The organism is Pedobacter sp. R-06, from assembly GCF_049913135.1.
GTDB lineage: Bacteria > Bacteroidota > Bacteroidia > Sphingobacteriales > Sphingobacteriaceae > Pedobacter.
In genome coordinates this window covers 2,652,690-2,768,032 of sequence record NZ_CP183977.1, presented here as the reverse complement: position 1 = coordinate 2,768,032, position 115,343 = coordinate 2,652,690, and the positions used below count along the sequence as shown (strand labels likewise).

The following is a 115,343-nucleotide window of genomic DNA, read 5'->3' as shown; positions in this document are numbered from 1 at the left end:
CTGCGATTCCTCCTGTGGCCATGGCATTGCTTGTGGTGTCTTTGGCCATGTTTAAACTGTCGGCACTTTCTTTAGCATCCTTGTTTCCTCCGCTACAAGCTTGAAATGCTAATGCTGAAATGGCCATAACATAAATTAACTTTTTCATATACATCGGTTTTGTTGTATATGGATAACATGTTTAGCGCAAAAGGGTTTTAAGCTTTTTGAATATTTGTGAGTTCAGGTAACAGTCGGTAGATCAGAAAACTACGGCTGTAACCGAGAGAGGAAATAGGCCGACAACTTTTAAGCCGAGTGCCAAATTTCCGGTAAAAAAAGCGGAAGAAGTTATAAAACTGGATTAATATTCAAGATATGGTTAGTTGAAAACCCGGACATTGTCCGGGTTTTCTTTTTTAATTCCTTACAATTTTACCTTTTTAGCTTTTGGTTCTGGTTTTTCGGGTAATTGTATCGATAAAATCAAATCAATGCTTTCCGAATTGGTTTCATAATCGGCTGCAATTTTTTCCCATCTTTTTAATTCTGCCTGTAAGGTTTCGATTTCCTTACCTAATGATTCGATCTTATTCTGGATTGATTTTCTAACGTTTGTATTTGCCATAACACAAAATTATGATTTGATGGCATATCTTTAAACTTCTTTGCCACAAGGATGCCTGTAAAAAATGCTAAGTGTTCTCTTTCAATGAGTTTTATTCTTATAAAATTTTCAACAATAGTGAAGAATCACCGAATTTGCTTACAATACCAAATAATTGTGCAACGATTTGCTATTTTTACCCAACATCCCCAATAAAATATGAAGAAAAATAATAACTGCGATCTTAAAACCTGTTTTATGTGCCAGCTTACCTTAAAAGAGTGGCATCCTGCTATCGAGAGCCATAAACGAAATTTTATCGCTAAAAAGGGGGAAGTAATTATTAAAGAAGGGGATCCGGTGAGCGGTGTTTATTTTGTTACTTCGGGTAATGTAAAAGTGCATAAACAATGGGGAGATAAAGAACTGATTTTACGTTTTGCAAACGATGGAGCCATAATTGGACATAGGGGAATCAGCAGCAGCATTTCTACCTACCCAATTTCGGCAACTGCTTTAGAAACCACTAAACTTTGTTTCGTGGATATCGATTTCTTTAAAACCACCATAAAAGTTAACCAGGAATTTGCCTACGGTTTGTTGATGTTTTATGCCGATGAATTGCATGCTTCGGAAAAGAAAATGCGTAATTTAGCTTTAATGTCGGTTAAAGGAAGGCTTGCCGTGGCTATTTTAGGATTGAGAGATCAATTTGGCTTGGATGCCGAAGGATTTTTAAATTTAGCACTAAGCCGTCAGGATCTGGCTGCTTTTACCGGTGCCACTTACGAAACCGTTTTTAGAACCATGAACGAGCTGTTAGCAGAAAAGTTAATAATAGTGAAAGGAAAGCAAATTGGTATTTTAAACGAGGCCGGACTAACAGATTTGAGTAGTAAATAATTAAGGTTTATAATTTTAATTTTTTAAAATCCGTTGTTGTCACACCGAGCGTAGTCGCAGCGTCTTTTCAAGACATTTATTTCGCTCGGCTTAACTAATAACAAGTTTTTTAATTATTGATATTAAATGTTGGGAATCGTTTTATGTGGTGGGCAAAGTTTGCGTATGGGCACTGATAAAGGTTTGCTCAGCCATCAGGATAAACTATGGGCGCAGGTGGCGGCTGACAAATTAAGTGCGCTCGATCTCCAGGTAAAATTCTCAGTTAATCCATTGCAGCAAGAAACTTATGCTAGTTATTTCGGGAGTGAGCAATTGATTGTCGACGATTCTTCTCTTGATATTAGCGGTCCTTTATTGGGCGTACTTTCTGTTCACTTATCAAATCCGGAAGAAAATTTGTTTTTATTAGCCTGCGATATGTTATTAATGGAAACCAAATTGCTGAAAAAACTTATCCACTCGTTCAAAGCTGACGACGCTTTCGATGCTTATATTTTTACCAAAGATGGTCAGCAAGAACCCTTATGTGGGATTTATAAAGCTGGAGGTTTGAAGAAAATTGTATACCTGCTTCAAACGAATGGTTTGGCCAAACACAGCATGAAATACGTTTTAAGTAATTTGCGGGTTTGCGAAACTGCCATTGAAGATCAGGATTATCGTTATTTCAGTAATTTTAACGCCCATGCCGAGATAAATGGCTTATAATCGGAGCTCGACAAGCGAGTTGTAAAGATTGAAGATTTTAGGTTATTCTTAAATTTCATCGTCATGCTGGACTTGTTTTAGCATCTTTTTTGGCAGGAAAGACCCTGACCACGAAGTAGCTATTAAGCCTTTAATAATATAAAAACTGCTAATAAAATAAATTACCTTCGGTGAGCTCGCTAAGGCTCGGTTCAGGGTGACAACCGCACTAACCTAACTTAAACTTAAACAGTCAATATAAGTCATCAAATTCAGATTTACAAAAGCTGTAATGCCGATTGATCAATCTTAGTAAAATTCTCTTTCTCTCCTTCACAAAGCACACAACAATAACCTTCTGGTAAATCTTTAAATGCCGTACCTGCGTTAATATTGCTCTCAATTTCGCCAATGCGCTCGTTGTATACCGTTAAACAATGGTTACACTGGTATAAAAATTCGCTATCTTTTTTTATCGTTTCTTCAGTTTGAAAGCTCTGTTTTTGATTACCTGTTTTAATTGCATTTAAACGGTATTTATAAAATTTAAATATCGAACGTCTTACTTGTTCTGGTAATAAAAAACCAGGATTACTCCTGCTAAAAATTTCGCCGGTACGCTCGTTGGGGTTAAAATCTTTAGCACAAAGGATATCGTAAACGGGCAGTAGTTTTAAACCAAATACATTAATCAAGTGGCGTTTTTGGATCAGGATACTACTGAAAACCTCACTTTTTTTACGCGTTTTAATCCCAAAACAGATTCCAAAGGTCCTGGTATCATCAATGCTTAAATGTTTAACAAGGAAATTTTTTAATGCTAAGCCCTCGTTACAATTGTCTTCTACCTGAAAGTTAAGTTCGTTGGCCGCGTGTCGCATATTGATCTCAAATTCTTCGAGCAGGCCATTCCAAAGATTTTTATCTTTTTCATCAATTCCTTTTATAATAATGGTTTTCCAGGAGGTACAGCACAGCTGACCGAGTTTGGTATCTAAACAAAGCTGGCAGAGTTTCTTTAAAAATGGAATGCTGAACAACTCATCGCGCCTATAAATGCCCAGCCAATATTTATTGTTGTAACGGTTTAAACCTTCATAATAAGGCAGGTTAAATGAAGATAGGGATACGGTGTTTTCGGCCTGTTTAAGAATGAAATTGTCCTGATCTAAAAGCGCAAAGAGCTCTTCACCGTTAGCTTGTGGGTTATCTACAAACTGTGACCGATTGTTTCTGATAATATCCTCCAGCGCTTTGGTTACCTGTGCGATATGATTGGTATAACAAAGCTGATTCCATTCATAGGTTATATTGGTTTTTGGAAACCGGATAATCAAATGCCAATAATGTTCGGATTGGGAAGAGGCAATCCAGTTGATATTACCCGTTAACATTGGGGTAAAACTTTGGTCGCTATCGCAGATATTAACTTTAACGGAAGGTTTAAAGTCGATATCGTCTAAAACATCTTTGTATACCCCTTCAGTAAGCCAGGTTTTACGGATAAAGATCTCTTCCGCAGGATAAGAACTGATAATATTGGGAAAATTATTAGTGTCTACTTCATAATCAATCCCTAGCTTATCCATTTCGCCTGTAAATATGGCTATATTGTAGGTTGTAGTATCAATCAATAACTGTTGGCGGAGGCCAAAACGAACATATTGGATCCGCGCTTTTGTTGCCGCAACCAGGATGTTATACAGATTGCCCGGTGATATGATGCCGCCTGGAAAGTTAATGATGATAGTTTGATACATGGTTTAGCTACTTAGAAGCCCAAATTCTACTATTGCCTTTGGGAAATTTTTGTTTTCGTGCCCTGGTCTGCATAATTTTAAAAGTGCAAACCTCTGGATATCAGTTAGTTTTCGCCACTGGTTTATGGAGAGTTGTAAGGCTAATTCTGTCGCTTTTTCTTTTAACATCGTTGGGATTTGATGTAAGTTTCCCCAATCAGGCAGGGGATCGATAACCAGCGTGGTAGCTTGATTTCCTGTATATTTGGTAATCAGGCCAATCAGAAATTGATGGTACTTATCTGTTTGTTCCTGAGTTGAAACCGGTAGTAAGGCCAATTGGATCCTTTCTGATGGATGAAATTTGCTCCATTCAGCCAATTTTAATTTTATTCCTGCGGCATCCATTTTAAAACGCACGACCATGGGGATACAACGTATATTTTCTTCAATAAAATCTTCTTCGAACTTAAAATATTCAATCCCTTTTAGGTTTTTAAATTCTGAAGGACCAAGTTTTATTATCATCATTATTCTAATAATGTTTTTTAATGTTTCAATGCGGTACGTCATGCTGAACTCGTTTCAGCATCTTTTTGCTGGATAGATCCTGACCCCGAACATTCTGGGCAGGATGGCGATCGTTTAAGGTGATTTGTCATGTCCCTGCCAAGGCAGGCTTAGGTTCCGTTTTTAATACATTTACAAAAGAATCTAATATGGCTTTCACCTCGGGCCTGCAACTGCCACAGCCCATTCCGGCACCTGTTAACTGGCAAAGCTGCAAATGGTCTTTACAGCCATCTTTAATTTTGTTGATCAGGTTGCCTTCGCCAACATTGTTGCAGCTGCATACGGTTTTGCCAATGATAGGTTCGGTTGTTTTGCCACTTCTTAACAATTGAAGCCGCTTTTCGCTCAGCTCCATTTTATTTTCGATCAGGTTGCGGAACTCCAAAAACTCACTTTTATCGCCAATTAATATGGCCCCAACCAATTTATCGTTGTGTACAATGCATTTTTTATAGTAGCGCTTAGCTTTATCAATAAAAACAATTTCCTCATAAGTAGGGTCGTTGTCCGGTACTTCGGCCAAGCCCAATGAACAGAGTTCTAAACTGTGCATTTTAAGGATATTCATGAGCAGGCTTCCCTGGTAAAATTTGGCAATGTCTCCTGTTAGAAATCTTGCCACTATTTCAGCTTGTTGTTCTGCTGCTGCGGTAATGCCATACATTTGGCCTTTAAATTCAGCAATTTCGCCAATGGCATAAATATCTTTTTCGTTGGTTCTCAGGTATTCATCAACCACAACACCTCTCTTGCATTCTATACCTGCTTCTTTAATTAGTTCTGTATTCGGAACAGTGCCTATAGCAATTACTAAAGATTCACAATCGATCAATAAACCACTTTTTAAACGGATGCCCGAAATGCTTTTCTCTCCAATAATGCGGTCTACTTCATCATTGTAAAAAATCTCAATGCCTTTACTGATCAGTTCTTCGTGCAGTAATTGACTGCCCAATGCATCCAACTGGCGACCCATTAATCTCGATATCCGTTGGATAATCGTCACTTTTGATCCGGTTTCAGCCAAAGATGTAGCCAGTTCGATCCCCAATAAACCACCACCAACAATTATTACTTTTCCATTTGTGGCATCCACATGTTTTTTAAAACTGTCGGCATCATTACGGCTACGCATGGTAAATATGCCGTTTAGTTTCGGGATATCTTTAAGCACAAAAGCCCTGCTTCCGGTGGCCAGGAGCAGAACGTCGTAATGGTGGGTTTCTCCATTACTATCAATAACGGTTTTGTTTTCTTTGTTGATCTTTTCGATGCCTAGTCCCCGGTGTAGTTTAATTCTATAGTCAGTTTCCTCGCTATCACTCATTTTAATAAGGTTATGCCAGGGTAAAGTACCAATAATATAGTCGGGGAGAAGCACCCTGTTGTAAAAAGGGAAATTCTCTTTGCTAAATATCTCTACATCATCTTCAGTGTTTAAAGCCCTATAGCTTTTAACAAAACCACAGGCACCAGCACCAGCACCGATAACGATGATCTTTTGCCGGGCTTTTTGATATAATTTTACTTCTACGGCACTAAATTTAAAATCGGGTTCTTTGCTTTGTGGATCAACCAGGTTATTGGTGAGGTTATTCACCCGGTTTAAATCACTTTTTAAGATTTTGCCCCAGTGCATCGGCATAAAAACCACTCCGGGTTTAATATCTTCCGAAAATTTTGCTTTTACACGAACATTTCCACGTAAACTGGAAATTTCGATGATATCATTGTCTTTAATATACCGGGCTTCGGCATCAATTGGGTTGATCTCTAAAAAAGATTCGCTAATGTGCTGGTTCAGTTTATTTACCTTGCCCGTTTTGCTTCGGGTATGCCATTGATCTCTGATTCTTCCAGTGGTTAAAATCAGTGGATATTCTGGCGTTAGAGCTTCCGATTGGTTTTGATCATCAAATGATAAAATATTAGCTTTTTTATCTGGTGTATAAAACTGGTGATCGGTAAATAACCGGGCTGTTCCGAACGCCTTTTCTTGCTTCGGGTAAGGCCATTGAACGGCTCTTTTTTCTTTTAAAATCTCGTAATTAAGCCCGCTGATATCGATATTGGTCCCTTCGGTAAGGGCTGTATGCTCATTGTATATTTCGGAAGCGCTTTTGAAATCGAAACCGTGATAGCCCATTTTTTTTGCAAATCGACAGATAATTTCCGAATCTGGTAAAGCCTCTCCGGGTGCTTCTGTTACTTTGCTGAGGTAAGAGATGTAACGACCAGCATTGGTCATGGTACCTTCTTTTTCTACCCAGGCAGCAGCGGGTAAAACCACATCAGCATATTTTAAGGTCTCTACTTTGTTGCTAATGTCCTGAACAACCACAAATTTCGCTTTTTTTAATCCTTCTTCGGCTACACGAACATCTGGCAGGCTGATCAATGGATTGGTGCATAAAATCCATACCGCTTTGAGCTTTCCTGTATTCAGTTCATCGAACATCTCTGTTGCGGTTAAGCCCGGCTTGGATTGAATGGTACCTAATGGGATCTGCCAGAATTTTTCGACCTCATTCCGGTGGCTTTCGTTAGCTAAAACACGGTGTGCGGGCAATAAATTGCTTAAACCGCCAACTTCTCGTCCACCCATGGCATTTGGTTGCCCGGTGAGTGAAAATGGCCCGCTTCCGGGTTTGCCGATATGGCCGGTAATCAGGTTTAGGTTGATTAATGAAAGATTTTTATTGGTACCTACCACACTTTGGTTAAGCCCCATAGTCCACATACTGATAAAACCTTTTGCATTGCCAATGTAAGATGCAGCCAGGCGGATATCACTTTCTTCGATGCCACAAATAACTGCTGCTTCGGCCAATGAGGTTTCGAAAACAGTAGCATGGTATTTTTCATAACCATTGGTGCTGTTGATGATAAAATCAGCGTCGATTTTTCCATCTTCAATTAAACATCTGCCAATGGCGTGGTGTAGGGTAATATCGGTGCCTGGATTGAGTTGCAGATGGACATTGGCAAGGGAGCAGGTCTGCGTTTTTCGCGGGTCGCTTACAATGATCTTTAGGTCTGGTTTTTTTTGCTTGGCGGCTTCAACACGGCGCCAAAGGATAGGATGGCACCATGCTGGATTTGCGCCCGCAACAAAAATACAATCGGCAATTTCAATATCATCGTAACTAATGGGTACGGTATCTTCACCTAAGCTCATTTTATAACCAACAACCGCACTGCTCATACATAAGCGGCTGTTGGTATCGATATTATTGCTGCCGATAAAACCTTTAATCAATTTGTTTACTACATAATACTCTTCCGTTAAACATTGCCCGCTTGCATAAAAAGCCACACTATCGGGTCCATGTTTTTTAATCAGTGCTTTAAAAACGGCTGCCGTTCTTTCTAGTGCGGTATCCCAGCTTACTCTTTGGAGAGGCATGTTTTTATTGTAGCGCATTTCGGGATAAAGCAGCCTGTCGCTTTTGTCATTCGCTGTGTAATGAAGATTCATGCCTTTACTGCACAACATGCCCTTGTTTACAGGATGGTTTTTGTCTCCTTCAACAGTTATCCGCTCATGGATATCTTTATTTACCACAATACCACAACCTACGCCACAATAGCAGCATGTTGTTGTATTATTTAGCGATATATTCTTTTCTTCTTTCAAATGATCAACGGTATTGTAGGTAGATTTTTACTTTTTGTATTGGTTATTTGCTTGGTGTAAGAACAAGATCTTCTATTTCTGCTCTTTTCTGTGCCATAATAGTTCTGAAAATAAAGACAGCAATGCCAATTCCTAGAATGATAAAACCGAGAAAAGTAAATGCACTGGTATAATCGATCAGGTCTTTTTGAATAGTATGCCCGTTCTCGATTACATTTTTAGTAGCGTGATCAGCTTTGGCTTTAAACATAAATGCAATAAGCATAGCGCCGATATTTCCACCAGCACCTACAATACCTGCCACGCTGCCAACTGCAACCGGATTAATGAAAGGAACAAGGCTGTAAGTTGCTCCATTGGCCATTTTTAAACTTAGACCGAAAACGAACATCATAAAAATAGCCATTCCAATATTGCCCGATTTTGCGAACCAGATCAAGCCGATTCCTTCTATCAAAAGTAATAGCGCAAGTAAAAGTGTTTTGCCATCAAATCCCCAGGTTTTACCGATTTTATCAGCAACAATTCCGCCCAATGGTCTGGCAAAAACATTGATCCAGCCAAAAATACCGGCAACCATTCCGGCTATTGCGATTGTTGCGCCGAATGAATCGGTAAAAAAGATCGGTGCGAAGTTATCAACCGTTATTTCTACACCAAAACAGGCAGCGTAGGCAATGGTTAAAATCCAGGTGCGGTAATCTTTTGCTGCGATTAAGAATGTGTTTTTGGTACTTTTTATGTTTTCGTCTTTTAAATCCTTAAAATCTCCCTGTGGGGTATCTAAAGTATAACGATGATATAAAAAAGCACAGATCAAAAGCATTACACCAGGAAAAATCATAGCATAACGCCAGCTGTCTTCAGTGCTACAAAAGCCCAAAGCGGTAATGCCAGATGCAATTAATGGCATAAATAAATTGGCAGCACCGCCACCTGCATTACCAAAGCCACCTGCCGTTGCATTTGCGGTTCCCTTAATGTTCGAAGCAAACATAATGGAGGTGTGGAATTGGGTAATTACAAATGAAGCGCCGATTACGCCAATGGCCAAGCGGAAAAGCAAAAACGAAGTATAAGAATGGCTGGTTCCGATCAATAAAACTGGAATGGCACACAGCACCAAAAGCCAGGTGTAAATGAGTTTGGGGCCAAATTTATCAATTAACCGTCCGATCAGTAAACGGGCAATTATGGTGGCTGATACAGATGCAATCTGAATGTTGCCTACCTGATCTTTGGTAAGGTGAAGCTGCTCTCTTGCAATTTTCATTAAGGGGGCCATGCCGAACCAGGCAAAAAAGCAAAAGAAGAAAGTTAACCAGGTGATGTGAAATGTTTTCATCTGAACACCTTTGAGCGAAAATATATTTAATTTATCTAGCGGTTTAGTAATGGAGTTTAGTGTCATAACGGTCTGTTTAAGCGTAAATAAATAAATGATTTCTTTTAAAATTTATAGCCTAAACCTACGCCGACGTTCCATTCGCCATTTTTGACTGCGGTTTTAGGGTTGTAGTAGAATGGTACCTGTAAGGCTACATGGCGAAAGGCTGTTGTTAAACCAAAACCAAGGTTAGGGGTGAGGGCTGCATTTTTTGGCGCACCGGCGGCAACTTTATCTTCTTTGATTCTTAAACTGGGTAACAATCCCAATAAAACGGTGTAAGGCTTTTTGCTGAATTTGATGCTCGGGCCTGTACAGTTTATAAAAGCGCCGTGATCAACATATCCGGCAACGATAGTACCGTCGAATAAAACGGCTTTAGTTTGCGATTTAGCTGAAAAAAAGAACAAGGTAAGTGCAAGGCAGCCTGTTGCGGCCACATAATTAGAAATCTTCATGTCGGTTGGTTTGGGTTAAATTTTTTAATCAGGAAAAGTTTAAATCTTACTGGGTCAGGTTAAGATTTTGGTGTTGTACCAATGTAAACAGTTCCGTTTTCTATCTTTACAGGATAGGTTTTTATTGCGCATTCATCGCCGCTTAAACATTCGCCAGTGCTCAATGAGAATGTTTTTTTGTGAAAAGGGCAGGCTACCTTAGGTTCATCGGTGGTGGATCCAATCATTCCACGGCTTAATGCCATCTGTTTTTTATGCGGGCATTCATTTTGTGTGGCGTACCACTCATTTCTTCTGGTGAAATAGAAAAGTGCAATCTGATCTTCACCATGTTTTACGCAAACGCCACCGTTCTCAATGGCATCCTCGACTCGGCAGGCTGCTAGCCAATTTGATTGTTCATTCATGATTTTTGGGTTTTATAAGGTTGTAAAGATTATTGATTAAACTGTTTTCCATTCGGCGGTTCTTTTTTGTCCGCGCATTTCAACAAATTCTATTGTTGGATCTTTGTCTTCTGGTGCATTTACAAAATGAGAGAAGCGTTTTCTGATCGCAGGATTTTCTACAGCTTCCTTCCATTCACATTTGTAAGAGGCAATTAAGTTTTCAATTTCATTTTCCCATTGGGCGGCCATTCCCAAGCTATCGTTAATGATTACATTCCGCAGGTAATCTATTCCACCTTCCATTTTGTTTAACCAGGTTGCTGTTCGGGTAAGTGGATCGGCAGTGCGGATGTAAAACATTAAAAATCTATCGATGTATTTAATGCAGGTTTCGCTATCTAAGTCTGTTGCCAGTAACAGGGCATGTTGCGGTTTGCTACCTCCATTACCACATACATATAAGTTCCAGCCTTTTTCGGTGGCAATAATGCCGAAGTCTTTACTCTGTGCTTCTGCACATTCTCTGATACAACCACTTACAGCTGATTTGAACTTGTGCGGTGCACGGATGCCCCTGTATCTTTCTTCAATTTGGATGGCGAAACTTACGCTGTCATGCAAGCCAAATCTGCACCAGGTACTACCTACGCAACTTTTAACTGTTCTTAAGCCTTTTCCGTAAGCATGTCCGCTTTCAAAACCTGCAGCAATTAATTCCTCCCAGATAATAGGAAGATCGTTAAGGTGTGCACCGAACATATCAATACGCTGACCTCCGGTAATTTTGGTGTAGAGGTTATATTTTTTAGCTACTTCGCCAATTACTATCAATTTATCGGGTGTAATTTCTCCACCCGGAACTCTTGGTACTACTGAGTATGAGCCACCTTTTTGAATGTTGGCCAGAAAACGGTCATTGCTATCTTGAGCTACGTCATTCCCTTTTTTAAGGATCATTTCGTTCCAAAGGCTGGCTAGGAGTGATGATACCAATGGTTTACATACTTCGCAACCGTCATTTTTGCCTAAGGCATCCAATACTTCATCGTAACTTTTTAATTCGTGGATATGAATGAGGTCAAAAAGTTCTTGTCGGCTATAGTTAAAGTGCTCGCAGATTACATTTTTGATATACTTACCTTGTGATTTTAAGGTATAAGTCATCAAGTCTTTAACCATTGGTAAACAGCCACCACAACCTGTACCTGCTTTGGTACATTTTTTCAGGCCATCGATGTTTTCGCAAGAGCCATCTGCAACTGCTGAGCAGATATCGCCCTTGCTAACGCCTTCACAGCTACAGATCAATGCACCGTCTGGTAGACCTGTAATTCCGGCTCCGCCGGCAGGTTCGCTTCCGCCACGTGCACCCAGAATCAGTTCTTCAGGGTTTTCTGGTAATACAATCCGGTTATTAGAGGTCTGCAACAGCAGGTTATAAGCTGTTGCATCTCCAATTAATATACCTCCTAAAAGGTATTGCCCGTCATTACTAACATTTATTCTTTTATAAACGCCTTTGTGTTTGTTTTCGAAGATGATGGTGCGGCAGTCGGGTTCGGTAATAAAATTATCGCCAAAACTGGCCACATCAATACCGATCAGCTTCAGTTTAGTACTCATATCAAACCCGGTAAAAGTTTTATCGCCTTCGCAAAGGTTTGCAGCCAGCACTTCAGCCATTTCGTAACCAGGAGCAATTAATCCGTAAATCATTCCATCGTACAAAGCACATTCGCCAATGGCAAAAACAGCTGGATCATTGGTCTGCATTTTTTGATCAACAACAATTCCGCCACGTGGACCAACCTCAATACCACAAGCCTTTGCCAGTTCATCACGTGGTTTTATACCTGCAGAGATAACAAGCATATCTACATCTAAAGCAGTATCATCGCTAAACTTTAGTGCGGTAATATGGCCATCGCCTTCAATACTTGTAGTGTTTTTATTTAAGTGGATCTGTAAACCAAGATCTGCGAGTTTAGATTTAAGCATATCACTACCTGCGGCATCAATTTGTCTTGGCATTAAACGCGGTGCAAATTCGATAATGCTCGTTTTTTCGATACCCAAATCTATTAATGCTTTAGCAGCTTCCAATCCGAGTAAACCACCACCGATAACCGAAGCTGTTTTGGCTTTTTTGGCATAACCGCTAATTAGGTCAAGATCTTCAATGGTACGGTAGACAAAAACACCTTCTTTTTCGATACCAGGGATGTTGGGTACGAAAGCACCCGATCCGGTTGCAAAAACAAGAATATCGTAATGATAATCAAGGCCACTTGCGGTGTAAACTTTTTGAAGTTCGCGATCTATTTTAACGATCGGATTATTTAGGAACAGGGTAATATTTTGCTCTTGATACCAGTTTTCAGTTGAAAGAGAAAGATCGTCAGCAGTTTTTCCGTTAAAATATTCACTTAAATGAACGCGGTCATAAGCTCTACGGGGTTCTTCGCCAAAAACGATAAGATTAAAAGAAGAGGTTTTTGATCTTAGCTTTTCGCAGAATTTATATCCCACCATTCCATTTCCTATTACGATTATTTGTGGTTCTTTCATAAATCTTAAAGGTATTTTGTGTTTGTTGATTTCTGTTGATTGTTTTTTGTTTCAGATTATTTGTTTGTTGTCTTTTTGTTAAAAATAATCGAACTAAAAATACGTGTTTTAATATTTATATGATTTTTGATATTCAAATATAGGTTATAATTCATTTAAAAGTTGTTTTTGTGTGATTTTTATCATAAAAAATTTAATTTTTTAATAAATTTTCATCACTTTTATGTTTAAATAGTTAAATCATTAAAATTATGAATCAAAAAACTAACGATTTTGGACTTTTTATAATGGGTGGAGGTCCTGGAGATCCTGAATTGATCACTATGAAAGCTGTTCATGTGCTAAAAAGAGCAGAAGTTATCCTATATGATAACTTGAGTAATGAGAAATTGCTGGAAATTGCACCGAAAAGCTGTAAAATGATCTATGTTGGCAAGCAGCCTTATGGAAAATACACGCCGCAAGAGAAAATAAATGAATTAATTGTCGAAAATGCCCAAAATTATCAGGTAGTGGTGCGTTTAAAGGGTGGGGATCCTTTTATTTTTGGCAGAGGATTCGAAGAATTGATTTATGCGGAAGCTAGAGGTATTAAATGTCATTATATTCCAGGTATAAGTAGTATGCAGGGCGCAGGTTTTATTGATGTTCCTTTAACACACCGTGGAATCAGTGAAAGTGTTTGGATACTTACCGGAACCAAGAAGGATGGAAGTTTAACCAATGATTTAAAGTGTGCCATGAAAAGTTCGGCTACAGTAGTTATATACATGGGTATGAAAAAAGTTGGTGAAATCTCTAAAGCTTATTGTGATGCGGGTTTAGGCGATATGCCTGCGGCAGTTATTCAGCATGCTACCTTGCCCAATCAAAAACAAGTGGTATGTTCAGTGCAAAATTTACAGGAATCTGCAGAACAAGCAGGCTTAACTTATCCTGCTATTATTATTATAGGTAATGTGGTGCAGGCTAAAGCTTATGCAAACCTAAATCAAAGAGAACTTTTATCAGCATAGAAGGGTTCATTAGTTCATTGGTCATTAGTTCATTTGTTCCTGATCTTACTATATTGATTAATAGTATTGATTCACAGTTGATTGTATACTCGATAACTAAAATCTTAACTCCCTTAATCTTGATGGTCAGCCAAATAGATTACTGTCTAAATGTTACCAATAAAAAAGCCCGCAAGGTTTAACTTGCAGGCCGATAATTAATATGGATAGATTTAATTTAAGGTCAATTCGATTACCGGGATTTCGAAGTCGGGTTTTTTCTTTGGTAGTTTTAATACTAAGGTATTCCCGGTCGATTTTTGAGTATCAATCTGTATTTCAGAGTTGTCATGTAAAAACTGCGCATATTTTGCCTTGTCTTTATATCCATCCAGCATAATGTAGCCTGTATTTGGGTATTCGAACAAATGCACATACAGTTTTTTGGTGTCGTTATTGTAAGTGAGTTTTACCCCTTCAGGCGCTTTAAATTCGGTTGGAGCGAAAGTGCAATAGTAAATAGATTTCGAATTGGCGTGCATCCAAAGGCCTAGGCTATCTAAAGCAATATTTGCTCTGTTATCAAACTCACCACGCGCAGTGGGTCCAACATTTAGCAATAAATTTCCTCCATTGGCTACTGAAGTAATCAACAGATCTAATAACTTCCTGTTGCTTTTCCATGTGTTTTCATCCCTGTGGTAGCCCCATGAACCTGAGAAGGTTTGACAGGTTTCCCAAACTTTTCCGCGGTATTTTTCTAATTCCTTCGGACTAACCTGTTCTGGTGTTTCGAAATCTGTACCATCTTCATAATCATTAAGATCCAGGCGGTTATCTACAATAATTTGTGGCTGCAGCTTTCTAATCTGCTTCAGTAGTGCTACCGAACCCCAATCATCACGACCTTTACCGTGTTTGCCAGGATAAGAAAAATCTGCCCAAAGAATGTCGATTTTTCCATATTTAGTAAGTAGCTCAGTTACCTGATCGTATAGGTACTTGCGGTATTTGGCCATATCCCGGTTCTTGTTCAGCGCTGCATATTCATCTTCATTATCATTGTTGGGTCTTAAAGGGTGATACTTGTCAACAGGAAAATCAGGGTGATGCCAATCAATCAGCGAATAATAAAAGCCTACTTTTATACCCTCGGCACGGAAAGCCTCAACAAATTCTTTAACCAAATCTCTTTTGGCTTGTGTATTGGTTGCCTTATAATCAGTGTATTTACTATCAAATAAAGTAAAACCTTCGTGGTGTTTGGTAGTTAGCACGGCATATTTCATACCTGCTTCTTTAGCTTCTCTGGCCCATTTTTTAGGGTTAAATAAATCAGGATTAAACTGATCGAAGTATTTCTGATAGTTTTCGTTGGTAATGTGTTCATTACTTTTAACCCACTCATGACGGGCTGGTAATGCATACAGGCCCCAGTGGATAAACATGCCGAAGCGGGCATCGGTCCACCATTCCATTCTTTTGGTTTTTTGGGCAGCTGTTTCATTGCCCAATCGTTTTTGAGCGAGGCCAGGCAAAGTTAAGCTCAGTATGAACAAAGCTGATAAAATTGTTTTTCTCATTTTCGGTTTCTTTTGGTCAGTATATAATGTGCTAATTTAGTGAGGTATATCCTTGTAAAATGGTGGAATATGAGCAAAATATTAAGTTAAATTGGTTTAAGTTTTAACAGGCAAGATTGAGGGGCTTAAAACTTTGAAGATATTATTCTTGTTTAATTGGTAGTGTTGTAAAACTTAATTTGATAAAGAAACGATGAAAACTCAAAAGACACCTGCCAAACAAAACAAACAACCTGGAATAGAGGCCAAAATGGACCCGAGACCTGAAGTAATTAAAGCAAACTATAAGGGAGCAGGGAAACTGAATGATAAGGTTGCCCTGATTACCGGTGGAGATAGTGGCATTGGTCGCTCGGTAGCAGTTCATTTTGCAAGGGAAGGCGCCAACTTGGCTATTGTTTACCTGGATGAGGATATTGATGCAAAAGAAACCCAGAAAATGGTTGAAGCTGAAGGTAAAAATTGTTTATTGATTAAAGGGGACGTTAAAAAGCCTTCATTTTGCAGAAAAGCAGTAGAAACAACGGTTAAAAAGTTTGGAAAGATCAATATTTTGGTAAATAATGCCGGCATGCAGGTTCCGCAAAAAGATCCAAAAAAGATCGACGATAAACAGTTGGAAGATACCTTCCGTACAAACATATTTGGCTATTTTTATTTTGCACATGAGGTGTTGGAGTATTTTCACGCAGGCGATACCATTATCAATACCACCTCGGTAACGGCTTATCGTTCTTCGCCAAATCTGATCGATTACTCTTCAACAAAAGGCGCAATAACTTCTTTTACACGTTCGCTCGCTACAAATTTAGCCAAAACAGGTATCCGGGTGAACGCTGTGGCACCAGGACCCGTATGGACACCACTCATTGTATCTACATTTGATGAAAAAAAGATTAAGTCATTTGGATCTGAAACAGCCATGGAAAGGGCAGGTCAACCCTCAGAACTTGGACCATCTTATGTATTCCTGGCTTCAGACGATGCTTCATTTATCACCGGACAGGTAATTCATGTAAATGGTGGAGAAGTGGTAAACGGTTAATTTCTCTACCTTTATAATCATATTAAACCATTTCCATGGCATCAGATCCACCTAAAGATTGGCGTTTTAAGCTTCACGAAGTTATTTACGAATCGAATACACCTGCTGGTAAAGCATTTGATGTCGGTTTATTGATTGCCATATTTTCGAGCATCATTGTAGTAATGCTCGATAGTGTTATTGGAATCCATCAGCAATATGGCAAACTGTTTAATATTATGGAATGGATTTTCGCTGCGCTTTTCACAGTCGAATATATTTTAAGATTGGTGAGTATCAGAAAACCGATCAGTTATGTGATCAGTCCATTAGGTATTATTGATCTGATTGCATTGTTACCGTCTTACCTGAGTATCTTTTTTATTGGCGCTCAATCTTTACTGGTTTTTAGGGCACTAAGGCTACTTCGCGTTTTCAGGATATTCAAACTCGGACATTTTTTAACAGAGATTAATTTTTTAACCCAGGCGTTAAAAAACAGTGTAAGAAAAATCAGTATATTTCTGTTAACCGTTTTAACCATCACCGTAATTCTTGGTTCTATTATGTATTTGGTAGAAAAGCGCGAAAATGGATTTTCGAATATCCCCGAAAGCATTTATTGGGCCATTGTTACCATAACAACCGTTGGTTACGGCGATATTTCGCCCATCACGCCATTGGGTAAGTTTGTGGCCTCTGTAGTGATGCTGATCGGTTATGCCATTATCGCTGTGCCTACCGGGATCATTACCCACGATATTGCTGTTGCAGCCAGGCAGAAAAAAGAATTACCAGAATCTTGTCCGAGCTGTAGTAGGGAGGGGCATGATAGCGATGCCTTGTTTTGTAAATATTGTGGGTCTTCTTTGTTTAAATAAAAAATGCCAGATAATTATTAACCTGGCATCTTTATATAACGGAAATAAATTGGCTTATAACATTTCGCTATCTTCATCATCGTATGCATTCGGATCTTTATCCAGTTCTTCTATATCCGATTCGTTATAGTCATCCGTTTCTGTTTCATCATCTTCATCTTCTTCGTCTTCCGGACCTTCTATTTCCTCATTTAATTGTGTGCCTTCGCCATCAGCATATTGCACTTCATCATCTGTATATTCATTGTCTTCAGATGGTTCAGGAGTAGCATGACCATCGGCTGCATTTCCTTCCGAACGGTTGATCTGAAACTGTTCGATGTTTTGAATTTCTTCTTCTGGTTGATTGTTTTCTAGATTTTCCATAGTAAAAGTCTTTTATAGTAGAACAGATTCAGATCAGATTAAGTTTAGAGAAAATTTAAAATCTTAAACCACTGGTGTTGTAAGATTTTTACAAGATGGATAAGGTTTGCTCAAACTTTTTAGATGTTAAGGGGGTTTTATTTATGCATTTACCTTAATTACTTAACCATGAAAAACCATTTCAATACCAGGAAAATAGCAGTAGTGGGAATGATTATTTCAGCTACTTTATTTAATGCTGTTGCAAAAGCCGACTGGCATTATGCAAGATCATTTGATTACATTAATCGACAAGATAGTTTAACCACCGCTCAATTTTTGCAACAGGCAGCTATTGCAGGGATGAAAGAAGTGTTAACTGGTAAAATTGCAGCAGATAAAGCGAACGATAAAAAGGTTAAAGCGTTTGGCCAGATGATGGTTGATGATCATACCAAGGCCAACGAAGAATTAAGGGGATTGGCAAAACTTAAAAAGGTTGATTTGCCAATGAGTACACCAGAAGGAGAAATACGACCAGATGGCAGGGTAGATTCATCACCTGAAAACATGAAAGATACCTCAAGAACCAAAAATGCGGGAGGTGAGGCAGGTAATACTGGTCTGGCGAAAAAAACCGCCAATGGTGCTACTGAAGCTGACGTGACCAATGCGATCGAAAAATTAAATAATTTAAACGGGGTTTCATTTGATAAAGCTTATATTGAGATGATGGTTGTTGATCATCAAAATGCGGTTGCATTATTTGAGAGAGCATCGAAATCTACCGATAGTGATGCTAAGGCATATGCCAATAAGTATTTACCAGTATTGAAAAAACATTTAAAGCAGATTCAAGCCCTGGCTAAATAATAACTTTAAGTTATTTAGCGTTGTAACCTTGCTATTACACTCTTATAAAACTATTTATTGGCCTTGTAGGTTTAAATAATTAATATATTTGTTTAAACCGGGCCAATATATGTTTCCAATAAAAAATTTTTCAGATGTAGGATTTTTTGTTTTTTCAAAAACAGAAAATGAAACCCAATACGCAGAAATTTATGGTAAATGTTGTAGGTTTTGTCTGCAGACACTCCTCATACCAACTAAGAAAATTTTCGTAAGCTTTTTAACCTTGAGCTCAATCTTTTTTACGGTTTATGCTAAGCCAGGAACAGAACACTATCAGGCAGATATCGTAATCTATGGTGGAACATCGGCCGGTATAATTGCAGCCGTACAAGCTACCAAAATGGGTAAAAGTGTTATTATAGTTTCACCCGACCGCCATCTTGGTGGTTTATCATCTTCAGGCTTGGGTTTTACCGATACCGGAGATAAATCCGTAATTGGTGGTCTCGCCAGAATATTTTATCAAAAGGTTTATCAGCATTACCAGCAAGCTAATGCCTGGAAATGGCAGAAAAAAGAAGAGTACGGTAACAAAGGACAAGGTACACCCGCTATTGATGGAACGGACCGTACCATGTGGATTTTTGAACCTCATGTAGCTGAGCAAGTTATGGAAGATTTTGTTAAAGAAAATAAATTAAAAATTTATCGCAATGAATGGTTGGAGCGAAAACAGGGCGTAAAGATGAAAGATGGTAAGATAATCAGTATCAAAACCTTATCTGGCAAAGTTTTTAGTGCAAAGATGTATATTGATGCTACTTATGAGGGCGATTTAATGGCTGCAGCCAAAGTAAGCTACCATGTGGGCAGGGAAGCAAATCATACCTATAACGAACAGTGGAATGGGGTACAGGCCTTGGTTTTTCAGCACGCTCATTATTTTAAAAATAACATCGATCCCTATAAAATTCCCGGAGATAAAACAAGCGGCCTGTTGACGGGTATTTCTACTGATCAACCTGGGCCAAATGGAACGGCTGACGATAAGCTTCAGGCGTATTGTTATAGGATGTGCCTGACCAATAAAGCCGAAAACAAAATAGAGTTTCCAAAACCGGACCGCTACAATGCCATGGATTACGAATTGCTGTTAAGGGTGTTTAATGCTGGTTGGGACGAGCTTTTTAATAAATATGATCCTATTCCGAACCATAAAACAGATACCAATAACCACGGGCCGTTTAGTACCGATTTTATCGGAATGAATTATGCCTATCCCGAAGCAGATTACACAAAACGGAAAGAAATTATCAAAGCTCACGAAAATTATCAAAAAGGATTAATGTACTTTATGGCTAACGATCCAAGAATGCCCGAAAAAATTCAGCAGCAGGTTAAAAAATGGGGTTTGGCAAAAGACGAATTTAAGGATAACAGAAACTGGCCATATCAGCTTTATGTGCGAGAGGCGAGGAGAATGATAGGAGATTTTGTAATGACCGAGCATGAAGTTCTCGGTAAAAAAGAAGTGCCAAATCCGATAGGAATGGGTTCTTACGCCTTAGATTCTCATAATGTGCAACGTTATGTTACGCCTGAAGGTTACGTGCAAAATGAAGGCGATATCGGCGTTAAAGCACCGAAACCCTACAGTATTTTCTATCAGGCCATCGTACCCAAGAAAACCGAATGCAAAAATTTATTGGTTCCCGTTTGTTTGTCATCATCTCATATCGCGTACGGATCAGTACGGATGGAGCCTGTATTTATGATTCTGGGAGAATCGGCTGCCACTGCTGCGTCTTTGGCTATTGATCACAAAATCAATATTCAGGATGTAAATTATAATCAATTAAAAAACTTGTTGTTAATTCAAAAACAGTACTTAACTTTAGCTAACTAAAACGATTTATTAAACTAGTGAGAATTACACTTTCCAAATAAATTTCAAAGAAGAAAGCTAATCAAATATGAAAAAACACATATCATTAATCATTTTATTACTGTTTTTTACAGTGAAACTTTTCAGTGCGCCTATAGAACTGTTTTCACCCGATAAACGGATCAAAGTATTGGTAAACATTAAAGATAAAATTGGCTACGCTGTTACCTTTAATGGTGATTCTTTTTTAGCCGATTCCTATTTACAGTTAAATCTGGCTCAGGCAAAGCTTGGTGAACATGCAAAATTGATTAAAAAAACATTTTCTACTATAAACACCAGTTCAAATCCAATTGTTCCGCTTAAAAACAGTAAGGTACTAAATCAGTATAATTTATTACGATTGGATTTTAAAGGTGATTTCAGTGTAGAGTTCAGGGCTTATAATGACGGAATTGCTTATCGTTTCATCACCAATAAAAATGATTCGATCATTGTTAACAGCGAAGATGTGCATCTTAATTTTAAGGATCCGGTTAAAGCAGCTTATTTAGAAACAGGTGGTTTTAAAACTTCGTATGAGATTTTATACCGCCAAAACGAGTTGGGAAAAGTGAATAAAGAGAAGATGAGTGTGTTACCAATATTGTTTAATACAGGAAAATGTAAAGCACTTTTATCAGAAGCAGATCTATATGATTACCCATGTTTGTTTGTGAAAGCAACGGACGATAAAACAGTCGACGCCATTTTTCCGAAGGCGCCACTGGCTTTTGGGGAAGATGGAGACAGAAGTCTGAAAATTTTAAAAGAAGCCGGATATATTGCTAAAACAGCTGGTAAAAGATCGTTTCCATGGCGCTTTTTGGTCATTACCGATAAAGATACCCAATTGGCTGCTAACCAAATGGTTTATAAATTAAGTACACCTAATCAGCTACAAGATACCAAATGGATAAAACCTGGTCAGGTAACCTGGGAATGGTGGCACAATGCATACGTTTATGGAGTAGATTTTAAATCGGGTTATAATCAGGATACTTATAAATATTATATCGATTTTGCTTCGAAATTTGGTATTCCTTACATCATTATGGACGAAGGATGGGCAAAAACAACACTTAATCCTTTTGAACCTAACCCAACCATAAACCTGCAAGAGTTAATTGCTTATGGCAAGCAGAAAAATGTAAAAATTGTTCTTTGGTTTACCTGGCTGGCAGTCGAAAATAATTTTAACATTTTCGAAACCCTGGAAAAATGGGGTATTGCAGGCGTTAAAATCGATTTTATGGATAGGAGCGATCAGTGGATGGTAAATTACTACACCCGTGTAGCTAAAGAGGCGGCTAAACACCATATATTGGTCGATTTCCATGGTGCATTTAAACCAGCTGGTTTGGAAGTGGCTTATCCTAATGTGCTCTCTTATGAAGGCGTTATAGGTATGGAACAAAATATTGGAGGCGGTTTGGCCACGCCGAACAACAACTTATTTCTTCCTTTTTTGCGTAATGCGGTGGGGCCGATGGATTATACACCTGGAGCGATGCGTTCGGCGCATAAAGAGGATTATAAACCTAGCTGGGTAAATACCATGAGCATTGGTACCAGGGCGCATCAGCTGGCCATGTATATTGTTTTTGAAAGTGGTTTTCAAATGCTGGCCGATAATCCTTTTAACTATTTAAGAGAGCCTGAAACCACTTCGTTTATTACCAGCGTTCCTGTAACCTGGGATGAAACTAAAATCCTGGATGCAAGCGTTGGCGAATATATCGTAACAGCTAAGCGTAAAAGCGACAAATGGTTTATTGGTGCTATGGGCAACGATCAAAAGCACGACTTTAAAGTTGAAACCGGTTTTTTGAAACCAAATACAAATTACCAGATCACCCTGATCAAAGATGGCATCAATGCCGATTTTCAGGCAATGGATTTTAAACGCATCGTAAAACCAATTAAAGCTGGAGAAACCCTTGATATTAATATGGCGAAAGATGGCGGTTTTGTAGCTGTAATAGAACCCGTTAAATAACAGGTATTTAATGTATTTTGACTAAAGGAGTTTATCAACCTGATAAGCTCCTTTTTTTGGGGATGAAGTAGATGCTATACTAAAGGATAGCACTATCCTTTAGTATAGTAATAGCTTTTTGATACTTCGTATCTATAATTTTGCCAGACATAAAAAGGCAAAAAAATGAAAATATTACATCTTATATCAAGCCCAAGGGGCGAAGCATCTTTCAGTATTAAATTGGGAAATGCCATTGTAGAAAAATTACAGGCCGCAAATCCCGGTAGTACTTTAACTACACATAATCTTACCAATACCCCATTTCCACATTTGGAGGAAGTACACATCAATTCTTTCTTTACGCCGCAGGAAAATCACACCGCAGAATTTACAGAAGCAATAAAACATTCGAATGAGGCCATTGCCGAACTTAAAGATGCTGATGTAATCGTTATCGGTGCCCCCTTGTATAATTTTGGTATTCCTTCTACTTTAAAAGCATGGATCGATCATATTGCACGTGCTGGTCAAACATTCAGTTACTCAGAAAAAGGTCCTGAAGGTTTGATAAAAAATAAAAAAGTGTATTTGGCAATCTCTTCTGGTGGGGTATATTCAGAAGGACCGATGAAACCTTACGATTTCACCGAATCTTACCTAAGATCGGTTTTGGGTTTTATGGGGATGACCGATATTACGGCATATCGCGCAGAAGGTGTAAGCATTCCAGATTTAAAAGATGTAGCTTTGGATAAAGCAATCGAAAGTATAGCCATTTAAGTGGTTTATTCGTTCATTGGTCATTAGTTCATTGGCAAATTGGTTGATTGTTCAAATCAACTAAGCACCTGCGGACTAATGACTTTGGACTAAAATTACCTGCGCCAAACTTAATGCGCTTAATTCCTTAATGAGGAGATTTATCAATATGCTCAGCGATTATCGTTCAAACCGACTAATGACCGTTGACGAAGACTCTGGACAAAACTAAGCTGCCAGATACTTCTCAACCCTGCTGGCAAAATCGTTCAGATCGAAAGGTTTGTTGATGAAGTCTTCCGCATCACATTTAGTCTTAACTGCATTCAAGTGGTTATTGGCCGACATCATCATTATAGGGATATCATGTGTTTTTATATTTCGCTTTAGCGTATTACAGATATCCAGTCCGTTTCCATCAGGCAGCATAATATCAAGAATTACCATGTCTGGCCGGTTTTTGCTCATTTGAATCCAAAAATCGTTGGTGTTTGGACAGGTCTTTACTTCGTAAAGTTCTTCAATTAATAAAAATTCGATGATCTCCCTAATATTCGGATTGTCTTCTACTACATAGATGCACTTTTTCATAAGCTCAACTTTTGTTATATAGATAACTAACCTAGCTATCAGATGTTTAAGATATTTATGCACAATATTGGAGTTATTAACCTTTTTGGTCGCCCGTGTCATGCGTTTCTATAATTTTTGTGTTGACTAAAAAAAATACAAAAATAAATTTTGATACTAATTTTTTTAGTATAGATTTGCTTTTGGAGAGACAGGATACAGGAAGTATCGTAAAGATAATTCGATGTATTTAATTGATGATTTTAAACAAAAAGCTTCTAGCTTGGTTTGTTTGCTGATATATTTATTTTTTCTATGACCGTTACCGTTTTAGCCATATTCGAAACAGATTTTAGACCAGATCTTTCATTAGGTAAAATCATGAATGAAAGACTGAGGATTGCTGCTGCAGATCTGCAGGATATTCATTTGCAGCATCTACACGCCATTGGGCAACGTAGTGATGATTTGGTGGTGTATATAAGTTATAATCCCAAATATAAAATAAGATGGCGTGTTGTTAACGACGTGCCAGAAGATGTAGAAAACTTTGTAGCCCAAACCTGCGGTAATTTAGGTTACATACACTGGAAAACAGCTTCTATTAACGTTTTTAAAGGAAGTGAATAAAAAAAGACTTCTATTGTGATATTTTATGGCGGTCGTCATTCTCGCGTAAGCGGGAATCTTAATTAATAAATTTACTGTTATGATGAATAGAATTATAGAAGTTAAAAATAAGTAGATAGTATAAAAAATGCTGAACTAATTCAGTATGACGAATCGTGTAGTATAGCCTGATAATCAAACAAAAAACGAGTTACCAAATGGCAACTCGTTTTTTTATAACATCGTAGGGGAAATATTAAACTAAAAATCCTCCACCTAATAAATCATTCCCTTCATAAAATACCGCCGATTGGCCAGGTGCAATTGCCGAAACATTATGATCGAACACTACGCGCATTTTGTCTTTTTCCTGAACAATTGTACTTAACATACCCGCATCTTTGTAGCGGATTTTGGTAATCACATCATTCATTGGTTCTTCAATGCTTGCATATTTTATCAGGTTAATGTTGCGTACCATCGCTTCGCGGCGTTCAAGCTCATCAGCTTTACCCAAAACTACAGTATTGCTTTCTGGCAGAATCTGCGTTACAAACATAGGCTCGCCAAAGGCAACGCCTAAACCTTTACGTTGGCCAATGGTATAAAAGGGATAACCTTTATGCTGTCCAACGACCATTCCATTGCTTAAAATGAAATTTCCGCCGGCTACTCTATCTTCTAAATCTTCTACTTTATGTTTTAAGAACGCCCTGTAATCGTTATCGGGAACGAAACAGATTTCGTAACTCTCCGATTTTTTTGCTAGTTCTTCCTGTCCCATATCTAAAGCCATTTGCCTGATTTCAGATTTCGCAAAACTGCCCAATGGGAATTTTGTACGTGAAAGGTTTTCTTGCGAAACGCCCCATAGTACATAAGATTGATCCTTATTTTCGTCTTTTCCTTTCGAAATTACATAACGGCCGCTATCTTGCTGACGGATATTGGCATAATGCCCTGTTGCGATAAATTCGCAATCGAGTTTATTGGCACGTTTTAATAGTGCTTCCCATTTAATATGCGTATTGCAAAGCACACATGGGTTTGGGGTTCTTCCGGCAAGATATTCATCAACAAAATTATCGATTACGTAATCGCCAAATTCATCTCTTATATCAAGGATATAATGCGGAAAACCATAGTTTACAGCAAGTGTACGGGCATCATTGATACTATCTAATGAGCAACAGCCAGTTTCCTTACTGCTTCCACCAGAAGTAGCATAATCCCAGGTCTTCATGGTTAATCCAATAACCTCATAACCCTGCTCATGCAACATTACAGCCGCTACCGAACTATCAACCCCGCCACTCATGGCAACCAGAATTCTACCGTGTTTACTCATCTTAAAAATATTGGATGCAAAAATAAGGTTTATTTAGCTGAAATTATTTAAAGCAAGTCAGTTACTTGTAAAAAGCTGTCGCCAAACTGGTTATTGGAAATTCTGGCGGCTTTTCAGAAACTGAGGACTTGGCGGTCAATATGATTTTGAAAATCAGAGTTTGGCACCTTTCGGTTACTACAGTCCTGCTATCACTTCAAGTCCTCACTCGTACCTCGCTCTGGGCTTTCCGTTTTATCAGGTTTATTTAACCTGGGCCTGTGGTTCTAATCCTTAAATTAATGCGATCATAAAATCGTCAGGTTATTATCCACGCGTTTGGAACGAACGCAAACAATTAGATGAAATGTCTTAAGGCAGTAAATGCGCGTTAAGGATTGTAAGGGTTTAGTACCGGTTTTCATCGGTACAGGAGCGAAGCGGAGCCTGCAAAGCCTAACCCTTTCCCATATTTCGCGGGATTAGGTAACGCCCAAATCAGTAATCAATTTCCAGTTGTCAGTTTACGGGTTTTCGGAACCCTGGCTATTAGAATTTAAAATAATAGCAAAAAAGATATAAATTGTGTCTTCAATAATTCGAATTGTATTTTTTATTTTACTTAAACGTTTTAGTGGTGTGTTTTATGCATATTTGAAGATAAAATTAATACCTTAGAATTTTCAAACAAAACAAGCTAAATTTTAAAACTCATATGATTAAAAAAATTATCCTGCCTTGTCTTTTGCTATCGGCCCTGGTTACATCGGCACAGCAGAATCTGGTGCAGTATGTTAAGCCCATTATTGGTACATCTAAAATGGGGCATACCTATCCTGGCGCAACAGTTCCGTTTGGTTCGGTACAGCTAAGTCCCGAAACAGATACTTTATCTTACGAAGTAAACGGAAAATACAATGGCGATGTATATAAATATTGTGCGGGTTATAAATATGAGGATAAAACCATTACCGGCTTTAGTCATACCCATTTCAGCGGTACTGGGCACTCAGATTTAGGTGACTTTCTGATTATGCCAACCCAGGGTAAATTACAATTGAATCCTGGTACAGCATCCGATCCGAAAAGTGGTTACCGTTCTGCATTTTCTCATGCCAATGAAGTTGCAGAGGCAGGATATTACAAAGTAAAATTAGATGATGATAACATTACTGCCGAATTAACTTCGACTACAAGGGTAGGGATGCATCAATATACTTTCCCTAAATCAGATCAATCACACATTATCCTCGATCTGATGGCTGGTATTTACAATTATGAAGAAAAAACCGTTTGGACTTACGTCCGAGTGGTGAACGATACGCTGATTACAGGTTACCGCCAAACCAACGGATGGGCCAGAACCAGAACCGTTTATTTTGCGATGAGTTTTTCTAAAGCTTTTAAAAGTTATGGACGCAAAAGCTACGATGCCAAACAGGCATATAGAGGCTTTTGGGGTAAGTTTAACCAGGAACAGAACTTTCCTGAAATTGCTGGCAAAAAACTAAAAATGTACTTCGATTTTGATACCCAGGAAGGAGAGAAGATCAAAATTAAATTTGCTTTATCGCCGGTTAGCCAGGAAAATGCCTTGCAAAATATGCGTGCAGAAATTTCGGGCTGGGATTTCGAAAAAGTAAAGGCTCAGGCACAGAGTACCTGGAATAAAGAATTGAATAAAATACAGGTAACTACTTCTAATGATAATAAAATCAATTTTTACACCGCTTTATATCATGCTTTTATCAATCCAACAACCTATACCGATATTAACGGAGAATATAAAGGTTTAGATCAGGGGATACATAAAGCTGAGGGCTTTACCAATTACACCACTTTCTCACTTTGGGATACTTACCGGGCCTTACATCCATTCTTTAATATTATGCAACCAGGCCGTAGTAATGATATGGTGAAATCAATGATGGCACATTACGATCAGAGTAGTTTGCACATGTTGCCGATCTGGTCGCATTATGCCAACGATAACTGGTGCATGAGCGGCTACCATAGTGTTTCTGTAATTTCTGATGCGATTATAAAAGGCACTTATAACGGTGATGCAAATAAGGCTTTAGATGCCTGTGTTGCAACGGCTAAACACCGCGATTATGAAGGAATTGGCTATTATATGGATAAAGGTTATATCCCGGCAGAAAAATCGGGCATTTCGGTTTCCAATAATTTAGAATATTCTTACGATGACTGGTCGATTGCACAACTGGCCAAGAAATTAAACCGTATGGATGTTTACGACGAATTTATCAAACGTTCTAACAACTGGAAGAATAATTACGATAGCGCTACTGGTTTCATGCGCCCTAAATTGGCTGACGGCTCTTTTAAAAAACAATTTGATCCAAAGGATACTGAAGGACAAGGGTTTATCGAAGGGAATAGCTGGAACTACAGTTTCTTTGTTCCACAGGATCCGAGTTCGCTGATTGAAATGATGGGCGGCAAAAAGAAATTTGCAACGCGTTTAGATACTTTGTTTACCATGCATTTACCCGATGAGTTTTTTGCGCATACTGAAGATATTACCCGTGAAGGTATTATTGGTGGATATGTACATGGTAATGAACCTGCACATCATATCGCTTACCTTTACAATTGGACTGATCAGCCGTGGAAAACACAGGCGCAGATCCGTCACATCTTAAACATGCAGTACAAACCTACTGCCGATGGTTTAGGTGGAAATGACGACTGTGGACAGATGAGCGCCTGGTATATGTTCTCTTCTTTAGGTTTTTATCCGGTAGCACCAGGTTCTGATGTATATTCATTAGGTAGTCCATTGGTTAATAACGCTGTAATTAATTTGGAAAACGGTAAAACATTTACTGTTGAGGCGATTAAACAAAGTGATAAAAATGTTTATGTAGAGAAAGTTTTATTGAACGGCAAAGAAATTACCGATCATAAAATCAAACACGCTGATATCACCAATGGTGGAAAGCTTACTTTTTACATGAGCGCAAAACCAAAAAAATAATTTCTTCTCATCCCTGTACAAATTAAACCGTTGACTAATTTTAGTTAACGGTTTTTTTGTTTTGCTAGTTTATTAGTCAATAGTTGATAGCCTATTTGTTAATAGGCTATCAACTATTGACTTAAGACTCTAGATTAATAAATCAGTTAATCGTCTCCAAACTCCAAGTTTCAGACTGTTTTAAAGCAAAATCACCATACTACCAGCTACAATCAATCCACCTCCAATTAATGTTTTAGCATCTATCGGTTCCTTTAAGATCAAAAAAGCTAAACCCATAGCAATGGCGACACTTAATTTATCAATCGGGGCCACTTTAGAAACGTTTCCTGTTTCGAGTGCTTTAAAATAGAAAATCCACGACAAACCTGTTGCTAAGCCCGATAAACCTAAAAATATCAGGTTATTTTTATTCAATGTTTTCAGCTGTGAAATTTCTCCCGTTGCTAATACAATGCCCCAGGCAATAAACAGGATTACTATAGTTCTGATAGCCGTTGCCACATTTCCATTAACGCCTTTTAGTCCAACTTTGGCTAAAATAGCCGTTGCAGCAGCAAAAAAAGCGGAGAGTATTGCATAAAATTTCCACATGATTAAATTTAATTTAAAATATTTTATACACGAAGTAAAGTATCGAATCTATAGAAATTCTGTAGCGTGCTAGTGTAAGTTTAAAAATAAATTTTGATATCTGGATTGTCTATCGTAATATTGCGATATATAATTATGGGACTTACCAAAACAGAAATCTTCACAGAAGAGCAGAACCAGATGGCAGCGTTATTAAAAGCGATGGCACATCCTGCGCGGATAGCAATTCTTCAACGCATCCTTAAATCGAATACTTGTATCTGTGGCGATCTGGTTGAGGAACTAGGCTTAGCTCAGGCTACCATTTCTCAGCATTTAAAAGAACTTAAAAATGCAGGTATTATACAGGGCACTATCGAGGGTGTGAGTATTTGCTATTGTATAGAACCTAAAACCTGGAGATTACTACAAACACAGCTGGGCGATTTCTTTGCTGCATATAAGGGCGAGCAAAACTGCTGTTAAAATTTTTTACTTAAATCAATCGTTAAATTGCAATATTATGATTAATACATCTTCAACAGAATGGAGCAGCTTTAAGGCTGATCTTCAGCAACATCCAGAATTGATGTTACAGTTTCAATATGCGCCGGGCAAGTGGGTAAATGCCAATTATCACATCACCGAAATTAAACAGGCGCCGATTGTTTCGGTAGATTGTGGAGGCGTGATGAACGCCTGGACTGAAATTATTGTACAGTTATGGGAACCTACCGAACAAGAAACGGGTAGGGCTATGCAGGTGAAAAAAGCACTATCCATTATCAATTTGGTAGAAAGTAAAATCTCTTTAAATCCCAATGGAATTGTGAAAATTGAATTTGGCAATTCTGCGTTCGATACGAGGCAGATGTTTCCGGGTGAATTTAAAATTGACGGGGAGAACTTAATTTTGGATTTGACACCTGATGCTACCCAATGTAAAGCAATTAACCGTGGCGGAAGCTGTGGCACCACCGAAACCGGCGAAGAATGTTGTGCGCCTGCTCAGCCGATAAAGCAAAAGCTAGAATTGGTTAATCTGGCAGCTGGCCAAAATAGTTGTTCTCCAGGAAGTGGATGTTGTTAATGATTCAAAATTTATAGGAATGAAAAATGTATTGGTGCTTTGCACCGGAAATAGTTGCAGAAGTCAACTGGCAGAAGGTTATTTGAAACATTTCGCCCAAAACACAGCCAAAATTTATAGTGCTGGCATCGAAGTTCATGGCGTTAACCCAAAGGCGATAAAAGTAATGGCCGAAGATGGAATAGATATTTCAGGCCAAACCTCTAACAATATCGAGGAATATTTTAATGTGCCTTTCGATTATGTGATTACCGTTTGCGACCATGCGAAAGAAAGTTGCCCGTATTTCCCAACGCAGGCGATAAAAATGCACCATAACTTCCCCGATCCTGCAAAAGCCATAGGTACCGATGAAGAAATCATGGCGCAATTCAGAAGTACGAGAGCTTTGGTTAAAGCTTACATGGAGGATTTTGTAAACGAAAATTTAAAAGGATAACATGTCGGCAAATAATTGTGCGCCTGTAATTAAACGAAAACAGCTCAGTTTTTTAGACCGGTATTTAACGATTTGGATTTTCTTATCGATGCTTTTAGGTGTATCGCTGGGCTATTTATTTCCTTCTTCCACTGTGTGGATCAGTTCTTTTTCCAGTGGAAATACCAACATTCCTCTGGCAATTGGATTAATCCTGATGATGTACCCACCATTGGCAAAAGTAAATTATCAAAACTTGGGCGAGGTATTTAAAAATATTAAGGTTTTGGGAGCTTCACTAGTTTTAAATTGGATCATTGGCCCATTTTTAATGTTTTTCCTGGCGATTATCTTTTTACATGGTTATCCTGAATACATGGTCGGTTTAATTATGATCGGCCTCGCCAGGTGCATTGCCATGGTGGTGGTATGGAATGAGCTTGCCGATGGGAACCGAGAATATGCAGCTGGTTTAATTGCCCTGAACAGTATTTTTCAGGTATTGCTTTACAGTGTATTTGCATATTTTTTTATCACGGTTTTACCACCCATTTTTGGTTTAAAAGGCCTTTCTGTATCTATTTCCATTGCAGAAATAGCAAAGAGTGTAGGGATTTATCTTGGGATTCCGTTTGTATTCGGCATTTTAAGTCAAAAAGTACTGATCAAGTGGAAAGGCGAAGAATGGTTCTATTCCACTTATGTACCAATGATTTCTCCGATGACCTTAATCGCGCTGTTATTTACCATTGTGGTAATGTTCAGTTTAAAAGGAGAATTAATTGTGCAGATCCCAATGGATGTGCTGCGAATTGCCTTGCCATTGGTAATTTATTTTGTGGTAATGTTTGTGATCAGCTTCTTTGCCGGCAAATATTTTGGTGCAGATTACAGCAAAAGTACCGCTATTGCTTTTACCGCTACCGGCAACAACTTCGAATTGGCCATCGCAGTGGCCATTGGTGTATTCGGCATCCATTCGGGTCAGGCATTTGCTGGTGTAATCGGTCCGTTGGTAGAGGTACCAGCATTAATTGCGCTGGTTAGTTTGGCGAAATGGTTACGGAGGAGATATTTTGATGTGTAAGATTATCAATATTTAATCCTAAATTAGAAATCTAAATTTTATCCTAAGCTCTTAATCTGATTATCTCTGAAAACAATTTACATCTTACTATTGGGTAGCTTATTGCTGTTTGGTAGTTTTTCACCAAAAACAAATCTAAGAAAAGAACCTGTTGCAACTTGCTATGGATTAAGTCCCTGTGATGCATGTTCTACCTGCTCGAGCTGCAAATACTGCAATAACGGTGGAACCTGTGGCATCTGTAGTTCAAAAATCTCAAGATCGAAAAGTTTTTATAGCCAGCCAAAGAAAGTCAGTAGTTCTACATCAGTTTATGTTGGGCAATGCAAAGCATTAACAAAAAAAGGGGCGAGATGTAAAAGAAACGGGGATAGTAGTGGTTATTGTTGGCAACACGGTAAATAAAAGTAAACAGTTTATCGTCCATAAAACTTTATTTTCTATGTTTCAATTGATCTTAACGGTCCTTGCTCAAGCGCAATTTATAGGCTTTGGGTTTTGGAGTATCTGGTATTGTATTTTTCATGTATCTCCAACTTTACAAAAGTTAGATCGTACACCAAGTTTAGTAATCAAGTATGCTGCATGTATTTACTTTATCGTCAAGATAAGTTTAGCCCTGTTTAACATTTTCTCCTCTAAAGCTGAAGAAAGATACGGCTATGTAGATTTTTATTTTGGACCTGGTTGGGTCATTTCATGGTTCGATGTGATCTGGTACCTGATATTAAGCCAATTACTTTGGATCAGTTTTTTCTTAAAATCTCGATGGTACAGGCTTTTCAATGGTTTGCTAGCGATTATTCCACTTTTTTTGATAAACAGATTCTTGGAATGGTACGACTCAACTTCTTATAATAAATATTTGAGCATTGAACAAGTAAATATTGCTGTCTTTTATTTGATCAATTTGAGTATTTATTTAATGATGATGGTCGTCATCCAATTTTTTATGGATAGATGGAAAAGATTTAGAAACAAGTTTTTAACATAATTATCAAGAACCGACTAGCTGCCAGTTCTTGATTAAATAATAATTAAGCACCAACCTCGTCAAAGTTAGTGGCAGTAGCCAGATATTTCCAATTGGCCATATCTCTTTGTACATCTGCAATTTTTGCATCAGCTACCTGATAAGCATCAGGACCTAAAAATAAATGAAGTGGTGGATTTTCACTTTTAGAAGCCTCAATAATTACTTCAACTGCTTTGGCCGGATCGCCTGGCTGTTGGTTGTTGATGTCGTTCTGATGCGCTGCTTGCGAGTCGCGTACCTCTTTGTAGGCATCAATTGGGTTATTCGGTACCGCTAATGATCCTTCAGTTAGGAATGCTGTTCTGAAATAACCGGGTTCTACAACTGTTGCTTTAATTCCCATCGATTTTACTTCAGCCGCCAACGATTCGGTGAAGCCAACCACTGCAAATTTTGTAGCGCAATAGATCCCAAAACCAGGGAAGTTACCCGAAAAGCCACCGATTGAAGAGATATTGAAAATATGACCCGATTGTTGTTTCCGCAATTGAGGAAGCACCTTCCTGATTACATTTAACGAACCAAAAACGTTTACATCGAAATTTTGACGCGATTCTTTATCGCTTAATTCTTCTAAAGCACCCAGCATGCCATAGCCAGCATTGTTTACTACCACATCTAACTGTCCAAATTTGCTGATCGTTTGACTAACTGCTGCTTCTACGCTGTTTTCATCGATTAGGTCGACCGCTAGTGGTAAGAAGTTTTCGTGTTCACCAACTGCTTTTATTAAGTCGCTTAGGTTTCTTGAAGTTGCAGCAACGTTAAGGCCGCTACTTAATAATGTTTTTACTAATGTAAGTCCCAGGCCTTTTGATGCGCCTGTTACAAACCATACTTTTTGATTTTCCATAATTTTTTGTCTATTAATTAATTTTCGTCGAAATCTGTTGAAATTGTAATGGCTTTCCAGTCTCTAAATTCCTTCTGTAGTGATTCTAATTTGTTGTTTGCTCTTTGAAAAGCATCGTTCCCTAAAAGTAAATGAAGGGGTGGATTAGGCATACTTGCCAGTGAAATCATAGCAGCAGCAGCTTTTTCGGGGTCACCGATCTGCTGTCCGTCCATTTTTAGGTATTTGTTATGTATTGCCCGTACTTCTTCATATTCTCCAATTGGATTGGCTGCCAAAATCAGCGAGTCAGCAGTTAAGAAACTGGTTCTGAATGCACCAGGAGCCACAACAGTTACTTTTACGCCAAATTCTTTTAGGTCTTCTGCCGATACTTCTGATAATGCAATCACAGCCGATTTTGCTGCTGCATATACCGCCCAGCCGGTTGCGCCTGCAATACCTGCAATTGATGCAATGTTGATGATATGTCCGGCTCGTTGTGTCCTTAAATAAGGTGAAACTTTTCTGATAACATTCAGTGTTCCGAAAACGTTAACATCAAAACTGTTGCGTGTTTCGGCATCGCTAAGCTCTTCGATACTGCCTCCAATTCCGTAACCTGCATTATTGATGACTACATCGATTCTTTCGAATTTAGTAATAGTCGCTTTTATCGCATCATCAACGCTTTGTTCGTCGGCGAGATTAACGGCTAGAGGAAGGAATTTTCCGCTATCATTATTTACTGCTTTTTTAAGTTCACTGATATTTCTTGATGTGGCCGCAACATATTGACCAGCATTTAGCAACTGATAAACCAAACTTAATCCTAAGCCCTTTGAAGCTCCGGTAATAAACCAAACTTTTTTCTTGCCCATAGTTTTTCTTTTTTGTTAAGACAAAATTACAGTGCAAATGAATTCGCTTTATTACGTTAATCAAACTTATGATTACGAAATTCAAACAATTCGGTAAGAAGTAGGGGTGTGGTTGGTTAGTTTTTTAAAAAAGTTATTAAAATGGGTAGGTTCTTCAAAACCGAGGCAATAACCTATTTCTGATATATTCCAGTCGGTATGCTTGAGTAAAGCTTTAGCCTCACTTAATAAGCGCTCAGTAATATAATGCGTGGTGGTTTTGCCAGTGGTTTCTTTAATTGCACGGTTTAAGTGGTTTACATGTACCGAAAGTTGCGAAGCATAATCTTTGGCTGAACGCATGGTAAACCTTTGCGTAGTTGTTTCGATGGGGAATTGCCGCTCTAATAACTCCGTAAAAACAGAAGTGATCCTTGCATTAGCATCTGTATGTTTGAACAGTGTTTCAGATGGTTGCGTCTTTAGCGCAAAGTGTGTAATTTCAGTAATATAGTTTCTGAGCAGATCGTATTTATAGATGTAATCGGTATTGATTTCCTCAAACATTTTATGGAAAATACTTTCTATTTGGGCATCTTGTTTTTCATTTAAAATATATGCCGGTTTCCCGCCAGGTACAAACATGGGCAAATCGCCTATGTTTCCACGGATCTTTTCAGTGAAAAAAGCTTCTGTAAAAATACAGAAATAGCCTGTCACCTCACTTTGTTTGCCACTGGCCAGTTCCCATGTATAAGGTACAAGCGGATTGAAGAAGATTAAAGCTGTACCATTGATTTCGATGCTTTTATCTGCATAATGGTAAACATTATGTCCGCGGGTAAGGCAGATTTTGTAATAATCCCTGCGGTTATAACTCATTGGCTTATGGTCATCCCTTAAACAATCTTCTAACTTGAACACGTTAAAATGACCTACGCCATTCTGTAGGTTGTCTGGTAAGAAACTAAATTTGTTCTGATAAAAATCTTCAATGGTCTCTGGCTTGTTCATAAATCAAAGTTACAAAATTCAAACGTAAAATAAATTGCTCCAATTAAAAGGAGATTGCGCTGATAAAAATATTTGTATTTAATATACCGATTGGTATATATTTGCATTGTCAATTTAAAAGAACATGACCAAGGCAGAAAAAACAAGAAATTTCATTGTGGAGAAAACCGCACCTATTTTTAATATGAAAGGTTATGCAGGTACTTCTTTAAATGATATTACTGCCGCTACAGGTTTAACAAAAGGTAGTATTTACGGTAATTTCGCCAATAAGGATGAAGTGGCGCTGGCGGCTTTTGATTATAACCTGAAAAATGTTTCATCTAGGATAGATGCTGACATGAACAAACAAGTTAGCGTAAAGGATAAGCTTTTGGTGTACATCAATATTTATCAAAAATTTATTGATGGTTCAGTGTCAGAAGGAGGTTGCCCTGTTTTAAATACTGCAGTTGACGCTGATGATACCCATCCCGAATTGCGGGAAAAAGTTTTGAAAGCAGTTTTAGGCTGGAAAAATAAAATTGCTAAACTGGTTGAAACTGGTATTTCTGTCAAAGAAATTAGTGCAGATCACAATCCAGAGCAGGTTGCACTAACCATTATTGCTATAATAGAAGGTGGGATTATGATCTCAAGATTAACCGCTAAACCTGCACATTGGAATTTAATTATGGATTCGTTAAAAAAATATATCAATAGCCTCGGCTAAAAATTTTTAAACTAAAATATACCGATTGGTATTTTATCATGAAAAGAACCAGAACAATAACTTGGGAAGACCCTATGAAAGGAGCGAAGGAAGCTATGCAGATGGATGGTGTTGATTATCTGCAGGCCATGAGCGATCATAAATTTCCGCTGCCGCCATTGTTGCATACCTTGGATTTTAGTGTAAGTCTGATTGAAAAGGGCAATGTGGTTTTCGAATTTACGCCTCAGGAGTTTCATTACAACCCGATCGGTACTGTACATGGCGGGGTAATTACTGCTATTTTAGACTCGGCTATGGGCTGTTCTGTACACTCTCTTTTACCTGCCGGAAAAGGATATACCACTTTAGAGCTGAAGGTAAATTTCCTGAAAGCCATTACCATCCAAACTGGGAAACTAAAAACCGTAGGGAAGGTGATCAACCTTGGTGGGCGTACCGCCTTGGTAGAAGCGCAATTAGTTGGTGAAAATAATACTGTTTATGCTCACGCAGTGAGTACTTGTTTAATCTTAAAATTTTAAAAAAAAAATATAAAATGAAAACTTCACAAAATACCGTTTTATTGATCGGCGGAACAGCTGGTATCGGTTTAGAAATCGCAAAACAGTTAACTGTTTTAGATAATCACGTAATTATTACTGGTAGAAACCAGGAACGACTAGATGCAGCTGCTGCATCACTACAAAATGTAACCACCATTCTTTCTGATGTAAGCAAGGCTGAAGACGTAGATCAATTGGTAGCCCAAATTAAAGCGGATTTTCCTCAATTAAATATCGTCATCAACAATGCAGGAAGAGCCATCCTGTATAATTTAGCCGACCCCAATCAAGATGCTTTTGCCAATGCAGAAGATGAAATGTTGACCAACTATTTGTCGATCATCAGGATCAATCAAAAATTGCTGCCTGTTTTAAAGACACAAAGTGAATCAGCTATCGTAAATGTTTCGTCTATAGTGGCTTATGTTCCTGGGGTTACTTTACCGACTTACGCAGCCAGTAAAGCAGCACTACATTCTTACAGCACTTCCCTAAGATTGAGTTTAGAAGAAACTTCTGTTAAGGTTTTCGAATTGATGCCGCCATTGGTGGATACTGAATTCTCAAAAGAAATTGGCGGTCATAACGGAATTAAACCATCTGTTGTAGCCGATGAGCTCTTGGCTGCTTTAGCCAATGATGAATTTGAAATCAGGGTGGGTGATACCGCTAAAATTTACGAACTGTTCAGACAGTCGCCAGTTGATTCACTTAATGTGATGAATGCCAACAGAAAAGCCTGGGTTGATTCAGTACAGAATTAAAAATATAGCAGGGATGAAAAAGAAGCTGGCATTTGCATTTATTATGGTGGTTTTTACTACAGGAATAGTTACTTTCGCGGCCATAAGTGTTAATCTTGGATTTACATCGGTCTTTATGAAAGTTTGGTTAAAATCATGGGGCATTTCTTACATTGTAGCCATCCCTGCTATATTAATTATTGCCCCACGCGTACAATCATTGGTCGATTATTTATTCAAGAATATTGACTAAAAATTATTAAAATGAAAAGAGTAGTAGTAACAGGTTTAGGTGCTATAACGCCACTTGGTAACACCGTTGAGCAATTCTGGCAGCAGATATTGGCCGGGAAAAGTGGCATTGGTCCCATTACAAAATTTGATGCCAGTAAGTTCAAAACCCGCTTTGCGGGCGAGGTAAAGGATTTTAATCCCGAAGAATACCTGGAGAAAAAAGAGATTAAAAAGTACGACCTTTTTACCCAATATGCAATCGGATCGAGCGATCAGGCGATAAAAGATGCAGGATTAGATTTTACTGCAATGACCGATGATCAATTGGCTGAAATTGGCGTAATCTGGGCAACCGGAAATGGTGGGATCGGTACTTTCGAAGCACAGTTGGAAGAATTTCATGCCGGTGACGGAACACCAAGATTTAATCCTTATTTCATTCCAAAAATGATTGTCGATATTGCGGCTGGAGCAATTTCCATCCGTCATAAATTGCGTGGACCAAACTATTGTACTGTATCTGCTTGTGCATCATCCAATACTGCCATTATCAATGCTTTCGACACCATTCGTTTGGGTAAAGCAAGTATAATGATTGCCGGTGGTTCTGAAGCTGCATTGACCAAGTCATCTGTAGGCGGCTTTAATGCTGCTCAGGCCTTGTCTAAAAACAATGAGGATCCACAAGGAGCTTCTAAACCTTTTGATACCGACAGAGATGGTTTTGTAATGAGCGAAGGTGCTGGTGCATTGGTTTTAGAGGATTTAGAGCATGCTTTACAACGTGGTGCCCACATTTATGCCGAGATTATTGGTGGTGGAATGGCAGCCGATGCTTATCACTTAACCGGGACGCCTCCTGATGGTATTGGCGCGGCTTTGGGTATGACAAAAGCTTTAAAAGACGCCGGAATTACTGCTGATAAAATCGATTATATTAATGCACACGCTACTTCAACCGGTTTGGGTGATTTAAGTGAATTACAGGCAATTAATACGGTGTTTAATGGTTTGCCTGTCGTAATTGGTGCAACTAAATCAATGACGGGCCATTTACTTGGTGCTGCCGGAGCGGTTGAAAGTGTAATCAGTATTTTATCGATCAGAGATAATGTAGTGCCACCAACTATTAATACCAAAAATCTGGACGAAAATATTCCAAAAGGATTGAATTTTGTGTTGGGAGAAAGTATTAAAAAGGAGATTAATTATGTTTTAAATAACACTTTTGGTTTTGGTGGTCACACCGCGAGTACTATTTTTAAAAAGTACGAGGCTTAATTGATTTTATCATTCCCAGCTTAATTGGAAATTTAATAAAGTGTTTGGTTAATCGCCAAACACTTTTTGTTTTAGGTTTAAATCTTGTCGTCATCTCGACTGGAGTGCAACGAAATGGAGAGATCTGTTATGTAAGATCTCAAATACTATACTGGTCTTAGCGTCTCGCTAAGGCCCTAATAATTTTCTAACAAGAAGATGCAGGTAGCACGGAAAATGTAATATAACGGTCTTCGATTACGCTCAGATTGACAATCGCTTTGATTATGCCGATAGGTTAGCAAACCAATGAACTAATGAACCAATAAACCTACTTATCCATCAATAAATTAACCAGTTCTTTCAATTCTTCAATTTCCAGTTCCAATTTTTCTATCCTGCTTTCCAGTTCAGTAGGATCAAATTGGGGGGCGTTTGTTGTTTCGGCTTCAGGTTCTGCAGTGGTTTCGGCCTGTTCCCCTAAAAGATGAACAAAACGCGCTTCTTTCTGACCAGCTTTTTTTGCCAGTTGTTTTACAAATGCAGGTTCTTCATCCGACAATTTTTGAAGCTGTTCTAAAACTTCTTCAATACTTTCAAATTCATATAATCTTCCCGAATTACTATTGATTTCACCAGGCGTTAGTGGTCCGCGTAAAAGCAATAAACAAATAATAGCGAGCTCCGAAGGTAATAAAGGATAAACAATGGCGAGGTTATGTTTATATTTAGTTGCGCGGCTTGATCCTCCTGTAGCAGTGGAAATTAAACCTTTTATTTTAAGTTGGTTTAGTGTTAAAGTTATGGTTTCCTCATCGTAATTTACCACTGGATTTCTTGAGCTTTTTTGATTACATGCAGCTGTTAAGCTGTTCAAAGTCATTGGGTAATAATCGGGCGTGGTGCGGCTTTTTTCTATTAATGCGCCTAAAACACGTTGTTCTTCTGCTGATAAATCGGGTAGTGGTTTTACGTTGTCCATGTTATAAAAGTATAAATTGGTTGAACATTTTGGAAATTATTTTGTTAATGTTTTATTTCTAGTGAGTTACATGAAAATATTACTCGATAGAATAATTCTAAATTTCCGAATTGCTACATATTGAACTTTAGAATAGCGAACTTAGGAGTACATCCCAATATCTTAAATATTCAATTATGAAATCTTCCGATCAGAAACCAAATCAGGGTGATAGCAGGCGCGATTTCCTCAAAAAAAGTTCGGTAATTACAGCCATTGCATTAACGCCTGGTGCTGCGGTTAAAGCAGCTGAAAGTAACGCCGATGAACGTTTCGCTCAACTTTTTGAGAAAATCCCGTTAAAACTTACGGTAAATAATAAAGCATATCAAACTATGGTTGAGCCCAGGGTAACGCTTTTAGATTATTTGCGCGAAGAATTACACCTAACAGGAACTAAAAAAGGATGCGATCATGGCCAGTGTGGCGCTTGTACCGTGCATATTGATGGACAAAGGGTAAATTCTTGCCTCAGTTTAGCAGTAATGAATGAAGGAAAGAAAATCATTACAATTGAAGGTTTGGCCAACGGCGATACTTTGCATCCTATGCAGGCTGCATTTATCAAACATGATGGTTTTCAATGTGGTTATTGTACGCCCGGTCAGATTATGTCGGCTGTAGCCTGTGTACGCGAAGGGCATACTGGTTCGAGAGCAGAAATAAGTGAATATATGAGTGGAAACATCTGTAGGTGTGGTGCTTATCCTAATATAGTTGATGCTATTGTTGAGGTTAAGGAAGGAGGTGAAACGGTATGATCAATTTTCAATATTTAAGAACAACCACGGCAAAATCAGCAATTGCCTTATTGGTAAAAGATAAAAATGCCAAATTTTTGGCGGGTGGAACAAACCTGATCGATTTAATGAAAAGAGGTGTTACGGCACCCGAAAAACTCATCGATATCAATCATGTTCCATTAAAACAGATCGAGCAGATTGGAAATAAAATCCATATTGGTGCTTTGGCTTCTAATTCAGCAGTTGCAGATCATGCCCTGATTAAAGAGAAACTACCATTACTTTCCTGGGCTTTACAAGCGGGCGCATCTGCCCAACTGAGAAATGTAGCTACTGTTGGTGGTAATATGATGCAGCGTACACGTTGTGGTTATTTTTACGATACCGAAATGCCTTGTAATAAACGTCAACCCGGTACAGGCTGTGGCGCTATGGAAGGTTTTAACCGCATGCATGCCATTTTTGGAACTTCAGAGAAATGTATTGCGGTTCATCCTAGCGATATGTGTGTAGCATTAACGGCTTTAGATGCTGAGGTGGTATTGGCCAATGCCAAAGGAGAGCGAAAAATGCTATTTAAAGATTTTCATCGCCTGGCAGGAGATACGCCGCAGTTAGACAATAACTTAAAAGCAGACGAAATGATTATCCGTTTGGAAATTCCGGTAAATAACCTTGCCAAAAACTATCATTATCTTAAAGTTAGAGATCGGGCTTCATATGCTTTCGCGCTTGTATCAGTTGCAGCAGCATTTGAGCTCAACAATAATAAAATTACTGATATTCGATTGGCAATGGGTGGAGTAGCGCACAAACCCTGGCGTTTAACAGCATCCGAAAATTTCTTAAAAGGAAAAGAAGCCAACTTATCGAATTTTGAACAGGCAGCCCAACTGGCTATGAAGGATGCAAAAGGTTTTGGAGGAAATGACTTTAAACTTAAACTGGCACCCAATACAATAATCGAGGCGTTGAATCTTGCAAAATCAAAAGTTTAGTTATGGAAAAGAGAATTTTAAAAGATGATAACGACCGCGTAGATGGAATTTTAAAAGTTACGGGGCAAGCTAAATATTTTGCAGAGTATGAACTACCAGGTTTAACCTATGGTGTTTTGGTAACCAGTACCATTACCAAGGGAAAAATTACAGCACTCGATACCAAGGCGGCTGAAAAAGCACCAGGTGTAATTGCTGTGGTTTCGCATTTAAATAAGCCATCTGCAGCTGCTTACGAACAGGAAGGTGGTCCACAGATGAAGATTTTTTATACCGACAAAATTTTCTACAATGGACAACCAATCGCAATTGTAGTGGCCAATACCTTCGAAAGGGCGACTTATGCGGCTTCATTGGTTAAAGCAACTTATGCTAAAGAGGATTTTAACACTGATTTTGAAAAAGCGCTAAAAGATCCTAAGGCAAAGAAACTTCAAGGTCAGGCTGATTATAAACGTGGTATAGAAAACGCTTATAAAACAGCGGAGGTGAAGCTTGAAGAAAGATATTTTCTACCTATCGAAACGCACAATCCGATGGAACTTCATGGAATTATCGCCGATTGGAGGCCAAATAACCAGCTTACGGTTTATGCCAAAACACAAGGTGTAAAAGCTACTCAGGGCACTATTGCAAATGTTTTTAAAATTCCGATGGAGAATATTCAGGTAAATTCGGAGTTTGTTGGTGGTGGTTTTGGGATGGCACTCCGTACCTGGCCGCTTGAAATTGCAACGGTGATGGCTTCTAAACATATTGGTAAGCCTGTAAAAGTGGTGATTACCAGGATGCAGATGTTTACCATGGTGGGTAATCGGCCAGCGGCAATACAAACCATTGGTTTGGGCGCAAATAAAGATGGTAAATTAACAGGGATTACGCACAGGGCTTATGGCGAAACCTCTACTTACGAGAACTTTACTGAAGGCGTGGTTAATATGGCGAAGTTTATGTATCAATGCGATAACGTGAATACTGCTTATGCCATTGTACCAGTTGATCTTGGTGTACCGATATGGATGCGTGGCCCTGGAGAGGCTACGGGAGCTTTTGCTTTAGAAAGTGCAATTGATGAAATGGCATATGCTCTTGATATGGATCCATTGGATTTCAGGATAAAAAACGATCCGGAAACCGATCAACAGAAAAACAAACCTTTTTCGAGCAAAAACATTAAAGAAGCCTATAAAATCGGGGCAGAAAAAATAGGGTGGAGCAACCGGAAAAACAAGCCTGGCAGTTTGATTGACGGACCATGGCAAACAGGTTATGGTGTAAGTGTTGGGGTTTTTAATGCCAATAGAGGTAAAGCTAGTGTAAAGGGCATTTTAAAGGCTGACGGATCGTTGCTTTTACAAAGTGCAACCAGCGATATCGGCCCGGGAACGGGAACTGGCATGACTTTAATCGCCAATAAACTGATGAAGATCCCTGTGAATAAAATTACATTTGAGCTGGGCGATTCTTCTTTGCCACCGGCACCTAGTCAGGGTGGTTCGGCTACGCTATCTACGGTAGGCTCTGCAGTGAATGATGTTTGTGTGGCATTAAAATCTGCGATAGCTGAGCTGGCTGCAAATTCAAATATGGATGCAACGGCTAATTTTGTTGATGTCTTAAAAAAGAATAATCTTCCGCAAATAGAAGTAACCAAAGAAAGTCAAGGGGGAAAGGAAAGGGATAATTACTCCATGTATTCGTTCTCCATCCACTTTGTGCAGGTAAAGGTTCATACGCTTACAGGCGTAGTAAAAGTGAGTAAAATCGTTTCTGTAGGCGATTCCGGTACCATTGTAAGTCCGAAAACAGCCAGAAGCCAGATGCTCGGTGGTGCTGTTGGCGGTATTGGCATGGCTTTAACCGAAGAATCGATTATCGACCACCGTTATGGAAGATATATTAATAACAACTTTGCCGATTACCATGTTCCGATAAATGCCGATGTGCCAGAAATTGATGTTAACTTTATCAATAAACCCGATCCTTACATTAATCCGATGGGTGCAAAAGGAATGGGTGAAATTGCATTGATCGGTTTTTCTGCCGCTGTAGCTAACGCTGTTTTTAATGCTACAGGAAAGAGGATCAGGACACTGCCGATTACGCCCGATAAGATACTGGCTTAGTTAAGTTGTCTTTTGGTTTAATTCCAAACTTGTTTTGTCATCCTGAGCGTAGTCGAAGGATCTTTACGTAAGATAGATACTGAACTTGATGTCAAATTACGAATTACCAATCGAAGATAATCTTAATGCTTTGGATTTACATGCCTCGCAATGACAATCATTCAAATAAACAAAAAATGCGTCCAGATTTTACATCAAGACGCATTTTTTATGGATATTCTTCGCTTTCGCTCAGAATGACAGACAGAAAAATTATTTCGCGACTGCCTTACCTGAGTAAGTTGCTGCTAATTTTAATGCATTGTAAGTGTTTACAATACCGCCACTGATACAAAGATCAGAGAACGGAACAGAAACTTTTTCTGCACCTGGTTCTTCACCTTTGGCATATTCTACATTATGGTTAACTTTAGTAACCGATTTAACAATGATTTCTTTTACCTGTGCCGCAGTTAATTTTGGATAATAAGAACGGATTAATCCTGCTAAGCCAGCAACAACAGGGGAGGCCATACTGGTTCCATCTAAATTTTTGTATTTAGAACCCGGTACAGTAGAATAAATCTGAACACCAGGAGCAAAAACATCTACCTGGGTTTTGCCGAAGTTAGAGAAACTGGCTTTTAGTGTTTCATCATCTTTAGGGCCTGAAGCACCAACGGTAATCCATGATGCAATAGTTTTCTCATCTAAATCTTTATGGTTGGGGAAATTATTTTCTACATCGATATTTTTGTTTTCGTTACCTGCTGCCTGAACGATCAATACATCTTTAGATGCCGCATATTTCATAGCTTCGTTAACAATGGCTTTGTTCCAGCTATAAGCCTTGCCGAAACTCATGTTGATTACTTTTGCACCGTTATCAACAGCGTAACGAATAGCATTAGCAACATCTTTATCTCTTTCATCACCATTAGGCGTACAACGAACCCCCATAATGGCAACGTTATCCGCTACACCTAAAATACCAAGTTTATTGGTTCTATCAGCCGCAATAATACCGGCTACGTGTGTACCGTGCATCGCATCAGGACCTGCTACGTCGTTATTGCCATAAAATTTCTCCTTAACATTGTTCGGATCATCGCCAACTATGGCGCGTGGATCGTAATCAAGGTTTAAGTTGTAATTAACCTGGCGTGTATAGTAATCAAGTCCTTCTACAATCTGATCTTCGTAAAAATCTTTAAAGCTGCCTTTTTCTAATTGCTGGCTCAGTACATTTTGGATTCTGCCTTCAACTTCTGTAGAAGGTTTGAAGTTTTTAAAATCTTCTACCGTTGGGTTTTCTTTGCCGATTTTCCTTACTACAGCATCTAAAGCTGTTTTAAAACCGGTAATACCTGCTAGATTTTCCTTAGCTTCTGCCAATTGTTTTTCTAAATCGGCTCTTTCTGCTTTAAAAATTTCGAAATCCTTTTTATCTTTTTCTGCTACATTCGCATCTGTGGTATTGGCAAAACGCGCCTCATCGCGACGAACCAAACGGGTTAATTCTAAGGTTTCGAAGTTTACAGATTCTTTAGGGCCGCCAATAAAGTTCCAGCCATTTATATCGTCGATATAACCATTCTTATCATCGTCCTTGCCATTACCAGCTATCTCCTTGGTATTTACCCACATAATCCGTTTTAAGTCTTCATGGGTAGCTTCTACGCCACCATCATTTACCGCTACGATAACTTTAACAGATTTTTTACCTTTTAAAAGTTCTTTATATGCTTTTTCGGTACTGATTCCGAATGTACTATCACTTTTAAGATCAAGATTTTGCCAATTGGCTTTTTGCGCGTTGGCCAAAGTTGGCACTGCACTTACAAGCGCAACACTTAACAGCGCGCTGAAAATTCTACTCTTATTCATTTATGTATTTTTGTATTAAACGGCGAAAGTTAATTTTAATTTTTTTATTGGAAGAAATTGTATTAAAAATGATGTTTTTTACACATTTTGGTAACGAAAAAAATCCTGAAATTCATTATTCAGGATTTTGATCTTTAAAGCAAAATTTGTCTCTGTTTATTTCATATTGGCAACGATTTTTTTTGCCATTTCATCATGAGATTCGATTACACTTAAAGTGTTGCCTGCCCAGCCTTTAATTGCCTGATCGCGGTTTTGCATCCCCAGTTTAAATAGGGTTACTGTTTTTTCATGATCGGTAACCATCATATCCATATAATGTTTATCAAAAGCAGCACCCGTCATTTTCTTCATTTCATCCAAATGGATCTGCTGATCTGCCGGTAATGCATCAGGCGTAATCACTTTTTTGTTTGCGGCTAAAGCTTTTAATTCTGTATTGGCTTTCGTATGATCGGTTAACATTTTAGCGGCGAAATCTTTCACTTCAGCACTTTTTGCATTTTTCTGTGCAATCTTAGCGGCTTCAACCTCCATGATGCCCCCAATTGCTGCTTTTCTTAAAAAAGTTGCACCAGCTTCATCAACACCAGATTCTGTACTTTCGGCTCCTGTAGCATGATTGCCATTTACCATGTTTGTATCGCCAGCAACACTATCTTTTGTGGTTGCCGATTTCTTATCGGCAGTTTGACAAGCCTGAAATGAAAGTACCAAGGCAAAAGCGGTGGATAATAAAAATATCTTTTTCATGTTTTCTCTATGTTTTGATGTGTAAGGAAAACAAGAGAGTTGAAAAAAGGTTTTTATATCTATTCTGATGCCTCAATATATGCGTTTTTAATAACAATGCCCATTTGGCTTTCTGGGTTTTTAATTGGCGAAAAACCAAATTGTTCATATAGGCCATGGGCATCTAAAGTAGCCAACTGATAACGCCTCAAGCCTTGTAAATCTGGGTGGAAGATCATAAACGACATCAGTTTTTTTGATAAGCCCAAACCGCGGTAACCTTCTTTGACGTACACATCACAAAGCCATGCAAAGGTAGCCTTATCGGTTACCCAACGGGCAAAGCCTACCTGTTCTGTTCCTTTGTAAATGCCAAAGCAAAGCGAGTTTTCAATAGAACGTTTTACGGTATCTAAAGGTATGCCTTTAGCCCAATAAGATTCTACACTCAAATAATGATGTATGGCCTCGGGATCTAAAAGTTCTTTTTTATCGGAAAATATAAAACCGTTTTCGGTGATTTCCATGAGTTGAATGGTTAATCGGTTAATTGTTTAAATTGTTTAATTGTAGTAATACGGCGGTACAGTTAACCGATTAACCAATTTAAACAATTAAGCTTTCTAATTGCGCATATTAATAAACTGTAACGGCTGACCAAAATCTTCATTTCTACAAAGATTCATCACGGCCTGCAGATCATCGATTTTTTTTGCAGTTACTCTAACCTGATCGTCCATAATAGCAGGTTGAACTTTTAATCCGCTGGCTTTGATCTTTGCCACAACCTTTTTTGCTGCTTCTTTATCTAATCCTTCCTTAATACTGATTTCTTTTCTGATCATGTTGCCCGAAGCCTGATGCTCATCGCCAAAATCTAAACTTTTCGGATCTAAGTTCTGTTTCATCATCCGCGAGATAATGGAACCTTCAATTGCTTTTATTCGCATATCATCTTCAGTAACAATGGTTACTACATTTGTTTTTTTATCCAGATCGATGGTACTTTTCGATCCGTTAAAGTCGAATCTGTTAAGGATTTCTTTTTTAGCATTGTTAATTGCGTTGTCTAATGTTTGCGCATCAACTTTACTTACAATATCAAAAGAAGGCATGGTTTTAGCTTTAAAGTAAAAAAATAAGTAGATTTAATAGAAATTAATCCATCCTCACAAAAAAACGAAAAATAATATGAAAACCACTAAGCCGAAGTCTCAAAAAAAAATCACCAAAAAGGAAGTAAAGAAACAATTAGAACAATCGATCGCCGATAAGTTCTTGGATGTGATCAAAAGTTTAGGTCATGATGTATCGGAAATCAGTACGGAGGTAGGAAAAGCAAGTAAGCGTGTGGCTAAAAAATTAACCAAGAAATTCACTATCGTAAAGGCAGATGTGGGGCAAAAAATTGATGATTTATTAAGTGCGTCGAAAGAAAAGACCAAAGCGGCGAAAAAGCCGGTTGCAAAAGCATTAAGCAAATCTGAAAAATCTGCTGAAAAAGTGGTTAAGAAAGCAGTAGCCAAGGCTAAACCAGTAGTACAAAGTATCAAAGTAGCTGCTATCGAAACAGAAGAAAAAGCCGAGAAGGTATTGGCAAAACCGGTTGCTGAAGTTAATAAAGCTGTAAAAGAATCGGCAACAGTTGCGAAGAAAGCAGTAGCTACAGCTGCTAAAGCACCTTCAAAGGCTGCTACAGTAGTTAAAAAAGCTGCAGCACCGGTAGCTACATCAGAAAAAGCTGAAGCGGTTGTTAAAAAAACAGCGGCTAAAGCTGCACCCGCAGTTAAGAAAGTTGTAAAAACACCCGCTAAAAAATAAATTTGTTAACATTAACAAGTAAATGAATTAACATCGATTTAACAAATTAATGTGCAGTTTTGAACATCCCTGTTTTGGCAGGGATTTTTTATTTTTTTAAATGAGCAATAAGAAGATCCCTTTTTTAAACCGCGAAATCAGTTGGCTTTATTTTAACGAACGTGTACTGCAAGAAGCTGCCGACGAAACTGTTCCGCTGATTGAACGGATTAAATTTTTATCTATATTTTCTTCAAATTTAGAGGAATTCTACCGTGTGCGGGTAGCCACCATGACCCGGCTAACCAATCTGAACGATAAGGCTAAAGCACTTTTGGGATTCAATCCAAAGAAAATTCTGAATGAGATTAAAAATATTGTTGTAAAACAAGAAAGAAAATTCGACCAGCTTTTTCAGGCTACCCTAATAAACGAACTTGCTCAAAACAGGATTTTTATCTTAAACGATACTCAACTGAATGTAAGCAGGGGAGAATTCGTTAAAAATCATTTCAGGGATAAGATTTTATCTAATCTGGTTCCCATTATGCTGGATATGGATAAACCTTTTCCAGAACTGAAGGACCGGTACCTCTATTTTTTTGTTAAACTTTCGAAAAAGGATACAAAAATTAAAGAGAAATATGCACTCATTGAAATTCCGCCTAATTTGCCGCGGTTTTTGGTGCTGCCCGAAACAAACGATCTAAAATTTATTATTCTTGCCGAAGACATTATCCGGTATTGTTTAGACGATATATTTTATGTTTTTACTTATGATAATTTAGAGGCTTATTCGATCCAGTTAACACGGGATGCCGAATTAGATATTGATAAAAACATTAATGATAAATTTATCGATGATTTAAAAAGCAGTTTAGAAAAGCGTAAAAAAGGGAAGCCAATGCGTTTGCTTTATGATTCGGCTATGCCTTTAAATATGCTTACAGTACTGGTGAATAAACTTAAGCTTGAGGCTGAAAGTTTAATTCCGGGTAACCGTTACCATAAGTTTGGCGATTTTATTGCTTTCCCAAATGTTGGTAAAAAGGAATTGGAATATGCGCCGAATGTGCCACTAAAAGTTCACGACCTGCACAGAACCCAAAGTATGTTTAATAAAGTTGCCCAGCGCGATTATTTGGTGAATTTACCCTACCAATCATATGACTATATTATTTTGTTCTTGCGCGAAGCTGCAATTGATCCGAAAGTAACCGAAATACAGATTACTTTATACCGCTTAGCCGAAAACTCAAAAGTAATCAATGCATTAATCAACGCTGCTAAAAATGGTAAAGCAGTTTCTGTTTTATTGGAACTTAAAGCCCGTTTTGATGAACAGGCTAATATTTACTGGACCAGCCGCTTAATGGAGGAGGGTGTTAAGGTAAATTACGGATTAACTGACTATAAAGTACACTCTAAAATTTGTTTGGTTAAACGGATTGAAAAAGATAAGCCAGTTTACTACGCAAACTTAGCAACAGGAAACTTTAACGAGAAAACTGCAGGTTTATACTGCGATCATAGTATTTTCACCGCAAAGAAAGAGATTACCAATGATCTGGTAAAACTTTTTGATGCGTTGAGCAAACGTACCGTAACCAAGGGATTTAAACACCTGATTGTTTCTCCGCTGGAGAGCCGATCGAAACTGGTCAATTTTATTAATCGCGAAATCAGGAATGCTAAACAGGGCAAACTCGCCTACATCATGTTAAAGGTAAATAGTTTAGCAGATGAAGGGATTATTGCGAAACTTTACGATGCGAGTAATGCTGGGGTTAAAGTTCAGCTGATTATCCGTGGTATCTGTTGTCTGGTGCCTGGAGTGAAGGGATTTAGTGAAAATATTACCGCCATTAGTATTATTGATAAGTTTTTGGAGCATGCCAGGGTTTATATTTTTGGTAATAACGGTAAAAACGACATGTATTTATCATCTGCAGATTTAATGAGCAGGAATTTCGAACACCGGGTAGAGGTAGGATTTCCGGTTTTGGATCATGATGTGAAACAGGAAATCCAGGATATCATCGATCTGCAACTCCAGGATAATACCAAATCGAGACAGATCAATGCTTTGAACAATAATAAATACCATAAAAACAGATTAAGTAAAAAGATAAGGGCGCAGGTAGACATCTACAACTATTTAAAAACCAAGCATCAATCATAATGTTAAGATACGCAGCTATAGATATCGGTTCGAACGCGGTGAGGTTACTCATTGCTGATATTAGCAAACAAGACGGAAAATATAAGTACAAAAAGAACACCCTTATACGTGTGCCGCTCCGGTTGGGAGATGATGCATTTTTGGATCAACATATTTCAGAGAAAAAATCGGCAGATCTGGTAAAAACCATGACTGCTTTTAAAAATCTGATGGATGTTTATCATGTTTCGGAATATTTAGCCTGTGCAACATCTGCGATGCGCGAAGCCCATAACGGACAGGACATTGTTAAACTGATTAAAGAGCAAACAGACGTTACCTTAGAAATTATTGAGGGACAACGTGAAGCGAATATTATTTACGCTAACCATATTGAAGAAGAGTTAGACGAAAATAAAAATTACCTATATATTGATGTGGGTGGAGGTAGTACCGAACTGTCGGTTTTTGTAAAAGGTGCTCCAGAAGCATCAAGATCCTTCAATATAGGAACAATCAGGATGCTCGATAATCAGGATAAAGAAGAAACCTGGGATGAAATGAAAGATTGGGTAAAAGAGCATACAAAAGGATATAAACATTTAGCAGGTATCGGCACAGGTGGTAACATCAATAAACTCTTCCGCATGTCGGATGAGAAGGAAAATGCACCGCTGTCTTTGCAAAAGCTAAATTCGATGTATAATAAGTTGACCAGTTATTCATTGAAAGAAAGGATTAATACGTTGGGCTTAAACCCGGATCGTGCAGATGTAATTATCCCAGCATGTGAGATTTATTTAACTTTAATGAAATGGACCGGTATAAAACAGATTTATGTACCAAAAGTGGGGATGGCCGATGGGATTATTAAGCTGTTGATAGAAGAGAAATTGGATTAAATTACTCTACTTGATCGTCATTTCGACCGAAGCGGAGAAATCTATCAAACAGTTTTATATATGGTGTCAGATGTTTCCATCTGACACTAAAATTTATTTTTATTAAACTGTCGGATAGTAACATCCAACAGCACCCCTAAGGATGATTTCTGCACGGATCGTCATTCTGAACTTGGTTCAGGATCTTTTAATCAGGAAAATCATCACAACGTATTGTATACCCTGAAATAAATTCAGAGTGAAGCATTTTGTTTAATCGATTTTTGTGGTGTCAGATGTTCTCATCTGACACTAAAATTTATTTTTATTAAACTGTCGGATGGTAACATCCAACAGCACTAAAAATTTACCTATATAGATTTCTCCATTTCGCTGCGCTTCAGTCGAAATGACGGATATGGTAATAGGATAGTTGCACCAAACTTTGCGATCTCTGCGTCTTCCTCCGTGTACTCTGTGGTTAAAAAACGCGTTACTCCATAGCCATTGGTGTGGTGTCAGATGTTTCCATCTGACACTAAAATTTATTTTTATTAAACTGTCGGATGGAAACATCCAACAGCACTAAAAATTTATCTATATAGATTTCTCCATTTCGCTGCGCTTCAGTCGAAATGACGGATATGGTAATAGGATAGTTGCATCAAACTTTGCAGTCTCTGCGTCTTCCTCCGTGTACTCTGTGGTTAAAAACGCGTTACTCCATAGCCATCCTTAAAAAACCTTTCACCTCTTCATTAACATCTTCCTTGAAATAAATCCTCAAATGATGGTTAAATTGATCCGTTCCAGGTACTTGTGCAATCTTAGTGAAGCAAAGATTGTTTTCATATGGTTGATTGAAAGGAATAACCACATGAATAAAATTTTTACCCAATTGCGTAATATATGCAAAATCGGTCTTTGATTCGATTGCAATCATAGATTTTGTAGGTCTGAGATTTATCTCTCCTAATTCGGTCAATTGCTCAATAAAAAAACGGAATAACCCTAAGGTATATTCCGTTTTTCCGTTTAAAAAGTCTGATAAGTGTTTTTCTTCAGACATCATAATTTTTTAATCTTCTAATAATTTTGTTGCAGCCTCATCAGTAAACCAGGTTAATTTTCCATCAATCGGATCAATTAACTGTGAAGGGTAAGTTGCAACATCTTTTTGCTCATCGCCAATAACATGTTTCAAAGCTTCGGCTTTATTCTCTCCAAAAACCAAAAATGCTACATTGTCGGCTTTGTTGATTAACGGTGCTGTAAAACTGATGCGATACGTATCCAATTTTTCTACATATACCGCTGCTACGTTTACTTCTTCGTCTTTAACTAACGTAGTATGAGGAAAAATCGAAGCCGTATGTGCATCATCGCCCATACCTAAGAGGATCAGGTCGAAAACAATGTCTTCACCATTAAAATGCTTGTCGATTGCTTTTTTATATTCGATAGCTGCTTTTTCTGGAGCCAAAGTGGTATTAACGTAAAAAATATGATCTTCTTTAATGCCTAGTGGATCAAGAATTGCTTTTTTAGCCATTAATCCGTTGTAGTTATCATCATTGGCCGGAACGTTGCGCTCATCGCCAAAGAAGAAATATACTTTGTCCCAATCAATTCTGTGCTGGCCTTCTGTAGCCAAAAGATGATAGAGTGCTTTAGGAGAACTACCGCCAGTTAATACGAAATTAAAGCGGTCGTTTTCTTCGATAGACATTTCTGCAATTTTAATTACATAATCTGCCAGATCCTGATTCAGTTCTTCTAATGTTTTGTATATGAGTAGATTCATGTTATCAATAATAAAGTCGTCATGCTGAATTTATTTCAGCATTTATCTCAAATAAGACCCTGAAATAAATTTACTGCGTAGCTTTCCGCTGCGCTACAGGTCAGGGAGACAACCAGGGTAAAAATTTATTCCTTATTCTTCAATGGCAGGTTAAACCAGTGGAAACCATCTCTTGCAATAAGTGCTTCAGCTTCTTCTGGCCCCCAGCTATCGGCAGGGTAATTAGGGAAGTTGATTGATTTTTTGCTTTCCCATGTATTTAAAATCGGCATGACCAACTCCCACGCTGCCTCTACCTGATCGCCACGCATAAACAAGGTTTGATCGCCCATCATAGCATCAAGTAATAAGGTTTCGTAGGCCTCAGGAGTATCACCCTCATAAGTTCCTTTATAATCGAAAACCATATCAACGGGATTCAACACCATATCCAATCCGGGTCTTTTGGCTTGTACCTGCATACGGATACTCATTTCTGGCTGTATGCTGATTACTAACCTGTTTTGTTGCCAGTTTTCGGTTACTCCTGATGAGAAAATCTGATGCGGCACATCTCTAAACTGAATGGTAATTAGAGATGAAGTTTGGTTTAAGCGTTTTCCAGTTCTTAAATAGAAAGGAATACCTTGCCATCTCCAGTTATCGATATGAAATTTAACAGCAGCAAAAGTTTCAGTATTAGAATGTGCATCAACACCTTTCTCCTGACGGTAGCCAGGAACTTCCTTACCTTCAACCCAACCTTTACTATATTGACCCCGAACAGTATGAAAACGGATGTCATCTGCAGAGAAAGGACGCATTGCTCTTAAAACCTCAACCTTGCGGTTCCTGATTTCATCGGCATCAAAATTAATTGGTGCTTCCATTCCAACTAAACAAAGCAATTGCAACAGGTGATTTTGGATCATATCTCTTAAAGCACCAGAGCCCTCATAATAACCCCCGCGATCGCCTACACCTAACTGTTCGGTTACAGAAATTTGAACGTGATCGATATAAGACCTGTTCCATAACGGCTCGAACAATGCATTGGCAAAACGGAATGCCATCATATTTTGTACGGTTTCTTTACCCAAATAATGATCAATGCGATAGATCTGCTTTTCGGTAAAAATGGTACTCAATAATGTATTCAGTTCTTTTGCAGATTCTAAATCATGGCCGAAGGGTTTTTCGATAACGATACGGCTATTGTCTTCATCTTGCGTAAGTTTATATTTCTGTAAACATTCAGCAATAATCGGGAAGAAATTAGGTGCAACTGCCAGATAGAAAATTACCTGTGTTCCGGCCCCAAATTCTTTTTGATATTTTTCTACAGCTGCTTTAAGGTTTTCGAAAGTTTTTGGCTGGGCAAAATCGGTAGGACAATAGTTCATTGTCTTTGCAAAATCGTCCCATTTATCTTTTTTTACTTTTCCGCTGCGCGAAAACTGGTTTACAGCATCTTCTAAAGCAACTTTGTAGCTGTCATCGGTAAATTCGGTTCTACCAGTACCAATAACGGCAAATTTATCTGGCATGTAACCCTCTATAAATAAGTTATATAGGGCAGGTGCTAATTTTCTTTTGTTTAAATCACCTGTTCCACCAAATATTACAAAAATGGTAGGGTTTAATGCGGTTTTGGTTTTCATTTTATGTTCTTGTTCGTGAATCTAATAGGTTATGATAATTTATTCCAATCAGCATGGAAAACACCATCTTTATCAATACGCTCGAAGGTGTGTGCACCAAAGAAATCTCTTTGTGCCTGGATTAAATTAGAAGGCATTCTAGCTGTGGTAATGGTATCGAAATAGGTTAGGGTAGATGCAAATGCAGGAATGCCTAAACCAGAATTGATACATGCGCTGATTGTTTTTCGTGTGCCTGCTAAAGTTCCTTTAATGATATTCTGTATACCAGCATCGCCAAATAAATGTTCTAAAGCATTGTTTTTATCGTAAGCCTGATAAATATCTTCTAGAAATTTAGCCCTGATGATACAGCCACCGCGCCAGATTTTAGCAATTTCCTGTAACTGTAAATCGTATTGGTATTCTTTTGAAGCCTGAACCAACAAATGCATACCTTGTGCATAAGCACTGATCATAGAGAAGTAAAATGCATCTTCCAGTTCATCAATAGTAACAGCAATTTTGGTGTCTTTTTTCCCAAATGCTTCTTCTAAAGAAACCCTTAGTTTTTTGAATTTAGATAAATCGCGGTTAGAAACAGCCTCATTAATGGTTGGTACAGGTAACTGAAGTTCCATTGAAACCTCTGACGTCCATTTCCCGGTGCCTTTTGAGCGTGCTTCATCTTTAATCTGATCTAAAAGGTCATTTTGTGTTTCGGTATCCTTAAATAGGAAGATTTCTGCTGTAATCTCCAATAAGAAAGATTGCAATCTACCTTCATTCCATTTTTTGAATACTTTATATATTTCTTCGTTAGTATAACCTAAGCCATTTTTGAGGATCCCGTAAACCTCGGCAATAAGCTCCATAATAGCATACTCAATTCCATTATGGACCATTTTAACAAAGTGTCCAGAAGCACCAGGGCCAATGTAGGTTACACAAGGGTCGGTTCCAACTTTTGCAGCTACTGCATCAAAAACATCTTTAACTACGTTATAAGCTTGTTTATCGCCACCAGGCATCATACTCGGACCAAAACGTGCACCTTCTTCACCACCAGAAATACCCATTCCGAAGAAATGTAAGCCATCTTTCTCCAATTCATCAACACGGCGGTTGGTATCGGTAAAATGTGAGTTTCCACTATCGATGATAATGTCGCCTTTGCTCAGAAGTGGTTTTAGTTCTGCAATAACGCTATCTACAATTGGTCCGGCTGGCACTAGTAAGATTAATGTACGTGGTGTTTGTAAGCTGGAAATAAAGCTTTCAATATCGTCAAATCCTTCTAAGTTGTGTTTCTTGCCTTCTTCTTCAAGTTTCGAGATCATTTTTCTGTCTTTATCGTAACCAGTTACAGAGAAGCCTTTATCAGCCATGTTTAATAATAAGTTCCGGCCCATTGTGCCTAAACCGATCATTCCCAATTTATATTTTTTTGAATCGTTATTTGCCATTTTTTATATTTTATAATGCACCCAAAATTAGGGTTTACAAATTAATATTGCAGCTATTGTTGTTAAAAGATTGTAATAAAGATTATTATTTTTTAGGCTCAACAGTAAAGATGTTGTACTTGTCGGCCAGTTTCCAGAGTTTTGCACCACCTTTAATTCCGTCTCTGTTGGTTACAATTTTAATGTTGCTTTCCAGTTTAAAGTCTATTTGTTTAGAATTGCCACCGCCAATATATAAAGTATCATAATTGAAAACCGTTTTATAGATTTCGATTACTTTTTTAAGCCTTTTATTCCAACGTTCAGGTCCAATTTTTTCGAAAGCCTTATTTCCGATATAATCATCATAGTCTTCTTCCTTGTTGATCGGGAAATGTGCGAGTTCTAAATGCGGTAGTAATTCTCCATCGAATAGTAAAGCCGTTCCAAAACCCGTACCTACTGTAAAAACAATTTCAAATCCTTTGCCGTCAACCACACCTAAACCTTGTTGATCGGCATCATTTACCAAACGTACTGGTTTACCTAATTCGTTAGCCACACGCTGAGCGAGATCAACATCTGCCCATTTGTTTTTTGCCAGGTTAGGGGCGGTTTTAACAATTCCGTTTTTAACATAACCTGGGAAGCCGATCGATACGCGGTTGTAGCTAACAGGAAAAGGCTTAATCAACTCTATAATTCCAGAAACAATGTCTTTTGGAGTAGCTTCTGGCGGGGTTTTGCTTTTTAAATATTCGGTAAGCATATTTCCGCTTTCATCCAGAAGAACCGTTTTAATGCTTGTGCCGCCTATATCAATAGATAATATATTGTTGTTTTCAGCTTTTTTATCTGTAGCCATAATTATGTATTTATAATTTCGAAGTTCTACAAATAAATTAAAACAACAAACATAAAATGAAGATCGAAGTAATTTAGGTGTAATAATATATTCTATAAAATCTATGTATTTAATAGAATATATTTATGTTTGTTCCGTTAAACTAAAAAAGACCACTACAGTTATGACGGTAAACTACTTTGCATTTGCCATTCCAGCATTTTTTATTTTTGTATTTATTGAGTTTAGGATCGCCCAGCACCAAAAAAAGGCGAAAATATTTAAATATGAAAGTACGGTTGCAAATTTTAGTGTAGGTATTGCCGAAAGGTTATTGAACTTATTTATTGCAGCGAGTTTTTATCAGGTGTACGATTGGGTGTATTTAAATTATGCGATTTTCGATATTTCTACAAAATGGTATGTGTGGATATTATTGCTTTTGTCGACAGATCTTGTTTGGTACTGGTACCATAGGCTAGGCCACGAAATTAATTTTTTGTGGGCTGCACATATCGTTCATCACCAAAGTGAAGAGTTTAATCTATCAGCAGCTGCGAGGATTACGACCATTCAAGCCATTTTCCGCAACGTGTTTTGGTGTATACTACCATTAATCGGTTTTCATCCCAATATGATTATTACCATACTTTTGGCTCATGGAGCCTATTCATTTTTTACGCATACACAATTAATTGGTAAGTTGGGGTGGCTGGAACACATATTCATTACACCTTCTTTGCATGGTGTTCATCATGCGTCTGATGAAAAATATCTGGATAAAAACTATGGCGATGTTTTTGTGTTTTGGGATAAATTATTCGGTACTTTTCAGACTGAGGAAGAGGCGCCTAAATATGGCTTAACACATCCTATTAAAAGTTATAGTTTCCTGTGGCAACATTTTCATTACTATTTAGAAATAGGAGAGGCGTACAGGCGTGCAAATGGATTTAGGGCCAAATGGAATGCCGTATTCGGTAGTCCGGCGTTGATGGATCAAAACATCCGGCCAATTTTAGAAGAACGTTATTTTCAGAATAAAATGCAACGTGCGGCTAAACCTAAATTTAAAACCTATTTAAATATACAGTTGATGGTTGTAGTTGCAATGCTTACTGGCACTACCTTATTTTACAGTTTTTTAACACCATTCAATAAAGCTGCAATACTCATCTTTATCTTACTTACTTTAATCAACATCGGCGCACTTTTGGAACAGCGTAAATGGATCTATTACCTCGAATGTTTCAGGTTGATATTAATTTTTGGCTATTTTTTCTACGCTTTTAACCTGCTTGGTTTTTTAATATTTCCGGTAATTATCTTAATTGCACTTGAGCGGACATTCTCTTTACGTAAACTTTACATGAAGCATGTATTTGAGTACGTAAAGGCAGGTTAATCATGTTTCTTTATCTTTCGATTTAGGTTGATATATAAATGTTACAACATGATGTTTCGTTTTGTTGCTCTATTTATTTTCCTGCTACCTTGTCTTGTAATAAAATTATTACGTAATGTTATTATGCCAATAATTTAATCCGTTACTGCCTTATTTTTCTTTACATATTGTTTGTGAAGCCATTTTTTGCTTTATTTAGGTATAACTTAATAATTCCATTCTTCTTACGGTCTTCAATATTTCTGTCTGTTTAAACATTCAATTAAAAAATATTTCTTGTTGATTTATTTTATTGTTTTTAGTTTCGATTTGTTTTGTTAATTTTAATTAACGAAATATATAGTAAGTAAAAATAAATAAATCGCAATATATTTAGGTTGCTTTCAATACGTTAATGTTTGCTTAATATATTTTTAACATAAACAGGCTTACTTTGCCCGCAAATCCGGACAAAATAAATCGCAGATATGAACCCTATTACTAACCGGATATACTATAATAATTATGATCAAAAATTTTACTCAACAGATTTCGTGGCATCAATGCGTTCTGCATGTAAAGCAAAGCAGTCCTGATAGTCACCAAAAGAAAAGTCGAACTTTTTTTAAGGGTAAACTAAAACGCTTTAGTTTTTTAGTTTGTGTGATGCTGATGCAATTAATTTGTATTAACGAAAGTTTTGCACAAACTCCGGCACAAAATATTGTAATTAAAGGTACCGTGTTAGATGACCAGGATGGACAAATATTAATTGGAACCACGATAACGGATAACAACAAGAAGTTTTTGGGTGTAACCAATGATAAAGGTGATTATACCATCACAATTGCAAAGGGAACTACAGTTCTCTATAATATGATTGGTTATACAAGTCTAACCAGAACATTTAATAATAACGAAAATAATGTGATTGTGAGGCTTAGGTCTTCTACGAGTCAATTAAACGAAGTGGTGGTTACGGCATTGGGCATAAAGCGTGAGGAAAAATCGTTAGGTTATGCAGTTTCTAAATTAGATAGTACGGCCTTTACCAATGCGGTTTCTAGTAACTGGACAGATGCTTTATCGGGCAAAGTTGCAGGTTTAAATTTGGTTAGAAATAGTGGCCCAGCCGGTTCAAATAAAATTATTCTTCGTGGTGAAAATAATTTGACAGGAGATAACGAAGCCTTAATTGTAATTGATGGCGTTGTGGCGAGTAGTTCGGCAAGGCGTACAGGCGGTACAGGAGGCGGTGTTTACGGTACATCAGGAGATATTATGCCTGCCGATTTTGGTAGTGGGTTAAATGATTTAAATCCTGATGATATAGAAAATGTAACCGTATTGAAGGGGCCTGCTGCATCAGCATTGTATGGACAGCGTGGAGCAAATGGGGCTATCATCATCACAACAAAATCTGCCAGTTTAAATAAAAAGAAAGTTAATATCTCTTTTACTTCAAATAGTGCATGGGAAGAAATTAACAAAAGTCCTGATAGGCAAACACAATACGGCGCTGGGGTATCTGGCAATTCATATTACTCATATGGAGCGAGTGCCGATGGAGCAAACACCAATTCTACAAGTTCTACTTATGGCCCTGAGTTTTCTCCCGGAGCGATGTTTTTTCAATATGACCCTGCAACCAGAGCGCAAGGATTAACCAGAACACCATGGGTGGCAACTCCTGATCCAATTGATGCATTTTTTAAAACCGGTTTCGAATCATCCAATTCATTTGGTATAGATGGTACTTATAAAAAAGTGGGTTTACGCTTCTCTGCAAGCCATGGCAATAACGAATGGATTGTGCCAAATACAGGTTTGGAGCGAACTACTGCTGCATTAAATATTACAAGTAACGTAACTAAAAAACTAAACATTAACGCCAAGGTGCAATATAGCAATAGAAAAAGCGATAATTTACCAGCCACGGGTTATGGTAATCAGTCGTTAATGTATTGGTTTATGTTTGCACAACCAAATATGAATATTGATTGGTATAAAGATTATTGGGCAACAAACTTAGTTTACAGACAGTTTACAAATTTAACTACCACTTTCCCTGAAGGCCCTTATGCTATATCAGAGCAATATTTAAACGGACAAAGACGGAATGGTTGGTTAGGAAACATCCAAGCGACTTATAGATTTACGGATGCATTGAGTTTAATGCTTAGAGCATCGGGAGATTTGAATAATGATGTTCGCGAAACTCTTCGCCCTTGGGATGCTGCAGGTAATAAATTCGCACATGGTTCTTATCGCGTTGCGGATATACGATCTTACGAAATAAGTGCCGATTTTTTATTAAAGTATAATAAACAATTAACTAAAGATATTCAGCTTACTGCCAATTTAGGTGGTAGCCAAATGCGTAATCAATACAACAAGCTAGAAAAAAGAGCTGATGGATTAGTTATTCCAAATCTTTATGAGTTAAGCAATAACGAAAATCCTTTAGTTTATGCCCCCGATACGGCACAATACAGGCTCAATAGCTTTTATGCTTTAGCTTCTTTAAGCTTTAAAAACTACCTTTATTTAGATATAACAGCCCGTCAGGATTGGAACAGTACATTAGCAACAATTACCAGAACTGATAATGTTGGTTTTTTCTATCCTTCTGCAAGTTTGGCTTTTGTTGCTTCCGATTTTTGGAAACTACCAAAAGTAATCAGCTTTGCTAAATTAAGAGCCTCTATTGCCAGTGTTGGTAGTGGTGGCACCACGCCTTACAGAACTGCTTATAATTATTTGTACGCAGCAGATGGTATTTACCCTGATAGCGCGATGAATAATCCACGTGTTTTGCCAAATCCCGATTTAAAGCCACTAAAAACGACTACAATTGAGCTTGGTTTAGATTTAAAATTATTTAACAACCGATTAAACTTTGATTTTGCAGCGTATAGCGGAAACACCAAAAATCAGATTTTGAGTCGCATTGTTGATAAGGCCTCCGGTTATAATGTTCAAGTAATAAATGTTGGTAGGGTAGATAATAAAGGCATTGAGCTTGCTATAAATGCTACACCGCTAAAATCTCGTACTTTTAAATGGGAGGTAAATGCAAACTTCTCGGCCAATAGAAATAAAATTAGAGAACTGGCAGATAGTTCAGTTGTGTTACGTACTGGTGCGCTAGGTGGCGGACAAGTGGTTGCCAATGTTGGCGGTAGCATGGGCGATATGTATGGGAGAGGTTATTTACGTTCACCAGATGGGCAAATAGTTTTTAATCCGACCACAGGAGTAGCGCTAGAAAATCCTGATTTGCTGTATTTAGGTAACACAATACCTCAATTTAGGTTTGGTTTTGGCACTAGTATTACTTATAAAAATGTTAGTGCTAGTGCATTGTTTGATGCACAATTAGGCGCAGTTGGGCATTCTTTAACATTTTCTAGAATGGCATCGTTAGGTAAACATAGTATTACCTTGCCAGGAAGATATAATGGCATAGTTGGCGACGGGGTACTTCTAAATCCTGATGGAACGTACCGTAAAAATGATGTGGTAGCCACCGATATGAATGCCTATTACGAATCAATTTATGGTAGTGGGCAAGCAGAAGGAAGTGTATTTAGAACGGATTACTTAAAATTTAGAGAAGCAAATTTAACATACAATTTTGGGCAAAAAGTGCTTAAAAGTATAGGTTTTACTAAATTGAGTCTAGGCGTTTATGGGCGTAACTTATTTATTTGGTCGCCTTGGCCAGCCTTCGATCCCGAGTTTGGAACATTAGCGGGAGGAGATATAGTTCAAGGTTTTGAAATAGGCCAATTGCCTTCAACCAGAACTTTTGGAGCCCGTTTAGTAGTTGGACTTTAATTTTATCAACATGAAAAATTATAAACAAACATTAGCATATACTTTTTTAGCCATTATTGGTTTAACCTTTAATTCTTGTACAAAAGACTTTACCGGAGTTAATACCGATCCTATTGGCAAGAGCACAACAACAGCAAACCAATTATTAGCACCTGCTTTAGTTGGTGTTCTTAACGCAAATATGAGCAGAAATTGGAATTTTAATAACCAGCTAATGCAAGTAACGGTTGAAATTAACGATTCGGAAGGTCGTGTTTTTAGGTACGATGTACGAAGAACACAGGCAGATTATACCTGGAACAATTGGTACTTATTTTTAACTGATTTAAAAGATATTTATACCATTGCCAGCAAGCCAGAATCGCTAAACAAATCATATCAAGGCATATCACTTGTTGCTCAAACTTGGGTATCTCAATTATTAACTGATACTTATGGAGATGTACCTTATAGCGAAGCCAATTTAGGTAAAGAGGGAAACGTACAACCTAAATTTGACAGACAAAAAGATATTTATGCTGATATGTTTGCCAAATTAGAACAAGCTAACCAACTTTTAAAAGAGGGTACGCCAATTAATACCACTGGCGATCCTGTTTTTCAAGGCGATGTTTCAAAATGGAGAAGGTTTTGCAACTCGTTATATTTACGATTATTATTAAGGGCATCGGGCAAAGCCGAAGTTGCGCCAACTATAATTGCCAAAATAAAACAAATTGTTGATGGCAATCCATCAGAATATCCGATAATGCAAAATAATACCCACACGGCTAAAATTTTATGGAACGGAACAAACAGTAGTACCGCAGTTTTTTCATCACCATTTATGGTGAATATTAGAGCTGCTGATTTCAGAGGAATTCCTATTTGCAATTTCTTTTTGGGTAATCTGGTAACATGGGATGACCCCCGTATGAATAGTAATTTAACAGGTAACAATGTTAATCGTTTTTGTATAGATGCTGCACCAAATGGTGGTTTTGTTGGTATTCCAAGTGGTTATGCTCAGGGATCTGGTCTTTCGGTTTTATCTCACTTTAATTCTGATGCTGAAAATAAGCCCACCTTACAAACTGATCGTTTTACAGGTATAATTATGAATGCTGCCGAAGTTGATTTTATTTTGGCAGAAGCTGCTGCAAGAGGATGGATTAGTGGCCCAACTGAAAAATATTACTACAAAGGAATGGTTGATGCGATAAATTATTGGTTGCCAAATTACATCAGTACAACAACTGATAGTAGGTTTATTGATTATGTACAGGCAGCCAATTTAGATTGGGATTCAACACTTCCATTGGATAATACCACATCCGGAAATAGTCAGTTAGAGATGATTCATATACAAAAATACTATGCAATGTTTTTGGTGGATTTTCAGCAATGGTTTGAATATCGCCGTACCGGACATCCTATTTTACCAAAAGGACCCGGTTTGGTTAACAACCAAAAAATGCCAGCACGGTTAAATTATCCAGTGGTAACACAATCAACAAATCCAACTGGTTATAATAATGCAATAGCTGCACAAGGTGCTGATGACATAAATACCTTAATGTGGTGGCAGAAACCATAATTATTTAAAATTGAATTAAAAAGTTATGAATAAAATAATAAGAAATATGCTGTTTGCACTAGGGTGTATTGCAGTTATAATAAGTTGTAAAAGAGATACCGATTACGTATTATCAACACCTAGTATGTTTATCCCAAATGTTGATTTACGCAAAATTTATAAAAATACTGAAGTAACGCTTACAACCGAAAATATGCGTGGGGCCAGTATGGTTAAAGGGCAGGTAATTTCTGATCATTCTACCAATAATTTGCCATCGGGTTTGCTCATCATTCAAAATACTAGAATTGTTGGTGGGCTAGATTCATTAAGAGGTATTGCCATAAACATTGGTGCTGATGCTGCAAAATATGTTCCTGGCGATTCTGTTCATGTTAAAATTGAAGGGGGAGTGTTGAAACGTGTTGATGGTACGTTACAAATTATGGGCAAAACTGCTGCTGATGTTACTAAAATTGCTTCAGGTAAAACTTTATATATTTCGAGAGGATATGGCAATCTAATAGCTACTTATCCAGATAGGTACGAATGTACTTTGCTAACTATTTATAAATGCACATTCAATCCAACATTATCTGCTACAGAAACCTTAGCAGGCGATAAAGTTTTAAATGATGGTACAGATGATTTCGGATTCTATACCAATCCAACAGCGTCATTTGCATCTGTAAAGCCACCATATTCTGGTAATTATAAAGGGATAATAATCAATAAAATCGTTAATGATAAAATACTTCCACAACTACGTATAACTAATGCTAATGATATTGGCGCTTTAAGCACTAACATTGATGCTCCTGAATGTGTAATTTCAGGCTTTATAAGTGATGTAAATGGTGGTGATGGCAACAATGAATACGTTCAGCTCAGGGCTACTAAAGATATTAATTTTGCCAACACGCCTTTTTCTTTAATAGTTTCTAATAATGCTGGAGCATCTGTACCAACCGGTGTACCAGCACAAGGTTGGGCAACTGGCCAGCAGCGTACTTACAAAATAAATCTAACTTCTGGCACTGTAAGCAAAGGCGAATTTTTCTATGTTGGTGGTATAAATAAATTAATTAACGGCGCTAATTCTACATCAATTGCCTCATCAAAATGGATTAGGGCATTAGATTATAATAAGGTGAGCGATCGTTTTAACTCAGCTAGTACAGTTACTGGTAATGCCACCACGGGTTTAATGGCAAATAGTGGTAATGCATTCGGGATGGCAGTATTTAGAGGTATTGAGGTTTCCGGAGCTACTGTACCTATCGATGTATTGTGGGTTAGTACTGGCGGGCTATTATATCAATCTGGCGGTGCCCCTAATTATGGTGGAGGTTACAGAATTGGTAATACTGATATTTACGATATCATTAATCCTCAAAATTTAGTTCCTCAACCTTTTTACAGAGCAGGTACAAATACACAATCGTTAACCTATTTAACTGCAGATTTAGGCTATTTCTACCTTTTAGGCGGCGCTTATGATACAAAATTAAATAAATGGGTAAAAGCAAGAACGCAAACTCCGATTCTTTTAACTAAAACCTCAGCACTTAAAGATATTGAGCCTGTTAACGCAACTGAAATAAGATAATAAATTTAAAAATATCTATAAAAATCTTTGTCATCTGCGGAAGAAATTATTTTATATTCTTCCGCAGTAAATAAAAAATCATTCTCAATGAACAGAAGATCCTTTATACAAAAATCAACTTTATTAACCACAACCTTATTTGTTAGTTTAAAATCCTTTCCATCTTCGTTATTCGCTGTTGATGGATTGGTGAGCGGAACAGTAACCAGCAAAGGTAAAGCTGTTTCTGGGGTAGTAATTTCTGATGGCTACAGCGTGGTACAGACAGATAAAATGGGTAATTATCAGATCCAACTCCATGAGCTTGCCCGTTTTGTTTGGATCAGTACACCATCTGGTTACGAATTTAAAACCGAAAGCAGTATCTCCCGCCATTATTACAAACCAGATACAGCAGGTAAGTTAAATTTTGATCTGAAGCCGCTAAAACAAAATGATAACAAACATAATTTTATCATTTGGGCAGATCCTCAGGTGAAGAATAAAAAGGATGTTCAGCAAATGATGGAAACTTCAGTTCCTGATACAAGAGAAGTGGTAAAAGCAATGGGGAAAACACCTGTTCATGGCATCGGCGTCGGTGATTTAGTTTGGGATAATTTTGATCTTTTTCCTGCGTACGATGAGGCTATTGCTAAAATCGGGATTCCATTTTTCCAGGCATTAGGAAATCATGATCAGGATTACAGGCAAGGAGGTGATGATACCTCTGACCGCACTTTTCAAGCACATTATGGCCCAACTTATTACTCTTTTAACAGGGGTAAGGCTCATTACGTGGTTTTAGATGATGTACGTTATTTGGGGGTAGAAAGAACTTACGATGGATACATCACCCCAACGCAGTTAGAATGGTTGGCCAAAGATCTGCAACTGGTGCCTAAAGATGCATTACTGATTATCTGCCTTCATATTCCGGTACATAATGCAGTTAAAAATAACAATGATTTTTATGCGGTGTTAAAAGATTTCAAAAACGTTCATATCATGTCGGGACATACGCATTTTAATAAAAATGTAATTAAGAACGGCATTTACGAACATAACCATGGTACCGTTTGTGGTGGCTGGTGGACAGGCCCCATTTGCGAGGATGGTACACCGCGTGGCTATGGCGTTTACGAAGTAGATGGGACTAATTTGAAATGGTACTACAAATCTACCGGACGTGATCGAAAAGAACAGCTTGATATTTACGTAGATACCTTAACCAATCAGAAAAGGTTAATTGCCAACGTCTGGAATTATGATCCTGAATGGAAAGTAGAATATTTCTTTGACGGCAAACCAATGGGCTTGTTAGCTCAACAAGATGGATTTGATCCCTTAGCCCTTAAATTGTATAAAGGTGATAAACTGCCAAATCCACGACCATTTGTGGAACCAAGATCAACAGATCATTTGTTTATGGCGCATTTCGAACCATCGGTTAAAAAAGTAAAGGTTGTAGCGACCGACCGCTTCGGAGAAAAATTTGAGGCAGAAATTAATGCTTAAGCCACTTGCTATCGGATGTTACCATCCGACAAATGCTAATTTGAAAATTACAGTGCTATCAGATTATACATCTTGCCGGATCTTTAAAAGTCTCTTTCTAAAATTAAATTTAAATAGATTAACAGCGTCAGATGGTAACATCTGACGCCACTATTACGCCAAATCCCTTCTAAATATGAAACTTAATACAACAGCAATTTTTATTTTCTTGTCTGCATTTGCAGTTAAATCATTTAGTCAGGAAGTTAAATTTCCGGTATTTAGCGCAGAAGCACATCGTGGCGGAAGAGGACTTATGCCCGAAAACACCATTTTGGCGATGTTAAACGCCATGAAAATAGAAGGAATTACCACTTTGGAAATGGATACCCACATCTCTAAAGATGGTAAGGTAGTGGTAACTCATGATGATTATCTGAGCCCAGCATTTATGCTTACTCCGGAAGGGAAAGACATTCCTGTAACAGATGCTAAGAAATATCCGATTTTTGGAATGAACTACGCTGAAATTAAACAGTTTGATTTAGGTACCAAGTATTATGAGCAATTTCCTCAGCAGAAAAAAGAAAAAACATATCTTCCATTACTTTCTGACCTAATAGATGCGGTTCAGCACGATATTAAGGCAAATAAGCGCAAGCAGTTTTTTTATAACATAGAAACTAAATGTAACGAAAAAGAAGATGGGATTACCAACCCTAAACCCGAAGAGTTTGTTAAACTTTTAATGGATGTAATTTTAAAGAAAAAAATCGCTGATTTTGTAGTAATCCAATCTTTTGATAAAAGGACGATCCAGATTATTCACGAAAAGTATCCTAAAATAAAAACCTCTTTTTTGGTTGCCAATAAAAAGACATATGAAGAGAATATCGCCGATTTAGGTTTTAAACCATTTATTTTAAGTCCGGTGTGGCAAATGGTAAACGAAGAATTGGTTAAAAAAGCACATGCTGATGGTGTAAAAATCATTCCCTGGACTGCCAATACTTTAGCCGATATTCAGAAACTAAAAGCCTTAAATGTGGATGGCATTATTTCTGATTATCCGGATATTTTAGTTCAGGCAAAATAGTATTTTACGCCTTAATAAAAATATAATATGAAAGCACTTTTTAATAAGTTATTGGTAACCGTTGTTATATTTACCCTAAGTTTTACAGCAGCTATGGCTCAGCATGTAAAATGGGACAGCACCTATCGCCCTGGGAAATATGTTGAGCAAGTAGCGAAGTTTAAAGCCGATCCAAAATCTAAAACAGATTTCGTCTTTTTGGGTAACAGCATTACCGCCGGCACAGATTGGGCTAAACTTTTAGATCTGCCACAGGCAAAAAACAGAGGAATTTCGGGCGATATTACCTTCGGGGTTTTAGAGCGTTTACAAGATGTAATTGATGGTAAACCAACAAAGATTTTTATCCTGATTGGTATAAACGATATCTCCCGGAATATTCCAGATAGTGTGATCTTAAGAAATTATAAAACAATGATTGCCAGAATCAGAAAAGGTTCTAAGAAAACGCACATCTATTTCAATACGCTATTACCAGTGAATAGTGCTTTCGGAAAATTTAAAAACCATTATGGCAAAGACGAACATATTCTTTGGTTAAACGATGAAATAAGAAAATTTGCGGCTAAAAATGTAACGGTTATTGATTTGTATCCAAATTTTACCGATCAGGACAAACATTTAAGGGCAGAACTTACTAAAGATGGTTTACACCTTATTCCGGCAGGATACCAGGTTTGGGCAGAATTTCTTAAAAAAAGCGGTTATCTAACCGAGCATTAATTTTTAAAGAAATAGTTGTTTATGGCTTTATAAGTTAGCTATATTTTGGAAAGCAGCGCTAGTAGAATTAGGTAGCGACAGTCCCCCTCTCGCTTCTGCTCCGATGAAAAATCGGGAGCATCCCGCTTGGATCGGGTTTAGGTGGCACTACCAGTACTACTATTAAAAGTGTATACTCAAGAAATAAATTCTGCATTATGCTATTAAACCATCAATAGTTACACCGACTTTACATCTCTAAACCTGGTTGACGCGGTCCCGATATAAAATCGGGGTAAGTAAAAAACATCTCTAAACTTTAAAAGAAGTACGACAACTACTTTCTAAAAAAACAGACTATAACTGACTTTGGATTTATTAAATATAAAGGTTTTGGCCAGCTGCTTTTACTTTTTCTTTATCAATATTGCTAAAGTTAGGTATAATACCTAACTTTTTTATTTTGGCATATTGCTGGATATATCTTTCCGTTTCCACATTCTCGTCGCCATTAAAAATGATGCCTTTGATAGGGATTTCGTATTGCTTAAGCAGATTTACTGATAAAAGTGTGTGGTTAATACTGCCTAAATAATTTTGTGATACCAGTATCACTTCGATATTCAACTTTTTGATCAGATCGATAATCAATTCTTTTTCGTTTAAGGGTACCATTAAACCGCCAGCCCCTTCAACAATTAAATCGTTATTCGTTAAAGGCATATTGATTTTATTCAGATCTATCTCAATGCCATCTAATCTCGCCGATAAATGCGGTGAGAGAGGTTGTGTTAATCTATAGCTTTCTGGGTGGATAACCGTTTGCGTATTACTTATTAAACTATGTATGGTTATGCTATCGCTGGTATTTAAATCTCCTGATTGAATTGGTTTCCAATAATCTGCTTTTAGTTTTTCGGTTAAAACGGCACTGATCAATGTTTTTCCGATACCCGTTCCAATGCCTGTGATAAAATATTTAGCCATTTAATTCAATTCTTTAAGATGATTAACCAACGAAATAATTTCCTCGTCGGTATTAAAGTTGTGAAGACAGATTCTGAGCCTTTCTTTGCCCAAAGCTACTGTTGGGCTTAATATCGCCCGTACATCGAAACCTTTGCTTTGCAGTGCTATTGCGGCCAGTTTAGTCGCTTCATTTGATGAAAACAAAATGCCCTGAATAGTACTTTTGCTATCAAGCGCATTAATGTTTTGCGCTTTTAAGGTTTTTCTAAACAATGCAATTTTTTGATGAATCAGCTGATGGTCAATTTCATTTAAGTGTTGGTATGCCGATTTAACTGCAACTATATTATGAATAGGGGCAGCTGTGGTGTAAATGAACGATCTCGCAAAATTGATCAGGTAATGGCGTAAGTTTTTACTTCCTAAAATAATGGCTCCGTGTATACCTAAAGCTTTTCCAAAGGTTACAATTCGTGCAAATACTTTGCTGTCGAGGTTAAGCTGGTTGACCATTCCGCTGCCATTTGCACCAAAAACTCCTGCAGCATGAGCTTCATCTACAATCAGGTTGGCCTGGTAGCGCTCGCAAAGATTCACTATCTCTATTAATGGTGCAATATCACCATCCATAGAATAAACGCTTTCTACCACTACAAATATGTTTCCTTTTGCCAGTTTCAGTTTGGTTTCAAGATCGTTTATGTCGTTATGAAGAAATTTAAAACGCGTAGCATGGCTTAACCTGCAGCCATCTATAATGCTGGCGTGAATCAATTCGTCAGTGATAATGGTGTCGCCGCGTTGCGGGATACTTGATAATAGTCCTACATTGGCATCATAACCGGAGTTAAAGATTAATCCACTTTCAGCCAGGTGATAATCGGCAATAAACTGTTCAGTTTCTTCAGTAAATGTAGTATTCCCGCTTAACAGTCGTGAACCACCAGCCCCATTCAGGTAATGGGGGAGTGTGGCTATGGCATCGTCAATCAGTTTTTTTAATTTGCCAGATCTGGCAAAACCTAAATAATCGTTAGAACAAAAATCGAAAGGAGGGATGTTAGTTGATAAATTCCTGATCGAAAGGTTATCTTTTCGTTCCTGAAGTTTGCCGTTAAGAAATTGTTCAATTTTGCTCATTGGTCAAAAGTAAAAAAAGCGCCCCGAATAATCGGAACGCTTTCAAAAATATAATTAATTAATGTTTGAGCTATTTATCCTTGTGCAGGAGGATTAGAAACTACAGGTGCTTTGTCTTTTTTACCTCTACCACCCATTCCTTTTCTCATTTTCTCTCCTTTTTCTTTGGCTTCGGCACGGAAAGCATCCATTTTGGTTTTTTGTTCAGCAGTTAGAATGCCATCTATTTTAGCTTTTTGCTCATCAATAGCGGCTTTACGTTCTTTCATTTTGCCTTTCATATCGCCTTGATCAGCAGATCTCCAAGCCTCCATTTTCTTTGCGTTTTCCAATTCAATGGCGTAGATTTTGGTCTTTTGATCAGCAGTTAAGCTTAGCTGTTTCTCTAATCTGGCGGTTACCTTTTCTGCTCTTTGCTCGGCAGTCATTTTAGGCATTGTCCGCCTTACTCTCTTTGTAGTGTCTTGAGCAAATGCAGCGGTTAATCCCATTACCGCAATTGCTATTGTTAAAATTACCTTTTTCATGTTATGTTTTTATGTGTTTGTTAAAACAATAGATACATAAAAACGCAAACGGTTTAATCGGCGGTTGTTAAAAAGTGTTAATTTTTATTTAACTGAGAGATTGATTTCTGCATTTGTGCCATCATCTGCGTCAAGGTTTCCATTGTTGGGTCTGGTGCAGGTTCCGGTAATGAGGTAGATATATATGCTTTGGCTTTCCAGATTTCCAGGATGTCGTCGGCAGCAATTGTATAGGCATCGTATACTTTATTATCTGATATCAGCTTTAAATCTTTATTCTCTCTGAAACGGTTACCTGCTCTTTTATATACTACACCTTCATTTTTACTAATTACGATGTAAGTTTCACCAGTTTTTACTTCATTCCAGTTATCCAGGTATTCGCCAATAATCACACTGCCTGGTTGAACAGGTAACATACTATCGCCCATAATTTCAAAAGCTCTAAAAGTACCTTGTCTTAATGCAGGCAATGGAAGTTGAAATTTTGGCAGGTCGCTAATATATTGAGGATCAGAAAAACCGTTCAAGTAACCAGCGCTTGCTTTAACCGGAACCAATTCGATGTTTTCGCGATCGTTCTGATCAACTGAAATACTCAGTACCCTTAGGTTAGATCCCTGGCTTTTTGGCTTCGGTTTCCAGCTGTCAGATATTTTTTCATTGATGAATTCATCGATGGTAAGATCAAAGTATTCGGCTATTTTTTTTAGTAAATCATATTTAGGTTCTGCCCGGTCTTCCTCGTAAGCCCCAATGAGCGATCTCTTGATTTCCATAATATCAGCGAAATTTTGCTGTGTATGGCCTTTTTTCTTCCTGAGGTACTTTAAATTATTTGAAATATTTGACATAAAAATAAATTTTAAAATAAATTTGGAATTACTAAAATAGTTAGTAATTTTATGCTCATAAAGTTAGTAATATTATTTTGAATTGCAAGAGGGTATACTAAATAGTTTAGTTTTAAGTTTTAAACATAAGATCATGAAAAAGTTTGTTTATATCGTTACCGACAGAAATCGTACAAGTATGCACGTGGGCATGAGCTCTGATTTAATGAAGACACTGGATTTCTACAAACAGATGCCAAACTTGTTTTTTGATAATGGGCAACAATTAACCCGCCTGGTTTATTTTGAAGAGTTTAAAACAGAAGCACAAGCTTTACTGCGTTTTAAATCAATTAGTCGGTTTACACGCATGCAGAAAGAGCGTTTGGTAAGATCTTGTAATCCAGATTGGATTGATTTAACTATAGGGCTCGATTTCGAAAATATTCTTTTACACCGGAATATAAGCAATCAGGTTAAACTATCATTTACGAGTTTATCTTAATTGTTGCGTTTATTAAACTAAAAGAAATTAAACTATCTCCATAAAAAAGCGATTATTTATATTTTAATCGCTTTAAACAAGTTAGGAAAAGGCTAATCTTTTATTTTTTCGAGAAAAGTATTTTCCAGATCTTGAAGATTTTTGAAAAATTTACTTTTATCCATAAAGACTTTTGGATTATAAGAGGCTCCTGATTTACGTTTATCATGGAGATCAAATTGACTTGCATGAGAGGAAACCCAAAGATCAAAGTCAAGCTTTTTCATTGCTTTAAAGGTTTCAGTATAATCTTTTTGGATATCTTTATATGATGCTATTTCCGAGAATTTTCTATCAACAATTATGGATGGCATATTGGCAATCAAAATTTTGTAGCTAGAATTTTTATCTTTCGTATCAAATATAAAACTACACGATCCTTTAGTATGCCCAGGATGATGAAGCATTGTTAAAGTAGTATTGCCTAATTTAATTTTATCGTTATTCTTCAATAAGAAATCCGGTTTTACGGGCTTGAAACTTATGCCATATTTCCCAAGCTCATAATCCGATTTTCCACCAGTTTCAAGGGCGTCCGCATCTTTCTCATCTACATAAAGTTTCGCACCAGTTTCTTTTTTAATCTCAGCCATTGCACCCAAATGATCAAAATGGGCCTGGGTTAAGAGCAAAATTTTGATTGATTTATAATCAAATCCCAAAGCTTTTATATTTTCTTTTATTATTGAAAGCGAATTAGCTAAACCTGTATTTATTAATATATTTCCTTTTTCTGTTACAATTAAATAAGAAGCTAAATCATAAGTGCCAACATAATACAGATTACCTGCAATTCTAAATGGCTCTGTAGGCTGAGACCATTCTTTTGGATTATTAGCTGGCTCTGTTACTGTTTGAGCAAAACCCAGAAGGCTGCAAGACAATAAAACAATTAGAAATATTTTTTTCATATGCAATTTCGTAACTAAGTTAATTTCCTTTTACCATCCTGGAGCAAATGTTAAACCAAATACACCAGTTTTAACATCTTTCCTTTGAAAAGGAATTGCATAATAAGGCTCTAATACAAAATAACCAAAAACGTTTACCCGTAACGATATACCAATACTCATTGCCGGCACACGTTCTGTAGTAGCTTGATAGGTAACAAGATTTCCTTTTTCATCTTTAGCTGGTTGGCCGTTACTATCTAATACAGGCTCTGTTGTATAGGTCGGTTCACTTTTAAACTTTACCTTGGTGTCGTTTGTCCAGGCCAATCCTGCATCAAAGAATAAATTCAGATCAGAGAATAAAAATTTAGAAGGTATTGCTGCTAACTTTTTAGGTCCTGTAAAAGGTAAGCGTACTTCGAAGTTAAAAACGGCTATTTTACTTCCTGTTAACTGGTTAATATCGAAGGATTCTGACGATTGAGCCGAGGTACTTTTGTAAATTGAGTTTGATTCGTAACCTCTAATTAAATAAGGATAACCCACATACATTGGATAAAGTCTATCTGCATCTTTACCAATTCTTAAAGTATTGTAACTTCTTACGGCAAAAGTTACAGGCTTAGCTCTCCAATATTTACGAAGATCGGCAGTTACACCAGCAAAATTATACGAACCAAAATACTTTTCCCCACTTACGCGGTACCTGAAACCATCCAGTGGACCGGTAAGACCAAAAATAGAATTATCACCAACAAAGCCGGCATTTAGCTGATAAAGCGTAAAAGAATTAAACGGAATGCCATAGTCTTGAGAAGCAACATCGTTAGAAATCCTGCTTTTGTCTGAGCCAATGTAGTAACCTGCCGAATTGTAATAATTGCTATATCGATCAACTCTATAACTATAATGCGAAAATGCACCACCCAATTCAAATCTATGTATTTTACTAAATGGATAAGCACCAAAAACCTGGAGCTGATCTTCGAAAGTTCTAATAATATCCGTTCTGTCTGCCAATGCTTTAACGGTTTGGTTATCACCTGTTGGAATATTTTCATATGCATACGACCTAAATCCTGATACATAAGGGATATGCGAAACAGCCGCACCCCAGTTTATTCTGCTTTTTTGATTAATGTAACCTACTAATCCACCAAAATCGTAAATTTCTCCGTTTACGGATAGGTTTGCTATAATTTGATTGGTACCTAATATATCGCTAAACATACCCACAATCCCCCCTGAAACACCGGTTCCGAAACGGCTGGTAGAAACGCCAACACCACTATTTGCTAAATAATCTAACCTGAATTTCGGTTTGTAAGGTACAGTTTTCATCGAATCGGCCGTTGTTTTTTCGAAACGATCAAAATTATTTAAATTAGAATTGATGATGTTTACACCAATGTTTTCCATTGGGGGAAGGATAGCAGCATCAAAATTTTCTTCCTGATTACCAATTCGTTTTGCTTTGAAACTGCTTAACTTAGCATTGTACAAAGTATAACGTTGGTAGCGATAATAGCTATACACGATATCATCAGTCGTAGACACTGAAATTGCGGGTGAAAATTCGGTAATCCCGCTAATTCCTGTAAAATAATCAGTTAACTGATCTACTGTATTATCTGCGAAATTGTACTTATATAAATTCCTAAAACCATCTCTGTTAGAAAGGAAATAGATATTTTGGCTGTTTGAAGAGAACTGAGCATTTAGGTTATTTGCTCCTGGGAAAACATTTAAATTGCTCACAGTTTTAGAAGCGATATCATAAACAGCTAGGTTTATAGGCAGTACTGCATTAACTACATTCGCTTGAATTGCCGCTCTATCTGATGAAAATACCAATTTTTTACCGTCGGGAGAGTAACTAGGTGCATAATCAGAATATACATCATTAGTAATTTGAGTAATTGTTTTAGTGTCTAAATTGTAAGAGAAGATATCACTCTGTCCTTCAACCATGCCCGAAAAAGCTACATCTTTTCCGTTTGGCGACCAGGTTAAATTACCAAATTGCTGAACCTGATCCATCGCAGTCTGAGAAACCGTAGTTCCGTTTGAAACATTAATAATCATCATCTGGTTTTTACCATGACTGAAGATACTGAAGGCAAACTGTTTACTATCCGGCGACCATGCGCCTGCAGACTCTATAAAGTTGAAATCATCAATGTGACCGTTGGAGATCTGGCTGCTCAGCTTCCTGATAATTTTCCCGGTTTTAGCATCTGCTAAAAATAAATCTATACCAAAAAGATCTTTTTCAGACATGAAAGCTAAATATTTTCCATCTGGACTAAGGGCAGGAGCAACGTTCATATTACCTGCGTTTTTATTGTCGATGATTTTTGTACCCGTAATTTTGATCTGCGAACTATCTGCTTTTAACATCGGCTTATAATGCGCATCAATCGAATTTTTCCATAAACCCGACAATGTTTTGTCATCATAGCCAAAAGTATACCTGATGGCATTTTCATAACCATATTTTGCAGTATTCTTAAACAACGGAACGATGGTGGTATCGCCGTACTGAGAACCTATGTAAGTCCAAAATGCCTGACCATATCGGTAAGGGAAATATTTATTGGAATTGGTTAAATCTTTCAATGAAGGGATATCACGGTTCAACATGGCATCGCGCATCCACATAGAAGTAAATGCATCCTTTTTTCCGATTGACAAGTATTCAGCCATACCTTCAACCATCCATAGTGGTGTTTGCCCAACATTTTCTAAGCTAATAGAATCTTTTTCGAGCAAAAGGTGGTATTGAAAAGCATGAACAAGCTCGTGACCTAAAACGTGTCTTGTTTGGCTATTTAGCTCCATAACAGGCATAATCACCCTGTTTTTTAGTGCTTCAGTTACTCCACCGGTACCAATTCCAATTTCGCCGTTAAGTGCTGTTGTTTGCTGGAAATCAGGATGGTTGTTATATAAAATAATAGGGTTTTTCTTTAAGAAAGTATCTCTAAAAACTTCCTGATGCATTTTGTACCACGTTTCGGCATCTTGCGAAAACCGTTTTAAAAGTTTCTCGTTTTTGATATAGTAATAAATTTCGAAATGAGGTGTTTGCAAAACTTTAAAGTCGAGTTTTTTATACCTTACCTTGTTTTGTCCGAAATATTGGGCCTTAACAGAAAAAGAAAGAATAAGCAAGAGCAATAAAGAAGAATATTGCTTTAATAAAGTAGAGCCTATTTTCATATGTGTGGTTTTAGTAATGAAGTTCAATAATTTATGAAAATGAAATTGTATGAGATTTGGAAAATAAAAATAGCAATTGTTTAAAACAGTATTAAAATTTTAACACTTTTTAAATTTTTTCTACTCAAAAGCGCAGATAGTTGATGTATCTGGTTATTTATCGTGATAAAAACTAAGGCTGATTGTTCTCGTTCTTTTTCCTTTCTTTTTCTTCCTGACGTTGTTTTCTTCTCAGTTCTCTTTCTTCCTTTTTGGTCAAAGGAACAGTAGCCGCCGGGGGCGTTTGCACGGGTTCAGCTTTATTTTCTTCTTTTTTTACCTCAGGTTCAACTGTTACCGGGATAACCGTTTCTGGTGTTTCAGGAACGGTAAAATCCGTAGAATCTACCGCTAAGCTATCGGTTGATGTGGTATCTCTTATAATCCTTGGGCTAGGGCAGTTATAGGTTCTCGTAATATCAACTGTTGCTTTAGGGAATGGACCATATGTATAACCGGATTTTGGATCGAGGTATACTTTCTCCATAAACTTAGCGAAAATGGGTAGTGCCGTTCTTGAACCTTCTCCTTGTTCGCCGTTTTTAAAGTGTGCCGTTCTTTCGTCACAACCCACCCAAACACCAGTTACGAGGTCTTTGGTTAAACCCATATACCATGCATCTACATAATCAGAAGAAGTACCTGTTTTACCACCAATTTGGTTGTTTTTTCTAAATAGATCTGGCCATTCCCATAATGCCTGTGAAGTACCTTCTGGCTCTTCCATACCACCACGGAACATGTAAGTCATTAACCAGGCAATTTCTTCTGTTAAAACCCTTTTTGTTTTAGGTTTAAACTCATCAATTACATTATTATCCTGATCGGTAATTTTTTCAACTAAAATGGGGTCAGTCTTGATGCCTTTATTCATGAAGGTAGCATACGCTTTTACCATTTCATAAACCGTAACATCGTTTGAACCCAAACTTACAGATGGAACAGATTCCAAATGGCTATCGATTCCACACTCGTGTGCATATTTTACAACATTATCCCAGCCCACTTTTTCGGTTACCTGAGCGGTAATGGTGTTTACTGATTTCGCCATTGCCCATCTTAAACTCATTTCACGGTACGAAACACTGTAATCAGCATTTTTTGGCTCCCAATATTTCGTTTCACCTTTATCCTGATAAGCAATTTTAACAGGTTTATCTGTAAATTTATCACAAGGACTCATACCTTGTTCTAATGCCGTTAAATAAGCAAAAGGTTTAAAAGTAGAACCTGCCTGGCGTTTAGATTGATTGACGTGATCGTATTTGAAAAATTTATGGTCTATACCACCAACCCAAACTTTAATCTTACCACTTGCGGGTTCCATGGTCATCATTCCGGTATTCATAATTTTGCCATAATAACGGATAGAATCCAAAGTGGAGAATGAAGTATCGCGATCGCCTTTGTAAGTGAAAATCTGCATCCTTTTCTTTTTATTAAAGTAAGCGGTAACAGAATCTGGATTGTTAGGGAATTTCTTCTGTAAAATTGCGTAAATCGGCAGGTTTTTCATCGCCCTGTCGGGATAATTAACCTTTTGTTTTTCCGAATCGTACCAGGGATCTTCGTTGCCCCAAACGTTATAAAACCTACGCTGCAAAATCCTCATCTGATCGGCAACTGCTTCTTCAGCATATTTTTGAAGTTTAGAATCAATAGTAGTGTAAATTTTTAATCCATCTTCATAAAGGTCGTAACCATTATCGGTACACCATTTCTCTAAGTATTTTGCCACAGCAGCCCTTAAATAAGAGTCTCCGTCGCTGCCATCCTGCATTTTACCCTCTTTTAGTTTAATCGGCTCTTTGGATAATTCGGTTAAACTATCTTTGCTCAGGTACTTGTACTTGTTCATTTGTGCAAGCACCACATTTCTTCGTTCTAAAGCTTTTGCCGGGTTTTTGGTTGGATTATATAACGTTGTGCCCTTTAGCATACCCACGAGCATGGCGGCATCTGTAGTGGCTAGATCCTTTGCTTCTTTATCAAAATAAATTCGGCTGGCTGTTTTTATCCCATAAGTATTATTACCGAAAGAAACGGTATTCAGGTACATGGTGATAATTTCATTTTTAGAATAGTTAGATTCTAACTTTACAGCAGTCATCCATTCCTTTAGTTTTACAATTAAGGTTCTTACCAAAGGTATTTTAATCAATAATCCTTGCGATTTATTATACCGCGTACGGTAAAGGTTTTTTGCCAATTGCTGGGTAATGGTACTGGCCCCGCCATCTTTTCCTAAACCAACTACTGCACGGCCAACCGCTTGCACATCAATCCCCCAATGTTTGTAGAAACGCACATCTTCGGTAGCCACCAAAGCCTGTATCACGCTTGGTGCAATTTCATTGTAATTTACAGGCGTTCTGTTTTCTTTAAAGTATCTGCCAATCAGTTTTCCATCGGCAGTATAAAGTTCCGAGCCTACACGAAGGGTAGGTGCTTTAATATCTCTAACACTTGGTGAGTAGCCAAATAGCCACAAAAAGTTTAATTGAAGGGCAGAAAAGAAAATTATTATAAAAAATAAAACTATTGTAGAATAACGTAAGTACTTGTTTTTTATCTCTTTAAACATATTGGATAAGATGATCTTTAGGTAAAAGCTGTGGCGTTAAATATAAAAAACTCTATATGCAAATTAACGTATTTAATTTACTTATTTTTTAGTTCTATATTTAAATTATTGATGCATCGATTTATCTAAAAACAATACATGATTATGAAAAACGAATTTAAAGGATTAATTGTACAAGGCGATAAGAAATTTTCTTTAAAAAACCACAAAACAGATTATACTGGCGGTTATAATAAAGAAAAAGCTAAAGATGCGCTGGTGAATTCGAAAATAGAACTCAATCATTTACAGGAGAAATTATATGCATCTGGAAAACATTCTGTTCTGATTATTTTTCAGGCGATGGATGCCGCAGGGAAAGATAGCGCAATTGAGCATGTAATGAGCGGATTAAATCCACAGGGATGCCAGGTTTATACTTTTAAAGTGCCAACATCAGAAGAATATGAACATGATTTTTTGTGGAGGCATTATAAAGCTTTGCCAGAACGTGGTAGGATAGGTATTCATAACCGTTCGCATTATGAGAACGTTTTGGTTTGTAAGGTGCATCCCGAATATGTTTTAAGCGAAAATATCCCAGAGCTTAATGATGTAAAAAAGATCAATAAAAGCTTTTGGCAACAGCGCTATAAGAGTATCAGAAATTTTGAGGAGCATCTAACGGCCAATGGAACAGTAATTCTGAAGTTTTTTTTAAATGTAAGTAAGGATGAACAAAAACAACGTTTCTTGGAACGTATAGATGATCCTACTAAAAACTGGAAATTCTCTTCAGGCGATATTAAAGAAAGGGCCTTATGGGATAAGTATATGGAGGCCTATCAGGATGCAATTAACGAAACAAGTACAGCAGAATCGCCTTGGCACATCATACCTGCCGATAAAAAATGGTTTGCCCGACTGGCAATAAGTGAAATTATTGAAGATAAATTAAAAAGCCTGGACCTGAAGTTTCCTGTTTTAGGCGAAGCAGAAGTGGCCAAACTCGACGAAACAAAAAGTATTTTATTAAGTGAATAAAAAAATGCAGGTCTATAAGCCGGGTTCTGTTTCCTAATTGCTCAGGATTTCTATCATTTATCCACTATAAACGTTGCCGTTTATCTCTAACGACCTACCCACTAACATCGGACGGGCAGCCCTACGTACGTTAGCCTATTTGGTCTTTCAACTCCCGGGGTTTACAAACCACTACAGTCGCCTGTAATGCTCGTGCGCTCTTACCGCACGTTTTCACCCTTGCTCCGATAAATCGGGGCGGTATATTTTCTGTTGCACTAATCCGTAATTCAGGTTTTCATTCCTGAACCCCTTTCCGTTAGAAAGCGGGATGCCCTGCGTTGCCCGGACTTTCCTCTCTTCCGGTTTTACCCGAAACAGCGATAGAACAACCTGCATTTTGCGCAAAGATGAGTTTTTTTAACCACAAAGGCACAAAGAACACGAAGATTTTATTGTTGGGCAATCGTCATGCTAAGGCTTGAGTATTATAAAATGTAGTTAAGTAGCAATGACAGACCGTAAGACATCTATCCATTTCGCGATACTTCAGTCGAAATGCCTGGATTTATTTACAATTCTGCAAATCTTTCGAAATCTCCGCGTAAGGCACAAATCCCTGCTTATTTCCAAACGAATTGGTAATATAAACCATTACCTGTGCTACATCAATATCAGCTAGTTCGGGGAAAGCGGGCATTTTTTCTTTGTATTCTTTTCCGTGGACGATCAAAGATTCATTCGCACCGTTTTTGATAAAACAGGCTAAGCGTTTTTTGTTTGTTTTTAAAAATACCGAATCGGTTAATGGAGGTGCTAGCTCACCCAACCCTTCACCATTTTCGCCGTGACAATTCTGGCACTTGGTTTTATAAATATCCTTTCCGTTCGACATGTAATTCTGCAGATCGATTGTTTCTTGATTTTGGCAAGATACAATGATGCCTATAATGAAAAGGAAAAAGATTGAATTGATGATGTACTTGCGCATGGCGTTTTGTTGTAAAAATCGTCATTTCGAGCGTAGTGAAATCTAATAGATTTCTCTCCCGAAAGTTCGGGACTGCACTTCATCCGATAGCTATCGAATCGAAATGACGATTTGGATTATTACTTTTTATATTCGGCCAATAAAACAGGGATATCCTTTTTCAACTGTTCTACCTGCTCTTCTTTAGTGCCATCATAAGCACCGCGTATCCGTCTGTCCTTGTCTATTAAAACCAGGTATCCTTGATGAATATAACCATCTTTTGCCGTACTATCTTCACCAACAGCTACTAAGTAGTTTTTTTCTGCCAGGGTATAAACGCTGTCTTTACTGCCGTAAAGGAATAGCCATTTCGGACCGTCTACACCTAATTTTTTAGCGTATTTTTTCAGCACGTGAGGTCTGTCATATTTAAAATCGATGGTGTGTGATACAAACATCACATCCGGATTAGTTTTAAATTCATTGTAAACCGTCATTAGGTTGCGGTGCATGGTAGGGCAGATAGTGGTACAAGAAGTAAAGAAAAAATCAGCAATGTAGATTTTACCATCTGTTGCCTTGTTCGTTGTTACTATGCTATCCTGGTTTAAAAAAGACCAATTTGGAATAGTTTGGTAAACAGTATCAATTTTCTCTATTCCAGCTGCATCTCTAACTGTTTCAGCATGACGCTCGCCATAAAAAGGAAGTTTTCTCTCCTGTTTACATGCGGTAAATACGGAAATAGCCAATAGTGATGTAGCTAAATAAGCAGTGATTTTATTCATGATTTTATGTTAAAAATGTAAATATACAAGGTAATTTGGTCTAGAAGGTTATTTGTTTAAAAAGTCTGAGGTCGGGCGTCCGGCGACCGAGGTCTGAATGTTCAAAATGTTTTCCGACTCCGGTCTTCTGACTCCTGACTTTACTTATGAATGTATTTCGCTGGCTCTGCTGCAAATTTCTGTTTACAGCTTTCTGAACAAAAATTATAGGTGACTTTATTATAAACCGTAGTTTTAGCTGTTTCAGCTTTTACTTTCATTTTACAGACTGGATCTACGAGTACTTTTTTCGCTGAATCGATCAGGTTTGGTTTTGAGTTATCGATTACCGTCTTCGCACTTAATTTTAATGATACTGTTGCTAATCCAATTAGGATTACGATAAGATTTAATTTTTTCATTTTAAATTCTCTTTAATTGACTAATTTCTTTGAAAGTCCAGGGTCTGGCATCAGAAGACTGACGTTTTGGTATGCTCATAAACTTCCGACTTCGGACCTCTGACTTCCCGACTATTTTATTTAACCTGATATACGTTTATCAACGAATCTGATTCCCTCGTAATCTTGATATAACTATCTTCAACAGCTCTTATTTTTACCATTTCCGATTTGTAATAGTCAAGATCTTCCTGTTCGGTTTTTCCTTTAAAATCGTCTTTGAAGAAGTGCATCCAATCCATCATTTTCTCATCAGCTGCATTTAATCGTATAATTAAATCGTTGATTTTTTGTTTCTGTAGTACCGAATCCTGAGCAAGTTTAATCTGATCTGAAAGTAGGAGCTTATCTAATTTCATTTTATTCTTCACTACTTTTTCTCCATCAATCATTAATTTATCGTGGATGTTAAGTACTTCCTGGCGTATCGCTTTCGAATCAGGTTCCGTTTTACAGGAAAAAAGAAGCGCTGTTGTTATGCTTAACAACAAAATATTTAATCTTTTCATATGCTATGATTTAAAAATTATAAGTAATTCCAACATAAACCTTTCCGGCACTCATTGGGTGATCGGTTTCAGCTTCCCAAATGTTTTTTTGAATACCTGCATTTAACGCTACATTTTTATAAAAAACGTCTACACCTGCGCCGCCCATTAGGTTATTCATAACGTGTTCTCCGGTTTTTTGACCTTGGTATTTTTCTCCGCCAGAATATTCATAAAAAAACTGCGCTGATGGCATAATCTGAACATCTTTACCAATCCTTTGGGTATAAAAAATATTGAGGAAACTGGTGGTGCTGTTAGCAATACCCTCATCGCGGCTGTTGGTTCCGTTAACCTTGTAAGACGTATTTAAACTCGCCCCAAATTTGCCCAAACCTACCATATAGTTTAGGTATACAAAAGCATCGGTACTTCCTGTTCCGGCCTGCATCAACGAAGAATAACGGATACCTGCCGTATTTTTGAAGTCGTTTTTGCCTGTTGGCAATTTTATACCGGCGCCCGCAATCAATTGTTGTTTAAAATTATCTTCAAGCTTTTGCACGAGATGGTAACCTGCATACAGATTAATATCGCCCAGGCTAGAAATAGAGGAGGTATATCCATTATAGCGCTCGCTATTGGAAACATAAGGTAAAATGGCATTGATTTCCAGTTTGCTATTGATGAAATATTTACCTCTAACCTCTAAAGAACGGTAAAGTTCATAATCATCTGGATTGCCATTATGATTGGTTATAGGCGAATCCTGGCTTCGCGCTGGGATAAAGAAATTTCCTCCATTCGGGAATAATGAATGTGATTGTCCCTCGTAACCGCTAAACGAACGGTAACGGTATAAAACGCTGATGCTGTTACGGTTGTAATAAGGGGTGATGCCCATAAAACAGCCGCAGATATCGCAGGCAAAAACTTGGCCGCTCATGAGTATGAAAACTAAAATCAATAGTTTACGACTCGCTGTATAGTGTATTTTTAATAAATTCATTGTCTGTTAGTGTTTTTAAAAAAGCTTTGATCTGCTCTTTTTCTGTTGTATTTAAAGGGATACCATTTTTCAATTGTGCATCAAGATTTGTTGAGGCTTTTACGCCAGAATTGTAATGCTCTAAAACCTCGTCCAAACTGTAAAAGCGCCCATCGTGCATGTATGGGCTGGTATATTCGATATTGCGTAAAGTAGGTACCCGGAATTTTCCAAAGTCCGAAGCTACACCTGTAATGTGTGAACGCCCTTCATCAGTACTTACCAGATCCAATCCATTACTGCGGTAAGAAAAATCGGTAAAAAATGGTTCTGCATGGCAGGAGGTGCATTTTTCTTTGAACAGATTGTAACCCGCCAATTCTGCTGAGGTAAAAGAAACACCACTATCTTTGCGCATTACTTTATCGTATTTCGAATTGCCCGAAACCAGTACTGCCGTAAATTGGGTAATCGACTTTAAAATCAGCTGCGAATTAATTTCTGTTGAACCAAAAGCCTGCTTAAATAAATCAGGGTAAGGAGCCGTGTTTTTCAGGAACGCAACGATTGTTTGTATATCAGTACCCATTTCGCAGGCATCGGTAATGGCGTTGAGTGGCGAAGTTTCGATGTTTTTTACACCGCCGTCCCAAAAGAAAGCTTTTTGCCAGGCCAGATTAAAAAGTGGAGGCGTATTCCGTTTTCCCTGGCAATTATTTACACCATGACTCACTTTATGATCAAGTTGTGTAAAAGCAGCAAATTGCTGATGACAACTTCCACATGAAACGCTTTTATCGGCCGATAAGCGGGCTTCGTAAAATAACTTCTTGCCCAGTGCAAAACCTGCATTGCTTAGTTTATTATCTTCGAAATTGTATACCGGAGTAGGGAAGTTGGCAGGAACCGAAAAGGTAATTTTCTTTTCTTCCGGCGTTACTTCGTCTTCATTCTTACTACAGGCATACATCAACGCAATGCTTAAAATAAGCATTGCGAAGACAGTAATTTTCCTTAACATTTAGTTGTGAATGTGATCTAAACGAAATAGTCCATTTGCATAGTTATTGGCTACAATTACGGAATTTGCCCCACCCATGGTCATATTCAAAGTAGCAAAACTCACATCGGTTTTACCTGTAAATAATGCGGCTGCATTTACCTTAAAGTGCATATTCGGTTTGCCATCTGTTCTCACACGAAGTGGATTTGCCGCATTAATCTCCGTAGCAAAAGTTCTAATGGTATTGTTTGGATCGGTAACGCCACCAATGTGGAAGGTAAGTGTATTTCCAGGTGCGAGAGATTGCGGTGAAGTTCCTTCTAATTTAACAAATATGTAACCGCTGTTCCAAGTCCAGAACATGCCATTGATCGGATCTAGGGCACCAGTTTGTGCACCAGCAAAATTACGGGCATAATCTACCCCGATGGTATATTCAATTTTGGTATAATCGCCCGTTGGAACATCTTTTAGTGTAATATTTGTCGATTCTTCTTTCGATGCATCAATTAAGAAATAACTTTCAGGAATGAGGTAAGTGGTGCCGTCAGCCTTGCTCAATTTGATATTACTTACATAGTATTTAAATACATTGATCTTAAAATCTTCGCCTTTGGCATTTTTGTAAGTTGTGGTGTTTAAAACCAAAGGACTTCCGTTTACCTGATTTTCGAATTCAATAGAGAAGGTAGATTTGGTATCTGCGGCAACCTCGTCGGTGCTTTTTTTACAAGAAGATAATAGTATAATAGGGCATAACAATGCCAAAAAGTATTGTGATAATTTCATTTTAAGAAAATTGGATAAGTAAAAATTAATTTATTGTCATTCTGAATGCAATGAAGAATCTCTCTGGCATTTCAGCAGAAATTAATATTACAGAAAAGACAGTTCTGTGGTTCTTAGAAATGAGATTCTTCGCTCTGCTCAGAATGACAATAGCCAATCTTAGCGATAGCACAAGCTTTCACATTAAAACCATAAAAAATTACTTAAACCGTTTTCGGTGGATGAAAAATAGAAATAGAAAGATCCTTAACCGGCTTTTCGATATAAAGATTTTCTGAAGTGATGATAAAATAGGGAAGATGGTGGTTTAAAACTACCGTCTGAAATCTGGGTTCAGCTTCTGCAACTCTTTTCAGGTTTTCCTGAGCCTGTTTGTTTTTACCCTCAAGCTCTTTTAGTTTTTTAGCCAGGAAACATTGTCCATCGCAATGGAGCTCAGGATGTTCTTTATTAATACAAAATACACTCGTAATATATTCTTTGTTCATTTTATAACCAGAATAGATCACTAATTGCATGGCGCCGTTAGAAACGGTACATGTAATGATAAGATATATTAAGATTTTTTTGAACATGATATTGCGCTGCAAAAGTATTAAAGAATTTGGTTGCAGCAAAGAAAAAATAAGAAAGACGCAGCACTTTTTGATATTAAAAACTCTTGTCTGGTCTTAGCGTCTCGCTTAGGCTTTATTATTTGCCGCGGAAACTTGAGAACACAAATAAATTGAAGAAAATAATGTCGTCATTTCGAGCGGAGTGAAACGCAGTCGAGAAATCTATTTATAGATAGATCTCTCCATTCTGCTGTGCTTCAGTCGAGATGACGACACTAAGAAAACTATGCCTGCAAATCAGCCATTACCGCTTTAATTTTTTCTCCAAGCTGCGCATTAACCTTATCAAAGTCTTTTCTATCCGCTAAAGGCGCATTAACGCTGCAGTAGAATTTAATTTTTGGCTCTGTTCCACTTGGGCGTGCAGAAACGATACTGCCATCTTCAGTAATAAATTGTAAAACATCAGAAGTTGGGTAATCAAGTTTGGTTACTTTTCCGGTTGCCAAATCAGTCTCCTGACTTAATTCGTAATCTTTCAGTACTGAAACTTTCGAACCGCCCAATGTTGCAGGAGGGTTTTCCCTGAATTTAACCATCATCGCTTTAATTTCTTCAGCTCCTGATTTGCCTTTTTTGGTTAATGAAACCAGGTCTTCTTTGTAAAGGCCGTATTCTACGTACATATCTAATAATGCATTGTATAAACTTGCACCCTTATCTTTGTAATAAGCAGTCATTTCAGAGATAAAAGCCGCAGAAACCACCGCATCTTTATCACGTACCAAATCGCCGATTAAATAACCATAACTCTCTTCTCCACCACCAATAAAGTATTTCTTACCTTCTAGTTCTGTCATTAACTGACCGATATATTTAAACCCAGTTAAGGTATTGTAGTAGGTTACATTTTTCTTTTTGGCAATTTCTTCGATCAGGTTAGAGGTTACAATGGTTTTCACAATAAACTGATTGCCATCTAATTTACCACTGTCTTGCCAGGCTGATAGCAGGTAATTAATTAATAAACTGCCAGTTTGGTTACCATTAAGCAGCACCCACTCGCCATTATTATCTTTTACTGCAATACCTACACGGTCAGCATCAGGATCGGTAGCCAAAACTAAATCGGCATCAATTTCTTTTGCTTTATTCATCGCCAAGGTCAATGCATCTTTTTCCTCTGGGTTTGGATACACTACAGTAGGAAAATTTCCATCTGGTGTGCTTTGTTCTTCAACCAGGGTTACATTTGTAAAACCAAACTGAGCCAAAGCTTTTGGTACCAGCGTAATTCCAGTTCCGTGAATAGGAGAATATACAATTTTTAAATCGTGCTGTCTTTTAATGGCTTCCGGAGAAATCGAAAGTGCAGTGATTCCATCTAAATACAGTTTATCTACATCTTCGCCAATCAGTTCGATATTGGCTTCAACGCGGTCGAATTTAACTTCATCAATACTTTTAATCTTATTTACTTCATCGATCACCAATTTATCATCAGGAGAAGTAAACTGACCCCCATCAGCACCATAAGCCTTATAACCATTATATTCTTTAGGATTATGGGAGGCTGTGAGCATTACACCGCTTTTGCAGCCAAAATGGCGCACAGCGAAAGAAAGTTCTGGAGTTGGTCTTAATGCAGAGAAAAAATAAACGTGGATTCCGTTTGCAGAGAAAACATCAGCTGTAATTTTAGCGAAATAATCAGAGTTGTTACGACTATCGTGGGCAATAGCAACCTTGATTTTTTCGTTAGGATATTTGTTGTTTAAATAATTCGCTAATCCCTGTGTAGCCGTTCCAATAGTGTACTTGTTGATGCGATTGGAACCTGCACCCATAATTCCACGTAAACCGCCCGTTCCGAACTCTAAACTTCTATAAAATGCATCTGTTAATTCGGTAGTTGCATCTCTATCCACAAGGGCTTGTATTTCTGCCTTGGTATTTTCATCATAATTTCCACTTAACCACTGATTAATTGTGGCTTGTGTTGATTGGTCAATTGCCTGCATTGAGCTGTTTTTTAAATTTAATATCTGGTGTTGAACAAATTTTATTGAATGATGTTTGGTTGAAACGTATTTATTTCAACTCATCCAAATTTTATTTTGTTGAGGGTGTTGCTTTTAAGCTGCTTTTGTTTAATTTCACGCCCCGATACAATAATAAAGAAAATCCAGTATTAATGTGAGGCGAATGTAACTTTTTTAAAATAGTTGTAAAACAGGTAAAATTAGCGTCGTTTGATCTTGGGTAAAAACAATTAATAAATAGATGAAACCATCATGATTTCAAATCACACTTGGGATAAAAAATCTGATAGCTTCATTACAGTTAAAAAACAATAGGCAAGTAAATGAAAATATTAAAATTTGGGGGTACTTCCGTAGGTAGTCCTGAGCGCATGACGAAGTTGTTGGATATCGTTAATCCAAATGAAGAGCAGATTGTAGTATTATCGGCCGTGTCTGGTACTACAAATAGTTTAGTAGAAATTGCAAATTATTTTTTAGCTGGAGATAAGAAGAAGGGAAGCGAGTGCGTCGAAAATCTATACCAAAAATATAAAGCTTTTGTTGTTGAATTACTGCCTGCTGCCGAATTTCAAGAGCAGGGAAATGAAGTAATCGATTATCACTTCGGTTTCTTAGCTGGCGTAGCGAACGATATTTTTACTTCAATTGAAGAAAAAGTAGTGTTGGCTCAGGGTGAATTATTGTCTACAACGCTATATCATATCTATTTAAAGTCAATTGGTGTACCATCGGTATTGTTGCCAGCTTTGGATTTTATGAAAACAGATGAGGATAACGAACCTGATATTCCTTTTACAACGAAACATTTAATGCCACTTTTGGAGCAGCATAAAGACAATAAATTATTTATCACACAAGGTTACATCTGTCGTAACAGTTTTGGCGAGGTAGATAATCTACGTCGCGGTGGTAGTGATTATACTGCATCATTATTAGGTGCAGCAATTCTGGCTGAAGAAGTTCAAATCTGGACGGATATTGACGGCATGCACAACAACGATCCACGTATTGTTAAAGGCACTAAACCAATTGCACAGTTATCTTTTGATGAAGCAGCCGAGTTGGCTTATTTTGGCGCAAAGATTTTACATCCTCAATCGGTTTTCCCAGCACAGAAATATAAAATTCCGGTTCGTTTGTTAAACACGATGGAACCTTCAGCTGCAGGTACTTTGATTACCCACGATAGCGAAAAAGGAAAAATTAAATCAATAGCAGCGAAAGATGGCATCACGGCAATCCGTATCCAATCGAGCCGTATGTTGTTGGCTTATGGTTTCTTACGCAGGGTTTTTGAAGTTTTTGAGCGTTATAAAACACCGATCGATATGATTACCACTTCTGAGGTTGCCGTATCACTAACGATAGATGAAACAGCCCATTTACCTCAAATTATCGAAGAACTGGAAAGTTTCGGAACAGTAGAAGTAGATACCAACCACAGTATCGTATGTGTGGTGGGCGATTTCGGTTCGGAGAAGCATGGTTTCGCCAGCAGGGTTTTAGAAGGTTTAAAACACATTCCGATCCGTATGATTTCTTACGGAGGAAGCAACTACAACGTTTCGCTTTTAATATTAAGTGAATATAAAACCGAAGCTTTAAGAAGCCTGCACAATAGGTTATTCGAATAAAAGGAAAAAAGTGCCTACAGCCACTAGGAAGCCTATAAGGAAGTGAAAAGCCAGAAAGCTTGCCGGTAGCAAACCATTTTTATGTTTTTTGTAAGAGTTATACAATCCTGCAGAAAGAATAAAAATAATAAATATGGCGGCGGCTATCTTCATTTTTTGATAAATAAGAGGAACAGTACAATGAAGAGTAACACGATAAAAAACCGGATTTTTCCATTGTATTGTTTCTGGGTAATTCTTCCATGCTTTAAATCCAGGTAGTTACCCAAATAAATTAGCCCAAAGAATAAAATTAAAATTATAATAAGGAATTTGAACATGTTCGCCGATAAAGATATATCAAAGTTTAACAATATAGAAACGCCTTTTTACTACTATGATACCGATCTGTTGCAAAAAACCTTGCGCACTTGCGCAGATGCAGCGGCTCCATATCAATTTCACATTCACTATGCACTAAAAGCAAATTTTAATGCTGTGCTGTTAAACCAGATCAAAGAGATTGGTTTCGGTGCAGATTGCGTGAGTGCAGGAGAGGTGAGAAGAGCAGTTGAAGTAGGTTTCGATCACAAAAAAATCGTTTTTGCCGGAGTAGGTAAATCGGATAAAGAAATCAACGAAGCCCTTGATCTTGATATTTTCTGCTTTAACGTAGAATCTATCCAGGAATTAGAAGTGCTAAATGAACTTGCCGGTAAAAAAGGTAAAACAGCTCAGGTGGCTATCCGCATTAACCCTAATGTTGATGCACATACCCACCACAACATTACCACTGGTTTGGATGAGAATAAATTTGGGATCAACTCCTGGGATTTGCCGGAGTGCGCAGAAACTCTAAAAGCCTCGTCTAACCTAAAGTTTATCGGTATCCACTTTCATATCGGTTCTCAGATAACCAATCTGGATGTATACAAAAACCTTTGCGTTCGCGTAAACGAATTTGCAGCCTGGTTTGAAGATAAAGGTTTTAACCTAAAAGTATTAAATGTTGGTGGCGGTTTAGGCATCGATTATTACAATCCCGATCACCAGATTCCTGATTTTGAATCTTATTTTAAGATTTTTAATGAATTTTTGACTGTTAAACCTGGTCAGGAAGTACATTTTGAACTGGGCAGGGCATTGGTTGGTCAATCGGCTTCATTGATTACCCGTGTACTTTACATTAAAAAAGGAAAGAAGAAAAATTTCGTGGTTTTAGATGCTGGTATGACTGAATTGATGCGCCCAGCCTTATATCAAGCTTATCATAAAATTGAAAATCTTAGTCAGTCTGGACTAGGAAGTCCGAAGTCCGAAGTTGTTAAATACGATATTGTAGGACCGATCTGCGAGAGCACCGATTGCTTTGGTAAAGAAGTGGAGCAACCTGAATCGTTCAGGGGTGACGTTTTTGCCATTCGTAGTGCTGGCGCCTATGGAGAGGTGATGGCTTCGAAGTATAACCTAAGGGATGCAATAAGATCTGTTTATAGTTCAGAGATATAGATTGCCACATTGAGCCTGTCGAAATGCTTCAAAGTTCTTCGACAGGCTCAGAATGACAAATCAATTATTTCTTCTTCGACGCCACAAATACAAACACACCCGCTACCAGAATAATACCACCAGCATAAGGAGGCCAATTAACAGATTTTTCTTTATCGGCAGATATTTGAATGGGGCCTGCGTCAACAATTTTCTCTCTCTTAGTATAAGAGAAGCCAGTCCAGATGAGCATGGCAATACCCACAACTATTAAAACAATTCCTAATGTTCTGTTCATAATATTTTATTTATATCAGAACAGTGCCTGATCCATTATGTTTTATTGAAATGAATAACCGAGACTTATCTTTTGCGCATAATTAACATTATCAGCCATTTCATAAGAAAGAGAAAATCGCTTGATGTATAAGAAATAGTTAAAAACCCAACCGAATGAATTTTTCCCATTAATTTCATCGTAAGCTTTTACGCCAGATCTGAAACTACTTGCAAAATTAGGTGTTCCGCCAAGAAAAAATCTAAATGCGTGCCTTATATCGTGGTCATTTCTAGCTCTCCAGATTACCTCTGTAGATAATCCTGTTGTCCAAAGTACCTTTCTATTTGTTACCGCTACGTAATCTGGAATAGGATTGCTATATACCTGTTGTCTAAATTTGGTATAAGCCCCACCTTCGAAACTAAGTGCATTTTCAAAGTTAATGTACCTGAAATCTGTATTTCCGTTAGCTGAGGTGTTGTGTAGGCCAGCAGAAAATCTTAAACCAACGCCACTGATCGATTTTTGAAAGGATGGAAGATAATTCTTTAAATTCTCTGCATCGTTGTCGTTGTCTCCGCCTGAAGCTTTTCCGGCATAAGCGAAAATACCATAAGAAATGTTTGATTTTTTGAAAGTATGCGACTGGCTTATATTTGCCATTCCCAATTCGAAATCCGTACCAGCGCTTGGTGAAGTAGAACCGGCATAACTTGCTGATACATTTGTTAACGTTTTAACACTGTCTGCACCCATTGCTTTTGGCATATAGCCCATGTTGTTCCCTAAGATAGCCGGAGTAAGCAAAGATGTGCAAGAAGTAAATGCGGTAAGGAAAAGTAAAGAAGAAAGAGCGATAATTTGATTTTTCATTTTTAGTTTTTTGTTTATTCATCAAAGAAATCTACCAAACCTCCCAAGAAATATTCCTGGATCCCATCTGTAAAATCTTTATAATCCTCATCAGGGATATTGGTTTGTTTAAATTCCAGTGAAGTTCCTTTTTTATCTTCGTGAAGTTTTATGGTTACAATAGAAGGTTCATTTTCTTCTCCAAAATACCATTGTTGAACAATCTGTTTACCGTAAACAAACTCAATGTTTTTACCCGTAATATCTCCATCCCAGAAAGAGAATTCGGTCCCTGGCAATTCTTCAAACTCTACTTCAGCACCAGTCCATAGTTTTATGCTGGTTTCTTTGGTAAGGGCTAAATAAACTTCTTCTGGTGGGGCAGGTATGTAGGTGTATTTTTTAAAGTCTTTCATTAACTATTTATCTTAAAATCTTATTATCCTAAAAATCTTGTTTTTATTTAAATGCATTTAATCCGGTTACATCCATTCCTGTGATCAGTAAATGTATGTCGTGTGTACCTTCGTAGGTTACCACTGATTCTAAGTTCATCATGTGGCGCATAATCGAATATTCCCCGGTAATTCCCATCCCACCAAGCATTTGGCGTGCATTACGGGCTATGTCCAGGGCAATTTCTACGCTGTTTCTTTTGGCCATCGATATTTGTTCTGCGGAAGCCCTGTTTTCGCTTTTTAATACGCCCAAACGCCAAACTAACAATTGGCCTTTGGTAATTTCTGTCACCATTTCAGCCAGTTTCTTTTGCTGTAACTGGAAGCCTCCAATGGGTTTTCCAAACTGCACACGTTCTTTCGAGTAGCGCAAAGCTGTATCATAACAGTCCATTGCTGCGCCCAAAGCGCCCCAGGCAATGCCATAACGAGCTTGGTTTAAACAGCCCAACGGACCCTTTAATCCGCTGATTTCTGGAAAAATGTTCTCTTTTGGCACTTTTACATTATCAAAAACAAGTTCGCCTGTAGCTGAAGCACGTAAACTCCATTTGTTGTGTGTTTCAGGAGTCGAAAATCCTTCCATTCCGCGTTCCACAACTAATCCTCTTATTTTCCCGGATTCGTCTTTTGCCCAAACTACTGCAATATCGGCAAATGGTGCATTACTGATCCACATTTTGGCACCGTTTAATATGTAGTGACTTCCTGCATCTTTGATATTGGTTACCATTCCGCCCGGGTTAGAGCCGTGGTCAGGTTCTGTTAATCCAAAACAGCCCATCATTTCGCCGCTCGCCAGTTTTGGCAGGTATTTGTTACGTTGTTCTTCAGTACCATAAGCGTAAATAGGATACATCACTAACGAACCCTGCACAGAGGCTGTAGAACGGATACCAGAGTCACCGCGTTCAATTTCCTGCATCAAAATTCCATAAGCGGTATAGTCTAATCCTGCACCACCATATTCAACCGGGATAGTTGGTCCGAAAGCACCAATATCAGCCAAACCTTTAATCAGGTGTTTTGGAAATTCAGCCCTTTGTGCATAATCTTCAATAATCGGACTTACTTCTTTTTTTACCCAATCTCTGGCCGTTGCACGGATTAATTTATGTTCATCTGTTAACAATTCGTCCAATAAATAATAGTCTGGTGCCTCGTACAGGTCCTTTTTTACTGATTTGCTCATGTAATTTCGTGTTATCTGGTTAAGAAATCGCGTTAATTTCAAAGGTAACAATTTACGGCAAGGGGTATTATATTCATGAATAAAAAATTAATTTTGCAGCTTACAAAACATACATGAGCCATTTCAAACAAACCGTAGCCTTAAAAGATGTTAAATGCTTTGCCCTACATGGTTATTATCCGGAAGAACAACTTATTGGAAATCATTTTGTTGTGGATTTAGTAACAGAGTTTACACCGCAGGGTTTTGATGATGAACTGGCACAGACGGTTAATTACGAAGACTTGAATCACGTCATCCTGGAAGAAATGAAACACACTCAAAAGATTTTAGAAACGGTTTTGAAGAATATTATTTCGAAAGTTATCGAATTGTATCCTTTTGTTGATCTGGTTCAGGTGAGTATGAAGAAACTAAATCCGCCGATGCCGGGCCAGATTGGGCACTCTTTTGTTAAACTAACTTATACATCAGCCAATTAAAATGAATTTTACGAAGATCAATCCCGAAATTTTAGCAGAAATTAAGGCTGCAATAGGAGCAGATAAGGTTTTTAATGATGTAGAAAGTTTAGACAATTATAGTCATGATGAAACAGAAGATCTCCGCTATCAGCCAGAGGTTGTAGTAAAGCCAACTTCGCCCGAAGAAGTTTCTGTTTTATTAAAAATCTGTAATGCACACCATGTTCCGGTAACGCCGCGTGGAGGTGGAACGGGTTTGAGTGGGGCTGCTTTGCCGATTTATGGTGGTGTTTCTTTATCAATGGAAAAGTTTAAAGCTATCTTAGAAATTGATACTGAAAACCTTCAGGCAACTGTTGAGCCAGGTGTAATTACCGAAGAATTCATCAATGCTGTAGCCGAAAAAGGGCTTCTTTACCCCGTTGATCCAAGCAGCAAAGGATCTTGTTTTATTGGTGGCAATGTAGCCCATGGTTCTGGTGGGCCCAGGGTAGTGAAGTATGGAACAATACGTGAATATATCCTCAATCTCGAAGTGGTTTTGCCTAACGGCGATATCATTTGGACAGGTGCAAATACCCTGAAATATGCATCAGGTTATAATTTAACCCAACTGATGATCGGTTCGGAAGGTACTTTGGGCGTGGTAACTAAAATCGTTACTAAATTATTACCTAAACCTAGTCAATCGGTTTTAATGATGGGCTCTTTTAGTACGAATGAAGATGCATGCGCAGCAGTTTCTGCAATTTTTAGGGCAGGGGTAACGCCATCGGCTTTAGAGTTCATGGAACGGAAAGGAGTGGAATGGGTTATAAAATTCGATGATATTAAATTCGATTTAAAAGATGATGTTGCTGCATTGTTGATGATTGAGTTCGATGGAGATGATTTGGATGATATCTTTAAAAACTGTGAGAAAACCAATATCGTTTTAGAAGATCATCGTTGTACGGAAGTTTTATTTGCCGATACCGCTTCCCAAAAAGAAGAATTATGGCGGATGCGCAGAACAATGGCCGAATCGGTTAAATCTAACTCGGTGTATAAAGAAGAAGATACCGTTGTTCCGCGTGCGGCTTTACCTAAATTAATCAATGGTATCAAAGAAATTGGTGCAAAATACGGTTTTGAAAGTGTTTGTTATGGGCATGCCGGTGATGGAAACCTGCACGTAAACATCATTAAAGCTGGAATGAGCGATGAAGACTGGAAAAACAAACTCAAATTTGGCATTGCCGAAATATTCGAATTAACAACCGCTTTAGGTGGTACATTATCTGGTGAACACGGAATTGGTTTGGTGCAAAAAGAGTTTATGCCGATCAAGTATTCTGAAATTCATCTTAATTTAATGAGAGGTATTAAAAGTGTTTTCGATCCAAAAGGAATATTAAATCCTGGCAAAATTATGCCTGATGTTTCTAGTTATTAGGAAACACTAAAAAAATGTCGTCATTTCGAGCGGAGTGCAACGCAGTCGAGAAATCTGTCTCAGGAGTACTTTTAATTTAGATCTCTCCATTCCGCTGCGCTTCAGTCGAGATGACGATCTGCGTTTTTTTTAAAGCTGTTCAAAACCGAGCATCTTTTGCTTCTCTTCTTCTGGTATTGCGGTCGGTTTGCCTGTGGCATAATCAACCGCTATACAAACGGTTTTACCTTTACTGCAGATTACCTCTTCAGCCCCTTTTATCTTAACGATCTGATAATCTAGGTCGAAACTTGTAGTACCAATTCTTGATGTTTTTACATGGATAGCGATTTTATCGTTCATTACAATAGGTAAAATGTAATCCAGTTCAGCATGGGCAATTACGATTCCGGTTTTCTTCCAATCCCATTTTATAATTTCTTCCCAATATTTTGTTCTGGCAATTTCGAGGTAGGTAAAATAAATAGAATTATTTACGTGCCCCATCATATCAAAATCAATAAAGCGCAAATGAATATTGGTTTTATAGTTGAATTTGTCTGAAAAACCCCTTATCTCTGTCAATTTGTCTTTTGATTTGGATTTATTTTGCCAAAATGTCTTGAAAATCATAAGTTTTTGGTTTGGTATGTAAGTTGAATAAGATGAATTATCAATTTAAAAATTAAAAAAAATAAAGAATAAGCGATATGACACTAGTAAATTTTAACAACAGAACCCGTAACACAGCTCCTTACTTTAACAATGTTTTTGATTCATTGTTTAGCGATGCAGTAACTAAAAACAAAATGGTTGATAAATCGCCAAATGTGAACATTTACGAAAATGAAGCTGCGTATGTAATCGAGCTGGCTGCTCCAGGTTTAAAGAAAGAAGATTTTCAGATCAATTTAAAAAAAGACACACTTTCTGTTTGGGCAGAAGTTAAAAAAGACGAAACCCAGGTAGCTAAAGATTTTACACGTAAAGAATTTGATTATAGCTCATTTGCAAGATCATTTAATTTACCAGATAGTGCCGATGGCGATAATATTACTGCTGAATACAAAGACGGTATTTTATCGATCAATATCAGTAAAAAAGACGATGCTAAATTACAACACAAAGAAATTGTAGTATCGTAATAAAGATATTCTCGAGAGAGGGTTTTTCATAATAGTTTAGTTTTTTCAAAGTTATGAAGCTTGCATCAAGTGGAATGGATATAGATGAAATTGATGATTGATGCAGGTTTCATAATAGTTTAAGTTTAGGTTTTATAAGGTTAATGCTGGATGGCATTAACCTTATTTTGTTTAGTGCCTTGGTGCATTGGTCATTAGTTCATTTGTGATCAGTTTTATTCATGGAAATTAGACAATGAAACCAATTTACAATTGAACTAATGAACCATTTTCGTACTTTTGCGGCATGGAGAGAGAAATTCTGGATACAAAGCGTAAAGCACTTAAAATAAACCTTGACCCACGAATTTACGGCACCTTTGCCGAGATAGGAGCGGGACAGGAAGTTTCGAGAAACTTTTTTAATGCTGGTGCAGCATCTGGAACAGTTGCCAAAACGATGTCGGCTTACGACATGACTTTTAGCGATGCTATTTATGGAGCAGAAACCAATGGCCGTTATGTAAGTCAGAACCGCCTTTTGCAGATGCTTGATCACGAATTCGGTTTACTTAATGAACGTTTGTCGGGTGAAAAATACGAAAGTCGTACTTTTTTCGCCTTTGCTGATACTGTTACTACCCTGAATTATAAACGTACCAACGAGCCTCATGGCTGGGTTGGTCTTCGTTTCCAGAACGAGCCAGGTGGTTTACCAAACGAAATATTTTTCCACGTACGTTTGTTGGATACAGACGTAAATATGCAACAGCGTGTTTTAGGGATAATTGGCGTTAACCTACTTTATGCAGCATTTTACCATTATCAAGACCCAAAATTGATGGTAGAATCTTTAGCTGATAACTTAACCATCGGATCTGTAGAAATCGATCTGATTTCGGTAAAAGGGCCGGCTTTTCCAGGTGTAGACAATATCTTGCTTAATCTGTATATGATTATGAAGGATTTCTCGGCAGCAGCAATTTTCGATGCAGATGCGCACCCCCGCCAGGCCAAAGATCTTTTGTACAAAAAGGATATCATGATTTTAAGGACCAAATATGGTCAGAAATCGTTGCCTAACTTTAACCTTTTTAATAAAGCTACCGATCAGTTCAAACGTACAAACAAGGTAGAAGAGGGGAACCTGGCAGTAATGATTGAGGTTTTGTTAACCAATGTTTTAACGGATGGGCAAGAAACTCCTGATGATATCGACCTGGAAACAGTGGCTAAAAGAGCACAGGAAATGTGCGATACGGGTAACATCGTGATCGTATCTAACTTTACCCGCCACAACCGCCTGGCGAAATATTTGGCAAGGTGCAAACCTAAAAGTGTTGGTTTGGCAACAAACATCAATAACTTAAAATTTGTATTCAACTCTAAAAATTTTACCGGAGATAATTATTCAGGTCAGTTATTAAGCTATGTGAACGATATGTTCAACACCAATGTGCGGTTATTTGCTTATCCTTTCCTAGACAAAAAGACCAATGAGGTAATTACTACGGCAAATATGCCAGTTACGCCAGAGGCAAAACCTTTATTCGATTTCCTTTTGATAAATGGATATATTACTGATATCAAGGATTATAGCGAAGACGAGGTGAAGACGGTTTAGAGGATTGATCTATCGGGAACCGTCATCTCGACTGTAGTGCAACGTAGTGGAGAGATCTATTAGTAGAAATTTTAGGCGATTAGAAAATCAAGTCAGTATTCCATCGGATAATTCAGTCCTTCTTTCCGTTACAAGTCCGCACCCGATGAAGGATCGGGTTTACGGGCTTTACACTCCAATAAGGTTTATAAACAAAGGCTTTTACACGTATAAGACCGTTTCGATGCCCAATAGGTAGTTATAGGTGCTTCACTAGGTTCAGAATATAATGGATTTTAAGAACTCAAATCCTTACTAATCTGCAATGCTTCATGAATAATTTCCTTTGGATAGTTAGATATTTCTAGAATTTTGATGGCATTTTTTGTTTTAAGCGGCCCTTCTTTTAATTTATGATCAAAAATAAGCTCATTATCGGTTATTGTTTCGGTAAAATGATAAAGTTCATACGCTTCTGCAAGCATATTAGATAATTCGATATCATGCGTAGCCACAAAAGTTAAATTTTGCTCACGGTTTAAATGTGATAATATGGCCTTGGCTGCAGCAATCCTTTCTATCGTATTGGTACCTTTAAATACTTCGTCCAGAATAAAAAGATTCTGATCAGGATTTTTAACTGCTTCAATCAGTGTAGACATTACATCAACTTCCTCTAAAAAATAGCTTTTACCCTGAAATAAGTTATCGTCGATTCTTATTGAAGTGTGCAACTTGAAAAATGGTGCACTATAAAATTCTGCAAAACAAATATAAATGGTTTGAGCCAATAATGAATTGATAGCAACACTACGCAGAAAAGTTGATTTGCCAGACATATTTGAACCAGTAATCAACATGCTTTTCTGATCTAATTTCACTTCATTTTCGATACAGTTTTTAATCAGGGGATGCCTAATGCCTTTAATTTCAATTCCTTTATGCGGTTCTGTAAATTGGGGTTCGCAGATCTGTTCACTTTCCTTTAATGAGGCTATAGCTATTGCTATATCTATCGATCCAACGTATTGGTAAAGGTTTAAAATATCATTCTGATTGTTTTCTATGAGCTTGATCAACTTGAAAAAAGTAAAGATTTCGATCAAGAAAATTGCTTTAATGATCTCGAACAGGTAAAGTGGCACCTGACTTAAATCGCCTTGATTATTTTGACTGAAATCCTGATAAAGAATGCCGATTCTTCGCTGAAATCTCCTGAACATCGGAATAGCATCTTTTATTTTATCAGCCTCAAATGGCATTTTTTCTTTTACCAGTTTTCTCGAAACATTAATCAAAATATTTAGCTGCGAGAGTGATTTGGTGAAAATAAGTAAATGTTTTTTATTCCAATAGTTTAAATAAGTGGCATTAAACGTAATCAGTAGAAGTGCTAGTATTAAACAGACTGAAACTTTTATGGATAAAATCAATAAAATTGCTAAAATGAGCAGATCTATAGAAAGCCATTTAAACCAGGATGGCTTTTCTACCAACTTATCATTTAACAATAGTACCACTGAGTAACTTTCGTTACTGTTTAATTTTATAAGTTCGGTTTGGACTTTTATCCTGATTTCTTGGTGTGTGATAAAAAAATCGGTCTGCTCTTTTAGCTTTTCAAGCTCCTCTAGTCTGCCAGTGGGTTTTGCAAGTTTATTATAGAGGAATTGTTGGCCAATTTTACTTGTGGTACGATCTATCTTCGCAAATAACTGATCGAAATCGATATCAGCCATGGTTTGGTGAGAAAGTGTATGAAATACCTTTTCCTTCACATAGGTTGAATACCAGCTTGCCTTATCGAAATTGATAGGTTCTGTCTTTTCTTTTCCCCAGCTGTCTTTAAGGTCTTTTAAAATCTGCTTTTTCTTTTTTCTCGCATCAAAAAGAGCAAATAACATTAAAAGTATTATGGCTGCAATGCCGAATAAAATATAGTTCATGTAAGGTGCTAAAGGCGTACAATATACATGATAAATGCTTTTTATTTTATCAACTTTTCAATTACCTGTTTGTAGCTATCGCTTACAGGTAACTCCTTATCCGCTATAAATAAAGCATTTTTTCTAATGGATGTTATTTTGTTGATATTTACGATAAATGATTTGTGGATCCTCTCAAAATAAGCGGGCAGTTGTTCTTCTAAACTTTTCATACTCATACGCACCACCGCGGCTTTTGGACTTGTTGAGGTATGGATCTGGATATAATCTTTGAGTCCTTCTACGTAAGTAATCTCATTATAATTGATCTTCATCAAGCTGTAGCCCACATTTACAAACATATAATCTTGTTTGGGTAGGTTGTTATGTTCTGCGGACTGTCTGAGTTCGTAAAGATCTTTGGCTTTATTACATGCTTTCATAAAACGATCGAGCGATACTGGTTTCATTAAATAATCTACTACATCGAGTGCAAAACCATCTAAAGCATATTGTTTATAGGCAGTTACAATAATTACCATTGGCTTTTTAACCAAACTCTGGATAAATTGTAAACCCGTAATACCGGGCATCTGGATGTCGATAAAAATGAGGTCTATCGATTGTTCCTGCATAATTTTATTGGCAGCAAAAGCATCATCGCAACTGGTCACCAGTTCTAAAAATGGAATCCGGCTAATGTTATCAGCCAGTAATTGCAGGGCTAAGGGCTCATCATCAATGGCTAAACATTTTATCATACCGTTAATTTTAAAGTGAGGCTCACATTAAACCAGCCATCTTTTTTTTCTATTTCCAATTGATGATCTTTACCGTATAATAAGTTTAAGCGCCTGCTTACATTCGCAAGACCAATGCCAGATGCGGCATCTTTTACCTCATTCTCATCTTCGCTAAATTTATTTCGAACAGTAAACGTCAAAAGTTCATCTTCTGTTTTTAAATCGACAAGTATTTTTGGGTTTTCGATCATCCCAACCCCGTGTTTAAAAGCATTTTCGATAAAAGGAATCAATAACATGGGTTCTATTTCATCAAACTCACTTTCAATATCAATATTTGTTTCAATAGCTGCTTTTTTGCCAAAACGCTGTTTTTGCAGATCAATATAAGCCTGCAGGTATTCGGTTTCAGTTTTAATGGAGACCTTTTCTTCGTCGGTTTCATATAACATATATTGCATCAAACCAGATAATTTCATTACTGTTGGCTCCAATTCATTGCTTTTTAGTCTTACCAGTGCCACAATGTTGTTTAAAACATTAAAAATGAAGTGTGGACTGATCTGTGACCGTAAAAACGAAAGTTCGGTTTTCATGTTCTCCTGTTCGCGCTGCAAAGCTCTTTTTTCTTCACTGATCCGGTCTGAGATCATGGTAAAAGCGGTACTGGCGGCAATGGTTAATAAAAAAGTTGGTGTGTTAAACCAAAGCGTTCTGCCTAGGTTGAAATCAAAATTGGGCAGTAAAATTCTGAATAATATGGAGTGAATGGTAATCGCCAAGAGTAAACAGCCAATAAATGATAAGCCGTACCACAGATATTTCTTTTGATAGAAAAATGATGGAATCAAAACTTTATTGTTTAAATAAAATATGGCAATCCAGTAAAAGTAACTGATGAAATTTAATCGCAGGAACTGGTTTTCGTCGTAACTGCTTATTGGGTGAGGAGGACGACTTCGGTTAATATTAATAATGTAGGGCAAAGTAATCAAAACCACCCATACCAGAATGTGTAGGGTAATTTTTACCCACTTTTTGGAGAAATTAATCATCATTATTTTTTCTTTGGCGCTTTGCATCGCTAAGTTATTATGTTTTTTAATGTGTTTCGTCATGCTGATCCGATAGTTATCGGATTTATTTCAAGGTAAATGCGAAATGTTTTAAGTTCCCCGCCGGGGCAGGAATGTGAACACTTTTGTTTGGATACTTAATGCTACTCGTATCTTAATGCATCGATCGGATCTAAATTAGATGCTTTTTTGGCTGGATAATAGCCGAAGAAAACACCTGTAATGGCACATACAACAAAGGAAATAATGATTGAAGATTCAGCAATTAAAATTGGCCAGTTTAAGAAATAGGAGATAAGGTACGCTGAACTTACACCCAAAACTACCCCGATAATTCCGCCAGTAATGCTGATTAAAATGGCCTCTATTAAAAATTGCATCAAAACATCTTGTCCACGGGCACCGATAGACATACGCAGACCGATTTCGCGGGTACGCTCGGTAACCGAAACATACATAATATTCATAATCCCAATACCACCAATAAAGAGTGAAATGCCTGCAATAGCGGTTAAAAGAACAGTTAGCATACTGCTGGTAGAACTGATGGTGCTGATTAATTCGGCCTGTGTACGTACCTGGAAATCATCTGTTTCTGCCGCAGTTAACCTATGGCTTTCTCTTATAGCTTCCGATATTTCGGTTGTGGCAGCCGCGCTCGAAGCCTCAGTAGTTGCGGAAGCATAAATACTCTGTAGATAATTGGTTGCGGTAATCCTTTTTTGTACAGTAGTGTAAGGGGCGAGGATAATATCGTCCTGATCCTGTCCGAAATTACTTTGTCCTTTAGGCACTAAAACACCGATTACCTGGAAAGGAATATTTTTAAAACGTATAATCTGGCCGATTGGATTACTTCCATCAGGAAATAGATTATCGATCACTGTTTTACCTAAAAGACAAACTTTTGCAAAGCTTTTTACATCATTTTCAGAGAAAAGAATACCATCCTGAAGTTTTAATTGGCGGATGTTCAAATAATCTGGACTCACCCCAGTAATGGTAGTTGGCCAGTTATAACCACCTTTAATGGCCTGTCCGTTAGTGGAAACCACAGGCGATAAACCGTTTATATTTTTGGATTGGAACTTTTTAATAGCGGTAATATCTTCTAGTTTTAAGGTTTGGATGTTGCTTCCCTGCAACCGCACACCACCAGGTTCATTGCTTTGGGGCATAATAGTAATCATGTTGGAGCCCATTCCTGATAATGAAGACCTAATACTTTGTTTCGAACCCTCACCAATGGCCATCATGGCAATTACCGCAGCCACCCCGATAATGATACCGAGCATGGTTAAAAAAGCACGTAGCTTATTTCTTTTTAATGCCCTAAAGGCAATCTTTAATAAATTTATAATGCTCATGATCTTCTCAAATTAATAATCATCAGATTCTGGTAAATTGGCAAGTGCCTCTTTGGCCGAACGTTGATTTTGGTTAATGCTGTCCTTTTGGATTTTCCCGTCTCTAAGCATAATTGTTCTGGTACTAAAAGCAGCAATATCAGGCTCATGTGTTACAAAAACAATGGTTTTTCCTTCTGCATTCAGTTCCTGCATCAAAGCCATAATCTCATAAGAGGTACGGGTATCCAGGTTTCCTGTAGCCTCATCGGCCAAAATCATCACAGGGTGATTAACCAGCGCCCTGGCAATGGCTACACGCTGCTGCTGACCGCCAGAAAGCTGACTGGGGGTATGATCAAAACGCTCGGCAAGTTTTACCGATTCGAGCGATTTTATGGCCCTTTCTTTACGTTCTTCAGCCGTGATGGTTTTATTATAAAATAAGGGTAGTTCCACATTTTCCAGTGCCGATGTTCTGGGCAACAGGTTATAAGCCTGGAAAACAAAGCCGATCTTGGTATTCCGCAAACCCGCCAGTTCATCGCGATTTAAACTTTTAACATCTACACCATCAAGTAGATAACTGCCTTCTGTGGGTTTATCTAAACAGCCCAATATATTTAAAAGCGTAGTTTTACCCGAGCCACTACTGCCCATAATGGTTACAAACTCACCCGCTTTGATATCGAAAGTGATGCCTTTCAAAGCCCTGACGGTTTGATCGCCCATTACAAACTCACGTTTTAAATCGTGTATATCTAATATCTTCTGTTCCATTATCTTCTTCTATTACCGCCTGGGCGTTTTGGCATAAAAGGACTAGATTGGCCTTGTGCTGCCGCCTGACTTTTACCCATGCTCTGTGAACCTGTAACTACTACATCAGCTGCTGCTAGCCCTGATAAAACTTCAACATGAGTATTGTCGTTTATGCCGGTTTTAATCTTTTTTTGTATTAGTTCTTTTGAATTTTTTTGCACCCAAACATATGCTTCGTCTGCTCCGGCTGGTTTCCTGTTGGGATTAACCCAGCTCATTTGATATTTACCAGCCAAAGTTGAATCTGGAGCAAATTTTATAGCTTTTGTAGGAATAAGCAAAGCATTGTTAACTTCTTTGGTGAAGATGGTAATGTTTGCCGTCATACCGGGTTTTAACTTGTTCGCATCATTTGAAGTATTAATGATGGTTTTATAGGTAACCACATTTGATGAAATGGATGGACTCAATCTGATTTCTTGTATGGTACCTTTAAAAGTATCGTTTAAAAAGGCGTCAACGGTAAATGTTGCCCTTTCACCTTTCGAGATGTCGCCCACATCTGCCTCATCTACAGAGGCTTCTACTTGCATTTTGGTCAAGTCTTTTGCAATACTGAAGATGGTTGGTGTACTAAAGCTTGCCGCCACGGTTGTTCCTTCGCTTACACTTCTAGAGAGTACGGTTCCGTCAATCGGAGAATAAATACTGGCCAGTGATAGATTCTTTTGAGCAGATGCAAGTTGAGCCTTAATGCTGTTAACCGATGCTTTTGAAGCATTGTAAGTATACAACGCGTTGTCGTAATCAGCTTTACTTACCGCGCCAACTTTATACAAATTACTTTGACGGCTGAAATTGCCCTGTTGATAAACCAAAGCGCTCTGAGCACTGACCAAATTGGCCTGATATTGATTTACGGTAGCCTCAAATAAAGTTTTATCAAGTTCGGCCAATAGCTGTCCTTTTTTAACCTTCGAGTTAAAATCTGCATATAGCGTTTTGATTGTCCCTGATACCTGAGTACCTACAGCCACTGTATCAACCGGTTGCACCTTTCCTGTTGCCGTAACATTTTCGGAAATATAACCCATTTTAGGTTTTTCGGTTTCGAGAACAACCACCTGTTCTTTTTTGCGCAAAGCGAGGTACCAAATTGCGAATAATGCAACTGCGATACCGATGATAATAAATATTGTTTTCTTTTTCATGATCCAGATATTAAGTAGACTAGGCGGTGGCCATCATCATGTATTTTAATTAGTAATAGGAACTCCTGTGTAAAAATTATAGATCTTGGTATAAAGGCTTGCTGTATATTTAGCCTGAACAAAGGCCTGTAAAGCCTGTACATATAAATTTTTCTGTTGAAGGTTTTCTACAATGTTGTTAGTACCTTCTTTTAATGCTGCATTCGAAATGCGTAGAGCCTCGCGGGTATAGTTAAACTGCTCTTGTGCTGCGGCATACTGGCTGTTTGCATTTTGCACGTTAATGTAAGCACGTTCTACATTTTGAGTCAGTGTTGTTTTGGCGTCTAAAAGTGATAAGCGGGCCTGCTCAATACCAATGTTAGCCTTGGCAACATTTGTTTTGGTGACTTTTCTATCAAAAATCGGAATTGAGAGTGTTAAACCTAAGTTTTGATAAAAACTATTGTTTAACTGATAGCCGTAACCACCGATATTATTATTGTTGTAGCCTGTATTCAGTGATCCCCCTAAACTAAGCGTTGGACGTAAGGTTGATTTTGCTTTCGCGAGTTCGGTGGTTTGAAGCTGTATATTTAATTCTCCACTTTTAATTTCCGGACGGGTACGCAGTGCCTGATCTTGTGCCGAAGCTAAATTATCCAATGCCGGGGCTACGGCAACGGTATCTGTTGTACTTACTTCAAAAGGAGTAGATGTAGGCAATTGCAACAGTTGTTTTAAGGTTAAAATATTTTGCTGTAAAGTATTTTGTGCAGTAACCAAAGTATATTTATCATTGGCGTAAATGGCCTGTAACTGCAACAAATCTTTTTTGGCAATGGTTCCAAACTTATATTGTTGTTCTGATTGTTTAACCTGAGCCTCGCTGGTAGTCAACAGATCTTTTAAATAGGTGATATTTTCTCTGGCCAATAAAATATTCAGATAAGCCTGGGTGATGGAGATGGTAATATCGTTTTTTGCCGCTTCTACCGATAGATTTGCAGTCTGCAAGCTGAGTTCTTTAGTCTTGATGTCATTTTTTAAATAACTTCCATTGTAAAGTGTCATGTCTGAACTTAAGCCAAAACCACTGGTGTTTTGTAAACCCGATTTATAATTGGTAATGGCTTGTGAAACATTGCCCGATAAATTTGGGAGTACAGCGGCTTTTGAAGCAATTAAATTTTGCTCAGCCGTTTGAGAACTCAGCTTTAAGGTATTGATGCTGATATTTTTTTCTTTGGCATACTCGATAGCCGTTTTTAGATCCCAAACCTGTGGGATATCCTGAGCTCTGATTGCATAAGGCGCTACAAGCAAAATGAGTACGACAATATATTTGATGTATCTGCGCATGGCGAATAAATTTGGTGTCTATAGAACTATTGAACACAAAAATATATCCGGTTAATACCGCATTTTAACAATTGAGACCAATGCAGAAAATGCTGCGACGAAAGGTTAAAACTTTGAGATTAGTCAGTTTTGAGTTTTAACAGAAAGAGTAGGCTTGTATGTTATTTTGACCATGATAAAGCTCGTCATTTCGAGCGGACCCGATAGCTATCAGGTGCAACGCAGCCTAGAAATCTATCGAGGTAGATCTCTCCATTCCACTACGTTCCAGTCGAGGTGACGAAAATACGAATGGTAAATTAGGCTAAACCGTTCGTAACACCGAACCCGTTTCGTTAACAATAAATGTATGGTTAACACCGCATTTTAGGGCGAAATTATTTCGTTGGTGCCCCACGGGGAAATCGAAAGCTACCGGGTAATCGTATTCCTTTACTTTTTCTAAAACAATATCATAAATGGTTTTGCCGAATTCTTCGCCAATATCATCAGGTTTAACTTTAAAGCCACCAACAATTAATCCCTTCAGGTTTTTTAGTTTGCCGCTGCGTTTTAGGTTCCACAACATTCTGTCAATACTATAAAGGTATTCGCCAGTATCTTCAATAAAAAGGATTTTACCTTTTGTATCTAAATCCGAATCGCTACCTGCCAAAGTTTCGATAATACTCAGGTTTCCGCCCACTAAAATACCATCAACTTTTCCTTGCCGGTTATTCATATCAGGAGGAGCGGTGTAACCCATTTGCTCACCAATTAAAGCATTTTTTACAGATAAAATCGTTTCAATCTGTATAGGTTCGGCTTTACTCCAATCATCAGGAAAACTATTGCACATTTTGGAGTGGATAGAGGCAATGCCATAATTTTTGGCCAAATGGCAATGTAAAACGGTAATATCACTAAAGCCAATAATCCATTTTGGATTTCTTTTAAACAAAGAGAAATCTAATTTATCGATTATCCGTACAAAACCATAACCACCGCGGGCACACATAATAGCTTTAATTGTTGGATCATCGAGCAATTGCTGAAAATCAGCTAGTCTCTCCTCATCTGTTCCGCCATAGGTAAAATCACGTTTGCCAATGGTATCGCCAACTTTTATGGTAAATCCCCAGCTTTGCATCTGTAAAACTGAAGGCTGGATTTGTTCTTGTGTAATATATCCTGCAGGACTTGTAATCCCGATGGTATCGCCAGGTTTTAAATAAGGAGGGATCTTAAATGATGAACTTTCGTTTTCAACGGTATTGGCGAGTGTTTTTAAAGCAGGAAGTACAGCTGCAGTCGCAATAAACGAAGAAAGGAAATGTTTTCTATTCATCTAAAATATGGGTGTGATGTTGATTGGGCTAATATAGGATTTAAAATATTCGCATAAAAGAAAAGGGATTTATATCCATAAATCCCTTTTTTAAACCAAACAAATTAATCTGTAAAAGATTAGTATAATGTGAATTATATAAATAACCCAGAATGAAATAAAAAGTTTTGAGAATTTTGAATAAAATATTTTTAACCATCTTTTATAGAACGCACGAAAAATATGTTTTTTCATCATTAAGAAGTTAAGGGCATTAAGAAATGCATTGCACTTAACCTTGGCGCTTACAAATTATCTAATAACAATTGGCTTGCTAATAGCAATATAACTTTTCTTGTATCGTTTCACTACATCTGCTCAATAGCCCTGATGGAAACGGAAATACTTTTTGGTTCCGTTATATTGTATTTTAGAATTTTCCCAAAAAGATTGGAGTGTACAGCAGGACCAACCCTTTACCATAAGCACAGAAACTGCGCTTCTAAGCGTCTAAAAATAAGATTTGGCGACCTGATGGGGGCGGCTATTTACGGGTTAAAAGGTAAAGGCTACCCATCGCGGATAGCCTTTGCTAACAACAAAACAAATATAAGATAACCAAATCTTGCCTGATTGAGCAGAATCAGGATAAAGTGCTATGAGATACACTTTGCGGCCTAGTAATGGATTCGAACCATTGTAGGGAGTTTATGAAACTCCAACCTTCCAATCGGTCAACTGGCCCTGTTTTTATAATTGCTTTAGTGATAAATAATCTCTTAATTCTAGAATCTGTTCTTTATTTAAGCTATCTTCATCCTTTACAAACGCTGGCTCATCTGTTTCTGTTTGTAACGGATAAATGAGTTTCGGATATTCATCTATAGCTGGGTATTGAAAATAAATGGACATGATTTTAGCGTTTTAATTGTTCAACATATTTTTTGTTAATGATTAATGTTGAGCAAATATATAAATAAGTATATAATATCTATAGATTTAGTAGTTTTTATTTTGAAAAATATTACAACTGTTTCATTTTCAGTAAAATAATTTTTAAACGACCCGCTGTTTTATTGGAGATACTGGTCTGGACTAAATAAACTGAATAAAAACAGATCCGATTTTATTCAGTCAATAGTAGATAGTAGAACTATAGCAGACATGAACTTGCATCATTCATTTCCAGGCCTTTAAATTCAATTTCAGAAAAGCTAATTATTTTAAGGATATTTGCAGTTCAAACATTAAAATAGTAATTGTGTCTTTAGATAAATTAAAACTTAGCAAACCACTTGTAGCGGCCATGACTGATGCAGGATTTTTAACTCCAAAAGAAATCCAAGCCAGAACAATGTCGCGAATTTTAGGTGGACAAGATGTTATAGCGGTGGGACCGGAGGGTTCGGGAAAAACAACAACTTATGTTTTAGCTACTTTAATGAAGTTGAAGTACGCTTTTGAGGAAGCACCAAGGGCTTTAATTTTAGTGCCAGATGCAGAACATGTTGATCATGTTTTGGAGCAATTTAAATTATTGAACCGTAACAATACCTTCAGGATTTTGGGAATCGATAGCCGTGGCGCTGTTGATACACAAATGAATGAGATAACGGATGGAGTTGATATTATTGTTGCGGTACCCGATAGGGCTCGTGCTTTATATTTAAAACTAGCATTAAATACCAATAAAATACAGTTGTTTATTGTAGATAATGCAGAACTTATTGTGAAAAAAGGCTTGCAGTTACCAGTTGTAGAATTGGCCAACAGTGCTTATAAATCTCAACATGTGGTGTTTACCGAGGTAATGCACGAGAAATTGAACCATATGATTTCGCCTTTCATGAAAGATTCTACCACAACCATCGAAGTAGATGAAATAGGCGAAAAGCAGGCAGAAGTTTATCAACAGATGCTTTATCAGGTACCTAATTTCAGAACAAAGCTTAACCTGTTAACCTTATTATTAAACGATGCTGAAGTTTTTGATAAAGTTGTGGTTTTTGTAAATACACGTTTAACTGCACAAACAGTTTATAAAAACTTTAATCAGTATAAAGAAGGTGAGATCAGTATCTATCGCTCGCTGTTTTTTGATGATAAAGGCTATGATGATATTGAAGACTTTAAAGACAACCCAGAGGCAAGGGTTTTAATTGTTGCCAATGAGAATTTAGGCGAACTTAATATTGAGGGAATTCCTTTTATCTTGCATTTTGAATTGCCAGAGCAGAAAGAAACGTTAATTCAGCGCATTGTTAAACATGGTGATGAAGATGTTGTGGCAATTACTTTTTCTACCGATATCGAATTGATTGAGGTGAAAAAAATAGAACAGGCCATCGGTCAGAAACTAGAGGTAATGGAATTACCTGAAGACTTAAAAGTAGTTGATGCTGCTGCGAAACCAAAGAAAAAGAAAGGTGCCGAAGAGGATGAAACTTCAGAACGTGGTGCTGCTTTTCACGAAAAGAAAGCCAGTAACCTGAAAAACTATAATTATAGCGCAGGCACTAAGGCCAAAATGACTTATAAGAATAAAAAGGGATTGTCTTAACAAGGGGCGTCACCCTGACCTGTAAAGCTACGAAGTAAATTTATTTCAGGGGCATTCTGCCAATAAAGATCCTGAAACAAGTTCCGGATGACGATTTTAATATATAAAAAAGCTCCCCAGAAATTAATCTGGGGAGCTTTTTTGTTAACCTTTATTTACCTATTTACCATTAGTATAAAGTAAACTCTACACGACGGTTTTGTTGACGGCCAGCTGCTGTTTTATTTGTTGCAATTGGTTGGTCAGGTCCGTAACCTGTAGCTTCAATTCTTGATGCATTTGCACCTTGAGATACTAAATAAGCTTTTACGGATTCTGCTCTATCTTTAGATAAACGTAAGTTTAATTCTCTACCACCAGTGTTATCAGTATGACCAGCTAATTTTAGGCTAAAGTTTTTCTCCACCAATAAGCCCGCAACACGGTTTAAAGTGGCATACGATTTAGAACGGATAGTTGATTTACCTAAATCGAACTCTAAGTTAGAAATCGCATCTCTAACCACTTTACGATCGGCCTCAGTAATTACTTTAGTTTCTTTAATGATTTCGCGTTGAACTTTGATTGGACAGCCAGAACCATCAACAACAGTTCCTGATGCAGTACCAGGACATTTGTCGAATTTGTTTGCTACACCATCATTATCATCATCGCCTAAATCTTTAGCATATTGCTCTCTATCGCGTTGTGCATTTTGCTCAGCGGTTGATAATGCTCTTCTTAATTCTGCACTTTCTTCAGCACTTTCTTTACGTAAGTTAGCTAACGAACTGTAGTTTTGTAACTGAGGTTTATCTTTGCTACCCAATGCAAACTCTACACCTGCGTGTGCATAAGCGAATCTGCTTTTCGGTAAAGATTCTGGAGATTTAATAAAATTAACATCATAACCTAAATCAATATTGATTCCTTTTGCAACACCTAGTTTAACACCGGCACCTACTGGAATGAACCAGCCTTCTCTGTTATTGCTTTCGCTTACTACAGCACCACTTGTACTGTAATCGGACGACATATAACCAGCACCACCTTTTAAGTAAGGAATTAAAACGGCATTTTCTTGATTAATGTTGATATTGGCAACATTAAAAACAGCGGTTAATGCGCCAGACCATTCAACGCTTTGTTGAAAATCAGTAGTTCCGTTTGTCGATTTGATATCACCTCTTAAAAAATCAGCCTGCAAACCTAAAGACGGTAAAATTTGCTTTCTAACATTCACTCCGTAACCGATACTTTTAAATTCTTTTGCCCTAACACTTCCTGAACCAAAGATAGTATTAGGAGAAAGTATGCCTCCATGTACACCTACGCTCCAGGTACGGAAAGATTTTTCTCCAAACCTAGAACCAGTTGTAGTGGTGGTTGGCGTTTCCTGTGCAAACAATTGTGATGATAAACCTAATAAAGCAATCAACATTGTTGATTTAGTAATTCTTGTATTCATGTTTTTCTATTTTGTAAATATTAGTCTCTTAACAGTTTTTATATCATACTGTTTTGCATGGACTAAGAAAAAACCCTGCCAAAAGCATTGTTTTTCTTACAAATAGCATGTTATCAGAAGATTAGGAGGGTAAATTAATTTCACAAAAATGTTACCATGCAACTGAAATCATATCCTTTTTTGTATAGTATTCTATACAAAAGTTAAAAAAGCACCTTTGATAAGTAGTTTAAAATCTACTTGTCTGACGGATTTTTCTTATTGTTCAATAACATCTCCAGTGTTTTTTCGAGCCTGTTTGTACGCGTCTTTTCCTGTTTTGCAGATAAAAGCCAAAGTACGTATTCTTTCCTGTGGGAGTAAGCGAGTTGGTTAAAGTAGTCTAATGCTTTAGGATGGCTTTCTAAAAGGGTTTTTAAATCTTCGGGGAGTTTAACTATTTTATTTACTGGATCTATATATTCGCCAAATTCGTTTGCCTTAATATGATCGTTTCTCATGCCTGATGGCTTTACCTCGGTAATGAATTTTAAGCGCAGGGCAGTCCAGGTTTCATTTACTGCAACAGAAGCACAGGGTGTTAAGCCAAACTTTTTAAGCTCTTGCCAGCTTTTCATCAGATCAAGATCAGATTTGATTTTTGAAGATTTTTTAGGATAGAATACCCAAAAAATGGTTTTTGCATCAATGTGGCAAATATTACTTTCAATTTGCTGGTTAAGTTGATCTATGTTTGTGGTAAAAGTGATTAATACATTAAAATAAACTTCTTCAGTATATTTTATAGCGATATATGGATCGACCTCACCAAAAATAGCAACTGCATCTTGGGGCGCATTTATTACCCTAACGGTGTTATTAGGTTTAACCTGAAGTTTTTTTAATAATAAATTTTCCATAATCGCACTTACAGCCTCAATTTAGCGAAGAAATCCCAAAAAACAATACCGGCAGAGATTACGATGTTAAAGGAATGTTTGGTTCCAAATTGCGGAATTTCGATACATTCATCAATTTTTGCCATCACTTCATCGCTCACACCATCAACCTCGTTCCCAAAAATGAGTGCATATTTTTTACCATGATCGGGTTGGAAAGTGTTCAGCATGGTACTGTTTTCGGCTTGTTCTATTGCAATGATCTCATAACCTAAGGCCCTTAAAGTATCAACAGCCTGTACAGTATCGGTATAATGAATCCAATCAACAGATTGCGTAGCACCTAGGGCTGTTTTCTCAATTTCGCGGTGCGGTGGTTGAGCCGTTATACCACAAAGGATAACTTTTTCTAATGCAAATCCGTCGGCTGTGCGGAATATAGAACCTACGTTGTGCATACTACGCACATTATCCAACACCACCACAACAGGTAATTTTTCCTGTGCTTTAAATTCTTCAATATCTGGCCGATTAAGCTCGTCTAATTTTAATTTTCTCATTATTTTAATTGATTACGCAGACTTGGGGATTACACCGATTGGATATAATTTTGGACTGTGCTTATCTATCAGTATCTGTTGTTAAATGTGGGCCATTGCCAATTTCGCTAATGTAAATTGCGGCAGGGTAGCCAATTTTATCTACGTAATCATTTGTCAGTTGTTTTGCGAAATCTTCTTCAAAGCCTTTCTCTAACAAAGCTATCGCACATCCGCCAAATCCGGCACCAGTCATACGGGCACCTATAACATGCTCATAATCTGCGCAGAAATCTACTACTGTATCCAACTCTTTTCCACTTACTTCATATAGTGTTCTTAATGACTCGTGCGAGGCGTACATCAAGCGGCCAAATTCTTCAAGGTTTCCGCTGTTTAACGCTTTAGCAGCCAAATGAACCCGATCATTTTCTTTAACCACATGTGCTGCGCGGTTTAAAATAATTTCATCAGTTATTAAATGGCTATGCAAAGCAAATTTCTCAGCAGTTAATTCGCAAAGATAATGAAGTGTTATTTCTTGGTTCAGCAATTTCAGGGCAGTTTGGCATTCTGCTACACGCTCGTTGTATTTAGAATCTGCTAATTCTCTTGGTTTATTGGTATTGATGATGGCCAATACATACTTGTCCAGGTTAACATCAACCATTTTGTATTTTAAGCTCTCGCAGTCTAAAACAATGGCTTTGTTTTTTTCGCCAAAAGCCACTGCAAACTGATCCATAATACCAGAATTTAAGCCTATAAAATCATTCTCAACACGTTTGGCAATTTTAACCAGTTCTAGTTGATCATAACCGAGGTTAAAATAAGTATTTAAAGCATAAGCAGTTGCGATTTCTATAGAAGCTGAAGAGGAGAGTCCTGATCCTATTGGGATGTTTCCATAGAACAGAAAATCCACTCCATTAATTTCTTTTCCATCTTTAATAAATTCGTTAATTACACCAATAGGGTAATTGGTCCATAAGCCGCCGTCTTTATCG

The 115,343-nt window shown here is 37.6% G+C and carries 104 protein-coding genes and 1 other RNA gene (2 of these 105 cut by a window edge); 43 read left to right on the top strand and 62 right to left on the bottom strand.

All coding sequences use genetic code 11. The features are described from left to right. Together ACN9MR_RS11380 and ACN9MR_RS11375 are read right to left on the bottom strand one after the other, a co-directional pair. On the bottom strand, positions 1 to 148 hold the beginning of the coding sequence (locus ACN9MR_RS11380) for a DUF4142 domain-containing protein (RefSeq protein ID WP_426329801.1). Its footprint begins 434 nt before the window's first position; 148 of the gene's 582 nt are visible here — the first part of the coding sequence; the start codon lies at positions 146 to 148; the stop codon falls past the left edge of the window. A 258-nt stretch (positions 149 to 406) separates the two neighbouring features. Further along, positions 407 to 607, bottom strand: a complete 201-nt coding sequence (locus tag ACN9MR_RS11375) for a hypothetical protein (RefSeq protein WP_055910391.1) — start codon at positions 605 to 607, stop codon at positions 407 to 409. 198 nt (positions 608 to 805) lie between these two features. Here ACN9MR_RS11375 and ACN9MR_RS11370 point away from each other — a divergent pair, with 198 nt between their 5' ends. Further along, positions 806 to 1,489, top strand: coding sequence for a Crp/Fnr family transcriptional regulator (locus ACN9MR_RS11370; protein ID WP_426329800.1), 684 nt, complete (start codon positions 806 to 808; stop codon positions 1,487 to 1,489). A gap of 126 nt (positions 1,490 to 1,615) precedes the next feature. Further along, positions 1,616 to 2,200 (top strand): molybdenum cofactor guanylyltransferase, encoded by a 585-nt coding sequence (locus ACN9MR_RS11365; protein ID WP_426329799.1) that lies wholly within the window; start codon positions 1,616 to 1,618, stop codon positions 2,198 to 2,200. A 257-nt stretch (positions 2,201 to 2,457) separates the two neighbouring features. On the opposite strand, the gene ACN9MR_RS11360 is transcribed toward ACN9MR_RS11365, so the two are convergent. From ACN9MR_RS11360 to nirB, 7 genes are all read right to left on the bottom strand, one after another. Further along, positions 2,458 to 3,939 carry a rubredoxin gene (locus ACN9MR_RS11360; protein WP_426329798.1) on the bottom strand — a complete coding sequence of 494 codons (1,482 nt, stop codon included), beginning with the start codon at positions 3,937 to 3,939 and terminating at the stop codon, positions 2,458 to 2,460. A 3-nt stretch (positions 3,940 to 3,942) separates the two neighbouring features. Next, complete coding sequence (locus ACN9MR_RS11355; protein WP_426329797.1) at positions 3,943 to 4,449, bottom strand: nitrate reductase associated protein; 507 nt, start codon at positions 4,447 to 4,449, stop codon at positions 3,943 to 3,945. A 127-nt stretch (positions 4,450 to 4,576) separates the two neighbouring features. After that, the gene (locus ACN9MR_RS11350) at positions 4,577 to 8,128 is read right to left on the bottom strand and encodes a molybdopterin-dependent oxidoreductase (RefSeq protein ID WP_426329796.1); all 3,552 of its coding nucleotides are present in this window, start codon (positions 8,126 to 8,128) and stop codon (positions 4,577 to 4,579) included. Positions 8,129 to 8,171: 43 nt separating this feature from the next. Next, positions 8,172 to 9,539: an MFS transporter gene (locus ACN9MR_RS11345; protein WP_426329795.1), complete on the bottom strand. Its 1,368-nt coding sequence runs from the start codon at positions 9,537 to 9,539 to the stop codon at positions 8,172 to 8,174. Positions 9,540 to 9,577: 38 nt separating this feature from the next. Beyond that, the gene (locus ACN9MR_RS11340; RefSeq protein ID WP_426329794.1) at positions 9,578 to 9,973 is read right to left on the bottom strand and encodes a hypothetical protein; all 396 of its coding nucleotides are present in this window, start codon (positions 9,971 to 9,973) and stop codon (positions 9,578 to 9,580) included. 59 nt (positions 9,974 to 10,032) lie between these two features. Beyond that, on the bottom strand, positions 10,033 to 10,380 hold the full coding sequence (gene nirD / locus ACN9MR_RS11335) for a nitrite reductase small subunit NirD (protein WP_029276048.1): 348 nt from the start codon (positions 10,378 to 10,380) through the stop codon (positions 10,033 to 10,035). A gap of 36 nt (positions 10,381 to 10,416) precedes the next feature. Beyond that, a complete protein-coding gene (nirB, locus tag ACN9MR_RS11330) occupies positions 10,417 to 12,930 on the bottom strand; it encodes a nitrite reductase large subunit NirB (RefSeq protein ID WP_426329793.1) in 2,514 nt (837 codons plus the stop codon). A gap of 251 nt (positions 12,931 to 13,181) precedes the next feature. Here nirB and cobA point away from each other — a divergent pair, with 251 nt between their 5' ends. Further along, positions 13,182 to 13,946 (top strand): uroporphyrinogen-III C-methyltransferase, encoded by a 765-nt coding sequence (gene cobA, locus ACN9MR_RS11325; RefSeq protein ID WP_426329792.1) that lies wholly within the window; start codon positions 13,182 to 13,184, stop codon positions 13,944 to 13,946. Between the two features lie 212 nt (positions 13,947 to 14,158). Here the strand turns inward: cobA and ACN9MR_RS11320 are convergent, their stop codons facing one another. Next, positions 14,159 to 15,508, bottom strand: a complete 1,350-nt coding sequence (locus tag ACN9MR_RS11320) for an alpha-L-fucosidase (RefSeq protein ID WP_426329791.1) — start codon at positions 15,506 to 15,508, stop codon at positions 14,159 to 14,161. Positions 15,509 to 15,701: 193 nt separating this feature from the next. Here ACN9MR_RS11320 and ACN9MR_RS11315 point away from each other — a divergent pair, with 193 nt between their 5' ends. Continuing rightward, positions 15,702 to 16,553, top strand: coding sequence for an SDR family oxidoreductase (locus ACN9MR_RS11315; protein WP_426329790.1), 852 nt, complete (start codon positions 15,702 to 15,704; stop codon positions 16,551 to 16,553). A 35-nt stretch (positions 16,554 to 16,588) separates the two neighbouring features. Continuing rightward, complete coding sequence (locus tag ACN9MR_RS11310) at positions 16,589 to 17,413, top strand: ion transporter (RefSeq protein WP_426329789.1); 825 nt, start codon at positions 16,589 to 16,591, stop codon at positions 17,411 to 17,413. Positions 17,414 to 17,467: 54 nt separating this feature from the next. Here the strand turns inward: ACN9MR_RS11310 and ACN9MR_RS11305 are convergent, their stop codons facing one another. Continuing rightward, a complete protein-coding gene (locus ACN9MR_RS11305; RefSeq protein WP_426329788.1) occupies positions 17,468 to 17,779 on the bottom strand; it encodes a hypothetical protein in 312 nt (103 codons plus the stop codon). 168 nt (positions 17,780 to 17,947) lie between these two features. Here ACN9MR_RS11305 and ACN9MR_RS11300 point away from each other — a divergent pair, with 168 nt between their 5' ends. The 4 genes from ACN9MR_RS11300 to ACN9MR_RS11285 all read left to right on the top strand — a co-directional run bounded on the left by ACN9MR_RS11300 (position 17,948) and on the right by ACN9MR_RS11285 (position 23,298). After that, positions 17,948 to 18,631: a DUF4142 domain-containing protein gene (locus tag ACN9MR_RS11300; RefSeq protein WP_426329787.1), complete on the top strand. Its 684-nt coding sequence runs from the start codon at positions 17,948 to 17,950 to the stop codon at positions 18,629 to 18,631. 265 nt (positions 18,632 to 18,896) lie between these two features. Beyond that, positions 18,897 to 20,519, top strand: coding sequence for an FAD-dependent oxidoreductase (locus tag ACN9MR_RS11295; RefSeq protein WP_426329786.1), 1,623 nt, complete (start codon positions 18,897 to 18,899; stop codon positions 20,517 to 20,519). Between the two features lie 67 nt (positions 20,520 to 20,586). Further along, complete coding sequence (locus ACN9MR_RS11290; RefSeq protein ID WP_426329785.1) at positions 20,587 to 22,536, top strand: glycoside hydrolase family 97 protein; 1,950 nt, start codon at positions 20,587 to 20,589, stop codon at positions 22,534 to 22,536. A 165-nt stretch (positions 22,537 to 22,701) separates the two neighbouring features. Further along, positions 22,702 to 23,298: an FMN-dependent NADH-azoreductase gene (locus ACN9MR_RS11285; RefSeq protein ID WP_426329784.1), complete on the top strand. Its 597-nt coding sequence runs from the start codon at positions 22,702 to 22,704 to the stop codon at positions 23,296 to 23,298. A gap of 207 nt (positions 23,299 to 23,505) precedes the next feature. Here ACN9MR_RS11285 and ACN9MR_RS11280 read toward each other — a convergent pair whose 3' ends face one another. Then, positions 23,506 to 23,868: a response regulator transcription factor gene (locus ACN9MR_RS11280; protein WP_426329783.1), complete on the bottom strand. Its 363-nt coding sequence runs from the start codon at positions 23,866 to 23,868 to the stop codon at positions 23,506 to 23,508. Between the two features lie 294 nt (positions 23,869 to 24,162). Here ACN9MR_RS11280 and ACN9MR_RS11275 point away from each other — a divergent pair, with 294 nt between their 5' ends. Continuing rightward, the gene (locus ACN9MR_RS11275) at positions 24,163 to 24,477 is read left to right on the top strand and encodes a hypothetical protein (RefSeq protein ID WP_138821271.1); all 315 of its coding nucleotides are present in this window, start codon (positions 24,163 to 24,165) and stop codon (positions 24,475 to 24,477) included. Positions 24,478 to 24,712: 235 nt separating this feature from the next. On the opposite strand, the gene mnmA is transcribed toward ACN9MR_RS11275, so the two are convergent. After that, positions 24,713 to 25,804: a tRNA 2-thiouridine(34) synthase MnmA gene (gene mnmA, locus ACN9MR_RS11270; RefSeq protein WP_131031545.1), complete on the bottom strand. Its 1,092-nt coding sequence runs from the start codon at positions 25,802 to 25,804 to the stop codon at positions 24,713 to 24,715. A 694-nt stretch (positions 25,805 to 26,498) separates the two neighbouring features. On the opposite strand from mnmA, the gene ACN9MR_RS11265 reads away from it, so the two are divergent. Further along, a complete protein-coding gene (locus ACN9MR_RS11265) occupies positions 26,499 to 28,784 on the top strand; it encodes a GH92 family glycosyl hydrolase (RefSeq protein ID WP_426329782.1) in 2,286 nt (761 codons plus the stop codon). A gap of 180 nt (positions 28,785 to 28,964) precedes the next feature. Here ACN9MR_RS11265 and ACN9MR_RS11260 read toward each other — a convergent pair whose 3' ends face one another. Further along, complete coding sequence (locus tag ACN9MR_RS11260; protein ID WP_426329781.1) at positions 28,965 to 29,378, bottom strand: EamA family transporter; 414 nt, start codon at positions 29,376 to 29,378, stop codon at positions 28,965 to 28,967. 135 nt (positions 29,379 to 29,513) lie between these two features. On the opposite strand from ACN9MR_RS11260, the gene ACN9MR_RS11255 reads away from it, so the two are divergent. The 5 genes from ACN9MR_RS11255 (at position 29,514) to ACN9MR_RS11235 (ending at position 32,357) form a co-directional block, all read left to right on the top strand. Next, positions 29,514 to 29,843: an ArsR/SmtB family transcription factor gene (locus tag ACN9MR_RS11255; RefSeq protein WP_426329780.1), complete on the top strand. Its 330-nt coding sequence runs from the start codon at positions 29,514 to 29,516 to the stop codon at positions 29,841 to 29,843. A 37-nt stretch (positions 29,844 to 29,880) separates the two neighbouring features. Next, on the top strand, positions 29,881 to 30,447 hold the full coding sequence (locus ACN9MR_RS11250; protein WP_426329779.1) for a DUF6428 family protein: 567 nt from the start codon (positions 29,881 to 29,883) through the stop codon (positions 30,445 to 30,447). A gap of 19 nt (positions 30,448 to 30,466) precedes the next feature. Beyond that, positions 30,467 to 30,886 carry an arsenate reductase ArsC gene (locus ACN9MR_RS11245; RefSeq protein WP_426329778.1) on the top strand — a complete coding sequence of 140 codons (420 nt, stop codon included), beginning with the start codon at positions 30,467 to 30,469 and terminating at the stop codon, positions 30,884 to 30,886. A 1-nt stretch (position 30,887) separates the two neighbouring features. After that, positions 30,888 to 31,952 carry an ACR3 family arsenite efflux transporter gene (gene arsB, locus ACN9MR_RS11240; RefSeq protein ID WP_426329777.1) on the top strand — a complete coding sequence of 355 codons (1,065 nt, stop codon included), beginning with the start codon at positions 30,888 to 30,890 and terminating at the stop codon, positions 31,950 to 31,952. A 90-nt stretch (positions 31,953 to 32,042) separates the two neighbouring features. Then, on the top strand, positions 32,043 to 32,357 hold the full coding sequence (locus ACN9MR_RS11235) for a DUF5763 domain-containing protein (RefSeq protein ID WP_223191067.1): 315 nt from the start codon (positions 32,043 to 32,045) through the stop codon (positions 32,355 to 32,357). Positions 32,358 to 32,989: 632 nt separating this feature from the next. Here the strand turns inward: ACN9MR_RS11235 and ACN9MR_RS11230 are convergent. The 3 genes from ACN9MR_RS11230 to ACN9MR_RS11220 all read right to left on the bottom strand — a co-directional run bounded on the left by ACN9MR_RS11230 (position 32,990) and on the right by ACN9MR_RS11220 (position 35,694). Beyond that, positions 32,990 to 33,841: an SDR family oxidoreductase gene (locus ACN9MR_RS11230; protein ID WP_426329776.1), complete on the bottom strand. Its 852-nt coding sequence runs from the start codon at positions 33,839 to 33,841 to the stop codon at positions 32,990 to 32,992. A 17-nt stretch (positions 33,842 to 33,858) separates the two neighbouring features. Further along, positions 33,859 to 34,701: an SDR family NAD(P)-dependent oxidoreductase gene (locus ACN9MR_RS11225; RefSeq protein ID WP_426329775.1), complete on the bottom strand. Its 843-nt coding sequence runs from the start codon at positions 34,699 to 34,701 to the stop codon at positions 33,859 to 33,861. Positions 34,702 to 34,782: 81 nt separating this feature from the next. Next, entirely contained in the window at positions 34,783 to 35,694 is a 912-nt protein-coding gene (locus ACN9MR_RS11220; RefSeq protein WP_426329774.1) for a helix-turn-helix domain-containing protein, read from the bottom strand. Positions 35,695 to 35,818: 124 nt separating this feature from the next. Here ACN9MR_RS11220 and ACN9MR_RS11215 point away from each other — a divergent pair, with 124 nt between their 5' ends. From ACN9MR_RS11215 to fabF, 5 genes are read left to right on the top strand one after another with little or no spacing between them, the layout of a single operon-like run. Next, positions 35,819 to 36,406, top strand: coding sequence for a TetR/AcrR family transcriptional regulator (locus ACN9MR_RS11215; protein ID WP_426329773.1), 588 nt, complete (start codon positions 35,819 to 35,821; stop codon positions 36,404 to 36,406). Positions 36,407 to 36,444: 38 nt separating this feature from the next. After that, positions 36,445 to 36,930: a PaaI family thioesterase gene (locus ACN9MR_RS11210; RefSeq protein WP_426329772.1), complete on the top strand. Its 486-nt coding sequence runs from the start codon at positions 36,445 to 36,447 to the stop codon at positions 36,928 to 36,930. 14 nt (positions 36,931 to 36,944) lie between these two features. Beyond that, the gene (locus ACN9MR_RS11205) at positions 36,945 to 37,715 is read left to right on the top strand and encodes an SDR family oxidoreductase (protein ID WP_426329771.1); all 771 of its coding nucleotides are present in this window, start codon (positions 36,945 to 36,947) and stop codon (positions 37,713 to 37,715) included. Positions 37,716 to 37,728: 13 nt separating this feature from the next. After that, the gene (locus tag ACN9MR_RS11200) at positions 37,729 to 37,947 is read left to right on the top strand and encodes a DUF2798 domain-containing protein (protein WP_426329770.1); all 219 of its coding nucleotides are present in this window, start codon (positions 37,729 to 37,731) and stop codon (positions 37,945 to 37,947) included. Between the two features lie 11 nt (positions 37,948 to 37,958). Next, positions 37,959 to 39,209: a beta-ketoacyl-ACP synthase II gene (fabF, locus tag ACN9MR_RS11195; protein ID WP_426329769.1), complete on the top strand. Its 1,251-nt coding sequence runs from the start codon at positions 37,959 to 37,961 to the stop codon at positions 39,207 to 39,209. A 310-nt stretch (positions 39,210 to 39,519) separates the two neighbouring features. Here the strand turns inward: fabF and ACN9MR_RS11190 are convergent, their stop codons facing one another. Continuing rightward, on the bottom strand, positions 39,520 to 40,170 hold the full coding sequence (locus ACN9MR_RS11190) for a YceH family protein (RefSeq protein ID WP_426329768.1): 651 nt from the start codon (positions 40,168 to 40,170) through the stop codon (positions 39,520 to 39,522). A 176-nt stretch (positions 40,171 to 40,346) separates the two neighbouring features. Here ACN9MR_RS11190 and ACN9MR_RS11185 point away from each other — a divergent pair, with 176 nt between their 5' ends. The 3 genes from ACN9MR_RS11185 to ACN9MR_RS11175 are packed head-to-tail and all read left to right on the top strand — an operon-like array spanning position 40,347 to position 44,076. Further along, positions 40,347 to 40,970: a (2Fe-2S)-binding protein gene (locus ACN9MR_RS11185; protein WP_426329767.1), complete on the top strand. Its 624-nt coding sequence runs from the start codon at positions 40,347 to 40,349 to the stop codon at positions 40,968 to 40,970. Beyond that, complete coding sequence (locus ACN9MR_RS11180) at positions 40,967 to 41,950, top strand: FAD binding domain-containing protein (protein ID WP_426329766.1); 984 nt, start codon at positions 40,967 to 40,969, stop codon at positions 41,948 to 41,950. Before ACN9MR_RS11185 ends, ACN9MR_RS11180 begins: the two co-directional genes overlap by 4 nt. A 2-nt stretch (positions 41,951 to 41,952) precedes the next feature. Continuing rightward, positions 41,953 to 44,076 carry a xanthine dehydrogenase family protein molybdopterin-binding subunit gene (locus ACN9MR_RS11175; RefSeq protein WP_426329765.1) on the top strand — a complete coding sequence of 708 codons (2,124 nt, stop codon included), beginning with the start codon at positions 41,953 to 41,955 and terminating at the stop codon, positions 44,074 to 44,076. A 252-nt stretch (positions 44,077 to 44,328) separates the two neighbouring features. Here ACN9MR_RS11175 and ACN9MR_RS11170 read toward each other — a convergent pair whose 3' ends face one another. From ACN9MR_RS11170 to ACN9MR_RS11155, 4 genes are all read right to left on the bottom strand, one after another. Further along, a complete protein-coding gene (locus ACN9MR_RS11170; RefSeq protein ID WP_426329764.1) occupies positions 44,329 to 45,942 on the bottom strand; it encodes a S8 family peptidase in 1,614 nt (537 codons plus the stop codon). 156 nt (positions 45,943 to 46,098) lie between these two features. Beyond that, positions 46,099 to 46,695, bottom strand: coding sequence for a DUF4142 domain-containing protein (locus tag ACN9MR_RS11165; protein ID WP_426329763.1), 597 nt, complete (start codon positions 46,693 to 46,695; stop codon positions 46,099 to 46,101). A gap of 59 nt (positions 46,696 to 46,754) precedes the next feature. Continuing rightward, a complete protein-coding gene (locus tag ACN9MR_RS11160) occupies positions 46,755 to 47,201 on the bottom strand; it encodes a GNAT family N-acetyltransferase (protein ID WP_426329762.1) in 447 nt (148 codons plus the stop codon). Between the two features lie 96 nt (positions 47,202 to 47,297). Continuing rightward, entirely contained in the window at positions 47,298 to 47,789 is a 492-nt protein-coding gene (locus ACN9MR_RS11155) for a YajQ family cyclic di-GMP-binding protein (RefSeq protein WP_426329761.1), read from the bottom strand. Positions 47,790 to 47,865: 76 nt separating this feature from the next. Between ACN9MR_RS11155 and ACN9MR_RS11150 the strand changes: the two genes are divergently transcribed. The 3 genes from ACN9MR_RS11150 (at position 47,866) to ACN9MR_RS11140 (ending at position 51,537) form a co-directional block, all read left to right on the top strand. Then, complete coding sequence (locus ACN9MR_RS11150) at positions 47,866 to 48,495, top strand: hypothetical protein (protein WP_426329760.1); 630 nt, start codon at positions 47,866 to 47,868, stop codon at positions 48,493 to 48,495. 100 nt (positions 48,496 to 48,595) lie between these two features. Further along, on the top strand, positions 48,596 to 50,656 hold the full coding sequence (ppk1, locus tag ACN9MR_RS11145; RefSeq protein ID WP_426329759.1) for a polyphosphate kinase 1: 2,061 nt from the start codon (positions 48,596 to 48,598) through the stop codon (positions 50,654 to 50,656). Beyond that, positions 50,656 to 51,537: an exopolyphosphatase gene (locus ACN9MR_RS11140; protein WP_426329758.1), complete on the top strand. Its 882-nt coding sequence runs from the start codon at positions 50,656 to 50,658 to the stop codon at positions 51,535 to 51,537. The genes ppk1 and ACN9MR_RS11140 overlap by 1 nt, the downstream gene beginning before the upstream one ends. 697 nt (positions 51,538 to 52,234) lie before the next feature. Here the strand turns inward: ACN9MR_RS11140 and ACN9MR_RS11135 are convergent. The 5 genes from ACN9MR_RS11135 to ACN9MR_RS11115 all read right to left on the bottom strand — a co-directional run bounded on the left by ACN9MR_RS11135 (position 52,235) and on the right by ACN9MR_RS11115 (position 57,249). Next, positions 52,235 to 52,588, bottom strand: coding sequence for a DUF5655 domain-containing protein (locus ACN9MR_RS11135; protein ID WP_426329757.1), 354 nt, complete (start codon positions 52,586 to 52,588; stop codon positions 52,235 to 52,237). A gap of 6 nt (positions 52,589 to 52,594) precedes the next feature. Further along, positions 52,595 to 53,320, bottom strand: a complete 726-nt coding sequence (gene pgl / locus ACN9MR_RS11130; RefSeq protein ID WP_426329756.1) for a 6-phosphogluconolactonase — start codon at positions 53,318 to 53,320, stop codon at positions 52,595 to 52,597. 125 nt (positions 53,321 to 53,445) lie between these two features. Continuing rightward, positions 53,446 to 54,960 (bottom strand): glucose-6-phosphate dehydrogenase, encoded by a 1,515-nt coding sequence (gene zwf, locus ACN9MR_RS11125; protein ID WP_426329755.1) that lies wholly within the window; start codon positions 54,958 to 54,960, stop codon positions 53,446 to 53,448. 29 nt (positions 54,961 to 54,989) lie between these two features. Continuing rightward, positions 54,990 to 56,405, bottom strand: a complete 1,416-nt coding sequence (gndA, locus tag ACN9MR_RS11120; protein ID WP_057935067.1) for an NADP-dependent phosphogluconate dehydrogenase — start codon at positions 56,403 to 56,405, stop codon at positions 54,990 to 54,992. Positions 56,406 to 56,490: 85 nt separating this feature from the next. Next, positions 56,491 to 57,249 (bottom strand): ROK family protein, encoded by a 759-nt coding sequence (locus ACN9MR_RS11115; RefSeq protein ID WP_426329754.1) that lies wholly within the window; start codon positions 57,247 to 57,249, stop codon positions 56,491 to 56,493. Between the two features lie 163 nt (positions 57,250 to 57,412). Here ACN9MR_RS11115 and ACN9MR_RS11110 point away from each other — a divergent pair, with 163 nt between their 5' ends. The 7 genes from ACN9MR_RS11110 (at position 57,413) to ACN9MR_RS11080 (ending at position 68,911) form a co-directional block, all read left to right on the top strand. Next, complete coding sequence (locus tag ACN9MR_RS11110) at positions 57,413 to 58,633, top strand: sterol desaturase family protein (RefSeq protein WP_426329753.1); 1,221 nt, start codon at positions 57,413 to 57,415, stop codon at positions 58,631 to 58,633. Between the two features lie 651 nt (positions 58,634 to 59,284). Next, positions 59,285 to 62,452 (top strand): SusC/RagA family TonB-linked outer membrane protein, encoded by a 3,168-nt coding sequence (locus tag ACN9MR_RS11105; RefSeq protein ID WP_426329752.1) that lies wholly within the window; start codon positions 59,285 to 59,287, stop codon positions 62,450 to 62,452. 10 nt (positions 62,453 to 62,462) lie between these two features. Then, complete coding sequence (locus ACN9MR_RS11100) at positions 62,463 to 64,028, top strand: SusD/RagB family nutrient-binding outer membrane lipoprotein (RefSeq protein WP_426329751.1); 1,566 nt, start codon at positions 62,463 to 62,465, stop codon at positions 64,026 to 64,028. Positions 64,029 to 64,053: 25 nt separating this feature from the next. Beyond that, positions 64,054 to 65,616, top strand: coding sequence for a DUF5689 domain-containing protein (locus tag ACN9MR_RS11095; RefSeq protein WP_426329750.1), 1,563 nt, complete (start codon positions 64,054 to 64,056; stop codon positions 65,614 to 65,616). Positions 65,617 to 65,703: 87 nt separating this feature from the next. Further along, positions 65,704 to 67,113 carry a calcineurin-like phosphoesterase C-terminal domain-containing protein gene (locus tag ACN9MR_RS11090; RefSeq protein ID WP_426329749.1) on the top strand — a complete coding sequence of 470 codons (1,410 nt, stop codon included), beginning with the start codon at positions 65,704 to 65,706 and terminating at the stop codon, positions 67,111 to 67,113. 175 nt (positions 67,114 to 67,288) lie between these two features. Further along, complete coding sequence (locus tag ACN9MR_RS11085) at positions 67,289 to 68,188, top strand: glycerophosphodiester phosphodiesterase family protein (RefSeq protein WP_426329748.1); 900 nt, start codon at positions 67,289 to 67,291, stop codon at positions 68,186 to 68,188. Between the two features lie 27 nt (positions 68,189 to 68,215). Then, entirely contained in the window at positions 68,216 to 68,911 is a 696-nt protein-coding gene (locus tag ACN9MR_RS11080) for a GDSL-type esterase/lipase family protein (protein WP_426329747.1), read from the top strand. A 357-nt stretch (positions 68,912 to 69,268) separates the two neighbouring features. On the opposite strand, the gene bioD is transcribed toward ACN9MR_RS11080, so the two are convergent. From bioD to ACN9MR_RS11060, 4 genes are all read right to left on the bottom strand, one after another. Continuing rightward, the gene (gene bioD / locus ACN9MR_RS11075; RefSeq protein WP_426329746.1) at positions 69,269 to 69,877 is read right to left on the bottom strand and encodes a dethiobiotin synthase; all 609 of its coding nucleotides are present in this window, start codon (positions 69,875 to 69,877) and stop codon (positions 69,269 to 69,271) included. After that, positions 69,878 to 70,999 carry an aminotransferase class I/II-fold pyridoxal phosphate-dependent enzyme gene (locus tag ACN9MR_RS11070; protein ID WP_426329745.1) on the bottom strand — a complete coding sequence of 374 codons (1,122 nt, stop codon included), beginning with the start codon at positions 70,997 to 70,999 and terminating at the stop codon, positions 69,878 to 69,880. Between the two features lie 74 nt (positions 71,000 to 71,073). Next, the gene (locus ACN9MR_RS11065; RefSeq protein WP_426329744.1) at positions 71,074 to 71,526 is read right to left on the bottom strand and encodes a hypothetical protein; all 453 of its coding nucleotides are present in this window, start codon (positions 71,524 to 71,526) and stop codon (positions 71,074 to 71,076) included. 77 nt (positions 71,527 to 71,603) lie between these two features. Further along, on the bottom strand, positions 71,604 to 72,380 hold the full coding sequence (locus tag ACN9MR_RS11060; protein WP_426329743.1) for an XRE family transcriptional regulator: 777 nt from the start codon (positions 72,378 to 72,380) through the stop codon (positions 71,604 to 71,606). A gap of 133 nt (positions 72,381 to 72,513) precedes the next feature. Here ACN9MR_RS11060 and ACN9MR_RS11055 point away from each other — a divergent pair, with 133 nt between their 5' ends. Beyond that, positions 72,514 to 72,864 (top strand): GIY-YIG nuclease family protein, encoded by a 351-nt coding sequence (locus tag ACN9MR_RS11055; protein ID WP_029275228.1) that lies wholly within the window; start codon positions 72,514 to 72,516, stop codon positions 72,862 to 72,864. Between the two features lie 92 nt (positions 72,865 to 72,956). Here the strand turns inward: ACN9MR_RS11055 and blaB3PEDO are convergent, their stop codons facing one another. The 3 genes from blaB3PEDO to ACN9MR_RS11040 all read right to left on the bottom strand — a co-directional run bounded on the left by blaB3PEDO (position 72,957) and on the right by ACN9MR_RS11040 (position 79,641). Further along, positions 72,957 to 73,814 carry a PEDO-2 family subclass B3 metallo-beta-lactamase gene (blaB3PEDO, locus tag ACN9MR_RS11050; RefSeq protein ID WP_426329742.1) on the bottom strand — a complete coding sequence of 286 codons (858 nt, stop codon included), beginning with the start codon at positions 73,812 to 73,814 and terminating at the stop codon, positions 72,957 to 72,959. A 30-nt stretch (positions 73,815 to 73,844) separates the two neighbouring features. Then, a complete protein-coding gene (locus tag ACN9MR_RS11045; RefSeq protein ID WP_426329741.1) occupies positions 73,845 to 77,018 on the bottom strand; it encodes a peptidase MA family metallohydrolase in 3,174 nt (1,057 codons plus the stop codon). Positions 77,019 to 77,190: 172 nt separating this feature from the next. Next, complete coding sequence (locus ACN9MR_RS11040; RefSeq protein ID WP_426329740.1) at positions 77,191 to 79,641, bottom strand: transglycosylase domain-containing protein; 2,451 nt, start codon at positions 79,639 to 79,641, stop codon at positions 77,191 to 77,193. A gap of 144 nt (positions 79,642 to 79,785) precedes the next feature. On the opposite strand from ACN9MR_RS11040, the gene ACN9MR_RS11035 reads away from it, so the two are divergent. Beyond that, positions 79,786 to 80,664, top strand: a complete 879-nt coding sequence (locus ACN9MR_RS11035; protein ID WP_426329739.1) for a polyphosphate kinase 2 family protein — start codon at positions 79,786 to 79,788, stop codon at positions 80,662 to 80,664. On the opposite strand, the gene rnpB is transcribed toward ACN9MR_RS11035, so the two are convergent. From rnpB to ACN9MR_RS10985, 10 genes are all read right to left on the bottom strand, one after another. After that, positions 80,664 to 81,043: RNase P RNA component class A (rnpB, locus tag ACN9MR_RS11030), an RNA gene on the bottom strand. The two genes, ACN9MR_RS11035 and rnpB, sit on opposite strands and share 1 nt — an antisense overlap. Positions 81,044 to 81,211: 168 nt before the next feature. Continuing rightward, entirely contained in the window at positions 81,212 to 81,634 is a 423-nt protein-coding gene (locus tag ACN9MR_RS11025) for a c-type cytochrome (RefSeq protein ID WP_426329738.1), read from the bottom strand. A gap of 119 nt (positions 81,635 to 81,753) precedes the next feature. Further along, the gene (locus ACN9MR_RS11020; protein WP_426329737.1) at positions 81,754 to 82,404 is read right to left on the bottom strand and encodes an SCO family protein; all 651 of its coding nucleotides are present in this window, start codon (positions 82,402 to 82,404) and stop codon (positions 81,754 to 81,756) included. Positions 82,405 to 82,544: 140 nt separating this feature from the next. Then, positions 82,545 to 82,805: a YHS domain-containing protein gene (locus ACN9MR_RS11015; RefSeq protein WP_426329736.1), complete on the bottom strand. Its 261-nt coding sequence runs from the start codon at positions 82,803 to 82,805 to the stop codon at positions 82,545 to 82,547. A 116-nt stretch (positions 82,806 to 82,921) separates the two neighbouring features. Next, the gene (locus ACN9MR_RS11010) at positions 82,922 to 83,353 is read right to left on the bottom strand and encodes a hypothetical protein (protein WP_426329735.1); all 432 of its coding nucleotides are present in this window, start codon (positions 83,351 to 83,353) and stop codon (positions 82,922 to 82,924) included. A 10-nt stretch (positions 83,354 to 83,363) separates the two neighbouring features. Further along, positions 83,364 to 84,278 carry a transporter gene (locus tag ACN9MR_RS11005; RefSeq protein WP_426329734.1) on the bottom strand — a complete coding sequence of 305 codons (915 nt, stop codon included), beginning with the start codon at positions 84,276 to 84,278 and terminating at the stop codon, positions 83,364 to 83,366. A gap of 25 nt (positions 84,279 to 84,303) precedes the next feature. Then, positions 84,304 to 85,314, bottom strand: a complete 1,011-nt coding sequence (locus ACN9MR_RS11000; RefSeq protein ID WP_426329733.1) for a cytochrome-c peroxidase — start codon at positions 85,312 to 85,314, stop codon at positions 84,304 to 84,306. Between the two features lie 27 nt (positions 85,315 to 85,341). Beyond that, on the bottom strand, positions 85,342 to 86,112 hold the full coding sequence (locus ACN9MR_RS10995) for an MbnP family protein (RefSeq protein ID WP_426329732.1): 771 nt from the start codon (positions 86,110 to 86,112) through the stop codon (positions 85,342 to 85,344). Between the two features lie 203 nt (positions 86,113 to 86,315). Continuing rightward, positions 86,316 to 86,687: a hypothetical protein gene (locus ACN9MR_RS10990; RefSeq protein WP_426329731.1), complete on the bottom strand. Its 372-nt coding sequence runs from the start codon at positions 86,685 to 86,687 to the stop codon at positions 86,316 to 86,318. A gap of 266 nt (positions 86,688 to 86,953) precedes the next feature. Continuing rightward, positions 86,954 to 88,690 (bottom strand): phospho-sugar mutase, encoded by a 1,737-nt coding sequence (locus tag ACN9MR_RS10985; protein WP_426329730.1) that lies wholly within the window; start codon positions 88,688 to 88,690, stop codon positions 86,954 to 86,956. Positions 88,691 to 89,034: 344 nt separating this feature from the next. Between ACN9MR_RS10985 and ACN9MR_RS10980 the strand changes: the two genes are divergently transcribed. Together ACN9MR_RS10980 and lysA are read left to right on the top strand one after the other, a co-directional pair. Continuing rightward, the gene (locus tag ACN9MR_RS10980; protein ID WP_426329729.1) at positions 89,035 to 90,348 is read left to right on the top strand and encodes an aspartate kinase; all 1,314 of its coding nucleotides are present in this window, start codon (positions 89,035 to 89,037) and stop codon (positions 90,346 to 90,348) included. Between the two features lie 318 nt (positions 90,349 to 90,666). Next, positions 90,667 to 91,836, top strand: coding sequence for a diaminopimelate decarboxylase (gene lysA / locus ACN9MR_RS10975; protein ID WP_426329728.1), 1,170 nt, complete (start codon positions 90,667 to 90,669; stop codon positions 91,834 to 91,836). Between the two features lie 64 nt (positions 91,837 to 91,900). On the opposite strand, the gene ACN9MR_RS10970 is transcribed toward lysA, so the two are convergent. The 4 genes from ACN9MR_RS10970 to ACN9MR_RS10955 are packed head-to-tail and all read right to left on the bottom strand — an operon-like array spanning position 91,901 to position 94,597. Further along, on the bottom strand, positions 91,901 to 92,113 hold the full coding sequence (locus tag ACN9MR_RS10970; protein ID WP_426329727.1) for a hypothetical protein: 213 nt from the start codon (positions 92,111 to 92,113) through the stop codon (positions 91,901 to 91,903). Positions 92,114 to 92,155: 42 nt separating this feature from the next. Then, entirely contained in the window at positions 92,156 to 92,968 is an 813-nt protein-coding gene (locus ACN9MR_RS10965) for a hypothetical protein (protein WP_426329726.1), read from the bottom strand. Positions 92,969 to 92,982: 14 nt separating this feature from the next. Continuing rightward, positions 92,983 to 93,363, bottom strand: a complete 381-nt coding sequence (locus tag ACN9MR_RS10960) for an SRPBCC domain-containing protein (RefSeq protein ID WP_426329725.1) — start codon at positions 93,361 to 93,363, stop codon at positions 92,983 to 92,985. 43 nt (positions 93,364 to 93,406) lie between these two features. Continuing rightward, a complete protein-coding gene (locus ACN9MR_RS10955) occupies positions 93,407 to 94,597 on the bottom strand; it encodes an acyl-CoA dehydrogenase family protein (RefSeq protein ID WP_426329724.1) in 1,191 nt (396 codons plus the stop codon). A gap of 113 nt (positions 94,598 to 94,710) precedes the next feature. On the opposite strand from ACN9MR_RS10955, the gene ACN9MR_RS10950 reads away from it, so the two are divergent. Together ACN9MR_RS10950 and ACN9MR_RS10945 are read left to right on the top strand one after the other, a co-directional pair. Next, positions 94,711 to 95,079: a dihydroneopterin aldolase gene (locus ACN9MR_RS10950; RefSeq protein ID WP_426329723.1), complete on the top strand. Its 369-nt coding sequence runs from the start codon at positions 94,711 to 94,713 to the stop codon at positions 95,077 to 95,079. 1 nt (position 95,080) lies between these two features. Then, the gene (locus tag ACN9MR_RS10945; RefSeq protein ID WP_426329722.1) at positions 95,081 to 96,496 is read left to right on the top strand and encodes an FAD-binding oxidoreductase; all 1,416 of its coding nucleotides are present in this window, start codon (positions 95,081 to 95,083) and stop codon (positions 96,494 to 96,496) included. A gap of 129 nt (positions 96,497 to 96,625) precedes the next feature. Here the strand turns inward: ACN9MR_RS10945 and ACN9MR_RS10940 are convergent, their stop codons facing one another. Then, complete coding sequence (locus ACN9MR_RS10940; RefSeq protein WP_426329721.1) at positions 96,626 to 97,108, bottom strand: acyl-CoA thioesterase; 483 nt, start codon at positions 97,106 to 97,108, stop codon at positions 96,626 to 96,628. 77 nt (positions 97,109 to 97,185) lie between these two features. Here ACN9MR_RS10940 and ACN9MR_RS10935 point away from each other — a divergent pair, with 77 nt between their 5' ends. Together ACN9MR_RS10935 and ACN9MR_RS10930 are read left to right on the top strand one after the other, a co-directional pair. Next, positions 97,186 to 97,620, top strand: coding sequence for an Hsp20/alpha crystallin family protein (locus ACN9MR_RS10935; protein ID WP_057933057.1), 435 nt, complete (start codon positions 97,186 to 97,188; stop codon positions 97,618 to 97,620). A gap of 286 nt (positions 97,621 to 97,906) precedes the next feature. Beyond that, the gene (locus ACN9MR_RS10930; RefSeq protein WP_426329720.1) at positions 97,907 to 99,223 is read left to right on the top strand and encodes a nicotinamide mononucleotide adenylyltransferase; all 1,317 of its coding nucleotides are present in this window, start codon (positions 97,907 to 97,909) and stop codon (positions 99,221 to 99,223) included. Positions 99,224 to 99,498: 275 nt separating this feature from the next. On the opposite strand, the gene ACN9MR_RS10925 is transcribed toward ACN9MR_RS10930, so the two are convergent. The 9 genes from ACN9MR_RS10925 to ACN9MR_RS10885 all read right to left on the bottom strand — a co-directional run bounded on the left by ACN9MR_RS10925 (position 99,499) and on the right by ACN9MR_RS10885 (position 109,824). After that, positions 99,499 to 101,148 (bottom strand): MutS-related protein, encoded by a 1,650-nt coding sequence (locus tag ACN9MR_RS10925; protein WP_426329719.1) that lies wholly within the window; start codon positions 101,146 to 101,148, stop codon positions 99,499 to 99,501. Positions 101,149 to 101,189: 41 nt separating this feature from the next. Then, positions 101,190 to 101,888, bottom strand: a complete 699-nt coding sequence (locus tag ACN9MR_RS10920; RefSeq protein WP_426329718.1) for a LytR/AlgR family response regulator transcription factor — start codon at positions 101,886 to 101,888, stop codon at positions 101,190 to 101,192. Further along, the gene (locus ACN9MR_RS10915) at positions 101,885 to 102,988 is read right to left on the bottom strand and encodes a sensor histidine kinase (protein WP_426329717.1); all 1,104 of its coding nucleotides are present in this window, start codon (positions 102,986 to 102,988) and stop codon (positions 101,885 to 101,887) included. Before ACN9MR_RS10915 ends, ACN9MR_RS10920 begins: the two co-directional genes overlap by 4 nt. Before the next feature lie 101 nt (positions 102,989 to 103,089). Beyond that, positions 103,090 to 104,313, bottom strand: a complete 1,224-nt coding sequence (locus ACN9MR_RS10910) for an ABC transporter permease (RefSeq protein ID WP_426329716.1) — start codon at positions 104,311 to 104,313, stop codon at positions 103,090 to 103,092. Positions 104,314 to 104,325: 12 nt separating this feature from the next. Continuing rightward, entirely contained in the window at positions 104,326 to 105,072 is a 747-nt protein-coding gene (locus ACN9MR_RS10905; RefSeq protein ID WP_057933063.1) for an ABC transporter ATP-binding protein, read from the bottom strand. Next, on the bottom strand, positions 105,072 to 106,265 hold the full coding sequence (locus ACN9MR_RS10900; protein WP_426329715.1) for an efflux RND transporter periplasmic adaptor subunit: 1,194 nt from the start codon (positions 106,263 to 106,265) through the stop codon (positions 105,072 to 105,074). The genes ACN9MR_RS10905 and ACN9MR_RS10900 overlap by 1 nt, the downstream gene beginning before the upstream one ends. A 45-nt stretch (positions 106,266 to 106,310) precedes the next feature. Then, positions 106,311 to 107,606: a TolC family protein gene (locus ACN9MR_RS10895; RefSeq protein WP_426329714.1), complete on the bottom strand. Its 1,296-nt coding sequence runs from the start codon at positions 107,604 to 107,606 to the stop codon at positions 106,311 to 106,313. A 304-nt stretch (positions 107,607 to 107,910) separates the two neighbouring features. After that, complete coding sequence (locus ACN9MR_RS10890) at positions 107,911 to 108,933, bottom strand: S66 peptidase family protein (protein ID WP_426329713.1); 1,023 nt, start codon at positions 108,931 to 108,933, stop codon at positions 107,911 to 107,913. 729 nt (positions 108,934 to 109,662) lie between these two features. Beyond that, on the bottom strand, positions 109,663 to 109,824 hold the full coding sequence (locus ACN9MR_RS10885) for a hypothetical protein (protein WP_426329712.1): 162 nt from the start codon (positions 109,822 to 109,824) through the stop codon (positions 109,663 to 109,665). Positions 109,825 to 110,173: 349 nt separating this feature from the next. Between ACN9MR_RS10885 and ACN9MR_RS10880 the strand changes: the two genes are divergently transcribed. Next, entirely contained in the window at positions 110,174 to 111,472 is a 1,299-nt protein-coding gene (locus ACN9MR_RS10880; RefSeq protein WP_426329711.1) for a DEAD/DEAH box helicase, read from the top strand. A gap of 169 nt (positions 111,473 to 111,641) precedes the next feature. Here the strand turns inward: ACN9MR_RS10880 and ACN9MR_RS10875 are convergent, their stop codons facing one another. The 4 genes from ACN9MR_RS10875 to ACN9MR_RS10860 all read right to left on the bottom strand — a co-directional run. Continuing rightward, complete coding sequence (locus ACN9MR_RS10875; protein WP_426329710.1) at positions 111,642 to 112,919, bottom strand: OmpA family protein; 1,278 nt, start codon at positions 112,917 to 112,919, stop codon at positions 111,642 to 111,644. Between the two features lie 236 nt (positions 112,920 to 113,155). Next, positions 113,156 to 113,818 (bottom strand): YdeI/OmpD-associated family protein, encoded by a 663-nt coding sequence (locus tag ACN9MR_RS10870; protein WP_426329709.1) that lies wholly within the window; start codon positions 113,816 to 113,818, stop codon positions 113,156 to 113,158. 8 nt (positions 113,819 to 113,826) lie between these two features. Then, on the bottom strand, positions 113,827 to 114,357 hold the full coding sequence (locus ACN9MR_RS10865; RefSeq protein WP_426329708.1) for an RNA methyltransferase: 531 nt from the start codon (positions 114,355 to 114,357) through the stop codon (positions 113,827 to 113,829). Between the two features lie 61 nt (positions 114,358 to 114,418). Next, positions 114,419 to 115,343, bottom strand: the 3' portion of a protein-coding gene (locus ACN9MR_RS10860) for a galactokinase (protein ID WP_426329707.1). The gene runs 242 nt beyond the window's last position; 925 of the gene's 1,167 nt are visible here — the last part of the coding sequence; its start codon lies beyond the right edge, outside the window; the stop codon is at positions 114,419 to 114,421.

Bases quoted from the DNA above. Each gene is read 5' to 3' on its own strand.
- ACN9MR_RS10930 (WP_426329720.1), top strand. From the start codon at position 97,907: ATGGAGAGAGAAATTCTGGATACAAAGCGTAAAGCACTTAAAATAAAC.
- ACN9MR_RS10970 (WP_426329727.1), bottom strand. From the start codon at position 92,113: ATGAACAGAACATTAGGAATTGTTTTAATAGTTGTGGGTATTGCCATG.
- zwf (WP_426329755.1), bottom strand. From the start codon at position 54,960: ATGAAAACCAAAACCGCATTAAACCCTACCATTTTTGTAATATTTGGT.
- ACN9MR_RS11135 (WP_426329757.1), bottom strand. From the start codon at position 52,588: ATGATGTCTGAAGAAAAACACTTATCAGACTTTTTAAACGGAAAAACG.
- ACN9MR_RS11210 (WP_426329772.1), top strand. From the start codon at position 36,445: ATGAAAAGAACCAGAACAATAACTTGGGAAGACCCTATGAAAGGAGCG.
- ACN9MR_RS11255 (WP_426329780.1), top strand. From the start codon at position 29,514: ATGGGACTTACCAAAACAGAAATCTTCACAGAAGAGCAGAACCAGATG.
- ACN9MR_RS11035 (WP_426329739.1), top strand. From the start codon at position 79,786: ATGAAAAACGAATTTAAAGGATTAATTGTACAAGGCGATAAGAAATTT.
- ACN9MR_RS11110 (WP_426329753.1), top strand. From the start codon at position 57,413: ATGACGGTAAACTACTTTGCATTTGCCATTCCAGCATTTTTTATTTTT.
- ACN9MR_RS11365 (WP_426329799.1), top strand. From the start codon at position 1,616: ATGTTGGGAATCGTTTTATGTGGTGGGCAAAGTTTGCGTATGGGCACT.
- ACN9MR_RS11320 (WP_426329791.1), bottom strand. From the start codon at position 15,508: ATGAGAAAAACAATTTTATCAGCTTTGTTCATACTGAGCTTAACTTTG.
- ACN9MR_RS11275 (WP_138821271.1), top strand. From the start codon at position 24,163: ATGACCGTTACCGTTTTAGCCATATTCGAAACAGATTTTAGACCAGAT.
- fabF (WP_426329769.1), top strand. From the start codon at position 37,959: ATGAAAAGAGTAGTAGTAACAGGTTTAGGTGCTATAACGCCACTTGGT.
- ACN9MR_RS11175 (WP_426329765.1), top strand. From the start codon at position 41,953: ATGGAAAAGAGAATTTTAAAAGATGATAACGACCGCGTAGATGGAATT.
- ACN9MR_RS11370 (WP_426329800.1), top strand. From the start codon at position 806: ATGAAGAAAAATAATAACTGCGATCTTAAAACCTGTTTTATGTGCCAG.
- ACN9MR_RS11315 (WP_426329790.1), top strand. From the start codon at position 15,702: ATGAAAACTCAAAAGACACCTGCCAAACAAAACAAACAACCTGGAATA.
- ACN9MR_RS10905 (WP_057933063.1), bottom strand. From the start codon at position 105,072: ATGGAACAGAAGATATTAGATATACACGATTTAAAACGTGAGTTTGTA.
- ACN9MR_RS11265 (WP_426329782.1), top strand. From the start codon at position 26,499: ATGATTAAAAAAATTATCCTGCCTTGTCTTTTGCTATCGGCCCTGGTT.
- ACN9MR_RS11085 (WP_426329748.1), top strand. From the start codon at position 67,289: ATGAAACTTAATACAACAGCAATTTTTATTTTCTTGTCTGCATTTGCA.
- ACN9MR_RS11055 (WP_029275228.1), top strand. From the start codon at position 72,514: ATGAAAAAGTTTGTTTATATCGTTACCGACAGAAATCGTACAAGTATG.
- ACN9MR_RS11100 (WP_426329751.1), top strand. From the start codon at position 62,463: ATGAAAAATTATAAACAAACATTAGCATATACTTTTTTAGCCATTATT.
- ACN9MR_RS11180 (WP_426329766.1), top strand. From the start codon at position 40,967: ATGATCAATTTTCAATATTTAAGAACAACCACGGCAAAATCAGCAATT.
- pgl (WP_426329756.1), bottom strand. From the start codon at position 53,320: ATGAATCTACTCATATACAAAACATTAGAAGAACTGAATCAGGATCTG.
- ACN9MR_RS11230 (WP_426329776.1), bottom strand. From the start codon at position 33,841: ATGGAAAATCAAAAAGTATGGTTTGTAACAGGCGCATCAAAAGGCCTG.
- ACN9MR_RS10865 (WP_426329708.1), bottom strand. From the start codon at position 114,357: ATGAGAAAATTAAAATTAGACGAGCTTAATCGGCCAGATATTGAAGAA.
- ACN9MR_RS10985 (WP_426329730.1), bottom strand. From the start codon at position 88,690: ATGCAGGCAATTGACCAATCAACACAAGCCACAATTAATCAGTGGTTA.
- ACN9MR_RS10895 (WP_426329714.1), bottom strand. From the start codon at position 107,606: ATGCGCAGATACATCAAATATATTGTCGTACTCATTTTGCTTGTAGCG.
- ACN9MR_RS11290 (WP_426329785.1), top strand. From the start codon at position 20,587: ATGAAAAAACACATATCATTAATCATTTTATTACTGTTTTTTACAGTG.
- ACN9MR_RS10920 (WP_426329718.1), bottom strand. From the start codon at position 101,888: ATGATAAAATGTTTAGCCATTGATGATGAGCCCTTAGCCCTGCAATTA.
- ACN9MR_RS11005 (WP_426329734.1), bottom strand. From the start codon at position 84,278: ATGAGCGGCCAAGTTTTTGCCTGCGATATCTGCGGCTGTTTTATGGGC.
- bioD (WP_426329746.1), bottom strand. From the start codon at position 69,877: ATGGCTAAATATTTTATCACAGGCATTGGAACGGGTATCGGAAAAACA.
- ACN9MR_RS11040 (WP_426329740.1), bottom strand. From the start codon at position 79,641: ATGTTTAAAGAGATAAAAAACAAGTACTTACGTTATTCTACAATAGTT.
- ACN9MR_RS10870 (WP_426329709.1), bottom strand. From the start codon at position 113,818: ATGGAAAATTTATTATTAAAAAAACTTCAGGTTAAACCTAATAACACC.
- ACN9MR_RS10900 (WP_426329715.1), bottom strand. From the start codon at position 106,265: ATGAAAAAGAAAACAATATTTATTATCATCGGTATCGCAGTTGCATTA.
- ACN9MR_RS10915 (WP_426329717.1), bottom strand. From the start codon at position 102,988: ATGACGAAACACATTAAAAAACATAATAACTTAGCGATGCAAAGCGCC.
- ACN9MR_RS11305 (WP_426329788.1), bottom strand. From the start codon at position 17,779: ATGGAAAATCTAGAAAACAATCAACCAGAAGAAGAAATTCAAAACATC.
- ACN9MR_RS11205 (WP_426329771.1), top strand. From the start codon at position 36,945: ATGAAAACTTCACAAAATACCGTTTTATTGATCGGCGGAACAGCTGGT.
- ACN9MR_RS11065 (WP_426329744.1), bottom strand. From the start codon at position 71,526: ATGAAAAAGGTAATTTTAACAATAGCAATTGCGGTAATGGGATTAACC.
- ACN9MR_RS10960 (WP_426329725.1), bottom strand. From the start codon at position 93,363: ATGAAAGACTTTAAAAAATACACCTACATACCTGCCCCACCAGAAGAA.
- ACN9MR_RS11070 (WP_426329745.1), bottom strand. From the start codon at position 70,999: ATGAGCAAAATTGAACAATTTCTTAACGGCAAACTTCAGGAACGAAAA.
- ACN9MR_RS11260 (WP_426329781.1), bottom strand. From the start codon at position 29,378: ATGTGGAAATTTTATGCAATACTCTCCGCTTTTTTTGCTGCTGCAACG.
- cobA (WP_426329792.1), top strand. From the start codon at position 13,182: ATGAATCAAAAAACTAACGATTTTGGACTTTTTATAATGGGTGGAGGT.
- ACN9MR_RS11185 (WP_426329767.1), top strand. From the start codon at position 40,347: ATGAAATCTTCCGATCAGAAACCAAATCAGGGTGATAGCAGGCGCGAT.
- ACN9MR_RS11045 (WP_426329741.1), bottom strand. From the start codon at position 77,018: ATGAAAATAGGCTCTACTTTATTAAAGCAATATTCTTCTTTATTGCTC.
- ACN9MR_RS11280 (WP_426329783.1), bottom strand. From the start codon at position 23,868: ATGAAAAAGTGCATCTATGTAGTAGAAGACAATCCGAATATTAGGGAG.
- ACN9MR_RS11310 (WP_426329789.1), top strand. From the start codon at position 16,589: ATGGCATCAGATCCACCTAAAGATTGGCGTTTTAAGCTTCACGAAGTT.
- ACN9MR_RS11250 (WP_426329779.1), top strand. From the start codon at position 29,881: ATGATTAATACATCTTCAACAGAATGGAGCAGCTTTAAGGCTGATCTT.
- ACN9MR_RS10945 (WP_426329722.1), top strand. From the start codon at position 95,081: ATGAATTTTACGAAGATCAATCCCGAAATTTTAGCAGAAATTAAGGCT.
- ACN9MR_RS10885 (WP_426329712.1), bottom strand. From the start codon at position 109,824: ATGTCCATTTATTTTCAATACCCAGCTATAGATGAATATCCGAAACTC.
- ACN9MR_RS11155 (WP_426329761.1), bottom strand. From the start codon at position 47,789: ATGCCTTCTTTTGATATTGTAAGTAAAGTTGATGCGCAAACATTAGAC.
- nirD (WP_029276048.1), bottom strand. From the start codon at position 10,380: ATGAATGAACAATCAAATTGGCTAGCAGCCTGCCGAGTCGAGGATGCC.
- ACN9MR_RS11000 (WP_426329733.1), bottom strand. From the start codon at position 85,314: ATGCTTATTTTAAGCATTGCGTTGATGTATGCCTGTAGTAAGAATGAA.
- ACN9MR_RS10925 (WP_426329719.1), bottom strand. From the start codon at position 101,148: ATGAACTATATTTTATTCGGCATTGCAGCCATAATACTTTTAATGTTA.
- ACN9MR_RS10965 (WP_426329726.1), bottom strand. From the start codon at position 92,968: ATGAAAAATCAAATTATCGCTCTTTCTTCTTTACTTTTCCTTACCGCA.
- nirB (WP_426329793.1), bottom strand. From the start codon at position 12,930: ATGAAAGAACCACAAATAATCGTAATAGGAAATGGAATGGTGGGATAT.
- ACN9MR_RS11170 (WP_426329764.1), bottom strand. From the start codon at position 45,942: ATGAATAAGAGTAGAATTTTCAGCGCGCTGTTAAGTGTTGCGCTTGTA.
- ACN9MR_RS11025 (WP_426329738.1), bottom strand. From the start codon at position 81,634: ATGCGCAAGTACATCATCAATTCAATCTTTTTCCTTTTCATTATAGGC.
- mnmA (WP_131031545.1), bottom strand. From the start codon at position 25,804: ATGAGTAAACACGGTAGAATTCTGGTTGCCATGAGTGGCGGGGTTGAT.
- ACN9MR_RS11245 (WP_426329778.1), top strand. From the start codon at position 30,467: ATGAAAAATGTATTGGTGCTTTGCACCGGAAATAGTTGCAGAAGTCAA.
- ACN9MR_RS10935 (WP_057933057.1), top strand. From the start codon at position 97,186: ATGACACTAGTAAATTTTAACAACAGAACCCGTAACACAGCTCCTTAC.
- ACN9MR_RS10910 (WP_426329716.1), bottom strand. From the start codon at position 104,313: ATGAGCATTATAAATTTATTAAAGATTGCCTTTAGGGCATTAAAAAGA.
- ACN9MR_RS10875 (WP_426329710.1), bottom strand. From the start codon at position 112,919: ATGAATACAAGAATTACTAAATCAACAATGTTGATTGCTTTATTAGGT.
- ACN9MR_RS11360 (WP_426329798.1), bottom strand. From the start codon at position 3,939: ATGTATCAAACTATCATCATTAACTTTCCAGGCGGCATCATATCACCG.
- ACN9MR_RS11190 (WP_426329768.1), bottom strand. From the start codon at position 40,170: ATGGACAACGTAAAACCACTACCCGATTTATCAGCAGAAGAACAACGT.
- gndA (WP_057935067.1), bottom strand. From the start codon at position 56,405: ATGGCAAATAACGATTCAAAAAAATATAAATTGGGAATGATCGGTTTA.
- ACN9MR_RS11095 (WP_426329750.1), top strand. From the start codon at position 64,054: ATGAATAAAATAATAAGAAATATGCTGTTTGCACTAGGGTGTATTGCA.
- ACN9MR_RS10890 (WP_426329713.1), bottom strand. From the start codon at position 108,933: ATGAATAGAAAACATTTCCTTTCTTCGTTTATTGCGACTGCAGCTGTA.
- ACN9MR_RS11375 (WP_055910391.1), bottom strand. From the start codon at position 607: ATGGCAAATACAAACGTTAGAAAATCAATCCAGAATAAGATCGAATCA.
- ACN9MR_RS11340 (WP_426329794.1), bottom strand. From the start codon at position 9,973: ATGAAGATTTCTAATTATGTGGCCGCAACAGGCTGCCTTGCACTTACC.
- ACN9MR_RS11105 (WP_426329752.1), top strand. From the start codon at position 59,285: ATGCAATTAATTTGTATTAACGAAAGTTTTGCACAAACTCCGGCACAA.
- ACN9MR_RS11140 (WP_426329758.1), top strand. From the start codon at position 50,656: ATGTTAAGATACGCAGCTATAGATATCGGTTCGAACGCGGTGAGGTTA.
- ACN9MR_RS10940 (WP_426329721.1), bottom strand. From the start codon at position 97,108: ATGATTTTCAAGACATTTTGGCAAAATAAATCCAAATCAAAAGACAAA.
- ACN9MR_RS11300 (WP_426329787.1), top strand. From the start codon at position 17,948: ATGAAAAACCATTTCAATACCAGGAAAATAGCAGTAGTGGGAATGATT.
- ACN9MR_RS11200 (WP_426329770.1), top strand. From the start codon at position 37,729: ATGAAAAAGAAGCTGGCATTTGCATTTATTATGGTGGTTTTTACTACA.
- ACN9MR_RS11220 (WP_426329774.1), bottom strand. From the start codon at position 35,694: ATGAACAAGCCAGAGACCATTGAAGATTTTTATCAGAACAAATTTAGT.
- ACN9MR_RS10955 (WP_426329724.1), bottom strand. From the start codon at position 94,597: ATGAGCAAATCAGTAAAAAAGGACCTGTACGAGGCACCAGACTATTAT.
- ACN9MR_RS10990 (WP_426329731.1), bottom strand. From the start codon at position 86,687: ATGTTCAAAAAAATCTTAATATATCTTATCATTACATGTACCGTTTCT.
- ACN9MR_RS11115 (WP_426329754.1), bottom strand. From the start codon at position 57,249: ATGGCTACAGATAAAAAAGCTGAAAACAACAATATATTATCTATTGAT.
- ACN9MR_RS11015 (WP_426329736.1), bottom strand. From the start codon at position 82,805: ATGAAAAAATTAAATCTTATCGTAATCCTAATTGGATTAGCAACAGTA.
- ACN9MR_RS11010 (WP_426329735.1), bottom strand. From the start codon at position 83,353: ATGAAAAGATTAAATATTTTGTTGTTAAGCATAACAACAGCGCTTCTT.
- ACN9MR_RS11150 (WP_426329760.1), top strand. From the start codon at position 47,866: ATGAAAACCACTAAGCCGAAGTCTCAAAAAAAAATCACCAAAAAGGAA.
- ACN9MR_RS11165 (WP_426329763.1), bottom strand. From the start codon at position 46,695: ATGAAAAAGATATTTTTATTATCCACCGCTTTTGCCTTGGTACTTTCA.
- ACN9MR_RS10995 (WP_426329732.1), bottom strand. From the start codon at position 86,112: ATGAAATTATCACAATACTTTTTGGCATTGTTATGCCCTATTATACTA.
- arsB (WP_426329777.1), top strand. From the start codon at position 30,888: ATGTCGGCAAATAATTGTGCGCCTGTAATTAAACGAAAACAGCTCAGT.
- ACN9MR_RS11355 (WP_426329797.1), bottom strand. From the start codon at position 4,449: ATGATGATAATAAAACTTGGTCCTTCAGAATTTAAAAACCTAAAAGGG.
- ppk1 (WP_426329759.1), top strand. From the start codon at position 48,596: ATGAGCAATAAGAAGATCCCTTTTTTAAACCGCGAAATCAGTTGGCTT.
- ACN9MR_RS11160 (WP_426329762.1), bottom strand. From the start codon at position 47,201: ATGGAAATCACCGAAAACGGTTTTATATTTTCCGATAAAAAAGAACTT.
- ACN9MR_RS11060 (WP_426329743.1), bottom strand. From the start codon at position 72,380: ATGTCAAATATTTCAAATAATTTAAAGTACCTCAGGAAGAAAAAAGGC.
- blaB3PEDO (WP_426329742.1), bottom strand. From the start codon at position 73,814: ATGAAAAAAATATTTCTAATTGTTTTATTGTCTTGCAGCCTTCTGGGT.
- ACN9MR_RS10950 (WP_426329723.1), top strand. From the start codon at position 94,711: ATGAGCCATTTCAAACAAACCGTAGCCTTAAAAGATGTTAAATGCTTT.
- ACN9MR_RS11090 (WP_426329749.1), top strand. From the start codon at position 65,704: ATGAACAGAAGATCCTTTATACAAAAATCAACTTTATTAACCACAACC.
- ACN9MR_RS11080 (WP_426329747.1), top strand. From the start codon at position 68,216: ATGAAAGCACTTTTTAATAAGTTATTGGTAACCGTTGTTATATTTACC.
- ACN9MR_RS11285 (WP_426329784.1), top strand. From the start codon at position 22,702: ATGAAAATATTACATCTTATATCAAGCCCAAGGGGCGAAGCATCTTTC.
- ACN9MR_RS11225 (WP_426329775.1), bottom strand. From the start codon at position 34,701: ATGGGCAAGAAAAAAGTTTGGTTTATTACCGGAGCTTCAAAGGGCTTA.
- ACN9MR_RS11020 (WP_426329737.1), bottom strand. From the start codon at position 82,404: ATGAATAAAATCACTGCTTATTTAGCTACATCACTATTGGCTATTTCC.
- ACN9MR_RS11345 (WP_426329795.1), bottom strand. From the start codon at position 9,539: ATGACACTAAACTCCATTACTAAACCGCTAGATAAATTAAATATATTT.
- ACN9MR_RS11215 (WP_426329773.1), top strand. From the start codon at position 35,819: ATGACCAAGGCAGAAAAAACAAGAAATTTCATTGTGGAGAAAACCGCA.
- lysA (WP_426329728.1), top strand. From the start codon at position 90,667: ATGTTCGCCGATAAAGATATATCAAAGTTTAACAATATAGAAACGCCT.
- ACN9MR_RS10980 (WP_426329729.1), top strand. From the start codon at position 89,035: ATGAAAATATTAAAATTTGGGGGTACTTCCGTAGGTAGTCCTGAGCGC.